This window comes from Mesorhizobium sp. M1027 (assembly GCF_040318745.1).
Lineage (GTDB): Bacteria > Pseudomonadota > Alphaproteobacteria > Rhizobiales > Rhizobiaceae > Mesorhizobium.
Genome location: NZ_JAMYMW010000002.1, coordinates 109549 through 222396, shown reverse-complemented (window position 1 = coordinate 222396; position 112848 = coordinate 109549). Strand labels below are relative to the sequence as shown.

Below are 112848 nucleotides of genomic sequence, written 5' to 3'. Positions count from 1 at the left end.
GATCGCCTTTCACCTGAAGGGTCTGGTCGTTACGCTGAAGCTTGGCGACAAGGTGAACGACGTCAACGAAACCATGATCGTGCTTTACCGCCGTGGCGACACTGGCATGTACGTACCGCTGTTTCGGGCTGTCGTCCCCGAACAGGTCGACGACCAATCGGGTTACGCCGAATTCGAGCAGACCATGATCACCAGCCGCAACAGGGTGATGGTTGATCGTGCAGCGCCGATCCTCGCCCACGGCAATGTCTTCATGGCGGTCGGCGCCATGCACCTTCCCGGAGCGCAAGGCTTGGTCGAGGGTTTCCGCAAGACCGGCTATACCGTGACTGCCGTCAACTGAACAACACGGCGGAGTTGCACACCGAATCATCGCCAAGCCTGGGTCAACCCCTGCTCGTGGCGCGACGGCGGACCAGCCGCGCTTCGTGCCAAGAAACTGAAAAAGGTTCGGTTTGGCTCGATCGAACCCATTTTGCGGTGGAAATGCATGCCTGCAAGCGATTCCGGATCAGAATTGCCCTGTTTTCGGCGTTTTCAACGCCTAATGTGAAACTGATTCAACGATTGTACGTTGATGGCTATTACTTGATGTTTTTCATCCACGGAGGACACTTTTATGGCGAACACACCCAATCCGAACGACCCATTCACCTCGCCGGGCTCCGCACGGCCAAGCGGCGGCGGCAGCGGCTGGCTGATTGCCCTGGTCGTCGTTATCCTGGCAATTGTCGCCTATTATGTTTTTGGAAGACGTAGCGAGGCACCTGCGCCTGCCGAACCGCCCGCAGCCAGCACACCAGCTCCGGCCCCAGCGCCCGCCGAGCCGATGAAACCAGCCGAACCGGCTCCTGCGCCAGCTCCGGCAACACCCGCTCCGGCTCCCGCTCCGGCAGAGCCTGCACCCGCGCCGGCTCCTGCGCCAGCCCCGGCCCCGGCCCCGGCACCAGCACCTGCCCCGGCTCAGTGATCAAACTGCTGATTTGATATATGAACGGCCCGCTGAAAAGCGGGCCGTTTTGTTTTTGGGAGCAGCCGTCGAGCGCTTTGGACGTTTCAGCCAATCTCTAAGGTTTGCGATTCACCGCGTTTGCTCAGATATGGATCGGCTTGAAGAACGTCGCCAATGCCGCCTCCTTTACCGCTTCCGACATTGTCGGATGGGCGTGACAGGTGCGGGCCAGGTCTTCCGACGAGCCGCCAAATTCCATCAGCACGGCCGCCTCGTGGATCATCTCGCCGGCGCCGAAGCCGACGATGTGGACGCCGAGCACACGGTCGCTGGCCTTGTCGGCCAGGATTTTCACAAAGCCGTCGGTGTGCAGCATGGCGCGCGCCCGGCCATTGGCGCTGAACGGGAATTTTCCGGCCTTGTAGTCGATGCCGGCCTTCTTCAATTCTTCTTCGGTCTTGCCGACCGAGGCGATTTCCGGCGTGGTGTAGACGACGCTCGGAATCACGTCATAGTTCACATGCCCGGCCTGGCCGGCGATGGTTTCGGCCACCGCCACGCCCTCGTCCTCGGCCTTGTGTGCAAGCATCGGCCCGGCGATGACATCGCCGATGGCGTAGATGCCGGGCACGTTAGTCCTGAGATGACCGTCGGTCTTGACCCGGCCGCGCTCATCGACGTCGACGCCTGCCTCCTTCAGCCCGAGAGCGTCCGAATAGGCCCGTCGTCCCGTCGCAATCAGCACCGCGTCCGCCTCGATCGTCTCGGCTGCTCCGCCCTTGACCGGCTCGAAGGTAACAGTCACCCCCTTCCTGGCCTTGGCGACGCCGGTCACCTTGGCGCCCAGCCTGAACTCGAAGCCCTGCTTCGACAGCAGGCGCTGGAACTGCTTGGAGACCTCGCCATCCATGCCCCCCAGGATGGTGTCGAGGAACTCGACCACGGTGACCTTGGCGCCGAGCCGCGCCCATACCGAGCCGAGCTCCAGACCGATGACACCACCGCCGACCACCACCAGATGGCCCGGCACCTTGTCCAGCGACAGCGCGCCGGTCGACGAGACGATCACCTTCTCATCGAAATCGACCTCGACGCCGGGAATGCCGGCGACGTCGGAGCCTGTGGCGATGACGATGTTCTTGGTCTCGATCTCCTCGACCTTGCCGTCATCGGAGGTCACCGACACCTTGCCGGCCGCAACTATCTTGCCGGTGCCACGAAAACTGTCGATCTTGTTCTTCTTGAACAGGAAGGCGACGCCATTGACGTTGGCCGTTACCGTCGCATCCTTGTGTGCCATCATCTTCCCAAGGTTGAGCTTGGGCGCGCCGATCTCGACGCCGAGCGCCTCGAAGGAATGGCCGGCCTCGGCAAACATCTCGGACGCATGCAGCAGCGCCTTCGACGGGATGCAGCCGATGTTGAGGCAGGTACCGCCGAAGGTCGGGTCCTTTTCGACCACCGCCGTCTTCAGACCGAGCTGCGCTGCCTTGATGGCGCAGACATAGCCGCCTGGTCCCGATCCGATGATAACGACATCATAGGCCATGATACTGTCCCTTTTGCTTTAGCGGCCGCCGCCGATTTCCAGATTGGCGCCTGTTGTGTAGGACGCCTCGTCCGACAGCAGCCACAGAATTGCGGCTGCGACTTCCTCGGCGGTGCCGACGCGCTGCATGGGCACCACCTTGCGCATTCTCTCGGCGCGATCCGGCTGACCGCCGGAGGCATGAATTTCGGTGTCGATGATGCCCGGGCTGACCGCGTTGACACGAATGCCTTCGCCGGCCACTTCGCGGGCAAGCCCGATGGTGAAGGAATCGAGCGCGCCCTTCGACGCGGCGTAGTCGACATATTGACCCGGCCCGCCAAGCCTTGCCGCGGTCGAAGAAACATTGGCGATGGCGCCACCCTTGCCGCCATGCCTGGTCGACATCCGCTTCACCGCCTCGCGGGCGCAAAGCATCGGCGCGATTACATTGATGCGCATCATGCGCTCCAGCCGTGCAGCGCTAAACTCGTCGACGCGCGCGCTCTGGTCGACCACGCCGGCATTGTTGACGAGCGCGTCGAGCCGACCGAAACGGCCATCGACAGCCTCGAACATAGCCAATACGTCCGTCTCGCTGCCGACATCGGCCTTGACTGTGAAGGCTTCTCCGCCAGCAGCCTCGATGTCGGCGACCACCGTTTCGGCGGCTTTTGCATTCGACGCGTAATTGACCGCAATGCGATAGCCGGCCTTGGCGGCAAGCCTGCATGTAGCGGCGCCAATGCCGCGGCTGCCGCCGGTCACCAGCAGGATCTTTCCGCTCGCGCTCATTCCTGACATCCCTTCAGGGCAAAGACGTCCCAGGGCACCCTGGAAAAGCCGTTGGCGCCATAGGCCGCCGACATCTGCAACGACGCTCCCAAGTCAGGCAGGATCAGCTTCTTCGGCGCATCCTTTCCTTCGCCCGGCAGCAACGCGATATTGCCCTGGTCGTCGGCAGTGTAGATGACGCCCTCCCACACGGTGCAGGCGGCGAGCTCGTCGCCGGTGACGTCGCCGGCCGGGCATTTGTACATCATCGAGCCGTGCGGCCGCGCCACGCCCTCCGTCCACATGACGATGCCGTCGAGCACGACGCCGTTGTCGAGCACCATCTTGAAGGTATTGGTGACGGTAGCCGACTCCATGGTCGGCCTGAAATCGATCTCGGCGGCGTTTTCAGGATCGCCATAGACGGCCAGTTCGAGCGGGCAGGCGGCGAGGGCCCCGGAGACCGTCTGCACGCCGAGCGCGCAGACTGTGACAAACAAACCGGACCGGAAACGACACGAACTCATCCGGCGGCGCAGATCCATACTCCGGCCCACGTCGGCCGCCCCTAGAGGTCGAGCACCAGCCGCTCAGGATCCTCCAGGCTTTCCTTGACCCGCACCAGGAAGGTCACCGCTTCCTTGCCGTCGACGATGCGGTGGTCGTAGGACAGCGCCAGATACATCATCGGCCGGATGACGATCTGGCCGCCGACCACCACCGGCCGCTCCTGGATCTTGTGCATACCCAGAATGCCGGACTGCGGTGCATTGAGGATCGGCGTCGACATCAGCGAACCGTAAACGCCACCGTTGGAAATCGTGAACGTGCCGCCTTGCATATCGGCGACGGAAAGCTTGCCGTCGCGGGCCGCAAGCCCCAGCCTGCCGATGTCCTTCTCGATTTCGGCGATGGACATCTGGTCGGCATTGCGCACAACCGGCACGACAAGGCCTTTCTCTGTACCGACGGCAACGCCGATATGAGCGTAGTTCTTGAAGATGATGTCGGTGCCGTCGATCTCGGCATTGACCGACGGGATCTCCTTCAGCGCATGGGTGACGGCCTTGGTGAAAAAGCCCATGAAGCCGAGCTTCACGCCGTGCTTCTTCTCGAACACGTCCTTGTATTTGCTCCTCAGCGCCATCACCGCGCTCATGTCGACCTCGTTGAAGGTGGTCAGCATGGCGGCGGTCGATTGCGCTTCCTTGAGGCGGCGCGCAATGGTCTGGCGCAGCTTGGTCATGCGCACACGCTCCTCGCGCGACGCATCGTCGGCAGGGGACGGCGCGCGCGCGGCTACGGGTGCCGGTACAGGCGCGGCCTTGGGCATTTCTGCCGGCTGCGACGGCGCGCCCCTGGCGATAAGGTCGAGCACGTCGCCTTTCAGCACCTGGCCGCGCTTGCCCGAGCCCGACACCTGGTCGACCGCGAGATTGTGCTCGGCCAGCAGCTTTGCCGCCGACGGCGCCGGCGGCATGGTGCGCGTCTCGATCGCGCCGGCGTCGCCGGCAATCTTGGCCGTCTCGGCCGCAGCCTGCTTGACGCTCGAGGCCGCAGTCGGAGCCGAGGCCTGCGACACCGCCTCCTGCTTCGTTGCCGGAGCGGCGGCGGCATTGGCTGCCGCGCCGGCGCCTGCCGAAATCGTGCCGAGCAGTGCGCCGACGCCGACCGTCTCGCCTTCTTTGACGGCGATCTCGGCGAGCGTGCCCGCGGCGGCGGCCGGCACTTCCACCGTCACCTTGTCGGTTTCGAGCTCGACGAGCGGCTCATCGGCGGCGATCGCGTCGCCGACCTTCTTGAACCACTTGCCGATGGTCGCCTCGGTGACTGACTCACCAAGTGTCGGAACGCGGATTTCGGTTGCCATTGTGCCTGTCCGTTTCTTTCGGTTCTGTTCTATTCACCAAGCGCGTCGTCGAGCAAGGCGGCAAGCTGGGCGAGATGCTTCGACATCAATCCGGTCGCCGGCGAGGCGGGGGCCGGCCGGCCGGTATAGCGCACCCGCTGATGCTTGGCGTCGATATGTGCCAGCACCCATTCGAGATACGGGTCGATGAACGACCAGGCGCCCATGTTCTTGGGCTCCTCCTGGCACCACACCATCTCGGCATTACGGAAGCGCGACAGTTCGGTGATCAGCGCCTTGGCCGGGAACGGATAGAGCTGCTCGACGCGCAGCAAATAGATGTCGTTGATGCCGCGCTTCTCGCGCTCTTCGTAGAGGTCGTAATAGACCTTGCCCGAACAGAGCACGACACGGCGGATTTTCGAATCCTTGGTGAGCTTGATGGCCTGGCCTGACAGCAGCTGCGCGTCGTCCCACAACAGCCGGTGAAAGGCGCTTTCGCCCGACATTTCCGGCAGGGTCGACACAGCCCGCTTGTGGCGCAGCAGCGACTTCGGCGTCATCAGGATCAGCGGCTTACGGAAGTCCCGCTTCAATTGCCGGCGCAAGATGTGGAAGTAATTGGCCGGGGTCGTGACGTTGGCGACCTGCATGTTGTCTTCGGCGCAAAGCTGCAGGAAGCGCTCGAGCCGGGCCGACGAATGCTCGGGCCCCTGGCCTTCATAGCCATGCGGCAGCAGGCAGACGAGGCCCGACATTCTGAGCCATTTGCGCTCGCCCGACGAGATGAACTGGTCGAACACCACCTGGGCGCCGTTGGCGAAGTCGCCGAACTGCGCTTCCCACAGCGTCAGCGCCTTCGGCTCGGCCAGCGAGTAGCCATATTCGAAGCCGAGCACGGCCTCTTCCGACAACATCGAGTTGATGACCTCGAAGCCGGCCTGCGCCGCCGACAGATTGTTGAGCGGGATATAGCGTGTCTCGTCGCGCTGGTCGTAGAGCACTGAATGGCGCTGCGAGAAGGTGCCGCGCTCCGAATCCTGTCCGGACAGCCGGATCGGATTGCCGTCGAGCAGGATGGCGCCGAAGGCCAGCGCCTCGGCCGTCGACCAGTCGATGCCTTCGCCGGACTCGATCGCCTGGCGGCGATTGTCGAGGAAGCGGATGATCGTCTTGTGCGCCTCGAAATCCTTCGGCACCTCGGTCAGTTTCTTGCCGATTTCCTTCAGCGTCTTGACCGGCACGGCGGTCTTGCCGCGCCGCTGTTCGTCCTGGTTGTCGGCCGAGCGCAAGCCGGACCACGCGCCGTCCAGCCAGTCGGCCTTGTTCGGCTTGTAATGCTGGCCGACCTCGAATTCCTGCTCGAGATGCGCCCGCCAATCGGCCTTCATCTTTTCGAACTCGGCCTGCGTGATGTGGCCTTCGGAAATCAGCCGGTTGGCATAGATCTGCACCGTCGTCTTCTGGTTGCGGATCTTGCGATACATGATCGGCTGGGTGAAGGCGGGCTCGTCGCCCTCATTGTGGCCGAAGCGGCGGTAGCAGAACATGTCCACCACGACAGGCTTGTGGAACTTCATGCGGAATTCGATCGCCACCTTGGTGGCATGGACCACGGCTTCCGGATCGTCGCCGTTGACGTGGAAGATCGGCGCCTCGATCATCTTGGCCACGTCGGACGGATAGGGCGACGAACGCGAAAAGCGCGGGTTGGTGGTGAAGCCGATCTGGTTGTTGATGATGAAATGCAGCGTGCCGGCGACGCGGTGGCCGCGCAGGCCGGACAGGCCGAGGATTTCGGCAATCACGCCCTGGCCGGCAAAGGCGGCGTCGCCGTGCAGCAGCAACGGCAGCACCTTGGCACGCTCCTCCAGCGGCACGATCTCCTCGCGGCTGCGGCCGAACAAATAGTCCTGTTTGGCGCGCGCCTTGCCCATCACCACCGGATCGACGATTTCCAGATGCGAAGGATTGGCGGTCAGCGACAGATGCACCTTGTTGCCGTCGAACTCGCGATCCGACGAAGCACCGAGATGGTACTTCACGTCGCCCGAGCCTTCGACCTCGTCGGGCGCGGCCGAGCCGCCCTTGAACTCGTGGAAAATGGCGCGGTGCGGCTTGGCCATCACCTGTGACAGCACGTTCAGCCGGCCGCGATGCGCCATGCCGAGCACGATCTCCTTCATGCCGAGCTGGCCGCCGCGCTTGATGATCTGCTCCAGCGCCGGGATCAGCGACTCGCCGCCATCAAGGCCGAAGCGCTTGGTACCCTTGTACTTGACGTCGATGAATTGCTCGAAGCCTTCCGCCTCAACAAGCTTCTGCAGGATCGCCTTCTTGCCGGCTGCGGTGAAGGAGATCTCCTTGTCGGTACCCTCGATGCGCGCCTGGATCCAGGCCTTCTCCTCGGGATCGGAAATATGCATGAATTCGACGCCGAGCGTCGAGCAATAGGTCCGGGTCAGGATATCGAGCATCTGTCGGATGGTGCCGAATTCCAGCCCGAGCACATTGTCGAGGAAGATCGGCCGGTCGTAGTCGGCTTCGGTGAAGCCGTAATTCTCCGGCGACAGCTCGTTATAATCCTCCAGCGGCTTGGCAATGCCAAGCGGATCGAGATTGGCGTGCAGGTGGCCGCGCATGCGGAAGGCGCGGATCATCATGATGGCGCGGACGGAATCGCGCGTCGCCTGATGCACGTCGGCGTCGGAAAGCGCTGCGCCGTTGCCGGCTGCCCTGTCCTTGACCTTCTTTTCGATGTGCTTTTCGACCAGGCCCCAATTGCCGTCCAGCGCCGAGACCAGCTCGCCATTGGCCTGCATCGGCCAGGAGGGCTTGGCCCAAGACGCGCCCTTGGCGTTCCTGCGCACGTCGCCGGCGTCATCCTTCAGCGCCGCGAAGAAGTCCTGCCATTCGGGATCGACCGAAGCGGGATCGTCCTCGTAGGCGGCATAGAGCGCGTCGATATAATCGGCATTGCCGCCATAGAGGAAAGAGGTAAGCGAAAACTGGTCGTTGGCCTGATCTTGTCTTGCCATTTTTGTCCGCGGAGCCGCGCTCCGTCTCCTTTTCAGAGCGAATAGAGAGTAGCGAATAGCGAGTAGGGATTTTCCCTGGTTCGCGCCGTTACTCTGTTCTTACCTATTCGCTATTCACTACTCGCTACTCACTAACCTTTGATCGCCTCGACCAGCGTCGTGCCCAGCCGGGCCGGCGATGGCGAAACCTTGATGCCGGCCGATTCCATCGCCGCGATCTTGTCTTCCGCACCGCCCTTGCCACCGGAGATGACGGCGCCCGCATGACCCATGGTGCGGCCGGCCGGCGCTGTGCGCCCGGCGATAAAGCCGGCCATCGGCTTGCTGCGGCCGCGCCTTGCCTCGTCCTTGAGGAACTGCGCGGCGTCTTCCTCGGCCGAACCGCCGATCTCACCGATCATGATGATCGACTTGGTCTCGTCGTCGGCGAGGAACATCTCCAGCACGTCTATGAACTCCGTGCCTTTGACCGGGTCGCCGCCGATGCCGACGGCGGTGGTCTGGCCGAGACCGACATTGGTGGTCTGGAACACCGCCTCATAGGTAAGCGTTCCCGAGCGCGAAACAACGCCGACCGAGCCCTTGCGGAAGATGTTGCCGGGCATGATGCCGATCTTGCATTCGTCGGGGGTCAGCACGCCGGGGCAGTTCGGCCCGATCAGCCGCGATGTCGAGCGGTCGAGCCTTGCCTTGACCTTGATCATGTCCATCACCGGTATGCCTTCGGTGATGCAGACGATCAGCGGGATCTCGGCCTCGATCGCTTCCAGGATCGCTTCGGCAGCACCCGCCGGCGGCACGTAGACGACGGAGGCATTGGCGCCGGTCTTCGCCTTGCCTTCGGCAACGGTGGAGAAGATCGGCAGCGTCTCGCCCTTGGCGCCGGTCCAGGTCTCGCCGCCCTTCTTGGGGTGGATGCCGCCGACCATCTTTGTGCCGTGATAGGCGAGCGCCTGTTCGGTGTGGAACGTGCCGGTCTTGCCGGTCAGGCCCTGCACTAGCACCTTGGTGTTCTTGTCGACGAGAATGGACATGGTGGTCCTTTTTAAAAACCGTTGATCGGGGAAGGCCGCACGCTCATGGTCACAACCGCTTCAGGTCGGCGACGGTGAGGTCGCTTTTGGCGTTGCCAGTGTTGAGCGTCGTCGCCGGCTCGAACATCAGCACGACAGGTTCCTCGCTCAGCGAGCGCGGCCGGTGCTCGACGGCGCGCGGCACGACGATGAACTCGCCGCTGCCAAGTTCCACCGTGCCGTCGCGGAAATCGATGGCGATGCGGCCGCGCAGCACCAGGAACGCCTCGTCCTCATTGTCATGTGCGTGCCAGTCGAAGGCCTCGCCGAACTTGGCGATCTTGACCTGGCTGTCATTCACGTCGCCGGCAATATGCGGATCGAACGCCTTCTTGATCTTCGCATCGGCCGCTTCGACGAGGTTTATCTTATGCGGAGGCACAGACTCAGCCCTTCACCGCCGCGACAATCTTCTTGGCTGCGTCATCGAGGTCATCGGCCGACACCACGTTCAGTCCGCTGTCGTTGATGATCTTCTTGCCGAGCTCGGCATTGGTGCCTTCCAGCCGCACCACCAGCGGCACTTGCAGGCCGACCTCCTTGACTGCGGCGATGACGCCCTCGGCGATAATGTCGCACTTCATGATGCCGCCGAAGATGTTGATCAGGATGCCTTTGACCGCCGGATCCTTGGTGATGATCTTGAACGCCGCCGTCACCTTTTCTTTCGACGCGCCGCCGCCGACATCGAGGAAGTTGGCGGGCTCGGCGCCGTAGAGCTTGATGATGTCCATCGTCGCCATGGCAAGGCCGGCGCCGTTGACCATGCAGCCGATATTGCCGTCGAGCGCGACATAGGCGAGGTCGTATTTCGACGCCTCGATCTCCTTCTCGTCCTCTTCGGTGGTGTCGCGCAATTCGAGCACGTCCGGGTGACGGAACAGCGCATTGTTGTCGAACGACACTTTTGCGTCGAGCACGCGCAGCCGGCCGCTCTTCATGACGATCAGCGGGTTGACCTCGAGCAGGCTCATGTCCTTCTCGACAAACGCCTTGTAGAGGATCGGAAACAGCGTGGAGCCGTCCTTGGCGGCGTCGCCGTCGAGCCTCAGTGCGGCGTTGAGCTTCTTCATATCGTCGGCCGTCACGCCCTTTTCGGGGTCGATGGCGACGGTAATGATCTTTTCCGGCGTGTCGTGGGCGACCGCCTCGATGTCCATGCCGCCCTCGGTCGAGACGACGAAGGCGACGCGCCCGACCGAGCGGTCGACCAGGATCGACAGATAGAGTTCGCGCTCGATGTCGGCGCCGTCCTCGATATAGAGCCGGTTGACCTGCTTGCCGGCCGGGCCGGTCTGCTTGGTGACCAGCGTATGGCCGAGCATCTCCTTGGCGTTGGCGACGACCTCGGCCACCGACTTCGCCAGCCTGACGCCGCCCTTGGCATCGGGCCCGAGCTCCTTGAACTTGCCTTTGCCGCGGCCGCCGGCATGGATCTGGCTCTTGACCACATAGAGTGGGCCGGGCAGCGCCTTGGCGGCAGCTTCCGCCTCGCTCGCCTTGAACACCGGCACGCCCTCGGCCACGGGTGCGCCAAAGCCTTTCAGCAGCGCCTTGCCCTGATATTCATGGATGTTCATGCGCTATGTCTCCAGCTTGCTTGGCGGGCTTGGTTACCGGCTTACTTGGCCGCGAGATGTGGAGCGATCTTGACGCAGGCGTCGCACAGGCCCTGCACCGCCGCGACCGAATTGTCGAACATCTTCTGCTCGTTCCTTGTGAGCTCGATCTCGATGATCCGCTCGACGCCGCCGGCGCCGATCACCACGGGAACGCCGACATAGGTGTTCTTGACGCCATATTGGCCGGAGAGGTACGCCGCACAGGGCAGCACCCGCTTCTTGTCCTTGAGATAGGCTTCGGCCATGGCGATGGCCGAGGCGGCCGGCGCATAAAAGGCAGAGCCGGTCTTGAGCAGGCCGACGATCTCGGCGCCGCCGTCGCGGGTGCGCTGCACGATCTGGTCGAGCCGCTCCTTCGAGGTCCAGCCCATCTTGATGAGGTCGGGCAACGGGATGCCGGCAACCGTCGAATAGCGGATCATCGGCACCATGGAATCGCCATGGCCGCCGAGCACGAAGGCGGTGACGTCCTCGACCGAGACCTTGAATTCTTCGGCCAGGAAATAACGGAAGCGCGAACTGTCGAGCACGCCGGCCATGCCGACGACATGGCTCTTGGGCAGGCCGGAAAACTTCTGCAGCGCCCAGACCATGGCGTCGAGCGGATTGGTGATGCAGATGACGAAGGCTTTCGGCGCGTATTTCTTGAGGCCGGCGCCAACCTGCTCCATCACCTTCAGATTGATGCCCAGAAGATCGTCGCGGCTCATGCCGGGCTTGCGCGGCACGCCGGCGGTGACGATGCAGACGTCGGCGCCCTCGATTCCGGCATAGTCGTTGACGCCGGTCAGCCTGGAGTCGAACCCATCAACCGGCGACGACTGCGCGATGTCCAGCCCCTTGCCTTGCGGGATGCCTTCGGCGATATCGAACAGCACGACGTCGCCGAGATCCTTGAGGCCGACCATGTGGGCGAGGGTGCCGCCGATCATGCCTGAGCCGATGAGCGCTATCTTGTTGCGTGCCATGTCAGGATGTTTTCCCTTTGACTATGACGGCGCCCAAATCCTTGACGATTTGATGACGGCGTCGGAGGAAGAGGCCGGAATGCTGCGGAACCGCGAAATTCGCCGCACGCAATAGCCCCGGCCGCACAATAATTCAAACGATTATTTTGCAGTGAATAATTTCAATCGGTTAGAAACAATGGGATTTACGTAAACGTCAAAATTCTGAAGCCGACTAGAGGAATTCTACACAATGGCACTGGAAATCAGAAGGCTGTTTCCTGGCGATGACGCCCTTGTGATGCGGGTTGCCGACGAAGTCTTCGACGAGCCGGTCAGGCCGGATCGGCTCTCCGCCTATCTTGCGGAGCCCGGTCATTTCATGGTCGTGGCCCTCGCCGACGGCATCGTCGTTGGCCAATGCGCAGCCGTCATCCACCGCCACCCGGACAAGGTGAGCGAACTCTACATAGACGAGGTCGGCGTGGCGCCGGCCTTTCAACGCCAGGGCATTGCGACGAGGATGCTCGGCGCCATGTTCGCACTCGGTTGCGAGCATGGCTGTGAGGAGGCGTGGGTCGGCACCGAGCCGGACAATGTTGCTGCTCGCGCACTTTACGAGTCGCGAAAAGAGCTGCATGGGCCGGCGGAGGGGTTCGTCATGTATGTTTATCGGTTGTAGGCGCCGGCAGCAGCGGCCTCTTCTGTACTATCCCTCACGCCTGGCCTGCCGTGCCTCGGTCAATGATCCCTGCGCCCTCTGCCTCTCCGCCCAGTTCTCCAGCCAGTCGTGGCTCTGCATCTCGATCAGCCGCGATGCGGTGCGCTCGAACTCGAAGACTTCGTTGCCACGCTTGGCCGTATAGAGCTGCGCCGGCGGTGCCGCGGCGCTCATCACCAGCCGTACATGATGATCGTAGAGCGTATCGACCAGCAGGATGAAGCGCTTGGCTTCGTTGCGCTTGCCTTCGCCGAGCACCGGCACCCGGTCGATGACGATGGTCGAGAAACGGCGGGCAATGGCAAGATAGTCGCGGGCCCCGAGCGGCCTCTCGCAGAGATCGGCAAAGGAAAACCGCGCCGCCTCGCCGGCAGTACGCGGCACCACGACGTGTCGGCCCTTAACCGTCAGCATCGTCTCGGCCGTCGGCCTGCCATGCGTCATCACCGCCCACAGCTCGTCGAGCGCATGGTCGGCGGCGGCATCGGCCGGGGTGATGTAGACCGGGATGCGGCTGAGCTTGTCCAGGCGGTAATCCTTGTCGGCGTCCAGCGCCAGCACGTGCGCGTGGCGCTCCAGGATAGCGACAAACGGCAAAAACAACTGACGGTTCAGGCCGTCGCGGTAGAGATCCTGCGGCGCGACATTGGAGGTGGCGACCAGCACCACGCCATTGGCAAACAACGCCGAAAACAACCTGGACAGGATCATCGCATCGGCGATATCGGTGACCGAAAACTCGTCGAAGCACAGCACCCAGGCTTCCTCGGCAAGCGCGCGCGCCACCGGCGGGATCGGGTCGTCCTCCTTGACCGTACCCTCTTTACGCGCCTGCCGGTGCTTCTGGATGCGGTCCTGCACGTCGGCCATGAAATCGTTGAAATGCACGCGGCGCTTGCGCCGCACCGGCAGCAGCTCGAAGAACATGTCCATGAGCATGGTCTTGCCGCGGCCGACGCCGCCATGGATATAAAGGCCCTTGACCGCCTCGTGCCCCTCGCGCTTGCGGGCGAACAACCACCCCAGCGCGCTTGATTTATGCGCCAGCCGCTTTGCCGATATCTCGTCGATCAGTCGGTCGAGCGCAGCGGCGATCCGCTCCTGCGCCGGATCGCGCCCGATGGCGCCCGTCTCGACCAGATGGTCATAGCGCTGCTTGACGGTCGCATGGGTCTGGAGGCCGTCACGCAGATGCATCGGTCACGTCGTTCCGGCGCAATTCCAAGAAAAGTGTGTTGCGGTTTTCTGTCCGGAATTGCGTAAAAAACAAAAGAGAGCAATTCCAGGAAAAGGGTGTAGCGGTTTTCTGCCCGGAATTGCGTACCAATGGGGGCCGTTCTCTTACCTTGTAAGCGAGATCGGCAGGCCGTTGGAAGTCTGGCCGTCGAATTTCTCGCCGCCCGAGGAATAAAGCCGTGCCAGCGTGCCGCCATTCTCGTCATAGAGCGTCAGTTGCTTGCCGGCGACGTTCCAGGATTTGATGCCGTCGATCGGCGCCGGGCAATGCAGCGGTCCGGCGCGGTAGCCCGACCCGAATTTGGTCTGCGGCGTCGCCACCTGACAGCTCTGGCCGGACACGCTTGCTTTCCACACACCAGCGACGCTTGAGGCGGTCAGGTCGGCCGCACCGGCCGGCGCCGTCCCGTCGGGCGGCAGCGAGGCGACCTGCGTGTTCTGCGGCGCAGTCGGAAATTTCGACGGGTCGGCGGCGCCGGGTGTCGCCGGTGGCGGCAGCTGGTTTGCAGTCACCTTGCCGGCGGGCGCAGCTTCCAGCGGCGCCGGCTGCTGCTCGTCCATCGATGAGAACCGCGAGGTCGAACAGCCGCTCGCAACGAGCGCGGCCAGCGATACGGCCAGCAGGCCGGTTTTCGAAAATTTCATTCTTCAACCTCCGTCGGATCGAGCTGGGGAAGCCGTCCGCGCAATGTCCCCCTCACCAAGATGGAGAAGGTGGCGAAATTTCAACCCGATATGGTTAAAATACGGTTTGCGCCGCTAATGTTGCAAATTTGTCGCAAAATGCACATTGCCTGAATTGCGTCGCGCCTTGGCCTTTGGCCGGCCTCTCCGGTTGATGCGATACGGCGCGCTGGCGTCAAATCCTTGGCGTTTCCTTGGCGTTCACCTCAATGCTTGTGCGGGCCGGCTCCGGCATTATCTCTTGGCGATCAGCAAACTGCAGGGAGCCGATTTCTTGGCCGCGAGAAAGAGAGCCGCCAACCGCTATTACAGCGGGCCGCCCAGCGATCATTTCGACGGCACCTTGTTCTTCAATCCCGGCGGACGGCCGCCGGGTCGCTTTGCCGATCTGTTGAAGTGGCAACTGAGCCGCGAGCGCTCGAAATGGCCGACGGCGGATCCGAGCCCGTTTCCGCCGGCAAGACCGGTCGAGCGCATCGATGGTTCTGCGCTGCGCCTCACCATGGTCGGTCATTCCTCGCTGCTCGTCCAGACAGCAGGCCTGAACATCCTGACCGATCCGGTCTGGTCGCGGCGTGTCTCGCCGCTCTCCTTCGCCGGGCCGAAACGCGTCAATCCGCCGGGCATCGCCTTTTCGCATTTGCCGCCGATCGACCTCGTGCTGGTCAGCCACAACCATTACGACCATCTCGACCTCGCCACGCTGAAGCGCCTGAAGGCAAAACACGACCCGCTGCTGCTGACGCCGCTTGGCAATGACACAATCATCGGCGCCGCCGTGCCCGGTATGCGGCTTTCCGCGCATGACTGGGGCGACCGAGTCGATATCGGCGATGGCGTCGCCGTCCATGTCGAGCCGGTGCATCACTGGTCGGCCCGCGGTACTCGCGACCGGCGCATGGCGCTGTGGGCGGGTTTCGTCGTCGAGACACCCGACGCAAAGATCTATTTCGCCGGCGACACCGGCTTCCATGGCGGCATCAATTACCGGCTGATGGCGCAAAAGCACGGTGGCTTCCGCCTCGCCATCCTGCCGATCGGCGCCTACGAGCCGCGCTGGTTCATGGCGCCTCATCACCAGGATCCGGAAGAGGCGGTGCAAGGCATGCTTTTGTGCAACGCCGCCTATGCCGCCGGCTGTCACTGGGGCACGTTCCGGCTCACCAACGAGCCGATCGAGGAGCCGCCCAGAAAGCTCGGCGAAGCGCTCGATGCTGCCGGCCTGCCGCGGCAACGTTTTCGCGCCTTGCGGCCGGGCGAAGTCTGGGACGTACCGGAGGTTTAGCGCGGCGGAACCTGAGGCATCACATAGACGTTTGTAGGTTGTTCAAACCTGTCGGTTGCGAGGTGCCTCTTATGATCAGGTGGATTATCATTCTTTTGATTATCGCGGCCGCGGCGAGCCTGCTCGGCATGCCGGCACTGGCCGGAGCCGCCGCCACCGGCGCGCGCATCCTCATCGGCATCGTGCTGATCATCTTCCTGCTGATCGTGCTTGGCGTCTTCGCGGTGACGTGAAAATCACGCCGCGCTGGTAATTTCTGCCGCTATCCGCCATATAGGCGCCAAACCGGCAAGAGACCTTTCGATCGATGGCAAGCGCGGCCCCTTTCGCCAAGATGAACGGCATCGGCAACGAAATCATCGTTGCCGATATGCGTGGCCGCACCGATCGCGTGACGTCTGCGGCAGCCGTCGCGCTCAATGCCGACACGTCGACCCGGTTCGACCAGATCATGGCGATCCACGACGCCAGGACGCCGGGCACCGCCTTTTTCATCGATATCTTGAATTCCGACGGAACCAGCGCGCAAGCTTGCGGCAACGGCATGCGCTGTGTCGTCCAGGCGCTCGCCGCCGAGACCGGCCAGAAGACATTTGCCTTTGAAACAGTCGCCGGCATCCTAAACGCCGAGGAACATGCCGACGGAATGATCTCGGTCGACATGGGCAGGCCGCGCTTTGGCTGGCAGGACATCCCGCTGGCCGAGGAATTCCGCGACACCCGCATGATCGAGCTGCAGATCGGCCCGATCGATGCCCCGGTGCTGCATTCGCCGTCGGTCGTCTCCATGGGCAATCCGCACGCTATCTTCTGGGTCGACCGCGACGTCTGGTCCTACGAGCTCGAGCGCTTCGGCCCGCTGCTCGAAAACCACCCGATCTTCCCCGAGCGCGCCAACATCACCATCGCGCAGGTGACTTCGCCGGAGACCATGATCATCCGCACCTGGGAGCGCGGCGCCGGCCTGACCAGGGCCTGCGGCTCGGCCGCTTGCGCCGCCGTGGTCGCCGCGGCCCGCACCCGGCGCACCGGCCGCAGCGTCACGCTGATGACGCCCGGCGGCGGCTCGCTGCATGTTCTGTGGCGCGACGACGACCACGTCATCCTCACCGGTGCCGCCGAATGGGAATTTTCCGGCAGCTTCGATCCGGCGACCGGGGCGTGGGCGCGCGACACCGAAAGCGCCGCCTGATGGCTCCTCTTGGCAACAAGGGTATCGAGGTCGTCACCTTCGGTTGCCGGCTGAACACCTCTGAATCCGAGGTGATGCGGCGTGAAGCCGAAAGTGCGGGCCTCGGCGGCCTCGAAGGCGGCGCCATCATCTTCAACACCTGCGCCGTCACCGGCGAGGCTGTACGCCAGGCCAAGCAGTCGATCAGAAAAGCCCGCCGTGAGAACCCGGCCGCCCGCATCATCGTCACCGGCTGCGCCGCGCAGACCGGCCCGCAGGATTTCGTCGCCATGGACGAGGTCGACCTCGTCCTCGGCAATGAGGAAAAGCTGAAGGCGCATTCCTATCGCGCGCTGCCGGATTTCGGCGTCAACGACACCGAAAAGGCGCGCGTCAACGATATTTTTTCGGTGCGCGAGACGGCCGCCCACATGGTCGACGCCATCGAGGGCCGGGCACGCGCTTTTGTCCAGGTGCAGAACGGCTGCGACCACCGCTGCACCTTCTGCATCATTCCCTACGGTCGCGGCAATTCGCGTTCGGTGCCGATGGGCGCCGTGGTCGAGCAGGTCAAGCGACTCGTCGGCAATGGTTATGCCGAGATCGTGCTGACCGGCGTCGACATGACCAGTTTCGGCGCCGACCTGCCGGGCGCGCCGAAGCTTGGCAAATTGGTCAAGACCATCCTGAAGCAGGTGCCCGACATGAAGCGCCTGCGGCTTTCCTCCATCGACTCGATCGAGGCCGACGACGATCTGCTGGATGCCATCGCCACCGAGCCCAGGCTGATGCCGCATCTGCATCTGTCGTTGCAATCGGGTGCCGACATGATCCTGAAGCGGATGAAGCGCCGGCACAGCCGCGACCAGTCGATCCGCTTTTGCGAGGATGTGCGCAAACTACGCCCCGGTATCGTTTTCGGCGCAGACATCATCGCCGGCTTCCCGACCGAGACGGACGCAATGTTCGAAAACTCGCTGGAGATCGTCGAGGAATGCGGCCTGACGCATCTTCATGTCTTCCCGTTTTCGCCGCGCGAAGGCACGCCCGCCGCGCGCATGCCGCAGCTGCGCCGCGACGTCGTCAAGCAACGCGCGGCGCGCCTGCGCGCCGCCGGCGAGGCCGCCTATCGCCGCCATCTTGCCTCGCTCGCCGGAACGCATCAGTCGATCCTGGTCGAGCGTGACGGTCTTGGCCGCACCGAGGGGTTTACGCTGGCAGTGTTGTCGGCGGGCGCGCCTGGCGACATCGTCGAGGCTGATATCGCCGGCCATGACGGTATCAGACTGATCGCCGCGCCGCTTGCCGCCCGCGGCGTCTGAGAGCGCAAGACATGGCTGGTTTTTTCAAGAAGATATTTTCGTTCGGCAAGAAGGAAGTGGTAGAGGAGCGGCCCGACGAGACCGCACCGCTACCGCCGATAAAATGGGACGAACTGGAGGCGCTGAAGCCGGCCGCCGAGCAGACCGTTCCGGAGTTTTTGAAACGCGAAGAGCCTCGCCCCGAGGCCGAAGCCGTACCGCCGGTCGAGGCGGAAGCACCCGCGCCGCAGCCGGCGCCTGTTGAAGAGGCCGAGCCCGAACCTGCGCCGACCCTTCTGGTCGAGCCGGACACCCAGCCAGAACCCGCTCCGGTCGAGGAGCCAGAGGCGCCTGCTGAACAGGCTGCGTCAGACGCCGCTCCCGTCGTTCCCGAGCCAGCCCCGGAGCCAGAGCCGAAGGAAATTCCTGAGCCAGAGCCGACGCAGCCAGAAATCGTCCAGACTGAGCCTCCGCCATCCGAACGTGGCGCTGCCCCTCATCCGCCTGCAGGCACGTTCTCCCCGTATAGTGACGGGGAGAAGGGTGCTGATCGTCACGCCGAGCCTCGTTTTGAAAGCGGCAAAGAAAAAGCTCCGGCGCTGACGCCCCCCTCTCCCCGTCCCTTACGGGGGTCCGAAGGACGGGTGAGACAAGCGGCGCGCCCCGGAACGGGTGAGGGTGAGGGGCAGCGCCAACCTGCGCAAGACGCGGCACCCACTGCCGAAATCACGCCACCAGCACCCGAAGCGCCGCCGCCGGCCGAAATCCCGCCGCCGATCCGCCAGCCAGCGCCCGTCGAGACGAAGCCGCCGCTCGCCGAGATCGCGCCCGAGCCGGAGGCCGTCCCGCAACCATCGCCGGAGCCAAAGCCCGCCCCCGGCAAAGTCACCGTAACCAAGAAGGTCGAGCAGAAAGCCGAGCCGCAGAAGGCGCCCGAACCGACGCCGAGGCGCTCCTGGTTCCAGCGCATGCGAGACGGGCTTGCGCGCTCCTCCCGGGAGTTGTCGGGCAACATCGCCGGCGTCTTCACCAAGCGGAAACTCGACGAGGACACGCTGCAGGACCTGGAGGACGTGCTGATCCGCGCCGATCTCGGCATGGAGACGGCTTTGCGCGTAACCGATGCACTCTCCGCCAGCCGCTACGGCAAGGACGTCTCCGACACCGAAGTCCGCGCCATCATGGCGGCCGAGGTGGAGAAGGTGCTGTCCCATGTCGCCATGCCGCTGGAACTCGACCTCAGCCATAAGCCGCATGTCATCCTGGTGGTCGGCGTCAACGGCACCGGGAAAACAACGACTATCGGCAAGCTTGCCGCAAAGCTCACCGATGGCGGCCTCTCGGTGATGCTCGCCGCCGGCGATACTTTCCGCGCAGCCGCCATCGAGCAACTGAAGATCTGGGGCGAGCGCACCAACTCGCCAGTCATTGCCTCGAAGCTCGGCGCCGACGCCGCTGGCCTCGCCTATGACGCATTCGAGCGGGCGAAGGAGGCCGGCTCCGACGTGCTGATCATCGACACCGCCGGGCGGCTGCAGAACAAGACCGAGCTGATGGCGGAACTGGAAAAGATCGTCCGCGTGCTGGGCAAGCTCGATCCGGAAGCGCCGCACACGGTGCTGCAGACGGTCGATGCCACCACCGGCCAGAACGCGCTCAACCAGGTCGAGATCTTCCGCAATGTCGCCGGCGTCAACGGCCTGGTGATGACCAAGCTGGACGGCACGGCGCGCGGCGGTATTCTGGTGGCGATCGCGGCAAAGCATAAATTGCCGGTCTATTTCATCGGCGTCGGCGAACAGGTCGACGACCTCGAACCCTTTTCCGCAAGCGAATTCGCCAGGGCGATCGCTGGCGTGGCTTGACGAGCATGATCCCAATAAGGTGCAGGCTTTTTGGATTGAATCATGCGTAAGAAGGACCTTATGAGCCCACCCATTCTCGAACGCGACCCATCCGACCCGCAAAAGCAGAAGAAGGAAGCCGTCAATCCGCTGCTCAAGCTGGTGCTGGAGCTTGGCCCGCTGATGGTATTCTTCTTCGCCAATGCGCGCGGCGCATGGCTGGCGCAGAAATTCCCGGCGCTGGGCGAGTTCGGCGGACCGATCTTCGTCGCCACCGGCCTGTTCATGGCCGCGACCGCGATCGCGCTGATCGCTTCCTGGCTGCTCACCCGTACCTTGCCGATCATGCCGATGGTGTCGGGCGTCGTCGTCTTCATCTTCGGCGCGCTGACGCTCTATCTGCAGGACGATATCTTCATCAAGATGAAGCCGACCATCGTCAACACGCTGTTCGGCGGCGTGTTGCTCGGCGGCCTGTTCTTCGGCAAATCGCTGCTCGGCTATGTCTTCGAATCGGCCTTCAATCTCGACGCCGAGGGTTGGCGCAAGCTCACCTTCCGCTGGGGCCTGTTCTTCCTGTTCCTAGCCCTTGTCAACGAAGCGGTCTGGCGGAATTTTTCCACCGATACATGGGTTACCTTCAAGGTCTGGGGCATCATGCCGATCACGCTTCTGTTCACCTTCAGCCAGATGCCGCTGATCCTGCGCCATTCGCTCGAGGACAAGACCGAGAAAGCGGGAAAGGCCAGCAAGTAGCAATTCCAGGAAAAGGTGTGTGCTGCGGTTTCCCTGGGGAATTGCGTCAGAATAGGAGGGGACGAGGATGGAATTCATCATCACGCGCGACGAGCTGAGGACGATCTACAAGACGCCTCGGCCGACCGACGGCTCGATCCGCAAGGAATTGAAGACATTGGACGGCCACTGCCGTTCCTTCATCGGCAAGAGCCCGTTCGTGCTGATCGGCTCGTCCGACGGCGCCGGCAATGCCGATGTGACGCCCAAGGGCGACAGGCCGGGCTTTGTGGCAGTGCTCGACGAGAAGACCATCGCCATCCCCGACCGGCCGGGCAACAACCGGCTCGACACGCTGGAGAACATCCTTCTCAATCCCTCGGTCGGGCTGCTCTTCCTCATTCCCGGCATGAACGAAACGCTGCGTGTCAACGGCGATGCCCGCATCACCGTCGATGCGGCATTGCGCGAGCGACTGGCGGTCGACTGCAAGGCACCGCAAAGCGTGGTCGTGGTGACGGTCAAGGCTGCCTACATGCATTGTGCCAAGGCCTTCATGCGCTCCGAACTGTGGAAGCCCGAAACCTGGTACGACCGCGCGACGCTGCCGACGCTCGGCCAGATCCTGCGCGACCAGCTGGCGCTTGCCGAAACGGCGGAGGCCACCGACCGCTGGCTTGACGAGGATTACAAGCAGACCATGTGGTAGCGTGCCCAGCAACGAATCGCCGAGCCGGTCCCTTTGCTGAACATTCTCGCCATTTCCGGCAGCCTGCGCGCCGCCTCGACCAATTCGGCCCTGATCGCGGCCCTCGCGCAAAACGCGCCGCCGGACTGTCACGTCTCCGTCTATGACGGGCTTGGTCGGCTGCCGATCTTCAACCCCGACGACGAAGGCGAGCGGACGCCGCCGCAAGCAGCGGCGCTGATCGATGCGGTCACCGCCGCTGACGGCGTCATCGTCTCCTGCCCGGAATACGCACACGGCGTGCCAGGCGGCCTGAAGAACGCGCTCGACTGGCTGGTGTCGCGCGATGCCGCCGTCGGCAAGCCAGCCATGCTGGTGCATGCCTCGCCGCGCTCGCTGTTTGCCCGCGCCGCACTGGTCGAGGTCATGCGGACAATGTCTTTCGCGCTCTATGAGGAAGCAGCGCTCGAAATCGCGCTGCTCGGCAAGAGGCGGCCGGAGGTGGAGAAAATCCTGGCGGAGCCGGAAAACCGGCTGGCGATGCGCGGCGCCGTTTCGGATTTCGCCGAGTTCATCCGCGCTGGCTGAGCGGCGCTCAACCCTTGCCTCTCCGCGTCTCGACGTCGGTTTCGCCGACGAACCAGTCGCGTGCAGCGACCTCCTCGAAGACCACCCAGACATCGTTGTTGGTCAGGCCGGTGACGCCCGTTATGGCCGCTGTCACCTGGGCGGCGATCGCGGCCTTTTTGCCGGCCGGGTCATCGGCAATCACCTCCTTGACCAGGCGGATGTTCACGAATGGCATGGGTCCCTCCCTTGGATATGCTTGGCGTCCGCTCAGTAGGTTTTGGCGCCGTTGACCATGAGCCGGACCATGTAGAGCGAGGTCGTGCCGGCGATATAGAGGCAGTTCAGCTTGTTGCCGCCGAACACGCAATTGGCAACGACTTCCGGTACCTTGACCTTGCCGATCAGCGTCCCGTCTGGATCGTAGCAGTGGATGCCGTCGGCGGCGCTGGTCCAGATGCGGCCGTCCGCATCCAGCCTGAAGCCGTCGAACAGGCCGGCGGTGCAGTCGGCAAAGACCTTTCCGCCTGAGACCGTCTTGCCGTCCTGGCCGACATTGAACACCCGGATGTGCGCCGGGTTTTGCGCACCATGCGTGCGGCCGGTGTCGGCGACATAGAGTTGGCGCTCGTCGAGCGAGAAGGCGAGTCCGTTGGGTCTGACCATGTCGGTGATCACCGCCTCGGTCTCGCCGGTGCCGGGATCGACCCGATAGACATGGCAGGCGCCGATCTCGCTTTCGGCCTTGTCGCCCTCGTAATCGGTATCGATGCCGTAGCTCGGATCGGTGAACCAGATCGAGCCATCGGACTTGACCACCGCGTCATTGGGCGAGTTCAGCCGCTTGCCGCGCCATTTGTCGGTGATGGTGATGACCGAGCCGTCATGCTCGGTGCGGCTGACACGGCGGCCGGAATGCTCGCAAGTAACCAGCCGGCCTTGCCGGTCGACGGTGTTGCCGTTGGAATTGCCCGACGGCTGACGGAACACGCTGACACTGCCGTCCGTCTCGTCGTAACGCAGCATGCGATTGTTCGGGATGTCGGACCAGACCACATAGCGCCCGGCCGCGAACCAGGCCGGTCCTTCCGCCCATCGGCAGCCGGTAAACAGCCTGTCGACCTGTGCATTGCCGTTGAACAGCCGCGAAAAGCGCGGATCGAGAACTTCGTAGAATTCGCTGGCCATGGTTCCTCCCGGTAGCAGTCGCTTGGCGAGGCGCGATCAAGCCAGCCTGCGATCGATATGGCAAGATCGATGATGCGTCAGAAGCATTGTGGAAGCGGATGCTGGCCCGGACGGCAGGTCACATCCGGTTAACCGGCTATGCGCCTAGCGCAATGGTGCATTGCAACATCTTATTTTTGCAACGCACCATAACTATGTCATGCTTCGTATCGATCAAGGGAGGAACAACTGGCCGCAAATGCGGCGCAAAAGGAGACTCGCTATGATCATCGACAGCCTCATGAGCCGCGCTCGCGCTAGCATCGCCAAGCGCCGGCATTACAACCGCCTCGTCGCCGAAATCGACAGCTTCACCAGCCGCGACCTCGCCGATATGCGCGCCGATCGCTCAGAAATGCTCTACCAGGTCCACAAGCAGATCTACGGCTGAGTCTTCCGTCGACCTTTGATGAAACGGCGGGCAATCAGCCCGGCACGGCCAGCGCCTTCTCGATCTCCGGCAGCAGCAGCGTCTGCGCCGAGTCCGGCGTCAGCGGCCCGACATGCTTGTAGGCGATCTTGCCATCCTTGCCGATGACGAAGGTCTCCGGCACACCGTAGACACCCCAGTCGACCGCCGTGCGCCCGGCCTGGTCGACGCCGATCGCCTGGAACGGATTGCCGAGATCGCCAAGGAACCGACGGGCGTTTTCCGGCTGGTCCTTGTAGTTCAACGCTGCCATGACGAAGCGTCTGTCCTGCGACAGCGCCAGCAGCACCGGGTGCTCTTCGCGGCACGGCGCGCACCACGACGCGAAGACGTTGACCAGCGTCACCTTGCCGGCGAACTGTTTTGAATCGAGGCCCGGCAAATTGGTGCCCTCGAGCGCCGGCAGGTTGGTCTGCGGCGCCGGCAGGCCGATCAGCGCCGACGGCACTTCCGACACGTCGCGCCCGGACAAGAGCTGCGCCAGGAACAATCCCGCCAGCCCGAGAAAGACCAGCAGCGGCAGCAGCACGATCAGGCGGCGGCGCGCCGGTGTTTCCGTTTCCGTGCTCATGGCTTGACTGCCCTATCGGAGCGCCGGCGCACGCCGGATGCTTCCAGCTCGGCGAGTTCTCGCTTGCGGCCGCGCTGGTCCAGCAGGATCCAGCCGATCAGCCCGCCCAGCACCACGGCCGTGATCGCATAGGCGGCGGTGACATAAAGCGCGTGTACGCTCATGCTTTTCGCTCCGCGGCGCTTTCCAAACGGTCCGTCTCGCCTTGTTCCGACATGTCTTCTCTTAACGCCGCGCCATCGGCTCCGCAATTGTTCGCCGCGCCGCAGGGATGAGCTGAAGCCAACACATCAATCCGTTCCGTGCCGCAGCGCCAGCGCCGCCGCCACCGGCCCGAGCACGGCAAGGAACAGGGTCAGCGCGGCAAGAATGAGGAAGGGCTGCAGGAACGGATCGGGGTCCGCTACCGCGCCATAGCTTGCCGATACGCCGAAGATCAGCACGGGAATGGTCAGCGGCAGTACCAACACCGAGATCAGCAGCCCGCCGCGCGGCAACGCTACCGCCACCGCAGCACCGGCGGCACCGATGAAAGTAATCGCCGGCGTGCCGACCAGCAGCGTCAGCGCCGTGGCGCCGATGCCGGCCGGCTCCATGTTCATGAACAGGCCAAGCAGGGGAGCGGCGACGACCAGCGGCAGCACGCTTCCCGCCCAATGCGCCAGGCATTTCGTCAGCACGGTCAAGGCCAGCATTTGCCGGTCGTTGCCAAGCACCAGAAGATCGAGAGAGCCGTCTTCCCGATCAGCCTGGAACAGCCGGTCGAGGCCGAGCAGGCAGGCAAGCAAGGCGGCAATCCACAGGATCGCCGGGCCGATGCGGGCCAGCAGCCTCAGGTCGGGACCGACGCCGAAGGGGATGGTCGCGATGACGGCGAGAAAGAAAATCACTCCAGTCAGCGCTCCGCCGCCGGCGCGGATGCTCAGGCGGATGTCGCGCAGGAAGAGGGACCACATTATGGTTTGGTCCCGATGCAGGCGTGAAGGCCAAGCAAAGGATGGAGTTCCGTCGCAGGACAGAGGGGGGCGCCGTAGAGCACCAACATCAAACGGCCTCGCCCATCACCAGCCCTTGTGCCCGCTCGATCCCCAGCGGCAAATGCGTCGCCGCGACCACGATCCCACCACTCTCGAGGTGCTTCTCCATCAATTCGCCGACTCTCTCCTCCGAAACCTTGTCCAGTCCTGCGGTCGGCTCATCAAGCAGCCACAATGGCCGATGGCTGACCAGCAGTTTTGCAATCGCCGCGCGCCGGCGCTGGCCGGTCGAGAGATAGCCGAACGGCAGATGGCCGATGCGGCCCAGGCCGACGGTTTCCAGCGCCTCTTCGACACCCGCAGAGCCCGCGCCCGAAAAATCGCGCCAAAAGCACAGATTCTCCTTGACGCTCAGCGCCGTCTTCATCGCGTTGAGGTGGCCGAGATAGTGACAGGCCGAGGCGACCGACGGGAAGTCTTCGCCACCACCTTCGAACCGCACACGGCCTGCCGCCACCGGCAACAGACCGGCGATGATCCTGAGCAGCGTCGATTTGCCGGCGCCGTTCGCCCCGGTGACGACCAGCGCCTGGCCATCCCCCAGCGCGAATTCGATGGCGGAAAATACCGACTCGCCGCCGCGTTCGCCGCCCAGATTTTCGGCGATCAGCCGCATCCGTTCCCCTTCGCCGAAAAGTACAAATGCGGCTTCGGTGCGCCGCAGCAAAAATGGCGATTCCGTGTCTAGAACTATTCCAGAAAATTCTCTATATCCGCATCAGCCGTGCCAGCGGTCGGCGCGGGAACCGAATTTGCGCCGAACCAGCGCGCGTGCCGCCTTGAACGGCCCGGACGCTTGGGAACGGACAGCGGAAATGGCCGTACCCGCACCTTTGCGCGTGATTTGCATGCCCACTGGCGTCCGTTCCCTCCCGGCAACCGACAGTTAGGGATCGCACGTGTCCAAATCACTCGACAGCTTCAATTGCCGCCGCACGCTGACCGCCAGCGGCACCGAGTACATCTACTATGACCTTGTCGAGGCCGAAAAGAACGGCCTCACAGGCATTGCCCAATTGCCCTATTCGATGAAGGTGCTGCTGGAGAACCTGTTGCGCAACGAGGACGGCCGTTCCGTTACCAAGGAGAGCATCCAGGCGGTCGCCGGCTGGCTGACCGACCGGGGCACTGCCGGCGTCGAGATCGCCTATCGCCCGGCCCGCGTTCTGATGCAGGATTTCACCGGCGTTCCGGCTGTGGTCGACCTTGCCGCCATGCGCGACGCCATGGCCTCGCTCGGCGGCGACCCGCAAAAGATCAATCCGCTGGTGCCGGTCGATCTGGTCATCGACCATTCGGTCATCGTCGACGAATTCGGTACACCGCTGGCTTTCGCCCGCAATGTCGAGCTTGAATATGAGCGCAACGAGGAACGCTATAAATTCCTGAAATGGGGCCAGCAGGCGTTCCGCAATTTCCGCGTGGTGCCGCCCGGCACCGGCATCTGCCATCAGGTCAATCTCGAGTACCTCGGCCAGGTGGTGTGGACCAACAGCGAAGACGGCGAGACCACCGCCTATCCCGACACCTGCGTCGGCACCGATTCGCACACCACCATGATCAACGGTCTTGGCGTGCTCGGCTGGGGCGTCGGCGGCATCGAGGCGGAGGCCGCGATGCTCGGCCAGCCGGTTTCCATGCTGCTGCCGGAAGTCATCGGCTTTCGCCTCACCGGCAGGCTGAGGGAAGGCGTCACCGCCACCGACCTGGTGCTCACAGTCACCCAGATGCTGCGCAAGAAGGGCGTCGTCGGCAAGTTCGTCGAATTCTTCGGTCCGGGCCTGTCCAACATGACGCTGGCCGATCGCGCCACCATCGGCAACATGGCGCCGGAATATGGTGCCACCTGCGGCTTCTTCCCGGTCGACAGCGAAACCCTCCGCTATCTCACCATGTCCGGTCGCGACGAAGGCCGCATCGCCCTGGTCGAGGCTTATTCGAAGGCGCAAGGCTTGTGGCGCGATGCCGGCTCGGCCGATCCGGTCTTCACCGACCTGCTGGAGCTCGATCTCGGCAGCGTCGTCCCGTCGATGGCCGGCCCGAAACGGCCGGAAGGCCGGGTCGCACTTGAAGACATTCCGGCCGGCTTCGCCAAGGCCATGGAGACCGAATACAAGAAGGCCGCCGAAATCGACAAGCGCTATGCCGTCGAGGGGACGGACTACGATCTTGGCCATGGCGATGTCGTCATCGCTGCCATCACCTCCTGCACCAACACCTCGAACCCGAGCGTGCTGATCGGCGCCGGGCTGTTGGCGCGCAACGCCAACCGGCTCGGCCTCAAGCAGAAGCCGTGGGTCAAGACCTCATTGGCGCCGGGCAGCCAGGTCGTGGCCGAATATCTCGAGAAATCCGGCCTGCAGAAGGAACTCGACCAGATCGGCTTCAACCTGGTCGGCTTCGGCTGCACCACCTGCATCGGCAATTCCGGCCCGCTGCCGGCGCCGATCTCCAAGACCATCAATGATAAGGGCTTGATTGCTGCGGCAGTCTTGTCCGGCAACCGCAATTTCGAAGGCCGCGTCTCGCCCGACGTGCAGGCGAACTATCTCGCCTCGCCGCCGCTGGTCGTCGCCCACGCGCTGGCTGGGACCGTGACCAAGGATCTGACCACCGAGCCGCTCGGCGAGGATCGCAACGGCAATCCGGTCTATCTCAAGGATATCTGGCCGAGTTCGGTCGAGATCCAGGAATTCATCGAGAAGAACGTCACGCGCGAATTGTTCGCCCGCAAATATGCCGACGTCTTCAAGGGCGACGAGTACTGGCAGAACGTCAAGGCGCCGGAAGGCCAGACCTATGCCTGGGACGACAATTCCACCTATGTGCAGAACCCGCCCTATTTTGCCGGCATGACGTCAGGCTTCGGCAAGATCGGCGATATCAAGGGCGCGCGTGTGCTCGGGCTGTTCGGCGACAAGATCACCACCGACCACATTTCGCCCGCCGGTTCGATCAAGGCGGCCTCGCCGGCCGGCAAGTATCTCACCGACCACGGCGTCGGCGTCGCCGATTTCAACCAGTACGGCACACGCCGCGGCAACCACGAGGTGATGATGCGCGGCACCTTCGCCAATATCCGCATCCGCAACCACATGCTGGGCGAGAACGGCCGCGAGGGCGGCTACACCATCCATTACCCCTCGAAAGAAGAGGAATCGATCTACGACGCCGCGATGCACTACAAGAAGGAAGGCGTGCCGCTGGTCATCTTCGCCGGCGTCGAATATGGCAACGGCTCGTCGCGTGACTGGGCGGCCAAGGGCACCAATTTGCTGGGCGTCCGCGCGGTCATCGCCCAGTCCTTCGAGCGCATCCACCGCTCCAATCTTGTCGGTATGGGCGTCATCCCCTTCGTCTTCGAGGAAGGCACCTCATGGGCCTCGCTCAACCTCAAGGGCGACGAACTGGTTGAGATCGACGGCCTGGGCAACATCAAGCCGCGGCAGAAGATGATCGCCAGAATCACCTACGGCGACGGCAGCGTCAAAGAGGTTCCGATCATCTGCCGCATCGATACGCTGGACGAGCTCGACTACTTCAAGAATGGCGGCATCCTGCAATACGTGCTGCGCGATCTGGCAGCATAGAGAGAGGAGTAGGGCAGTAAGGGAGTAGGGAACGCTTCCCCTATTCCCCTATTCCCGGCTTTCCAAACCGCGCTGTCGCCGCCAGCAGCACACCGAGCATCAGCCCGTTGAGGATGTGCCACAGGAAGTGCGTGCCGAGCGGGAAGCTGCCGCAGACCAGCGGATCGATCATCCGGCAGACGACCGATACGACGAAGATCGCCGAGCCCGCCAGATTGTACCAGCCGGCACGGTTGCCGCTCGCCGCCACCAAGGCGCCGAAGAAGGCGAGCGCCAGGAAGGGCGGCAGATAGCCGGTCGTGCCGTTCGACGCCTCGCGCAGCCAGTCCGGCACGGCAAAGGTCACCAGCCCGGCGACGGCATAGAAGGCGACGAAGATGGCGATCGCCTTGCCCCATTTCATGCCGAGAAAACGCCGCAGGTTGAACAGCGTGTAGGCCAGCGTGAACCCGGCGATTGGCAGCACGTCGGCCCAGACCGTGCCACGGTTGGCAAAGGTGTGGAACAGCGACGAGCCGACGCCAATCGCCACCACCCACCAGGCCAGCACTTCGGCGAAGATGCCGGTGCCGCGCCTGCGCACCTGCCAGACACCCCACAGCCCGGCGGCAAAAAAAGCCAGATTGCTCAGCGCATTGAGCGGTTCGGCCCAGAGTTCCGGCCCGGTCCGCTCGCAGTACAGGTCGACCGGCGCCAGGAGAGATTGCCACATGCTGATTGCCGCCCGAATCGCTTCCATCGTGTAGTGCAAGTCCACCTATTGCGCCCTTGCCAGCGGTTGCAACGGCAAAATTTCACCGCAACGTGACTTCCCGTTGACTGACGCTTCTGCCACATATTTCGACAACCAGAACAAAGCCGGCGTCACCGGCGGGATCGGAACGGCCATGCCATCTCGAAGACCATTGCGGCTTGAGGCCCTTGCGCTGGCCCTCTCGGCGTTTGCCGGCGGGGCCCTTGCCGAGCCAACCGACAAGCCATTAGGCGTCGTCGAGCTCTTCACCAGCCAGGGATGCAACTCCTGTCCGCCGGCCGACGAATTCTTCGCCGAGCTCGCCGCCAAGGAGGACATCGTCGCGCTCGCCTATCATGTCGATTATTGGGATTACCTCGGCTGGCAGGACACGCTGAGCCGCAAGGAAAATACCGAGCGGCAATATGAGTATATGCGCGCCTTCGGCAGCCGTTCCGTCTACACCCCGCAAGCCGTCATAAACGGCCGCAGCCATGTCAACGGCGCCAGCCGCAAGGAAGTCGACGGCGCGCTGGCCCGCATGGAGAGGGTCGGCGAAGGCATGCGCGTCGGCATCAAAGTCAGCCGGACCAGCGATCGCGTCATGATCGATGCCGGCGACGCCGTGACCGGCCCCGCCGACGCGCATGTCGTCATCGTCTATTTCAACCCGCCACAGACGATAAAGATCGGCAAGGGCGAAAACAGCGGCCGCAGCATGACCTACTGGAACGCCGTCACCAGCATCCAGACCGCCGGCATGTGGCACGGCAAGGCGCAGCGCTACGAACTGCCGATGAGCGAGATCGCCAAGAAGGGCGGCTGCGCCGTGCTGCTGCAGTCAGTTGGCAAGGACGGCATGCCCGGTCCGATCCTGGGTGCAGCCTTTATCCGCAAGCCTTAAATAGAGCGCTCCCCTTCTTCCCTGTGGGAGAAGAGGATAACCGCGCTCAAGCCTCCGACGACAGCCTGTCTGGAGGGATCGCACCGCCACGGCTCCGGCCAATAAAAAACCGGCGTCAGCTTGCTTCTGACGCCGGTCATTTAGGTTTTGGGATCGTCGCACCCGATCTTTCCAAGGAAAAACCGAGGTTGGTTCGATCCGACGCAGACCCGTGGGCGGGGGGCTTGGGGTTTACGAGCCGGTGCCGGACCGAACCGTCTCAGGCAACACCGGTAAATTCGTCGGACATTGGGGCATGAGCACGGATAAAAAAAGGCAGGATTGTGGCGAAGCATCACCAATTCCAACAGGCGTTTCGCAAACGTGACTGGACGCTGCAGAAACCGCACGACGCTGCCCTTGCCCGGCCGGGCCTTGCAATTCGGCAACGAAAGCGCCAACTTTGGTCGGCGTACGATTCATTGCGAGGATCCAGGCATGACTGATCGCAGCAGCGGGATGGAGGATGGGGACGCATCCGCAATACTGATCCCGCTGCATGAGGCAAGACGCGAACGCCTCGACCAGCCGGTGCAGTTCGACCGGCGCGAACTGGACCAGATCCTCAGACTCTACGGCCGTATGGTTGCCGCCAATGAGTGGCGCGACTATGCCATCGACCATCTCGCCGACCGCGCCGTTTTTTCTGTCTTCCGCCGCACCAGCGAAGTGCCGCTTTTCCAGATCGTCAAGGATCCGAAGCTGGCGCGCCGGCAAGGCGCGTTCGCCGTCATCGCCGCCGGCGGGCGCATCCTCAAGCGCGGCCAGGAGCTCGGCCGGGTGCTTGGCGTGTTCGACCGAACGCTGAAGCTGGTCGAAGCGTAACCTCTTATTTTTGTTCGCGGAACTTCCGCTCGGGCAGTGACTGCGGATCGGGCGGGATCGACGCCCCGCCATTGATCGGCAACTGCATGAACACCGTGTCGAGCCAGCGTCCGTGCTTATACCCTGAGCCTTCCAGGCGGCCGGAATGACGAAAGCCGAGCTTCTCGTGCAACCGTACCGAGGCGCTATCGGGCCGGCCGTCGCCGATCACCGCGATAATCTGGCGAAAACCTGCCGCCTTGGCCGCTTCGATCAGCCCTTGCATCAAGAGCAGCCCGACGCCTTGCCCTTTGGCCTCGGGCGCGACATAGACGGAATCCTCAACGACGAAGCGGTAGGCCGGGCGCGGCCGGAACGCCCCGGCATAGGCATAGCCGAGCACGCTGCCGGCCTTTTCCGCAACCAGATAAGGAAAGCCGCCCGCCATCAGGTTGTCGAAGCGCGCGCCCATCTCGGTGCGGCTTGGTGGCTCGAGTTCATAGCTGGCAGTGCCATTCGTCACCGCGTCGGCATAGATTTCCGTGATCCGGTCGAGATCGGCCGACGTCGCGGCCCGCAAGGTGATGCTGCTCATAATTTAGGCACGTCGTTCATCTGCCCCATATCACAGCAAAAGCCGGCACAAAAGAAAAGGGCGGCCATTGGGCCGCCCTTTCCACACTCCTGGTCCAGGAAAACCGTATTTAGCGACGGTCGCCCATGAACTGCAGCAGGAACATGAACAGGTTGACGAAATCGAGATAGAGCCTCAATGCGCCCATGATCGCCTTGCGGCCGGCGACATCAGTCTCGTCACCCTCGAAATACATCTCCTTGATGTTCTGCGTGTCGTAGGCGGTGAGGCCTGCGAAGATCAGCACGCCGATCGCCGAAACGGCAAAGGAAAGCGCCGACGACTGCAGGAAGATGTTGATCACCATCGCGATGATCAGGCCGACCAGGCCCATGACCAGGAACGACCCGAACGCCGAGAGATCGCGCTTGGTCGTGTAGCCGTAGAGGGACAGCCCGCCAAAGGCGGCGGCGGTGGCGAAGAAGGTCTGCGAGATACTGGCGGTGGTGTAGACCAGGAAGATCGACGACAGCGACAGGCCGACGAGGCCGGCATAGACCCAGAACGTCGTCTGTGCGGCCGAAACGCTCATCGACTGGACGCGGAACGACAGGAACATCACCGCTGCCAGCGGGGCAAAGATCACCAGCCATTTCAGCGGCGAGCCGAAGATCGCGTAGCCGAACGAGGTCAGCATCTCGCCGCTTGGCAACGTCGCGACCGCCGAGGCGGGATCGCTGGTCGTGGCCAGCATGATTGTGCCGACCGCGGCAAGGCCGGTGATGAGGAGGCCAAGCCCCATCAGATTGTAGACCTTGATCATGTAGGCCCGCAGGCCCTGGTCGATGGCAGCATCGACGCCGGCGCCGGGCACGGCGCGCGTCTGATAATTGCGAACGGGATCAGCCATGGAAATCCTCATATTGCTTCTGCCCCGTCCGGTGTCAGGTCCATTTGAACCCAGGCGCCGCTGGCGGGGCTCCAGCATGCCTGCGCCGAAATATGATGGTTCTTGGTGTAAAGGACAAGACCGTAACCAAACGTAATGCTCCGTGAAGTGCCAGAGATCCGGTTTTATTGGCCTTCCCGCCCGAAACATTAACGAGATTTAATCAAAACCGGCTCTGGCTCAAAGATTCCGCAGCACCGGCGCCGCCTTGTGGCCCAGCACCCGCCACGTGCCGGCAAGGCCGATGCCGACGGTGACCACCAGTGAAAAGCCGATGGTCGCCACCGCCACCTCGGGCATGAAGTGCGATGGCAGCGTCATGATGCGCGCGACGACGAACCATGCCGCTACACCGCCCGCCGCCAGTGCGAAGATCGCGGTGGCAAGGCCGATCAGCATGTATTCCAGCGAAAAAGCGGCGATCAGCGTTTTCCTGGTCGCACCCAGGGTCTTCAGCACCACCGCGTCGTGGATGCGAGCCCGGTTGCCGGCGGCGAGCGCGCCGGCCAGCACCAGCACCGAGGCGATCAACGCCACGCCCGCTGCCGCCCTGATTGCTGTGCCGAGCTGCGCCACCAGCCGGTTGACGATTTCGAGCGCGTCCTTGACCCTGACCGTCGTGACCGCGGGAAAGGCACGCGTGACGGCGTTGAGAAGGTGCGCGTCGTCGGCTGCCGACGCATTCGTCTCGGTCAGCGTAGCCAACCAGCCGTGCGGCGCCCCGGCGAATGTGTTGGGCGAGAACACCATGACGAAATTGATGCCCATGGTTTCCCATTCGACCTGGCGGAAATTGGCGATCTTGGCCGTGATGTTGCGGCCGAGCACGTTGACGGTGATGGTGTCGCCGAGCTTCAGCCCAATCTCGTTGCCTTCCTCGGCGGAAAACGAGACCAGCGGCTCGCCGGCATAGTTCTCCGGCCACCAGCTGCCCTCGGTCAGCGTCGCATTCTCCGGCAGCTTTGCGTCATAGGTCAGGCCGCGATCGCCGCGCAGCACCCAGGCGCCCTCGGCCGGAACCTTGACCTTGTCGACAGCGACGCCGTTGAGCGCCATCACCCGGCCGCGCAGCATCGGCACCTTGATCAGCCTGCCCTGCGGCGCCTCTTTGCCGACCAGCGCAGAGAAAGCATCGACGTCGCCGCTCTGGATATCGACGAAGAAGAAGTTCGGCGCCCGTTCCGGCAGGCTGCCCGAGATCTGCCGCCTGAGATTGCCGTCGATCAGCGCCAGCGTCACCAGCAACGTCAGCCCGAGGCCAAGTGACAGAACCACCGATGGCGTCAAGGCGCCTGGCCGATGGATGTTGCCGATGGCGAGCCTGAGCGCGGTCGAACGCACGCGCGGGCTTTTCTTCGCCGCCCACTGCACCAGCGAGCCGACGACGCGCAGCACCAGGAACGACAACACCGTGGCCCCAATGAAGATCGAGGCAATACGGCGGTCGCCGGAAAACAGGATCACCAGTACCGCCAGGAGCAGGGCGATGCCCAATGCCGCGGCGATGTAGAGCGGGTGGGGAAAACCGCGGCCCTCGAAACCCATTTCGCGAAACAGCGCCGTTGCCGGCACGTCGCGGGCGCGGCCGAGCGGAAGCAAGGCGAAAGCCAGCGTCACCAGCAGCCCGAACAGCGCTGCCATGCCGAGGGCGCCGGGATAGAACCCACCTTCCGCCGGCACAGGAATAACCGATTGGAGTGCGGCGCTGGCCGCGAACGGCATCAATGCGCCTAGCACCAGGCCCAGCGTGATGCCGAGGGCGGCGATCATCAGGATCTGCACCAGATAGACGGCAAAGACGAACCCGCCCGAAGCCCCTAGGCTCTTGAAGGTGGCGATGACGCCGCGCTTGCCGTCGAGATAGGCACGCACGGCATTGGCCACGCCGACGCCGCCGACCACCAGCGCCGTCAGCCCAACCAGCGTCAGGAATTGCGAGAACCGCTCGATGTTCGAGGACAACGCCGGCGCCGCGTTGCTGCGCGTGCGGATCGACCAGCCGGCCTGCGGGAACTCTTTTGCCGCCTGCTCCCGGATAGCCTTGATCTGTGTCTCGCCGGTGCCGCCTGGCAGCCGGACCTTATAGGCGTTCTCGACCAGGCTGCCCGGCTGGATCAGGCCGGAAGCGGCAAGCCCGTCGGTCGACACCATCAGCCGCGGCGCAAAGCCGAAGCCATCCGACACCGCATCCGGCTCGTTGACCAGCCTTGCACGCAGCTCGAATGTCGCGCTGCCGAGCTTCAGCCGGTCGCCGATGCCAAGGTTCAGCCGCTCGAACAAGAGGTCCGGCGCGGCGGCGCCGAAGACGCCGGATTCTTCGCCGAACAGATCCTCTCGCGACAGCACCGGCTCAGTCTCAAGCGCGCCATAGAGCGGATAGGCGCCGTCGACCGCCTTGGCCTCGACCAGCGCCTGGTCGGAGCCGTCCTCGAGCCTGGCCATCGAACGCATGTTGGCGCTGTGCGAAACCGTGCCAAGCCGGTCGAGGAAGCTGCGTTCGGCTCTGGTAAGATCGCGCTGGTTGAGCTGGAAGCGAAGATCGCCGCCGAGCAGCGTCTGGCCCTGGTCGGCAACACCGGCGGAAATCGCTTGCGCGACCGAATTGACGCCGCCGATTGCCGCGACGCCGAGCGCGATGCAGGCAAGGAAGATCAGGAAGCCGGACAGCCCGCCACGCATTTCGCGCAGCGAAAACCGAAAGGCGAGCCTCAGTGTTTGCGACAGCGGCATCAGGCGGTCACCTTGCCGGCCCTGGTGGCCGGCTCAGGCGCGTCCTCGATCAGCCCCGACCGCATCGACACCTGGCGCGAGCAGCGCGCCGCGAGTACCGGGTCATGTGTGACCAGCACCAGCGTCATGCCGCGTTCGACGGCCTTGGCAAACAGCAGGTCGGCGACGTGCCGCCCCGTCGCCTGGTCGAGATTGCCGGTCGGCTCGTCGGCGATCAGGATGCGCGGCGACGGCGCCAGCGCCCGGGCGATCGCCACGCGCTGTTGCTCGCCGCCAGACAACTCGCCGGGGTAATGGGTGACGCGATCGCTGAGGCCGACCGCCGCCAGCTCGCGCGCCGCCACGCCGAACGGATCGGCATGGCCGGCAAGCTCCAGCGGGACGGCAACGTTTTCCAGCGCCGTCATGTTGGGGATGAGATGGAAAGACTGGAATACGATGCCGATGTTTCGCCCCCGAAACGATGCGATCTGGTCTTCGCTTTTGCCGTTGAGCAGCTCGCCGGCAATTCGAACCGTGCCCGAATCGACCCTTTCAAGCCCAGCCAAAACCATCAGCAATGTCGACTTTCCCGAACCTGAGGGTCCAACGATGCCTGTCGCTTCGCCAACCGCCACATCGAGACTGACGCCCTTCAGCACATGGACCGAGGAGCCACCTTCACCGAGCGTCAGCGATACGTCTTGCAGCGAAATGACGGCTTCTTCCAAAATCAAATCGTCCTATATGGGGGATGAAGGCTGGAGCATCCGATGCTCGACAAAGATGAAAACCTGCCTTCGCCAACAGATGTTCCTGGTCATATGGGGCCTGCCGCATGGCTTTCAAACACACCTTTGCCGCAGCCTTCGCCCTTTTCCTCGCCGTTTGCGGCGCCATTTCGTCGGCGAGCGCCGAACCGTTCACCATTGTCGGTTTGGGCGACAGCTTGATGGCGGGTTATGGCCTCGGGCCAGGTCAGGGCTTCACCGAAAAGCTGCAGGCGGCGCTTCGCGCCAAGGGCTACGATGTCACGGTCGCCAATGCTGGCGTCTCCGGCGATACGACGAGCGGCGGCCTGTCACGGCTCGACTGGTCGGTGCCGGACGGAACGCAACTCGTCATCCTGGAGCTCGGCGCCAACGACATGCTGCGCGGCGTTTCGCCCGCCATAGCGGAAAAAAACCTGGACGCCATGCTGGCAAAACTGAAGCAGCGCAAGATCGCCGTTTTGCTTGCCGGAATGCGCGCGGCGCCCAATCTCGGCGCCGACTACCAGAAGGCGTTCGACGCAATCTTTCCGCGACTGGCTGAAAAATACGGCGTGCCTCTCTATCCTTTCTTTCTCGAGGGCATCGCTGGTCAATCCGTCCTGCAGCTCGAGGACGGCCTTCATCCGAACGCCGGAGGCGTCGACCGCATCGTCGAGGGTATCCTGCCCGGTGTGGAGAAGGCCATTGCAACGGTGCGGGGTAATTCCTGAAGGCGAGGGTTCGCCGCCGCACCACATTCCGTAGGGGAAGATTTTAGGCAGCCCTGCGACCAACAAACCGCTTGCCCCGTTCGAATATCGATGATTCGCTAGGGGCAAGAGTTCGATTCGAGGACAGGAGGCTTCCCATGCCGCGTCTTTTTACCGCCCTCGAAATACCGCGTGATGCCGCTCTTTCGCTGTCCCTGCTCAGGGGCGGCCTGCCCGGAGCCCGCTGGATCGACGTCGAGAACTATCATCTGACGCTGCGCTTCATCGGCGATGTCGAGGGCCATGTCGCCGACGAAATCGCCAACGCGCTCGACCGTGTTCACCGCGCCTCCTTCCCGCTGACGCTGTCCGGCGTCGGCGCCTTCGGCCAGAAGAAGCCGCATGCGGTGTGGGCCGGGGTCGCCGCTTCGCCCGATCTTTCCGCATTGCAGGCCGAGATCGAGCGCATCTGCCAGCGGCTCGGCATCCCGGCCGACCCGCGCAAGTTCATGCCGCATGTGACGCTGGCCCGCCTGCGCAATTCGAGCCCGCTCGATGTCGCCCAGTACCTGTCGGCACGCGGCAATTTTTCGACGCTGCCGTTCCGGGTCGGCCGCTTCGTGCTGATGTCGTCGCGCGATTCGGTCGGCGGCGGGCCTTACGTCGTCGAGGAGGCCTGGCCGCTTTCAGGTGCCGACAACCGCATCGCCAGCCGTTTGGTCGGCGTCGCCGACGCTTCGCGGATCATGCGGTAGGCGGATATGGCCAGGGAGAAACTAGCAAAAGAGGCGATCCGCGCCGAACTTGCCGGCCTCGAAGGCTGGTCGCTGGCCAAGGATGGCGGCTCGATCACCCGCACCTTCACCTTCAAGAATTTCTCCGAAGCCTTTGCCTTCATGACCCGCGTCGCCCTGGCGGCGGAGAAGATGGACCACCATCCCGACTGGTCGAACGTCTACAAGACGGTAAACGTGACCCTCAACACGCACGACGCCGGCGGCCTGACGGCGCTGGATTTCGATCTGGCCAGGAAGATGAACCGCTATTTCGGCGGCTGAGCCTAGCTGCACCTTGCAGCGAGGTTCGGCTTTCACCACATTTTGCCTCGTGGTCATGCGTGAAGTCACGCGACGGCCGCACGGAGAGATTGATGGCGCAAAAATCCGGTTTTGATTTCTTCGGCCTCGGCAGCAAGCCGGGCAACGAGAGTGAGGTGCGCGACAAGTTCTGGCGTACGGCGAAGAAAGCCGCCCGGCATATCCCGTTTATGGAAGAGGTGGTCGCCGCCTATTACTGCGCCATGGACAAGAAGACGCCGCTTCGCGCCAAGGGCACATTGCTGGCTGCGCTCGGCTATTTCGTGCTGCCGACGGACGTCATCCCCGATTTCATCGTTGGGCTTGGCTTCACCGACGACATCGCCGTACTGACCGCCGCGATCACAACCGTCAGCGCCCACATCACGCCCGCGCACCGGCTCGCCGCCAAACAGGCCATCGCCGACAAGAGCTGAGCCGGCACGGCGCAAAAAATCGCGCGAGACTTTCCGGCCGTCAAACCCACCGCCGCACCCGCGCCTTGTAGGCGCGATAGGCATCTCCGAACTTGCGCTCGAGATAGCGCTCTTCCGGCGCGATGACGCCGGTATTGATCACCCACAGCAGGGGGATGACGAGCGCGATAGCCCAAAGACTTCCGGCGGCGACGCCGAAGCCCAGATAGATGAGGGTCGCTCCCAGATACAACGGGTTTCTGGTCCGCCGATAGATACCGTCGACGACCAGCGCCGTCGTTGGCAAGGTCGGTGGTATGTTGGTTCCAGCGGCCTGAAAGCGGCCCGCCGCCATAAAGAGGAACACGAAGCCGCACACCGCGAGCACGGCGCCGGCCAGATAGCGGGCGAGCGCCTGCCCGGCCATGACCGGGAGCGGCGCGAGCACCTCGAGCACGGTTGCCGCCGCCAGGAAGCCGAGGAAACTCAAAGGCGGTAGCGCAATGACCCCGGGCACGTCGGACGCGCCCGATCCGCCCGCCGCGTCTCCGCCATCCGACCGGGGCACCGCGCCGCTAGCCGCCGCGCGGACGCCGACACGAATGCCAAACACGATCGCCAGGACGACTGTGCCGCCCGCGAGGATCAGGACTGTCTCGGAAATGGCCATGGCCAAATCTCCCGTAAGCCGCCAAGGAGGGCACCCTGGCCGAGTGCCGTGGCGACAAACGCAGACATGGTACCGCCTGCAGGGAAATTCGTCACGTACCTCAAGAAAAGCGGGAATCGCCGCGAAACCTAGCTGCTTGAAAAGTCAAACTCTTGCCGTTTTCGTGGCCTCCAAGTCGCGGCAGGGACAGTGCGCCAGCCGCTTTTTCGAGCGGCAGTGCGAAGACGGCGGCGGTTTCCTGGCGTGAACATCCTTTTCTTAGGGAAATTCACCGTTTGGTAACCCAGATTAAATCAAAATGAAGCGACGGGCAGGACGCCGAGCCGGCCTGCCGCCGCACCAGTGGAATACGGGAAAAGCGATGCGCGGATTGATTGCTATAGTTTCCAGCCTGGCCCTGGTGGCCCTGACGGCGCCCGCGCTGGCGCAGTCGGCCACCAAGATCGGCCAGCATAATGCCTGGGGCACCTACAGCTATCAGGCGTCGGGCGGCGGCAAGGTCTGCTATGTCCTGACCGTGCCAACCGACAAGCAGCCGCCGACGCTCGATCACGGCGACATGTTCTTCTTCGTCAGCCAGCGGCCGGGGCAGCAAGTGTCCTACGAGCCGCAATTCATTGCCGGCTATACCTTCCAGGAGGGTTCCAAGGCCACCGTCACCATCGACAAGAAGTCTTTCTCGATGTTCACGCGCGGCAAGTCGGCCTGGGTCGAGAACGCCGCCGAGGAGCCGGTGCTGATCGCCGCGATGAAGACCGGCACCGACATGAAGGTGTCGGCCAAGTCCGGCCGCGGCAACACCACCACTTACGTCTTCTCGCTGAAGGGCATCTCGGCGGCGCTGGCCTCGATCGCCAAGTGCAAGTAGGCGGTTAGGCGCGGTCTTCCCTTCCCTCCTTGTGGGAGAAGGTGGATCGGCGCGCAGCGCCGAGACGGAAGAGGGGTGTTGGACGGAACGCGGTCGGCGCCAAGCTGGAACACCCCCGACCGAGCTACGCTCGGGCCACCTTCTCGCAGGGGAGAAGGAAAGACCACCTGCATGACTCCGCCGCTAACCTGTGCTATGCGCCGCGCTTCATTTCGGGCCCGATGCTGTATTCGGCCGCAAATCGCTTATATTGGCGCAACAATGACCCTTTCATTCGATCTTACCACTGAGGGCGCGCGTGACGCGTTGCGTACCCGCACGACGCCTGAAAAGCCGTCGCTGATCGGCCTGACGCGCGCCGAACTCGGGGCCGCCCTCGTCGCCGCCGGCATCGTGCCGGAGCGCCAGGCGAAAATGCGCGCCCAACAGCTCTGGCATTGGATCTATGTGCGCGGCGTTTCCGACTTTGCCGGCATGTTCAACATCTCCAAGGATCTGCGCGCCGCGCTCGACAGGCATTTCACCGTTGCCAGGCCCGAGATCGTCGAGGAGCAGATTTCCTCCGACGGCACGCGCAAATGGCTGTTCCGCTTTCCGCCGCGCGGCGCCGGCCGGCCGGTCGAGATCGAGACCGTCTACATTCCCGAAGAAGGCCGCGGCACGCTCTGCATCTCTTCGCAGGTCGGCTGCACCCTGACCTGCTCCTTCTGCCACACCGGCACGCAGAAGCTGGTGCGCAACCTGACCGCCGAGGAAATCCTCGCCCAGCTTTTGACCGCCCGCGACCGGCTCGGCGATTTCCCCGACCGCGACACACCCGACGGCGCCATCGTGCCGGCCGAGGGCCGGAAAGTGTCCAACGTCGTCATGATGGGCATGGGCGAGCCGCTCTATAATTTCGAGGCGGTGAAGAAGGCGCTGCTGATCGCATCCGACGGCGACGGGCTTTCCCTCTCGAAGAGGCGCATCACGCTCTCGACATCGGGCGTCGTGCCCGAGATCTTCCGCACCGGCGAGGAGATCGGTGTGATGCTGGCGATCTCGCTGCACGCCACCAATGACGATCTGCGCGACCTTTTGGTGCCGATCAACAAGAAGTATCCGCTGAACGAGCTGATCGCTGCCTGCCGGGCCTATCCCGGCCTGTCCAACGCCAAGCGGATCACCTTCGAATATGTGATGCTGAAGGACGTCAACGATTCGATCGAGGACGCCAAGGCGCTGGTCAAGTTGCTCAAGGGCATCCCCGCCAAGATCAATCTGATTCCGTTCAATCCGTGGCCGGGCACCAACTATCAGTGCTCGGACTGGGAAACGATCGAGAAGTTCGCCGACTACATCAACAATGCCGGCTATGCCTCGCCGATCCGCACGCCGCGCGGCCGCGACATCCTCGCCGCCTGCGGCCAGCTCAAGTCGGACTCCGAGCGTATGCGCAAGGTCGACCGGCTGGCGCTGGAAGCGATGATGATCGCGGGGCATGGCGAGGTGTGAACCGCGTCGTCGCCTATCTGATCCGCTTCGCCGTCATCCTTGTCGGCTATGGCGTTGCTTCGCTGGCGGCAAGCGCCTTCCTTAACATCATGTTCCTGGCGTCTCTTGGGCTGATGACGGACGAGACGCAACCGGCGGCGCAGGCTTCGCTGTGGTTTTCAGTCCCCTTCGTCGGGCTGTTCGTCGCCTATTTCGCTTTCATGCCGGCGGCCATCGCCATCCTGGTTTCCGAGGTCCTTGGCCGGCGGGACTGGCTGTTCTATGCACTGGCGGGCGCGGCGGTAGCGGCGGTCTTCCTCGGCTTCGTCCACCAGACGGCCGATGCCAATTTCGAGGTTACCAACACCAGCGTCATGCTGGCGGTGATCGGCTGCGGTATGGTCGGCGGTATTTTCTACTGGCTGAGCGCCGGGCGCTCGGCCGGAAGCTGGCGCCAGATTAGCGCATGACCCCGAACCAAAGGTTCGGAAAGGATCATGGGCAAAATGAAAGTACCTATTTCGCTTGGGCCGTCAGGATCTTGAGCGCGAAGGCCGAAAAAACTCCGGCAAACAGATAGTCGACGACGCGGGTCACACGCGGGCTGGATTTCATCGCGGCCGAGAATTTTTCCGCCGCCAGCACCATCGGCGCCGTCACCGGGATTGCCAGCACGACGAACATCGCGCCGAGGAAGAACAGCTTTCCCGGCGCATTGGGGTCATGGGCGGAGACAAATTGCGGCAGGAAGGTCATGAAGAACAGGATGATCTTCGGGTTGAGCAGGTTGACCCCGAGCCCCGCGGCCCAGCTGCGGAACAGTGAGATCTGCGGCCCGCTCTTCTTCTCCGGTGAAAACGCCGACCCTTTTGTGATCGCCTGCCATGCCAGGAAGACCAGATAGCCGGCGCCGAAAATCTTCAGCACGAAGAACGCCATCGGCGAGGCGACGATCAGCGCCGAGACGCCGACCACCACCAGCGTGGTGTGAATCAGCGTGCCGCACAAGGCGCCGGTCATCGAGGCAAAACCGGTGGCACGGCCCTGGCTCAGCGTGCGCGAGACGAACAGCGTCATGTCAGGCCCGGGCGTGATCGCCAGGATGAAGGTGGCGATGGAGAACTGGATAAGCGTGGCACTGTCGGGGATGAAGGACATGGCTCGTCTCGTAGCGGCAAAAGACGGCGCAGCCATAACGCAAGAGCCGTGTGCTCGCCAGCCTCTGAGCGATACAGCATCTGGTCCAGCATCGTTCGTCCCTTGCGCTGGCCTAAAACGCCGTGATACCTCGCCCGCGAAGAACCCCTGTCGCGGAACTGCCCACCATGTCGAAAGCAAAAGCCGTCAAGAAAGTCGTGCTCGCCTATTCCGGCGGCCTTGATACCTCGATCATCCTGAAATGGCTGCAGACGGAGCTCGGCGCCGAGGTCGTCACCTTCACCGCCGATCTCGGCCAGGGTGGCGAACTGGAGCCGGCTAGGCGCAAGGCCGAGATAATGGGCATCAAGGACATCCGCATCGTAGATGTCCGCGAGGAGTTCGTATCCGATTTCGTCTTCCCGATGTTCCGCGCCAACGCCGTCTATGAAGGCACCTATCTGCTCGGCACCTCGATCGCCCGGCCGCTGATCTCGAAACATCTTGTCGAGATCGCCAGGGAGACCGGCGCCGACGCGATCGCGCATGGGGCCACCGGCAAGGGTAACGATCAGGTGCGTTTCGAGCTTTCCGCTTATGCGCTGAACCCCGACATCAAGGTCATCGCGCCCTGGCGCGACTGGTCGTTCAAATCGCGCACCGACCTGATCAACTTCGCTGAGCAGCATCAGATCCCGGTGCCAAAGGACAAGAAGGGCGATGCGCCGTTCTCGGTCGACGCCAACCTGCTGCACTCCTCCTCCGAGGGCAAGGTGCTAGAGGACCCGTGGAGCGAGCCGCCGGAATTCGTCCACCAGCGCACCATCTCGCCGATGGATGCGCCCGATGAGGTCACAGAGATCGAGATCGAATTCCTCAAGGGCGACCCGGTTGCGCTAAACGGCAAAAAGCTGTCGCCGGCAACGATGCTGGCGGCGCTGAACGATCTCGGCCGTGACAACGGCATCGGCCGGCTCGACCTGGTCGAAAACCGTTTCGTCGGCATGAAATCGCGCGGTGTATACGAGACCCCCGGCGGCACCATCCTGATATCGGCCCACCGGGCGATCGAATCGATCACGCTCGACCGCGGAGCCGCCCATCTCAAGGACGAGTTCATGCCGCGCTATGCCGAGCTGATCTATAACGGCTTCTGGTTCGCGCCCGAGCGGCTGATGCTGCAGGCGATGATCGACAAGAGCCAGGAAGACGTTGAAGGCACCGTGCGGCTGAAGCTCTACAAGGGCAACGTGATTGTCACCGGCCGCAAGTCGAGGAAGACGCTCTATTCCGATGCGCTGGTCACCTTCGAGGACGACCGCGGCGCCTACGACCAGAAGGACGCCGAAGGATTCATCCGCCTTAGTGCGCTGAGGCTGCGGACACTGGCGGCGCGTAGTCGAAAAAGCTGACATCTGAACAGCACCCTGGGGCCGCTCTACCGATCCCGTGAAAGCTGAAACGGTTCGAGAAACCCGGCGGAGACGCCGGGTTTTATTTGTTACTTCTAATATAACAGAAATTAAACCACCTCAAAAGAGTTCTGTTTGACCTTTTGGCGACTTCATCTAAGTTCTCGCTTGCTGTATGGGGGCTTTTGACAATGAAAAATGGTGTTTTTATTCTGCTTGCAACGGTCACCGCCTTGACGGTGTGCCAGTTGTCAGAGGCAAGCGCGAAACGCAACCGGGCGCGAACTTGGGCGGATGTGTCACCGCTGTCCACGCATGGGGCATCACGCTCAAGCACGATATCGCCTCTTTCATGGGCGTCTCGCAGGAGCGCATGCCGGCCCTGTTCTGCCAGCGCCTTGCCGAAGGGGTGCGCACCGGACGCATCAGCTACTCCGACATAAACAACCTGCAGCTAGATCAACCGACCGAAATCTGGATGGTCATCAAGGGCAAGTCAAAGGCGGCTGCTAGGGCCACCCCGGCGCAGCGGAACCCCAAATTCCGTACCTGCTCAAATGTTATCACCGGCTCCTTCGAGGTTGCCGCTTCCGAGAAATGCCCCTTGGGCGGCAGCTACTCGCAAGCTGCCGGAGTCCCGACGGTGATCGAGGGCAGGCCAAAGGCGGCTCCTTCAACGCCACCGAACTCCAAGTTCCGTACCTGCTCAAATGTTTACTCAGGCTCCTTCGAGGTTCCCGCTTCCAAGAAATGCCCATTGGGCGGCGGTTACGTGAACAATTGAGAGCCCAGGCGCTCGCCGCTCTTGGCATGCCACACGCACCGACAAAAAGCCCGGCACACGGCCGGGTTTTTTGTCGAACGGACATTTCTAGTCAGCCGCCGTCGATCGCGTCGGCGATATGGGCGATGGCCTGTTGGTAGACGCTCGCGGAATTCCAGCCGGCAATTGCACCGATATTCGCCTGCGCGCTGGCGCCCGGTCGCCAACCATGACTCTTGAGGAAGTTGGCGGTAGAAGCCAACGCAGTGGCCTTGTCGCGCAGGTTTTTGTTACCTACGCCATATGTCAAAACATTTCCGGGCAGGAACTGCGTGTGACCAATCTCGCCATGCGCGGCACCGACCGACGAGGCGCTCAACGCTCCGCGATCAACCAGCTTCAGGGCCGCAATGGCATGCGGGTAGAAGAACTCCGGACGGCGGCAGTCATAAGCAAGCGTTAAAATGGCGGAGACCGTATTCTGGTTGCCCATGGCGGAACCGAAGCCGGTCTCCATGCCCCAGATGGCGAGCAACACGCCCGGCGACACGCCGTAATTCTGTTCGATCTTGTCGAACAGCGCAGCATTGGCCTTCTTCAGCGCGCGGCCCCTGGCAATGATCGCGGACGCGCCACGGCGCTTCATGAAAGCTTCCACCGAGCCGCTGAAAGCCTTATGGATGGCGCGGTCGACGGAGATCGTCTTTGTCGCGTAGGTTGCGCGAGCCAGAGCGGCCAGACCCTTCGAGCCGACGCCGTCGGCCTTGGCCTCTGCGGCGAACTCCGGTTTCCACGCCTCGAAGCCGGCGCCGCTCTTGCCACAGCTGGCCGCCTGCGCGCCCGTCGCCAGCGCAAGCACCGCCACCACCGTGGCCACTACAAACATCTTCTTGGCAAGAAATGCCATGCTGCTCTCCTGGTTGCCTGAATCACGTTCCCAATTGCGAACTTGCCTGCGAAACACCTGCTTGTCACTGCCCCGGCGCCACGCCGATGCACTCAATACAGCAGGAACCTCAAATCCACCACACTGGCGGACGCCTGGGAATTTGCCTACGATCAAGTAATTATTGTGGCGGGGGCAGAATAAGCATGGAAGACGTTGATGTCGTGATCATCGGCGCCGGTTCAGCCGGGCTTTCGGCTGCCAAGACCCTGCGCGCTGCCGGTTTTTCCTTCAAATTGTTGGAAGCGATGAACCGCATTGGCGGCCGCGCCTGGACCAGCGATCAGCATTTCGGCGTGCCGTTCGACATCGGCTGCGCCTGGTTGCATGCCGCGGACCGCAATCCCTATTTTCCCGAGGCGAAAGCCGCCGCCTGGACGCTTCACCATCACGACATGGATGTCGATCATCTCTACTACCGCGAGCGAAAGGCAAGCGAAGCCGAAGAGGCGGCGATGAAGGTGGCCGACGCAAGGCTGTTCGAACTGGTGGCGGCACATCAGGTGAGGGAAGGCGACGACGACCGTCTTTCGGCATTGCTCGCCAAGGGACACGCGCCGCGCGCCGCCGCGACCTTCGCCGGGCCGATGGATTTCGGCGCCGACGAGGACGAGATATCGATCCGCGACTTTCAGGCCGCCGCCGATCTCGATCCGAACTATTTCACCAGGGAAGGCTTCGGTACGCTTGTTGCGCGCTTCGGCGCCGATGTGCCGGTGGAACTGTCGACGCCGGTGCGCAAGATCGTCTGGGATGGGCCGGGCGTAGCCTGCGTTACCGATCGCGGTGCCATCTGCGCCAAGGCGGTTATCGTCACCGCCTCGCCGGCAGTGCTCGCCTTCGAGGAGATTGCGTTCTCGCCTGCACTCCCCGATGCGCATTTCGCCGCCTTCTTCGACCTGCCGATGGGCATGCTGACCAAGCTGCCGGTCGAAATATCCGGTACGAGGCTCGGCCTGGAGCCGTTCGACGATTTGCTGATCGAGCGGTTGGCCCGGCACGACATCTACTTCCTCTGCTTTCCCTTCGACCTCGATTTAATGGTCGGTTTCGTCGGCGGCGATTTCGCCTGGGAGATGTCGGCGGCGGGCGAGGCGGCCGGCATCGACTTCGTCGTCGACCGGCTCTGCGGCATCTTTGGCGGCGACATACGGAAGCATGTCGGACGCGCAATGATGACCAATTGGGGCGCTGAGCGGTTCGTGCGCGGCGCCTATGCGGCGGCGCGGCCCGGCCGCTCGCAAGCGCGCGCCACGCTGATGCAGCCGGTGGCGGAAAAGATCTTCTTCGCCGGCGAGCATTTGGCCGGTCCGCTGATGCAGACCTGCGGCGGCGCCAGGCTATCGGGCGCGGCAGTGGCCAAGGAGGTCGTCGCCCAGCTTGCGGCAAAATAGCGTCGGCCGGCAGGAACGTGGGCAGCTGACAGGCGTTTGGCGTTCTCCTGCTCGTATTGTCCTTCGCATTTCGAATGATTTGAGACGCCAATGAAGCTTTTCGATTGCCCGCATTGCGGCCATCGTCTCTATTTCGAGAACGCGCAATGCCTGAACTGCGCCAGCCTCGTGCTCTACGATCCCGAGCATGCGTGCTTCGCGCTGTCCGGCGGCGACGTCTTCCATTGCACCAATGCCGACGAATGCGCCTGCAACTGGATGGCGGAGCCCGGCCACGCCTTCTGCCGCGCCTGTTCGCTGAACCAGCTGATCCCGGATCTGTCGGTTGACGGCAACCGCCGCCGCTGGATCCGTGTCGAGGCGGCAAAGAAGCGTGCCGTGTATTCGCTGCTCGCCTTCGGCCTGCCGGTCGCACCCAAGCAGAATCCCGGCAAGGAGCTCGGCCTCGCTGTCGAGTTTCTTGGCGATCCGCGCGGGGGCGGTCCCGGCGGCGAGCGTATCTTGACCGGCCACGACAACGGCCGGATCACGCTCAACGTCGCCGAGGCGGATTCGGCAGAGCGCGAGCGACGGCGCGTCGAGATGGGCGAGAACTACCGCACGCTGCTCGGCCATTTCCGCCATGAACTCGGCCATTATTACTGGGACCGCCTGATCCGCGACGATCCGCAAAGGCTTGCCGGTTTTCGCGCTTTGTTCGGCGACGAGCGCGCCGATTACGAACAGGCGCTGAAGACCTATTATGCCGATGGCGCGCCGCCCGACTGGCAGCAGCGCCATATCTCGGCCTATGCGACATCGCACCCATGGGAGGACTGGGCCGAGACATGGGCGCATCACATGCACATCACCGACACGCTGGAGATGGTGCATGCCCTGAATTTCCCGCTCGGCCGGCTGGAGACCGTTGAAGCCAACGAGCTGCCGTGCGCCGATACCGGCGGCAAGTTGCAGCCGGCACCATCGGAACCCGCCGCCAGGCCAGAGCCCTTCGAAAGGATTCTCGAGCGCTGGCTGGTGCTGTCGGAGGCGTCCAACTCGATCAACCGCTGCATGGGCCTGCCCGATCTTTATCCGTTCGTCATCTCGGACGTGGCGGCGCAAAAACTTGCTTTTGTTCACGAGCTTTTGACCGACCTGCCGAAAACGACTGGAACAAATCGTGAGCCGGCCGAAGCCTTTTAGCCGGAACGCATGCGGCTTTGCTTCGTTTTCGGTCCCGAGGGACTGTGAAACGGAGAGAAGACCATGAAACGCATATTGTTTCCGGCGGTGGCCGGAGCGCTCATAGAGATGTCGGGCTCTGCTTTGGCCGACACGGCGGTGTCGGCAATCACCGATCTCAACGTACGCGCCGGCCCCGGCCCGCAATATCCGGTTATCGGCGTGCTCGCGGCCGGCCAGTCGGCGACGCTCGACGGCTGCATCGCCAATAGCAAATGGTGCACCATCGCCGAGGCCAACGGCCAGGGCTGGGTCTATTCCGACTATGTGACGGCCGATTTCGGCGGCAGCCGTGTGGTCCTGACACAGCGTCCGGCCAGCGCCGACATTGCCGTCGTGACACCGCCTGCCGATAGCGCCGAATATTCCGACACCTATACCGGAGCGATCGTTGCCGGCGAGGCGATCGAGCCCATCCGCAGACCGCCGGCCGAGATCCGCACCTATGTCCGTACGCATCGGCTCGAACCGGTCTATCTCGAGGGCGAGGTGGTGACCGGCGCGACGTTGCCTGACACCGTCGAGCTGCGCGAGATTCCGGACTATGATTACCGCTATGTCTATGTGAACGGCCAGCCGGCACTGGTCGATCCAGGCACCAGGCGCATCATGTACGTCGAGCGCTGACAATACAAACAGGGCGGTCGCCCTATAGCGGCGGCCGCTCGCACTGCCGACATTGCCACAAGCCGGTACTGCCGCTGCAATACCGGTTTTCACATTGCGGCCGATGTTCTAGACCTTGCGAGCCGAAGCACCAGCCAGCGAGCCCGCGTGACGATCGACCCAACCGCCTTCCAACAGTACCGGCACACCACCAACAACAAGACCACTTTGCCGCGGCTTCTGCTTGGAGCGGTGGTCGTCATCCTGTTCTGGCTCGGAACCACTGCCGCCGTGCTGTTCGGCGGCACATATGCCTTTGCCGTTTGGCAGGCGTCATCTGGCACCGCCTCGCCAGGTGGAGGAGCGGTGCAGGATTTCACGGCCTCTCCTGCGGGCATCCTCGCGGCGCTGGCTTCATTTGCCGGAATCTGGCTCGGCCTTTGGGCTGCAATGCGCTGGATCCATCGCGAGAAGCTGACCGCCCTGATTGGCGTCAGCCGGCGCATTTCTTGGGCGGGGTTCCTGAAAGGGTTGACCGCGGTGCTGATCACCTCGCTGCTTTCCGAGATCCTGCTTTATGGTTTGCAGCCCGACATCGCGCGCGGCGCGATCGGCCTGTCCTGGTGGCTTTTGTTCCTGATTCCGATCGCCGCCCTGACCTTTCTGCAGACCTCGTCGGAGGAGATGCTTTTTCGCGGTTATCTGCTCAGGGGCCTGGCGAGCCGGTTCCAGAACCCTTTCATCTGGGCGCTGCTGCCGGGATTGCTGTTCACCTCCCTGCACTGGAGCCCAGGTTCGAGCGCCGCCATCAATGCCTGCGTGCTGGCCTCGATCGCCGCCTTTGCGCTGTTGCTGACGCTTCTGGTCTATGCGACCGGCAATCTCGGTGCAGGCTTCGGCGCCCATCTCGGCAACAATCTGACCGGTTTCCTGCTGATTTCGCACCAGCAAAGCTATAATTCCTTCGCCCTGTTCAACGCCAAGCCGCTCGAATCCGCCGGCTGGACGACTTTAGACGCCGTCCTCATCGCCGTGATCGGCATCGTCAGCAGCCTGTTGACTGTTCTGTTGCTTTTGCATCCGCGCTCACCGCTGAAGGTCGAGCCGGATATGCCGCGCGCCGGCGGCGTGCGCTGATGCGCCTTGCCTGGCCGCCCCGATCATATTTGGCGCAAAGCCTGACCAAAGCTTGACTCTGCAGCCGATTTCCTGTCTACACGCCGCGAAATCCGCGACGAGTATTCCTCCGAGCAAACCGACCGGGACGCCGAAACCTCCTTGAGGTGAAGTGCTGTAAATCGATCCCGGAGGCCAACACCCGGCAGCGCTGTGCGCCCCCGGGTGCTTTTTGGCTTTGGGCTTTTGCCCGGACCGGCTTTTGCTTGGACAGTTGGCGCGAACGCATTACCTCTCGGGCATCATCCGGGTGCCAGGGAAAAGGAAAAAGAATGTTTGAATCGCTACAGGAACGCACAAGAGGCGTGGAGGGCCATCGGCCCGATAGGGATCAAAATCAATCCAAGGCGCTGTCGCGCGGTGGGTTGACCAATGTTTGAGTCCCTGCAAGAGCGCCTTGGTTCGATCCTAAACGGCCTCACCGGCCGCGGCGCCTTGTCGGAGGCTGATGTCTCGGCGGCGCTGCGCGAGGTGCGCCGTGCGTTGCTCGAGGCCGACGTGGCCCTGGAAGTGGTGCGTTCCTTCACCGACAAGGTGCGCGAAAAGGCCGTCGGCGCCGCCGTGGTCAAGTCGATCAAGCCCGGCCAGATGGTCGTCAAGATCGTCCATGACGAGCTGGTCGAGATGCTCGGCGCCGAGGGCGTCGCCATCGATCTCAATGCACCGGCTCCGGTCGTCATCATGATGGTCGGCTTGCAGGGTTCCGGCAAGACGACGACCTCGGCCAAGATCGCCAGGCGCCTCACCGACCGTCAAAACAAGAAGGTTTTGATGGCCTCGCTCGACACGCGGCGTCCCGCCGCACAAGAGCAGCTCCGCCAGCTCGGCGAGCAGGTCAAGGTCGCCACATTGCCGATCGTCGCCGGCCAGACGCCGGTCGATATCGCCCGCCGCGCCGTGCAGGCGGCCAAGCTCGGCGGCCATGACGTCGTCATCCTCGACACTGCCGGCCGCACCCACATCGACGAGCCGCTGATGGTCGAGATGGCCGACATCAAGAAGATGTCGTCGCCGCACGAGATCCTGCTGGTTGCTGATTCGCTGACCGGCCAGGACGCCGTCAATCTGGCAAAAAGCTTCGACGAGCGCGTCGGCATCACCGGCCTCGTGCTGACCCGCATGGACGGCGACGGCCGCGGCGGTGCGGCGCTCTCGATGCGCGCCGTTACCGGCAAGCCGATCAAGCTGATCGGCACCGGCGAAAAAATGGACGCGCTGGAGGAATTCCATCCCAAGCGTATCGCCGACCGCATCCTCGGCATGGGCGACATCGTCAGCCTCGTCGAAAAGGCGGCCGAGAACATCGACGCCGAGCAGGCGGCGGCGATGGCCAGGAAGATGCAGTCGGGCAAGTTCGACCTGAACGACCTCGCCGGCCAGCTTCAGCAAATGTCGAAAATGGGCGGCATGGGAGGCATCATGGGGATGATGCCCGGTATGGGCAAGATGAAGGATCAGATGGCCGCCGCCGGTCTCGACGACAAGATGTTCGGCCGCCAGCTCGCCATCATCTCGTCGATGACCAAGGCCGAGCGCGCCAACCCGGATATTCTGAAGCACTCGCGCAAGAAGCGCATCGCCGCCGGCTCGGGTACCGACGCGGCCGAAATCAACAAACTGTTGAAGATGCATCGCGGCATGGCCGACATGATGAAGGCGATGGGCGGCAAGGGCAAAGGCGGCGGCCTGATGCGCGGCATGATGGGCGGCCTCGCTTCCAAGATGGGGCTCGGCGGCATGATGCCTGGCGGCCCAGGCGGTCCCGGAGGCGGCATGATGGGCGGCGGCATGCCGGATCTCTCCAAGATGGACCCCAAGCAGCTCGAAGCCTTGCAGAAGCAGGCGCAGGCGGCCGGGCTCGGCGGCATGAAGGGCCTGCCCGGTGGTCTTCCCGGTGGCGGTGGCCTGCCTGGGCTACCCGGCGGCATGAAACTTCCCGGCCTGCCGGGCGGTGGCGGGCTGCCAATGCTTGGCAAGAATGGCCTCGGCAAGAAGAAGTGAGAGCGCCATGAACGAAGAGAAGGACATGGCGGACGCGCGTGCGGCGCTGGCCAATTATCGCGCCTCGATCGACAACATCGACGCGGCGCTGATCCACATGCTGGCCGAGCGCTTCCGCTGCACCAAGGCAGTCGGCGTGCTGAAGGCGGAACATGGCCTGCCGCCTGCCGACCCGGCGCGCGAGCAGGAGCAGATCGCCCGTCTTCGCCAACTGGCCAAGGACGCCCATCTCGACCCGGATTTCGCGGAGAAATTCCTGAACTTCGTCGTCCGCGAAGTGATCCGCCATCACGAGCAGATCGCCGCATCCAACGGCGTGACGAAAACCGGCTGAGGACCAGCCACCAACCGATCAACCACATCAGAGCTTTAGGAGAAGAGAAATGCCACTGAAAATCCGATTGGCCCGTGCGGGCTCGAAGAAGCGTCCCTATTACCATGTCGTCGTCGCCGACGCGCGTTCGCCGCGCGACGGTCGTTTCATCGAGTCGCTCGGCTCGTGGAACCCGCTGCTGCCCAAGGACGGCGAACGCGTCAAGGTCGACGCCGAGCGCGTCAAGCATTGGCTGTCGCATGGCGCCCAGCCGACCGACCGCGTGCTGCGCTTCCTTGATGAAGCCGGCATCGCCAAGCGCGAAGCCCGCTCCAACCCGAAGAAGGCCGAGCCCGGCAAGAAGGCGCAGGAGCGCGCAGCCTTGCTGAAGAAGGCGCAGGAAGATGCCGCCGCGGCCGTTGCCGCCGCTGCAGCCGCGCCGGCCGAGGCGGAAGCCGCCAGCGCCGAATAAACCATCTCCACAACCACGAAACGGCGGGCCTTGCCCGCCGTTTTGCTGTTCGTCCGCATGGTGCGGCCCGATCAATAGCCCTCGGGGCAACTCGCAACGTACACACGACCGTTACGATCGCGATAACGGCACTGGCCGCTTTCGCTGGCACGGCCGATCAGCGCACCGGCCAAAGCGCCGGCCGCACCACCGATCACCGCGCCCTTGGTTGGGTTGCCGGCGACCGCAGCGCCGACCGCCGCACCGCCCAGGCCACCAACTGCCGCGCCTTGCTCAGTGCGGGAGCAGGCACCGAGCGGTACCAGCAAGGCCATCAAGATCATCACCTTTTTCATTGTCGTTCCTCTCCAACAGGGTGCCGTCCTCGCCGCTGAACCTCCTAACTCGCAACCAGGCGATTTGATCCAAAGAAGAAGATCGGCTGCCGCCCGGCAGCGCTCGATTTGATCCAACTCGATTTGATCCAAAGAGTAGAAAAGCGGCGGCAGATCGCGCCCGCTCTGGCGGCGTGGCCACCATCGAACGGCTTTCGAAGTCGCCGCTATTGGCTGAACGGGAACAACGCGCGCACCCTTGGATCGCGCAGATACAGGCCACCCCAGAGGATGGCGCCGAGATAGACGCCGAACAGTATGTGCGAGAATAAAGGGCTGCCGATCCGCACATGCGTGGCGACGGCGCCGCCGAGATAAGCGGTGAGCAGGATGGCGCCGAGCACCGAGGTGCGCGGCAGCGCGTAAAGCGCTGTCGAGACCAGTCCGATGATGCCGAGCATGCGCGAGACATTGGCATCGGCCGGCCAGCCGAGCTGCACCATGGTCTGGGTGACGATTTCGAGCGGCGGTAGCTTGATCACGCCGTCGAAGATCATAAACAGCACGACGACGGCGCTGAGCACGCGGCCGGCCCACAAGGCACGCGATGAGACGGGTGCTGCCTGAGACATGGTCATTGATGTTCCCTCCGGTCGTTGTGAGCACTGGCTCCTCCGCCAGCTCGAACCAAGGACGCGGCCCGTGACGGCGATCCGACATGCCTCCAGTTTTTCCACTCCAGCGGCGAACTTTGGGTGTGTACGTTAAGTCAGCAACGAACCTGGCCAAGTCCACCTTGCGGGGTGAGGTGGAGGGCGTTATCGAAAATCCATAGAAGTGTCTTCGAGCGCTCGACGCAGCAGCCGCCTAGTCGCACAACGAAAGCAATCGATGGCCGGAGAGACCGACCTGAAACAGTTGCCGGCGGCAATGACGCCGGAATTGCTTGCCGGGGTTCATGTGTTCACCACGTTGCCACCCGATGCGCCCGTTCCCGACAGGCTCACCCGGTGATGCTATTTCGCGAGCGCGAGGGCATGACGCTGATCGACCATGCCAAGGCCGCTGGACTGAAAACCGTGTTCCGCTGCCGGATGCTGACGCTCAACATCCATTTCGTCGCTGGACGCGATCGGCTTCCTCGCCGCCATCACCGCACGACTGGCCGCGGCCGGCATCGGCGTCAATCCGGTCTCGGCCTTCTACCACGATCACCTGTTCGTGCCCGCCGACCGGGCGGAGGAGGCGCTGGAGTTGCTGTTGGACCTAGCGGAGGAGAACCGGCTGTGACGCCGGCGCTTGCTGCCTATTGAGACGCCTGCGCTGCCCCTCATCCTCCTGCCGGAACCTTCTCCCGTGAGCGGGGAGAAGGGCGCTAACGGCCGAAGGCCGAGCCCGCGACTGCGGGCCGCCGGCCTTCCGGCGCCCCCGCGGAGGGCCAGCCGCGATAGCGGCGATACGGCCGTGAGCGAAACTACGCCGCCTTCTTCTTTGGCTGTATCAGCCCGCGCTCGACCAGCAGCTCGGCGATCTGAACCGCATTGAGTGCTGCGCCCTTGCGCAGATTGTCGGAGACGATCCACATCGAAAGGCCGTTGTCGATGGTCGAATCCTCGCGGATGCGCGAGATGAAGGTGGCGTCCTCGCCGGCCGATTCCAGTGGCGTGATGTAGCCGCCGTCCTCGCGCTTGTCGATGACCTGGCAGCCCGGCGCCTCGCGCAGGATCTCGCGCGCCTCATCGGCGGTGATCGGCTTTTCGAACTCGATGTTGACCGCTTCCGAATGACCGATGAACACCGGCACCCGCACGCAGGTCGCCGTCAGCTTGATCTTGGGGTCGAGCATCTTCTTGGTCTCGGCCACCATCTTCCACTCTTCCTTGGTGAAGCCGTCGTCGAGGAAGACGTCGATATGCGGGATGACGTTGAAGGCAATACGCTTGGTGAACTTCTTGACGTCGACGGTGTCGGCGACGAACACCGCGCGCGTCTGCGTGAACAATTCGTCCATGCCTTCCTTGCCGGCGCCGGAGACCGACTGGTAGGTGGCGACGACGACGCGCTTGATGGTGGCAGCGTCATGCAGCGGCTTCAGCGCCACGACCAGCTGCGCCGTCGAGCAGTTCGGGTTGGCGATGATGTTCTTGCGCGTGAACAGCGAGATCGCATCCGGGTTCACTTCCGGAACGATCAGCGGCACGTCCTGGTCGTAACGGAAGGCCGACGAATTGTCGATGACGACGCAGCCCTGCTTGCCGATCTTCGGCGACCATTCCTTGGAGACGTTGCCGCCAGCCGACATGATGCAGATGTCGGTGTCTGAAAAATCATATTGGTCGAGCGCCCTGACCTTCAGCGTGCGGTCGCCGAACGACACTTCCGTGCCTTGGCTGCGCCGCGAGGCCAGCGCCACCACCTCGCTTACCGGAAAGCCGCGTTCCTCCAGTATGTTAAGCATTTCCCGGCCCACATTGCCCGTGGCGCCGACGATCGCAACCTTGAAACTCATCGAAATCTCCTGTCCCTCTCCGCTCGGTTTCTGGAGAAAACCCGCCGGCCGATGCGGGTTTCAACCCCCAGGCCGGACCCGGGAGAGGGTGGTTAGGCCAAGGGAATCAGACCGTTTTGGTGGTCGTTTTGCCGGTTTTTTTGAGCAACAACGTGGGTTTGCTGGAACGAGGAGACGCACCGACGCACCCGGCCCAATGGTTCGCATTGGGGCCGGGGATGTCGAATGCAAGGAGCGCCATCATAAGGCCGCGCATCGAAACTATCCCGTTCGGTGCCGGCTTTTACGCGGTTTGCGTCCAGAGTCAATCGCAAGCAGGCCAACCCGCCCGCCCTGTACAATGACATCGGCACCAAGTACGAACGGGTATCGTCTGGCTCGTGGCGCCCGTCCGTGGCGCTTGCCGACATTTACCCGTCGCCGGGTATTCAGAATCCGAATTTCGAAAGAGCAAGATGTCCAATTTCGAAGCTATTGTTCCCGCGCTGGCAAAGGCGCTGGAAAAACGCGGCTATGTCGAGCTGACGCCGGTGCAGAAAGCGGTTCTCGAGCTTGGCCAGGCCGATGCGCTGGTTTCGGCCCAGACCGGCTCCGGCAAGACCGTCGCCTTTGGGCTGGCTTTGGCGCCGACCCTTCTGGACGGCGCGGAACGCTTTTCCCACGCGGCGGCACCCATGGCACTGGCCGTCGCGCCGACGCGGGAACTGGCCCTGCAGGTGACGCGCGAGCTGGAATGGCTCTACGAGCTGACCGGGGCAGCGATAGCCTCCTGCGTCGGCGGCATGGACATGCGCACCGAGCGGCGCGCGCTGGAGCGCGGCGCCCACATCGTCGTCGGCACGCCCGGCCGCCTGCGCGACCACATCACCCGCAACTCGCTCGACATGTCGGCGCTCAAGGCAGTGGTGCTCGACGAGGCCGACGAGATGCTCGACCTCGGCTTTCGCGAGGACCTGGAATTCATCCTTGACGCGGCACCCGCCGATCGCCGCACGCTGATGTTTTCCGCCACTGTGCCGCGCTCCATCGCCACGCTGGCCAAGGGCTACCAGCGCGATGCGGTACGCATCTCGGCCTCGGGCGAGGAGAAGCAGCATCTCGACATCGAATACCGGGCGCTGAGCGTCGCTCAGGCGGACCGCGAAAACGCCATCATCAACGTGCTTCGCTACTACGAGGCGAAGAATGCATTGGTGTTCTGCAACACCCGCGCCGCCGTCAACCATCTGACGGCGCGCTTCAACAACCGCAACTTTTCCGTCGTGGCGCTGTCCGGCGAGCTTAGCCAGAACGAGCGCAGCCACGCGCTGCAGGCGATGCGCGACGGCCGCGCAAAAGTCTGCATCGCCACCGACGTCGCGGCACGCGGCATCGACCTGCCCAACCTCGAACTGGTCGTCCACGCCGACTTGCCGACCAACCCGGAGACGCTCCTGCACCGAAGCGGGCGGACGGGACGGGCAGGACGCAAGGGCGTCAGCGCGCTGATCGTGCCCAACAATGCCCGCAGGCGCACCGAACGCCTGCTGCAAAGCGCCGGCCTTGCGGCGACGTGGGCGAGCCCGCCTTCGGCCGACGACGTCTTGCGCCGCGACGACGAACGCATCCTCGCCGACCCGGTCTTCAGCGAGCCGGTGACGGACGATGAGCGCGGCTTCGTCAACGCGCTTCTCGACCAACGTGGCGCCGAACTGGTGGCGGCGGCCTTCGTGCGTCTCTGCCGCTCCAGCCGCTCGGCGCCCGAGGATCTCTTGGACGTCGCTCCGTTCACGCCGTCGGGCGACAGACCCGCTGGCGACAGAGCCGCCCGCCGCGACGAGGCACCGAGCCGCCGCGACGATTTCGGCGACAGCGTCTGGTTCTCGCTGTCGGTCGGACGCCGGCAGAACGCCGAGCCGCGCTGGCTGATCCCGATGCTGTGCCGGACAGGCGGCATTTCCAAGCGCGAGATAGGCGCGATCAAGATGCAGCCGGAGGAAACCTTCGTGCAGATCGCGGCGGACTGGGCCGAGCGCTTCCTCGCTGCGATCGGTCCCGACCGCAAGCTGCAGGGCAACATTGCGGTCAAGCGGCTGGACGCCACGCCGGATTTGTCGCGAGCCGGCTATCAGGAACCAAGGCCCGACAAGAAGCCGCACCGCGGCAAGCGCACCTTCGATCAGCATGCGCCCAAATTCGAGAAGCGCGCACCGGCCGACCAGCGCCCGGCATTCGAGACGAAGCCCTGGGCCGGGAAACCGGCCAAGGCGAAGTTCGAAGGTGGACCTGCGAAACACAAGAAATCGAAGAAACGGCCGGGGTAAATAGCCAGCACTCTCCATTTCCGCACGCCCTTGCGGTCTGCCGGAACTTTGCACAGTCTGGGGCAGGGAAACGGGGGTGGGCAGGACATGCGCGGCGAAGTTCTTCATTACGACGAAGACCAGGGTTTTGGTTTCATCACCGGAGCCGACGGCAACCGCTACACTTTGGCGCGCGAAGATTTGCGCCGCGAAGCATCGATTGCCGGAGGTACTACCGTCGAATTCCAGCCGGCTGGCGGACGGGCACGCGATGTTTTTTCGATCCGCGCCCAACCTCGCAGTGCGCCTGCCGACGCCTCCACTGCAACCGCCGTGCCGTCTCAGGCTGGCAATGCGCCAGCGGCACGTCAGCCGCAGCATTTCGGCCGTTCCGCTGAACAAAGTCCGGCCGAATCCGCCGGCCTGTGGAACTATTTCTGGCTGGGTCTGACCGAGAATTACTTCAACTTCGCCGGCCGTGCCCGCCGCAAGGAATATTGGGGGTATTGCCTGTTCTGGACGATCGCGCTGATTGTGGTCATAGGCATCGGCGTCTTCATCGACGACGCCATGGGCAATCTCGACAACAGTGAATTGCCGGCAGTGACGGTCGGCCTTTTCGGTCTCTTTCTGCTGGCGACAGCCCTGCCGTGGTTCGGGCTGAACGTGCGTCGGCTGCACGACATCGGCCTGACCGGCTGGCTCTTCCTGCTTTTCCTGATCCCGACCTTCGGCACCGTGATCATCCTGATCTTCGCGCTCATCCCGACACAGGCACGTGAAAACCAGTGGGGTCCAGTGCCGGCAGGCGTCAGGGTTTAGCCGGCGCCGTGCCTCGCAGCCGCTCCATTCGCACATGTCATGCGTGCATATTGCAATTGAAAACAACCTTGGATAGTATCAGTACGGCACAGTATTTGGGGGCAAGCAATGCGCGGCGCGATTTATCATTATGACCAGGATCAGGGTTTCGGATACATCAATGGAGCCGACGGCAAGCGTTACATCGTCGGGCATGAGGATCTGAGTCCCGGCGTGGCGTTGGTCAGAGGCGCACCCGTCGAGTTCCAGCCGGACGATGGGACTGCGCGCGCCGTCATTGCAGGAAGGCCAAGGGCTGCCGAATCCCGCAGCCTCATTCCCAACGGCGTTGAACCTGCCCAATCCACCGGATTATGGGCTTATTTCTGGCGCGCATTCAAAGTGAGACATGTCAGCTTCACCGGCCGCGCCTGCCGCAAGGAATTTTGGGGCTTTTTTCTGCTCACGCTGATCGTGTTCTTCGCGCTTCTTGCGTTCGGCGTCCTCATCAATGCAGCGATCACAGCTGTCAGAGGCGACCTGGAATTTGGAGCTTTGGGTTATGCGCCAGCCTTCGTGTTCCTGCTACTGACTGTCCTGCCGTGGTTTGCCCTTATGGTACGACGCCTGCACGACATCGGCCTGAGCGGCTGGTTCGTTTTGCTGTACTTCGTTCCCGGCTTCAACACGCTGGGTCTGTTGGCGCTTGGGCTTATCCCATCCAAGGTCAGTGAAAACCCTTGGGGGCCGGTGCCGGCGGGCGTCAGGGTTTAGCGATCGCCTTCAGCGTCTCGCTCGAAAGCCTGAGGAAGACCTTCCGACCCTGGCGCTCCGCGCCGAGTCCGACGTAGAAGCGCAGCGCACGCTCGTTCCAGTCCTCGGTGGTCAGGTCGATGCGGCCGATGCCTTCGCGCAGGCAATGGCCGGCAAGGAATGCCATCAGCGCTCGACCGACACCGCCATTGCGGGCATCATCGCGTACGAATAGGTCCTTGAGGAACAGCAGCCGCTCGAGATCGATGCCGGGATGCGCGATCGCAACCGAGGCCAGCCCGCAAACTTCACCATCGACGAAGGCGAGCGCAAAATGCGGATAGGCCGGACTTTCGTCGCCAAGCCATTTCTGCGCCGCCGACAAGGCTTGGCTGGCGTCGAGTGGCGGCTGCCGGTAATGCACCGCCATTTCGCAAAGCATGGCGGCGGCGAGTGCCGCGGCATCCTCGGTCGTCGCCCAGCGGACGTCGACCGACACGGGATCAGCCCAGGAACTTGGCGATGATCGCGTCGCCCATCTCAGCGGTGCCGACCTCGGTCATCCCCGGCGAATGAATATCCCTGGTGCGCAAGCCCTGGTCGAGAACGGCGGCGATCGCGCCTTCCAGCCGGTCGGCCTCTTCAACCATGCCGAAGGAATAGCGCATGCACATGGCGAAGGAGGCGATCATGGCGATCGGATTGGCGATGCCCTTGCCGGCGATGTCGGGTGCCGAGCCGTGCACCGGCTCGTAGAGCGCCTTGCGCTTTTTTGTCTTCGCATCCGGCGCGCCGAGAGAGGCGGACGGCAGCATGCCGATCGAGCCGGTCAGCATGGCGGCGATGTCGGACAGCATGTCGCCGAACAGATTGTCGGTGACGATGACGTCGAACTGCTTCGGCCAGCGCACCAACTGCATGCCGCCGGCATCGGCCAACATGTGATCGAGCTTGACGTCGGCATAGCGCGCCTTGTGCGTCTGGGTGACGACCTCGTTCCACAGCACGCCAGATTTCATCACATTGCGCTTTTCCATCGAGGTGACGTGGTTCTTGCGCGTGCGTGCCAACTCGAAGGCAACGCCCGAAATGCGCTCGATCTCGAACGTATCGTAGACTTGGGTGTCGATGCCGCGCTTCTGGCCGTTGCCGAGATCGATGATCTGCTTCGGCTCGCCGAAATAGACGCCGCCGGTGAGCTCGCGCACGATGAGGATATCGAGCCCTTCGACCACCTCCTGCTTGAGCGAGGAGGACGCCGCCAGCGCCGGATAGCAGATTGCCGGCCTGAGATTGGCAAACAGCTCCATGTCCTTGCGCAGCCGCAGCAGACCCGCCTCCGGGCGCACCTCGTAAGGCACCGCATCCCATTTCGGTCCGCCGACGGCGCCGAACAGCACTGCGTCCGCGGCCATCGCCTTGGCCATGTCGGCATCGGAGATCGCCGCGCCATGCGCGTCATAGGCGCAGCCGCCGACAAGGCCCTCATCGGTGACGAAATCGCTGCCGAGCCTGTCGTTCATGGCGGCGATCAGCTTCTTCACCTCGCCCATCGCCTCGGGGCCGATGCCGTCGCCGGCAAGCAGGAGAAGATTTTTCGAAGCCATGAGAACCGTCCCGATTGTTTAGCGCATGAACGCGGCCTTGCTAAACGCCAAGCAGCCGGCGCGCAACCCTGCGGTTCAGAGCATCGGACCCAAAAGTGGAAACCGGTTTTGGCAGAATCCGATGCTCAAGCCAAAACGCCTACAGATGCGAAAGAATATTGACCAGCCTGCCGAACGGGTCGCGTACGAAGAAGCGCCGCACGCCCCAGGGTTCGTCCGCCGGACCGTATTCGATGGCAAAGCCGGCCGTCCTCATGCTTTCAAGCGCGGCATCGACGTCGTCGACTTCGATAGAGATGTCCGGCACCGGCGTTCCTGACCCTCCTTCGGCCATGAAACTGACCTGCACGGACATCGTCTCTTGCGAGCCGTAGGTAGCGATCCAGCCCATATCCATCTTGAGATCGAGGCCGAGCACATCCTGATAGAAGGGTTTTGCCGCCGCGATATCCTGCGTGTCTATGTTTGCAACGATGCGCCTGACCTTCACCATGGGCCGATCCTCGTGCTAACCGTGTCGTTGTCGCAACCGTGACAGGCATCAGGCTGTGCGCCGCAGCGCCGTCACCTCGATCTCGATCTTCATCTCCGGCTTGTTGAGCTGGCACACGATCATCGTTGCCGCCGGCCTGATCTCGCCAAAGGCCTCGCCGAGGATCGGGAACACCACATCCACGAAAGCCGCATCGGTGATATAGTAATGTGCCCGCACCACATCGGCCATTTCGAAGCCGCCGTCTTGCAATGCCTTGGCGATGGTAGCGAGGCAATTACGCGTCTGCGCCTCGACCGTCTCCGGCATCGTCATAGTGGCATAATCGTAGCCGGTCGTTCCGGACACGAAACACCAGTCGCCCTGCACCACGGCGCGCGAATAGCCGGCGGTCTTCTCGAAGGGCGAACCGGTGGAGATCAGTTTTCGCATGGGGCGGCCTCGTTGGGTTGCTGAGCGTCGTCTAGCAGAGGGGGGCCGGGCGGGTCATGAGCCAAGCTAGGCAAATTGTTGTCACGAGGCGGCAAGACGCAAACCTTGGAGATTGGCCGGAGCATCTATCCGTCGTCATCCTATGGCGGAGCAAGGAGCGTAGCGACGCAGCGTAGACCATAGGATCCATGCCGAGACATCATGGGCTTTGCCACGGTGCAGAATTTTCTGCTCAGCCGCGCCTTCCGACAACGGTCGCGGCATGGATCCTCGGGTCAAGCCCGAGGATGACGAATGCGCAGTTGCGACCCCTTGTCGAAACCTTAATTCGCCGACCCCAGCGCCTTGTCCAGCGCTTCCTTGACGTCGGCCGGCCATGTACTCACCGCCGGCCACGCGTCCGGCTCGGGCTTGTCGCCGCGGCGGGCGAAATAGAGCTTATGGTTGACCGGGTCGACGGCCATGAAACCGTCATTGCCGCCGCAATCATGCGGCACGCAGCCGCTGGCAAAAAAGGCGCCCGAAGCGGTCTCCTCAGTACCGCCGCCGACCAGCAGGCTGGTCGCCATGTCGGGCATGTCCTTGCCGAGCAGCGTCTCGGCTAGCCTGTAGACGGCCTCGTTGTGAAAGGCATCAATGATGTTGTCGTATTTCGACGGATCGACGTCTTTCCACTCCGTGCCCGGCTCCGGCATGTAGGTCAGATTACCGGACGTCGTCAGCCCGTCCGTCGGCGACCATTGCAGCGCCGGCTTGGAATCGCCCGGCAAAAGATAGGGTACGAAATAGATGGCGCTGTCGGAGATCGCGGCCGGTGGTGCGCCGCATTCATCCTGCTCGACCGTGGTCGTCTGGATCGTGCCGCCTTCCGGCTTCCACACGATCACCTTGGCCGGGCCGCATTGATTGCCGCCGTCGCCGACATCGACCAGCGCCACCTTGACACCGCCGACCTCGACGACCTTGTCGAAGAAGACGTCGTAATTGCGCGCCAGTTCCTTGCCGTCGAAGGCGAGCACCCGTTCCCCGTACTCTTCCTCCTGGGTGATGGTCAGCTGGCCACCCTCGAACGGGATCGGCGCCTGTTTGTCATTGTCGGCTAGGGCCGCATTGCTCAACGCGCCCTGGTCGGCCCCGCCGGACGCATCGTCAGCCGGCACGAGCACCGTATCGGTCTGTGCATGCGCGCCTGCCACTGGCATCAGAATCCACGCCAGCGCGCAGGCCCCTGCAAGAAGCGAACGTGTCATGACTGTCCCCTCCGTTCAGCCGCCACGAACCCGGTCTGTCGCGGCCAGGTCATCGTACCGCTCAGGCCCAGGGGCGCTCAGCAGCATTCTTCTTCTCGAACGAAGCGATGGCGCCAGCCTTCTCCATGGTCAGACCGATATCGTCGAGCCCGTTGAGCAGGCAGTGGCGCTTGAACTCGTCGAGGTCGAACTTGACCACGCCGCCGTCCGGCCCGCGGATTTCCTTGGTCTCGAGATCGACCGACAGCGTCGCGTTGGAACCGCGCGACGCATCGTCCATCAGCTTCTCCAGGTCTTCAGCGCTGACGGTGATCGGCAGGATGCCGTTCTTGAAGCAGTTGTTGTAGAAAATGTCGGCGAACGAGGTCGAGATGACGCAGCGGATGCCGAAATCGAGCAGCGCCCACGGTGCATGTTCCCGGCTCGAACCGCAGCCGAAATTGTCGCCGGCGACCAGGATCTGCGCCTTGCGGTAGGCCGGCTTGTTGAGCACGAAGTCCGGGTCTTCCGAACCGTCGTCCTTGTAGCGCATTTCGGCGAACAAGCCGGTGCCGAGCCCGGTGCGCTTGATCGTCTTGAGATAATCCTTGGGGATGATCATGTCGGTGTCGACATTGACGATCGGCATCGGCGCGGCGACGCCGGTGAGCTTGGTGAATTTTTCCATGGTTCTTGCCCGTCTTCTTCTCGTTGCGGGGAATTGCTGGCGCCCGGTTTACACAAAGCCGCGGGCAAATAAAAGGCGGCTGTTTCTGGACTTCCGTCGTCGATCGAAACACAAAACGCTTCAAAACCACCGGCCCATGGTGCACTTTTATCGACATGACAACGCGATCCACGGTCCTCTACGCCAGCGAACCGGACCTCGGCACCGCCGAGTTCCGCCGCGTGCTGGTGGAATCCGGCCTCGGCGAGACACGGCCCGTCGATGACAACACTCGATTGAAGGCGATGTTGTCAGCGGCCAATTTGGTGCTCACCGCGCGTCTCGACACAGAAGGCAAGCCGCTGGTCGGTGTCGCTCGCGGCATCACCGACTTTTCCTGGGTCTGCTATATCTCCGAGCTCGCTGTTTCTGCATCGGCGCAAGGGCTGGGTATCGGCAAGGGCCTGATGGATGAGGCACGCCGGCAACTCGGACCGTCCGTCGCCATCAGCCTGATCTCCATGCCCGACGCCGTCGGCTTCTATGAGCGTATCGGCATGGAGCGCATGCCCAACGCATTCTGGTTCGGCCGCAAGCGCTGAAATCCACTTTCAGCGACCTCAACCTGCGCATCCTCGGCCAAGGTTCTGCCTCTTGACATGCAACCATATGGTTGCATATTAGGGTCATGAGCATGGATGCCGTCTTTCGCGCCTTGGCCGACCCGACACGTCGGCGATTACTGGACAGCCTTCATGCAAGGAACGGGCAGACGCTGAACGCGCTGTGCGGTGAGATGGACATGACGCGCCAGGCGGTGACCAAGCATCTGGCGATCCTGGAAGAAGCAAACCTCGTCACCACCATCCGCCAGGGACGCGAGAAGCAACATTATCTGAATCCGGTTCCCATCAACGAGATCGCCGAACGCTGGATCGGCAAATTCGAGCGGGGGCGACTGGGCGCCCTCAGCGATTTGAAGAAACGCCTCGAAAGGGAAGACTGATGAGCAACATTTTCGTTTATGTCACCTACATCCGCACCTCGCCCGAAAAACTCTGGCAAGCGCTGACCGAGCCGGAGTTCCAGCGGCAATATTTCCTCGGCGCCCAGATGCTAAGCGACTGGAAACAAGGTTCGGCGTGGAAGATGGTTTACACCGACGGCCGCGTCACCGACAGCGGCGAGGTCCTCGAGATCGATCCACCCAAGCGCATCGTGCTCAAATGGCGCAACGAGTTCATGCCCGAGGTCAAGGCGGACGGCTACACACGCTGCACCTTCGCCATCGAGCAGGAGGGCGAGATGGTGAAGCTCGCCATCACACACGAAGCCGATGGACCGCACAAGCTGCTCGGCCATGTGGCGAACGGCTGGCCGCTCATCCTGTCCAGCCTGAAGAGCCTGCTCGAAACCGGCAAAGGCCTGTCGCGCCCGGCGTCGAAGGCTTGAGGTTGTTCCGATAGCGAAACGTTTCTGGAGACAGGCGATGTACAGTGCCGCGGTGCACAGCATGACCAATGGCAAGACCGTTATGGCGAGCGCCGATGTTTGCGCGCCGCCCGAGCGGATCTTTGACGCGCTCGTTACACGCGAGGTCGAGCGCTGGTGGGGGTCCGCCAAGACCTACCGGATGACCGGATGGACGGCCGACCTCCACGTCGGCGGCCGCTGGAGCGTCACCGTCGAGACGGCGGCCGGCAGACACCTGCCCGCCAGCGGCGAATTCCTGGAGATCGAAGAGCCGCGCCGGATCGTGCAGACGCGCAGATACGGCTGGGACCATCCGACGCTTGGCCGCCGCGAAACCAAAGTCGCCTGGCTGCTGGAGCCGATCGCCGGCGGCACACGCGTCACCATCTGCCATGGCGGCTTCGCCGGCCTCGCTGCTGCCGCGACGAAGCATGCCGAAGGCTGGGCCCAGGTGCTGGGCTGGCTTCAGGCGTATCTTGGTACGGGCGGCTTGGCGGCGGCTTAATCCACCAAGCAACGGTAGCATCCCTTCGCGCCAGCGTTAAATTACATTCAATTCCCGAAACGGCCGCCCGTCGGCGACCCGGCTGTACCCGAACGCCGAGCAATCCACCGTGCGATAGCCGCCATGCACGATCAGTTCGGCCAGCGCCTTGCCGACCGCCGGAGCCTGCTGCAAGCCGTGACCGGAAAACCCGTTGGCGAAGAGGAAATTGCCGACCTCCGGGTGCGGGCCGATCACCGCGTTCTGGTCGAGCGTGTTGTAGTCGTAATGGCCGACCCAGGCGCGCGTCGGCTTGATCGCCTCGAAGGCTGGAATGCGGGTCGCCAGCACCGGCCAGATCACCTCTTCGAACAGCGGCCAGTCGGGGTCGAAGTCGGCGGGATCGGCCGGTCCTTCGCCCTCTTCCGCCTCGGCGCCCCCGGTGATGTAGACCGAGCCCTCCGGGCGGACATAGATGCCGCTCGGGTCGACCAGCAGCGGCATGTCGTCATATTTTTCGCGCGCCTCGAAGACGAAGACGTTGCGCTTGCGCGGCTCCACTGGCAGCGCCAGCCCGGCCATTGCTGCCACCTTGCCGGCATTCGGCCCGGCGGCGTTAACGACGGTGCCGGCCTCGAGCCGCTCGCCATTGTCGAGGGTCACACCGGCGACGCGCTTCCCCTGCCGCTCGATACCGGTCACCGACGCGGTGATGAAATCAATGTTCTTGCTTCGCAGTGCCTTGCGGAACAGCATCAGCATCGCATGCGCGTCGAACCAGCCTTCGCCGCTGCGGCCATAGGCGCCGGCGGAAATGCCCTCGACCGACAGCCACGGAAAGCGGCGGACGAGCGCCTCGGCATCCTCGAGCACGATGTCGGCGCCCTCGGCCATCTGCGCCTCGTGGTTGGCCCGCAGGATCGGCAGCCCGTTCTCGCCGGCAAGGATGAGGTAGCCGCCTTCGCGAAAGCCGATATCGGCGTCCGCGCCAAACTCTTCCCTGAGCCGCCGGAACAGTTTCAGCGTGAATTGCGACAGACGGATGTTTTCCGGGATCGAAAACTGCTGGCGGATGGAGGCGCAGGACAGTGTGGTCGCCGCATGAGAAAATTGCGGGTCGCGCTCGACAAGTGCAATCGAGCCCGAAAACCCTTCCTCGCGCAGGTAATAGGCAACCGACGAGCCGACGATGGCTCCACCGATGATGACGATGTCGTAATGCACCTTTTCGCCCTTCCGGTCTGAATCGCCGAGTCACGCCGCCGGCAGGATGATCTCGAAGCGCGTGCCGCTCGCGGAGTCAACCAGCCGGATCGTGCCATCATGCGCTTTCAGGAGGGCCAGCACGATGCCGAGGCCCATGCCGGTGCCGCCGGAATCGCGGCGCGTGGTGAAGAACGGCTCGAAGATGCGGCCTCGGTTGCTGGGCGAAATGCCGGCGCCGTCGTCGTCCACCACAATGGTGGCCTTGCCGTCCGCGCTTGCGGCCGTGATCGAAACCAGCGTTGCGCCGTGCCGCGCCGAATTGTCGATGAGGTTGGCCAGCACGATCGCCGCGTTTTCGGCCGATATGCGCAGACCGATCCGGGCGCCCGCCTCGAGGCGCACCGCCAGCCTGTCGTCGGCCGGCAGCAGCGCCAGCGCAGCAGTGAGCGACGTGCTTTCGCCGCTGGGCTCGAGATTCTCGGCGCGCGCCAGGTCGAGCAGGCGGCGCACCAGCAGATTGAGCCGGCCGGCATCGGTGACGATATTGTCCGAAAAGCGCCGCCGTTCGGCCTCGTCCATCGCGCTGCCCGAATCGCGCAACAGTTCGGCGGCGCCCTGGATCGCCGTCAGCGGCGATTTGAGCTCGTGCGAGACGTGGGTGGCAAAAGTCTGGATGCCGTCGGAGCGTGCATGCAGTTTTTCGGCCATGTCGAGGAAGGCGGCAGAAAGCGCCGCCATTTCGCGCGTGCCGTGGTGATCAAGCGGCCTGATCGCCGCGCGGTCGCCGGCGGCGATGCGATTCGTGCGTTCCATCAGCGCATAGATCGGCCGGCTGACGGTGCGCAGGAAAACCAGCCCGATCAGCAGCGTGCCGCCTAGAATGGCAATTGCCGCCAGCGCCACCTTGCCGCGCTCGCCATAGAGATGCTTGACGATGTTGTTGGGCGTCCGCGACAGATAGACCACGCCGGCGACCTTGCCGGCAACGGCAACCGGCATGGCGACAAAGACGCGAACCTTGGTGCCGCGGCTGACCGAATAGAGCGGCGGCGAAGGCTGGTCCGGCACCCGCAGCCTGAGCGCGCTGGCGTAGCGGCCGGCAAGCGCTGCGCGAACTTCTTCGACAGCGGCGAGCGACAGGCCGGCCTCCTCACGGCCGGCGATGACCACGCCTTCGGGATCGAGCAGCCGGAAGCCGGCCAGCGTGGTTTTCTGCGTCTCGGCAAGAATGCCCGACAGCCGCGCGCCGATTGCCGCGAAGGCAGGATCGACGCTGGCCGCCGTGGCTGCTGGCCGGGTTGGCAGGATCCTGTCGGACGCAAGATCGAGGCGCGGTTCGATTGGCTGGTAGGGAGAAGCCCGATCCCCTGTACTGGGTGGAGGCATGGATGTGCCGAGCTTTTCCGGGGCAAGGCCGGCCTCACGGACCTCTTGCGCATAGATCGCGGCAAGGGCGGCACCTTGTGCGATCAGCTCGGCCTCGGTCTGGCGGATCAGCTGGTTCTCGTAGAGCCGGAAGAAGAACAGGCCGGCCAGCGGCAGCGCCATCACCATGATCAGGATGGCAATGACGACCGTGGCAAGCCGTGGCCGCCATTTGCTGCCAATCCATTTTCGGGCGCTCAACTCCCGCATCGGCCGAGCCGGAAGCCGACGCCATGCACGGTCTCGATCGCATCGACACAGCCGATGGCCGCGAGCTTGGCGCGGATGTTGCGGATATGGCTGTCGACGGTGCGGTCGGCGACGTGGATGTTGGCGGCATAGGCATTGGCCATCACCATGTCGCGGCCGAGCACATGCGCCGGCCGCGCCAGAAACCCTTTCAGGATCGCGAATTCGATCGAGGTCAGCGCCAGCGGCTTGCCGTCGAAGCTGGCTGTATGGCTTGCCGGCACCAGCGCCAGTCTGCCATGAGAGAATTGCCGGTCGTCGGCTGGTTCGGGCCCAGGCCGGGCGCGGCGCAGGATGACGTTGACGCGGGCGACCAGCTCGCGCGGGCTGAACGGCTTGGTGACATAGTCGTCGCCGCCCATTTCCAGCCCCAGTATGCGGTCGATCTCCTCATCCCGCGCGGACAGGAACAGCACCGGCACGTCGGATGTGTGGCGCAGCCGCCGGCACACTTCCAGCCCGTCCATTTCCGGCATGCCGATATCGAGCACGACAAGATCGGGAGCACGGCGTTCGATCGCCAGCAAGGCAGCTGCGCCGTCCGGCACTGCCAGCGTTTTCATGCCGGCCTTTTCGAGCGCGAAGCAGATGATTTCGCGAATGTGCGGATCGTCGTCGGCGACCAGTATGTGGTGCGGCATCAACTCAGCGGCCCGGCATGAAGGGTTCGGACATCGGAGGAACCACAAACGGGCCACGCCTGTCGAGGGCGCGGTTGAGCCGCCAGTCACGAAAGCTCCAGCCGCGCCAGTTTTCCTGGCCGGCGCGGAAGCGTGCTTCGTCCTGTGCATACCAGCCGGCGAGTTCGCGGATGGAGGCATCCTGCGCGGAGACCGTCCTGCTCTGGTGGTGGACGAAACGATCGAGTGCCGGCAAGGCGCCGGGCCCGAGCGAGCGCAGGTACCAGACGTCGAGCTGGGTGCCTTGGCCGGTCATTTCGAAGGAATGGTCGACATTGTAGTTGGCGATCAGCGCGGCAAAGTTGATGAACGAGCAGGCATAGAGCGTCGCCGATAGCGTCAGAAGATTGGCGGAAAGCAGCCATTCGTTGGATTTTCCGCGCGCGATGCGGGCGATGATCAGGGCAAGGCCCGCTGCCACCAGCCCCATCCAGACGAAGGCGGCGACACGCCAGTAGGTCAGCGCATAGATGCCGATATAGAGATCGAGCCGCAGGATCGACGAGATGACCAGGAGTATGTTCTGCGCCACCCAGGCATAGACCAGCCGGCGGATGAGCGGATCGCCGGAGGTCGCGCTTCCCGGCCGTAGCGCCGCCAGCACAAAGCCGGCGGCCAGCAGTGCCGTGACAATCAGCGGGTAGGCGCCGCGATGCGCGTAGGCGGCATAGGTCAGCCCGTCGGGAAGCGCGATGCCGCCCCACAGATAGGTGGCGTCGAGTGCGCTCTGCACCGCGAAAAGGATGTTGAAGACGACGAGCGCGCGGAGGATAGCGGCCTTGCCGAAGACGATGTCCTCGATCGTCGTCCTGGTGGCCGGCGTCGCCGCTGCGCTGGCTGGCGACACCCTGCGGCGGCGGAGAAACCGCGGCAGGCGCGGCCGCAGAAAGGCCCATACGCCGACGAGCACGGACAGCCAGAAGGCAAGACGCGGCAGCTGCATGAGGTTGAGCAGGGCGAAGAGGTCAATCAGCGAAAACCAGTATTCGATGACCGGATTGGCGGCGCCGAACAGCGCGAGAAACACTGCGCCGAGGCTCAGCGGCATGACCCAGACGGCGATCGCCGCAAGGCGCACGCGCCGCCTGCCAAGCCGCCGCGCCGCCGTGCGCCAGCGGAAGAAATCGCCGATGAACCGAAAAGGCGCTGCGAGCAGGAAGGTCAAAAGCTGGCCGGCAACGCGGGCAAGCCCGTGTCGCAATCGCCCTCCCAGCGAAAGCACTAAGACGGCCATCGCCGCCAGCGCAATGGAGACGGACAGTGCGCTGACATTTTCCACGAGCGGCAGCAGCCCCGCAAGCAGCGCAACCGGCTTGAGCAAGAACTTGCCATCCTTGAAGACGCCGAGAGGATGGAGAGCCATGCTCGCCGCGGCAATCGCAACGCCGAACAGGAAAAGCGTGATGCCCGCCGGTTGGCCATAGAAGAAGAAATCGGCCAACGCGACGAGCAGGACGGCAACGCGGAAGCGGCTGCAATAGCTCGGCGCCGCCGAGAGGAATACTGTCATGATCGGGCTTTCTCGGCGGCTTTGATGCGGCTGGTGGGCAGGGACTTGCGGACGAAAGGGAGGAGAGTTGCCAAAGTCTGGGGCGGATCGACGAGCCACCAGCTTTCGCGGCGAAGCCGGTACGGCACGGACCAACGGGAGTTCGTTTGCTCTTGCATGCCGCCCTTGTCGCATTCTGCCGGGTGGCAAGCGGGGCGGAGACGAGGAGATTTTCCGAAATTACGTGCAGTTTTTATGCACGGCTTGCCTCGGCTGGCTGCAGGCGGCATAGATCGAACATGATCACCGAAAGCTACCGCCCGCGCCGCTCGGTGCTTTACGTTCCGGCCTCGAACGACGAGGCGCTGGCCAAGATCCCGTCGCTGACCTGCGATGCCGTCGTCATCGATCTCGAGGACGCCGTCGCCCCGGCCGACAAGCTTTCCGCGCGCGAAAAACTGGCGGCGATTTTCGCCGGCCGTTCCAACCGGCGCCGCGAAATGGTGTTGCGCATCAATGCGCTGTCGAGCGAATGGGGCGCCGACGACCTGCTGGCCGCGGCAAAATGCACGCCCGACGCCATCCTGCTGCCCAAGGTCGACACGCCGCGCGACATCCTCGAGGCCGGCGACGTGCTCGACGACAATTTTATCGCGGACGAGGTCAAATTATGGGCGATGATCGAGACGCCCAAGGCGCTGCTCAATATCGGGCCGATTGCCGAGCTCGGTCGTGACCCGGCCTCGCGCCTGGTTTGTTTCGTTGCCGGAACGAACGATCTGGTCAAAGACACCGGCATTCTCGCCACGCCCGATCGGCGCTATCTCGTGCCATGGCTGATGCAAATGGTGCTCGCGGCGCGTGCCGGCGGCCTCGACCTGCTCGATGGCGTCTTCAATGATTTTCGCGATATGGACGGGTTTGCGCGCGAGTGCACGGAAGCGGCCGCCATGGGTTTTGACGGCAAGTCGCTGATCCATCCAACCCAGATCGAGGCGGCGAACCGCGCTTTTGCACCGACGCCTGACGCATTGGCCGAGGCGCGCGCGATCAAGGAAGCCTTCGCGCTTGCCGCAAATGCCGGCAAGGCGGTGATTGCGCTGAACGGAAAAATGGTCGAGCGGCTGCATCTGGCGCAGGCCGAAAAACTGCTGGCGAAGGCCGCCGCTGTTCGCGCATGATTATCGTAACTGACAACAGGATTGAAGAATGAAACTCTACCGCTTTCTGTCCGGCCCGGACGATGCCAGTTTCTGCCACAAGGTGACGGCGGCGCTGAACAAGGGCTGGCACCTGTTCGGCTCGCCGACCTATGCCTATGACAAGGAAGCCAGGACCATGCGCTGCGGCCAGGCCGTGGTGAAGGACATCGAGGGCCAGGAATACGGCCCCGACACCAAGCTCAGCGATTGGTAGGGAGGTTCGCCGAAGCGCTCGTCCTTCGTCATCTAGGGCGTAGCAGTCGCGAAGCGACGTCGCGGAGTACCCTAGGATCCATGCCGTTACCTCTGCCGAAGGGCACGGCGGATCAGGATTAGTGTGATCTACCACCCCCGTTACCCAGAATGGGATGATGGGCGTTCGGTTCTGCACCGCCGGAGCACTGCACCACCATCACGGCATGGATCCTGGGGTCTGCGCCGCGTCGCTTCGCTCCTTGCTCCGCCCCAGGATGACGAGGAGCGGGGTCGCTCACTCCGCTGCCTCTTCGATCTTCTCCATATCGTCGTCCGACAGGCCGAAATGGTGGCCGATCTCGTGGATCAGCACATGGGTGACGATGTCGCCCAGCGTTTCCTCGTTCTCGGCCCAGTAGTCGAGGATGGCGCGACGATAGAGCGTGATGCGGTTCGGCCCTTCGCCGGTCTGCGGATTCCAGCGCTCGGCGATGCCGCGCCCCTCGAACAGCCCCAACAGGTCGAAGGGCGTTTCCAGCGAAAGGTCGTCCATGATCTCGTCGGTCGGGAATTCGGCGATCTGAATGACGATCTCGCCGGTCAACTTGCGAAAGTCTTCCGGCAGATGGGCGTAGGCCTCCAGCGCCAGGAGCTCGATTTCCTCCATCGTTGGCGAAAGCTGGTCGTGCCAGATGCGTGTTTGGTAGATGCGAGCCATGCTTTTTCCTTTGATCCCGGCATATAGGCTTTCGAGCCGGACTCGGCAAATGGCCGGGCTGGGGTGACCGTGCCACGCCCCCACTACAGGAATAAATTCCCCATGACTCCGCTTGACTCTTTGGCCGGCCTCTGGAATCTATAGGAACATAACAGGAACAATGTGAGTGGAAGCTGACCGTCATGGCGACAAGCGCCGTGGCGCGGGAGACTGTTTTTGCCCTGCGCCGCCAGATTGCGAAGATCGAGGGAACGCTGTCCGAGCGTCTGGAGGCGTCGGCCGGCGCAGCCGCCGTTGATGCGGATGTCAGCCCCCAGACTCTGACATTGCCTCGAAATCTAATTATTGTCCGGCGCGGCCTCGCCGTGGCTTCGCAGGATGCGTTTTTGTCCACCGGCGCGGAGCGCCTCGATGCTGCGCTGAGCGGTGGCCTGCCGAAGGCGGCGCTGAGCGAGTTTCATGGCGCCGCGACGCGCGATGCCGGGGCCGTCGCCGGCTTTGTGCTCGCGCTCGTCAGCCTGATCCTCAGCCAGGGCCCGCGACTGCCGGTGCTGTGGATCGGCACATCCGAGGTTTTCCGCGAGGCCGGCTTCCCCTACGCCAGGGGGCTTCACGCCTTTTTCGGCATCGAGCCGGAACAATTGCTGTTTTCCGAGGCGCCAAGGCTGCTCGATGCGCTGTGGGTCGCCGAGGAGGCTGCCCGGATGACGGCGTTGGCCGCTGTCATCCTCGAAATCCGCGGCAGCCCGCAGCGGCTGGATCTCACCGCGACGCGGCGGTTGCACGCCCGGGCGCAGAGTGCCGGCCGGCCGCTGTTCCTGCTGCGCCAGGCCGGCGAGCCCGAGCCGACGGCAGCGCCCGTCCGCCTCATCCTGTCGGCGGCACCGGCGGCAGCGCGCCAGACAATCGCCGGGCCGCTCGCCGGCTCGATCGGCCGGCCCGCCTTCACCGTCGCCATCGGCAAGAGCCGCACGGCCTTGCCCGGACAATTCACACTGGAGTGGAACCCCGATGAACGCATATTCGAAGAAAGACGGGGCGAGCAAGGAAGGTCTCAGGAATCGGCCCCAGAACGGCCAAAGAATCCTGTCCCTGTGGTTTCCGCATCTCGCCGCCGAGAGGATCCTGCGGCAGCGTCTGGGGCGGTCCTGGCGTTCCCGGCCCTCGGATCACCTGCCGCTGGTGATCAGCCATCGCCAAGGGAACACCCAGCGCATCGCCGCCCTCGACGAACGGGCTGAGGCGCTTAATCTGAAGCGCGGCATGGGCATAGCCGACGCATGCGCCATGCATCCCTCGATCGACATCGTGGAGGCCGATCCGGAGGCCGACCGGCGCCTGCTCGAAGGCCTCGCCGACTGGTGCGACCGCTATACCCCGCTGGTGGCGCTCGACGGGACCGACGGTCTCTATCTCGACGTCACCGGCTGCACCCATCTTTTCGGCGGCGAACGCTCGATGCTGGACGATATCCTGGCGCGTTTTTTCCATCAGGGCTTCGATGTCCGCGCCGGGCTTGCCGCCACGCCTGGTGCTGCCTGGGCGGCGGCGCGGTTTGCCGGCGACCGCATCGTGCCCGATGGCGAGGAGGAAGCGCTTCTCGCGCCCTTGCCGCTGGCGGCGCTGCGCATCGACCCGGAGGTCCGCGCCAGCCTCGAAAGCGTCGGCCTGCGCACGGCCGGCGCCGTCATGGCAGCACCGCGCGCGCCGCTGGCCCGCCGCTTCGGCGCATCGCTGCTCTTGCGCCTCGACCAGGCGCTCGGCCGCCTCGACGAAGCCGTGTCGCCGCGCCTGCCGGTGGCACCGCTTTCGGTCGAGCGTCACCTTGCCGAGCCGATCATGTTGACCGAGGACATCGAGCGGCTGACCGGCATGCTGGCGACCACCTTGAAGAGCGACCTCGAGCGTCGCGGCGAGGGCGCAAGGCGGCTGGCGCTGCTGCTTTTCCGCGTCGATGGCGGCGTTAGCCGCATCGCCGTCGGCACCTCGCGGCCTCTGCGCGAGCCGCGGCTGATCCAGAAATTGTTCCACGAAAGGCTTGCCGCGCTCGAACGGGATATCGACGCCGGCTATGGCTTCGATCTCGTGCGCCTTTCGGTGCTGACCGCCGCCGCCTACGACATGCAGCAGGCAGACCTTGCCGGCGAGACGAGCGACGACGGTGCCGATATCGCGCTTTTTGCCGACCGCATTCGCGCCCGGCTCGGCGAAGGCGCGGTCTTGAAGCCGGTCGCCGTCGAGAGCCATTTGCCGGAGCGCGCCGTCGCCACCCTTCCCTTCACGGAGGCGCCGCAGAGAAGCTCGCCGCCGAAGCCGCCGGACAAGGCGAAGGACGCTCCCTCGACCGTCTTCCAGCCTGAACGACCGATCCGGCTTTTCCGTTCGCCCGAGCCGATCGAAGTGCCAGCCACCGAAATGCCGGAAGGCCCGCCTTTGAACTTCCGCTGGCGGCGCGCGCTCTACCGGGTCGCGCGCGCCGAAGGGCCGGAGCGCATCGCGCCGGAATGGTGGCGAGAGGCAGCGGGACGAGAAGATGCCCCGACCCGGGATTATTTCCGCATCGAGGATGCCGACGGCCGCCGTTACTGGCTCTATCGCCAGGGCCTTTACGGCGCCTCTCAAGTCCCGCCGCGCTGGTTCATGCATGGGATCTTCGCATGAATGCGCTGACGGCCATCCCCTATGCCGAATTCGGCATCCAGTCGAACTTCTCGTTCCTGCGCGGTGCCTCGAAACCGGAGGAGCTGGTGGTCGCGGCAAAATTCCTGGGGTTTTCGGCGATCGGTCTCGCCGACCGAAACACGGTGGCGGGCGTGGTACGCGCCTGGCAGCAGGCCAAGGTGGAGGGTGTTTCCTATCATCCCGGCTGCCGCCTGGTTTTTTGCGACGGCACGCCGGACATCCTCGCCTACCCGCAGGACCGCAAGGGCTGGGGGCATCTATGCCGCATGCTGACACAGGCCAATCTGCGCGACGAGAACGAAAAGGGCGCAACGCTTCTCAAACAGAGCGATCTTCTCGAATGGGGCGATCTCCTGTCGCTGGCCATACTGCCGGATCTGTCGGCGGACGCGGAAGCTGGCCTCGCACTGATTAGCCGGCTCAGGGATCGCTTCGGCGAAAACCTGAGGCTGGCGGTTTCGCCGGATTACCGCGGTAACGACCGCTTCCGTATCGAGCAGGCGGCGGCGATGGCCGAGCTGGCCGGCATCCCGCTGATGGCCACCAACGACGTTCTCTACCATACGTCGGAACGGCGCCCGCTGCAGGACGTGCTGACGGCGATCCGCCTCAATGTGCCCGTCGCCGAGGTGGGGCTGGAGCTGGCGGCCAATGCCGAGCGCCACTTAAAGCCGCCGCTGGAGATGGCACGGCTTTTCCGCAGGCATCCGCAAGCGCTGGCGGAAACGCTGCGTTTTGCCGGCGAGCTGACCTTCTCGCTCAGTGATCTGCAATACAACTATCCCGACGAGCCGACGGAATCGGGCCTCGGGCCGCAGGCCGAGCTGGAAAGGCTGGCCAAGGAGGGGGCCGCCATCCGCTACCCCTCGGGCGTGCCCGCTTTTGTGACGCAACGCATCGAGGAGGAGCTCGCCCTGATCGAGCGCCTGAACTACGCGCGCTATTTCCTGACTGTCCACGACATCGTCAAATTCGCCCGCAGCCAGAACATTCTCTGCCAGGGGCGCGGCTCCGCGGCCAACTCGATCGTCTGCTTCTGCATCGGCATCACCGAAGTTGGCCCGGACAAGATCGACACGCTTTTCGAGCGCTTCATTTCCGAGGAAAGAAACGAACCGCCCGACATCGACGTCGATTTCGAGCATGAAAAGCGCGAGGAGGTCATCCAGTACATTTATTCCAAATACAGTACCAAGCGCACCGCGCTGGCCGCTGCCGTCGTCAGCTACCGGGGCCGCTCGGCGATGCGCGAAGTGGCTAAGGCGATGGGCCTGTCGGATGACGTCCGCAGCGCGCTGTCCAGTTCGATCTGGGGCTGGTCGACCTCGGAGCTCGGCGAAAAGGAGACAAAAGCCGGCGGCCTCGATCAGACCGATCCATCGACAAGGCACGTGATCGAATGCGCCAACGAGATCATGGGCTTTCCCCGTCATTTGTCGCAGCATGTCGGCGGTTTTGTCATCACCAGGGACCGGCTCGACGAGATCGTGCCCATCGTCAAGACGGCGATGGACGAGCGCAAGATGGTCGAGTGGGACAAGGACGACCTCGACGCGGTGAAAATCCTTAAAGTGGACGTGCTGGCGCTCGGCATGCTGACCTGCCTGCAGCGCGCCTTCACCCTGCTCCGGGATCATTATCCGGAGGCGCGGGACGATTACGGCCAACCCTATGTGCTGGCCACTCTGCCTGCCGAGGACAAGCATGTCTACGACATGATCTGCCGTGCCGACACGATCGGCGTCTTCCAGATCGAATCCCGCGCGCAGATGTCGATGCTGCCGCGGCTGCGGCCAAAAAGCTTTTACGACCTCGTCATCGAGGTGGCGATCGTGCGGCCCGGCCCGATCCAGGGCGACATGGTCCATCCCTATCTGCGCCGCCGGCAAGGCAAGGAAAAACCCGAATACCCCAAGCCGGAACTGGAAAAAATCCTCGGCAGGACGCTGGGCGTGCCGTTGTTCCAGGAGCAGGCGATGAAGATCGCCATCGTCGCCGGCGGCTTCAGGCCGGGCGAGGCCGATGAACTGCGCCGCGCCATGGCGACGTTCAAGCGCACCGGCACGATCGGCAATTACCGCAAGAGAATGGTCGACGGCATGGTCGCCAAGGGCTACGAAAAAGACTTCGCCGAGCGCTGCTTCAAACAGATCGAAGGCTTTGGCGAATACGGCTTTCCCGAAAGCCACGCCGCCTCCTTCGCCCTGCTGGTCTATGCCTCCTGCTGGTTCAAGACCTTCTATCCCGACGTGTTCTGTGCCGCGATCCTGAATTCCCAGCCGATGGGGTTTTACCAGCCGGCTCAGCTTGTCCGCGACGCGCATGACCACGGCGTCGAGATCCGCGACGTCGACGTCAATTTTTCCGGCTGGGATTGCGCCTTGGAGAAATCGCCTTTCGATCCGGATCGTATCCTTGACCGCCATGCCCAGATGCGCGGCGTCATCCGGACCAGCCATGCCGTCCGGCTTGGTTTTCGCCAGGTCAAGGGCCTGTCGAAGGAGCGCATGGAGACCTTTGTGCTGCGACGCGGCGACGGCTACGCATCCGTGCGCGATGTCTGGCTGCGCTCGGGCCTCAACGTCGACGAGATCGAAAAACTGGCACAGGCCGACGCTTTCCGCTCGCTTGGATTGAACCGCCGCGACGCTCTATGGGCGGTCCGCGCGCTCGACGGCAAGAGTGCCGCCGAAAAGCTGCCGCTGTTCGATCAGCCGGCGATCCGCTTGCGCGATCTCGAGCCTGAAACCCGGCTCCCGGCAATGCCGCTCGGCGAGCACGTCGTCCACGACTACCGCTCGCTCGGCCTGTCGCTGAAGGCACACCCGGTCGCCTTCCTGCGTCAAAGGCTGGATCGGTCCGGCGTCACGCCCAATGCGCGGCTCGGCCAGGTGCGGGACGGCCGCCGCGTTTCGGTCGCCGGCCTCGTGCTGGTGCGGCAGCGGCCGGGCAATGGCAAGGCGATTTTCCTGACGTTGGAGGACGAGAATGCGGTCGCCAATATCATTTTCTGGGAAAGAACCTTCAACCGCTTCCGCCCCATCGTCATGGGCGCGCGTCTCATCCGCGTCACCGGCAAGCTGCAATCGGAATCGGACGTCATCCATATCGTCGCCGAGAAGGTCGAGGATCTGACGCCGTGGCTGTCGGTGCTGCTTGAGGAGGCAAGGCTTGTGGATGAACCTTCGAGCGGCCCCGAGGAGAAGCGGCCCGATAGCATCGCGCAAACGGAACTATTGGGAAAGGCAGAGAAGGTCATGCCCAAAGGGCGCAATTTTCAATAGAGGGGGATCGCTATGGAGCGGCTCTGAACCGCAGCACTCAGGACGTTCCACCCAGGCGCGGTGGCGTGGGCACGGCATCGTCAATGGCGATCGTACGCGCCTCCGAGGGCAGCATGATCGGAATGCCATCCCGCACCGGATAGGCAAGCTTTGCGACCCGCGAGATAAGCTCGCCGCGCTCCGGATCCCAGGCAAGCGGTCCCTTGGTCAGCGGGCAGGCCAAGAGTTCCAGCAGCTTGGGATCGACAGTCCTGTTCCCGTCACGTCCATCCGCCATTCGATCCATCCTTTCCACAAGGCGACCGCTTCAGGTTTTGCGCGCGGCCTCTCCTTCTCCCTTGTGGGAGAAGGAGGGCCAACCTACTGCAAACTCGAACCGAAATCCTCATTGTCGCGCGCCAGCGCCATTTCGGTGATGGCGATCAGGGTCTCGGCGCGTGTCTTCAGATCGGCCGCTTCGAGCAGCGCCTGTTTCTCGGCCGGCCCGTAGGGCGCCATCATCGACAGTGCGTTGACCAGCATGGCGTTTTCGGCGCGACTGACGCTCTCCCAGTCGGCCTCCAGATCGTTGGCCTGCAGATAGGCGCGAAACGCTTTGAGCAGCGCCGGCCGGTCGATCTCGGCGTCTGCCTGCTCCTCGTCGAGATCGGCGAGAAAAGGTGCCAGCCGGCACTGGCGGAACGGCGTCTTGACCGTGAGTTCCTGGACAATGCGGAACCGGCACACGCCCTGCAGCGAAATCAGGTAACGGCCGTCGCCGCTCTCGGACAGCGCAATGATGCGCCCGGCACAGCCGACATTGCAGAGCTCCGGCTCGCCGTCTGGACGCAGTGCACCGTCGAGGCTGGGCTGGATCATGCCGATCAGCCGCGGCCCGGCGATCGCTTCGTCGACCATCTGCAGATAGCGCGGCTCGAAGATGTTGAGCGGCATGCGGCCTCCCGGCAGCAGCAATGCGCCCTCGAGCGGAAAGATCGGCATGGTCGACGGTAAGTCCGCAGCGAGCCGGTAATGCGCGTTTCCCGCCTGCACCTCAATCCTCCGATCGCTTTGTCAGGAAGCGCACCAAATCCGTCTCCTCCCGGCCGGCACAAGGCGCAACACCGGAAACCTGAAATCGAACGCCGTCCGAAAACCTAATCTGGCGCAGCTGCCGCCCACCGCAAGCCCGCACGACAAAACAGTCTGCGCCGGCTCAGGAAAACAGCAGCGACGACAATTTGCGCCGTGCCGACAGCGTTGCTTCGTCGGTCATGCCCCATGCCTCGAAGAGCTGCAGCAACTGGGTTCTGGCGCCGTCGTCGTTCCACGAGCGGTCGGCCTTGATGATCGCCAGCAGATTGTCGGCCGCCGCCATGCGATCACCCTTAGCGTTCTGGATCATGGCGAGCTCGAACCGTGCCTGGTGATCCCCGGGATTTTCGGCCAGCCGCCGTTCCAGTTCCGCCGGATTGCCGAGCACTGCTGCCTGCGCGGCGAGCGCCATCTTGGCGCGCAGCGCGGCGAGCTGGGGCGCATCCTTCTTCGCTTCCGGCGCCCGCGCCAACACCGCCTCGGCACCTTCGGTATCGCCGGCCTCGAACAGCAGATCGCCCAAGCCGGCGATCGCCTCGATCGTCTCCGGCGCCTGTTCCAGGATGGCATCATAAATGTCGGCAGCGGTCTGCGCGTCACCGGCGTCGCGCGCCTCGGCAGCGGCGGCCAGTGCCTCGGCCACTTGCGGCGCGCCACCGTTCTTGCCGCCGACCTTCTGAATGAATTGCGTGATCTGGCTCTCGGGAATGGCGCCCATGAAGCCGTCGACCGGCTGGCCGTCCTTGAAGGCAATGACCGCCGGTATCGACTGGATGCCGAGTTGGCCGGCGATCGATGGATGATCGTCGATATTCATCTTGACCAGCTTGACCTTGCCACCGGCGGCTTTCACCGCCTTCTCCAGCAGCGGCGTCAATTGCTTGCAGGGACCGCACCACGGCGCCCAGAAATCGACCAGCACCGGCTGGCGACGCGATTCCTGGATGACGTCTGCAGCAAATCCAGCGGTCGTTGTGTCCTTGATGACATCGGCCGGCGCCTCCGCAAGTGCGACCTTCTCACGCGCGGCGTCGGTGCCGCCATATTGCACGGTGGTGGCATACTGGCCGCCATTGCTGCCAAATGGGCCGCCAAAGGGGTTGCTATCGCTCATCTCTCGTCGCCTTTCGGTCGCGCCGCCGGCCAAGGGACGGGCGCAACATCCTTCTTTAGAACCCGGTTTCAGTCACCCCGGTCTTAGTCACCCATGTGGCGATCACGCCGAGACTTTCAAGATAACAGCATCATGTCCGGTTGCCTCGACGAATTTGACCAGGTCCGCGGCAGCGATGGAAGTCGTCGCTTCATTGGTCAGCGGGTGGGCATTGACCACCGCATGGCTCATCAGCTTCTCGTCCAAAACGACCTTGACCCTTCGCTCGGTGTCGTTGATCAGCCCGAACACCGTGACCGCGCCCGGGACGACGCCGAGAAGCTCCATCAGCATCTCCGGCCGGCCGAAAGACACGCGCCCCGCAGCGCCGATCAGATGGTGGATCTGCTTGAGATCGACCACCGCCTCCTCGTCGACGCTGACCAGGAAGAAATTGTCCTTCTTGTCCTTGAGGAACAGGTTCTTGGTGTGGCCGCCGGCAATCTCGCCGCGCAGCGCCTGCGAATCGGCGACCGTGAACAGCGGCGGATGCCGCCGGGTCGATACCTCGATCCCAAGTCCGGCAAGAAAGGCGAAAAGTTCGGCTTCGGTCTTCGGCATCGGTCTTTCTTCTGGTGGCCCGCTTTCAACGGCTTGTTCGGCTAACGCCGTTTACGGCCAATGATGCGGCCAAGACAAGTCCGTCGCGCAACGCCGGGGGTGATTGCCTTGCGACGTCCCGGAGGAGCACTTCTCCGCATTGCAGGCGAAGCAAAAAGCCTGCGAATTCCCTGTTGCAATCACCGCGCTCTTCAGCCATATAGGCGCGGCTTGCGGCCCAAAAGCCGCGCGAGCGGGTGTAGCTCAGGGGTAGAGCACAACCTTGCCAAGGTTGGGGTCGAGCGTTCGAATCGCTTCACCCGCTCCATTTCTCTCAAGGGAAATCAAGCATCGAAAAGCCGCGGTCCGCCGCGGCTTTTTCGTTTTTGCGCGCCAACAGGGCGCAGCGCGCCGAATCGCCTGGCCACGCGCGCAAGTTCATTTGCCACGAGATTCATCCGCAGACCGCTCAGGTGCTTTTGAGCGTTCCGTTCATTCCGTTCGGGTAGAAGCCGCCCTTGCTGACGCCTTTCTGGTCGGTCAGATAGACGATCCGAAGCACTTCTTGCGGCGTCCTCGTGAAGGCGATTGCATCCGGGGTCGATGGAACGATGTTGGCTTTGCCGTCCACTCGGATGCCCTGGTCCTTGTCTTCCGGTCCATCGATCTTGTCGCGGGCGTCGGAAACCGCATTGGCGGCCTTCCAGGCATCCTCGCCCATTCGGTAAAGCGACGATCGCGCCATCCCCATGTGATAGGCCTCGACGGCCAGAATGCCAGCGGCGGCGGCCTGGAAATCTTTGTTTTTCAGAAGGGGCGCGGCGCCGGCATAGGCAGTGACGCCGACATCCTCGAACAGCATGCCGCCGAGCACGAAGTTCATCTGGTTGCCGAAAGGATCGAAGTCCGCTCCGAGCCCCGCCGCCTTGGCAACCGCGGCAAAGCCCGCATCGAAATCGATTGCCGGCCGGTCGACGGCATCGCTTCCAAGTGTCTTGCGATAGAACCTGACATGGGCAAGTTCGTTTTCGGCGACCTCCCGCATGAACTCGCCGATTGCAGGCGTGTCAAAGCGAACCTGTTTGCCGCCAGCCACAGCGCCGGCCTTCGGGCCGGCATCCGAATCATCGATCCCTTTTCCGGTGGTGCCGCGCAGGTAATATTCGGCTTCCATATATTCGAGATTGAGGGCGAACCGGAAAATGTCTTCGTCTTTGACCTCATCCTGCGCATAGGCGCGGGAAACCGGGGCAAGCCCGGTGGCCGAAGCGAGCGTGGCTCCCAGGCCAAACTGCAATGCCGCGGCGTGAAACACGAAATGCAGGCGTGACGCGGATCATGGCTTCCTCCCAAAAGCCCGCCGGCATCAAACATTTTGGCACCTCAAAAGCGGGCCTGCGCTCCCAACTTCACGAAGGGTGGAATGTTCCTCAATCGCCTTAAATGATCTCGCCGGATGGCGAGCACCGAGGTTTCCTCGATTGTAACCTCATGTCAGCCGACGCACGCTGCGCTGCAGCGGCGCTGGATCTAACGGCAGCAAAAATCCAGCCGTTGCGGTCGTCCGAAGTACGCTGTCGATAAAATTAAGGACTTTTGCGTGCCGGTTTCGGACCAAGGTCCATCTTGCAGAATACTGTATTTGAACAAAGCTAGGTAACAGCCGGCTTTCACATTGGAAATCCTGACGTTTTTCATCTGGAACCCATCCTGGCGGGAGGGCGATTCGAAGGAGGAACTATGAAAACGCGCACCTGTCTATTCGCGACTGTAGCCGCTCTCACCCTTGTCGCATCTCCGGTCCTCGCTGCTCCCGGCGGCAATGGCAATGGCAACGGCAATGGCGGCAGCAACGGCAACGGCGGAAACTCGGCCGGGGCCGGCTCGCAGGGACACGGAGCCGCCACTTCCGCCGCGGCCAAGGACAAGTCGACGCACGGAGTTGCTCACGCAGCGGCGGTCGTTGCGACGACACCGGCCTCACCACAGGCCACGTTGGCCTTGCAGGCAGCGCTGGCAAGACAGACCGCAGATGACGCGGCAGACACTGCCGACGACACTTCCGACGAAACCGAATAAGCTTTCGAAGCAGCCACTTGTTGTGTTGAAAAGCCGCGGTTCGCCGCGGCTTTTTCGTTTCCCGACGACGAACTCTCAAGGTGAACAGCGCTTCCAGAAAAAAGCTGCTCCACGGCGGCACTGAAGCTACGCTAAGGCCAAACGCCGCCGCATCGGCGTCGGTTTCGATTGCATTTGAGGAGATCCCATGACCGGCTTTGTCGACCGCGAGCGCGCAACTGACCTGATGCAGCGCGCCGGCATCGAGGCGCTGGTGCTTTTGCGAGCCCGAGGCGTTCCAATATGCCACCGGTGCCTGGATCGGCCCGGCAGGCCTGTTCCGAAGGGCCGGCGCCGGTTTCGTCGTTATTCCCAAGCGAGGCAACCTGCCGATCGGCGTCGTGGTGGCGGATTTCCAGGTTGCCCAACTCCCGGCGGCGATGGCCGGCGCCATGGTACGCACACATCCGATCTGGATCGAATCGGCGTCGCTCGAGCCGGCGACGGCCGACCGGCCTGTTGCGCAGCGCATCGAGGCCGGCCTGGTTGGCCGCGCCCCCGGTTTTTCACGTCCGGCGACCTTCGAGCTTGCCCGCTCCGTCCGCGAGCTGAAAACGATCCTCGCAGAATTCGGGCTGGAGCGTGCGACGCTCGGCATCGAGCTGGATTTCGTCTCGGCCAGCGATTTTTCCGCGATGCAGGCGATGTTGCCGGGCACTGCCCTGGTCAACGGTTCGCCGATCCTCGACCGGCTGCGGGCGATCAAGTCGCAGAGCGAGATCGACCTGTTGCAGCAGGGCATCGTCCTGTCGGAGGCCGGCCTGTCGCGGCTGCAGCAGCATGCAGCGGCCGGCATGCGTCAGTCTGAGCTGGTCGCGCTTTACCGGCAAGGCGTCGCGGATGTAGCCGCCGGGTCGTCGCAGCAAATCTCGACGGCGGAATACGTCACGCTGGGCGCTCGCCCAAAAGGCGCCGACGCGGTCGCCGCCGCCGGCGATCCGCTGAAGGCCGACATGGTGTGCAGCGTGAACGGCTATGCCTCGGATATGTCGCGGAATTTCACCTTCGGGCCGCCGTCGCCCGAACAGGCCGAATTGCATGCGATAGCCGAACGCGCCTTCGCCGACGGGCTTGCCGCGCTTATGCCCGGAAAGCCGTTGGCCGCCGTGCATCGCGCCGCAAGCGAAAGCCTGGCGCGCCAGGGCCTGCGTTCCTATCGCCGCGGCCATTTCGGCCACGGCGTCGGCCATTCCGTGTTTTCCGAGCAATGGCCGTTCATCTCGGCCGACTGCGATGTCGCGATCGAACCGGGCATGGTGCTGGCGTTCGAGATTCCGCTCTACATCGACGGTCTCGCCAGCTTCAATCTCGAGGACCAGTTCCTGATCACCGCCAACGGGCCGTCGCCGATGAACCGCCTGCCGAGACGTCTGGGGGTTATCGGCTGAATCCAGCCGGCGCCGTTATCTGGCGCCGGCCACGCCCCTGCGGAAATCCGACGGCGACATGCCGGCAAGCTTGCGGAACGACTTGTTGAACGCGCTGAGCGAGCCGAAGCCCGATTCCATGGCGACGCGCAGCACATTGGCATCCTGATGCATCAGCAGCGCCTGCGCGTAGCTGAGGCGCAGCAGATTCACATATTCATTGAGCGTCATGCCGGTCGATTTCTTGAAGATGCTCATGGCGTATTTGGGATGGATGTCGGCCGCCGCGGCGATGTCGACGCAATCGATCTCGTAGAGGAAATTCTCGGCGATGAAGTCGCACATGCGCCCGACATTGCGCAGCGATTGCTGATCGAACGGGCTGCCTAGCTCCTGTTCGACCGGCGTTTCCGGCACCAGCCGGTAGGGCTCGAACCGCACCCGCTCAAGCCGCAGCAAAAGCTCGTTGACGGCATGCTCCGCCTTGACCGGGTCGCCGGAGCGGGCATAGCGGTTCCAGCGCTCGAAATTGTGGTCGTCCGACCGGTCTGTGGCGTCGGTCACCAGCGTCGCGCCGGTCATCAGCCTGTTGCGGACGTCGACGGGCAAATGCAGCCGGAAGAAATGAACCAGCGGCAGATGCGCGCCGGCGTAGATGGCATCGTCGGAAGCTTCGTCCATCTGGTGCGGCAGGCCGCCCCAGAACAGGCACATGTCGCCCGCAGAAAGCGAAAGCCCGTGCCCGTCCATGCGGTAATGCACGGCGCCACGCACGATGAAATTCACCTCGACCTGGGCGTGCCAATGCGGCTTGAGCATCACCAGGGGCTGGGTGTGGAACATTTGCAGCAGCAGCGGCAGGCCCTCCACGCTGCTGGCGCCAGGCTGGTAAAACGGCCTTTCCGGCATCTTACTTTCCGCTCATTTCTTATTCCCTTTGTCGCGGACAAGGCTTTCCCGAAGCCTAGTCTAGCCACGCTCGCAAACAGAGAGCAACTGAAATGGGAGGATTTCAATGCGCTTAAAATTGACCTGCGCCGCGCTCGCGCTTGCCTTGGGCTCCAGCCCGGCCTTTGCGCAGTCCGGTGAAATCACGATCTGGAGCTGGAATATCGCCGCTTCGTCGCTGAAGGCCACCATAGCGGGCTTCAACAAGCAGTATCCCGACATCAAGGTCACGGTCGAGGACCTCGGCAACCAGCCGACCTACGACAAGTCGATCGCCGGCTGTGCCGCCGGCGGCGAGGGGCTGCCGGACATCGTGACGATCGAGAACGGCGAGGCGGAAAACTACTGGAGCCAGTTCCCGGATTGCTTCGTCGACCTGCATACGCTCGGCTACACCGCGGAAGACCAGGCAAAATTCCCCGACTTCAAGCGCACCGAGCTCGAGGTGGACGACAAGGCCTATGCGATGCCCTGGGATTCGGGCCCTGTAGCGATGTTCTACCGCCGCGACTTCTATGAGAAGGCCGGCGTCGACCCGTCTTCGATCAAGACCTGGGACGATTTCATCGCCGCCGCAAAGAAGATCCAGGCCGCCAATCCCGGCGTGACGATGACCAACGCCGATTTCAACGGCGATTCCGAATTCTTCCGCATGATCTCCAACGAGCAGGGCTGCGCCTATTTCTCCGCCGATGGTCAATCGATCACCGTCAATCAGCCCAAATGCGTCGATGCCATGACCAAGATCAAGGAGATGAAGGACGCCGGCATCATTTCCTCTGCCGACTGGAGCACCAAGATCACCAACAACACCGCCGGCAAGGTCGCCAGCCAGATGTATGGCGGCTGGTATGAAGGCACCATACGCACCGAATCGCCCGATGGCGCAGGCAAATGGGGAGTCTATCTTATGCCGAGCCTGACCGCCGACGGTCCGCGCGCCGCCAATATCGGCGGCTCCTCGCTCGCCATCACTTCGGTGTCGAAGAACAAGGAAGCCGCCTACGCCTATCTGAAATACACGCTAGGGACGAATGAGGGCCAGATCACAATGCTGAAAGGCTTCGGCCTGGTGCCGTCGCTGATCTCGGCGCTCAACGACCCTTACGTCTCCGAAGGCCTGCCCTATTGGGGTGGCCAAGCCGTGTGGAAGGACATCCTCAGCACCTTGCCCAAGGTCGTCCCCAGCCGCGGCACGCCGTTCCAGAGCGACGCCGAAATCATCATCCGCGCGGTGCAGACCAAATATCTGGCCGGCGGCTATCCCGACGCCAAGGCAGCGCTCGACGATGCCGCAAGCCAGATCGCCGCGGCGACCGGCCTGCCGGTCAAGTCGTGATCTAGACGAGGCGGCTCCGAGCGCACGGCTCCCCTTCTCCTCTTGTGGGAGAAGGTATCGCCGAAGGCGACGGATGAGGGGTGCTCCAGCTTGGCGCCGGCGGCACTCCGGCCATCACCCCTCAACCGTCTCAGCGCTATGCGCCGATCCACCTTCTCCACAAGGGGAGAAGGCAAGAACTTGAAAGCAGAAAGGAGGAAAACGATGCGCTACCAGAACGCCACGGCTTATCGCTTCCTCGCGCCCTATCTGCTGATCTTCTCGATCTTCTGGCTGTGGCCGATCATCGATTCCTTCCTGATCTCGTTCCAGGCGACGCGCACCGTGCCGTGGCGGTTCGCGCCGACCTTCAACTGGGGCCGGCTGATCGGCGACCCCGCCTTCTTCAATGCCTTGAAGAACACATTGCTGATCCTCGTCATCCAGGTGCCGGTGATGATTTCCCTGGCGATAGTGATGGCGGTGCTTTTGAATTCGCCGCTGCTCAAGGCACGTGGCCTGTTCCGATTTGCCTTCTTCGCGCCTGTCGTGGTCGGTGAGGTCGCCTATTCGGCGGTTTTCCGGCTGATGTTCAATCTCGACTACGGCATCATCAACAAGTTGTTGAACAGCATCGGACTGCCCACTGTCGACTGGTTTACCAACGTCACCCCGGCGATGGCGGTGATCATGATGGCGGTGACCTGGCGCTGGGCCGGCTACAACGCCATCATCCTGCTCGCCGGCCTGCAGTCCATCCCCGAGGATGTCTACGAGGCGGCAACCCTGGACCGGGTCAGCAAGGTCAAACAGTTCTTTTACATCACGCTGCCGCTGCTCAAGCCGATCATCGTGTTCTGCGCCGTGCTGTCGATCATCGGCACCATGCAGCTGTTCACCGAGCCCTTCCTGATCACCGAGCGCGGCGGGCCGGGCGGCGGCACCGAAACGCTCGGGCTGCTGCTTTACCGCCAGGGTTTCCGGTCGCTTAATTTCGGCTACGCTTCGGCCGTCGCCTACACCATGGCCGGGCTGGCGATTGCCATTTCGCTGGTGCAGATATGGCTGACGAGGGAACCGAAATGACCTCGCGATCCCCAATCAGCCATTCCCGGGTCAGCCGTTCCCAGGCCAGATTGGGCCGCAGCATCGCGCTGCATCTGTTCCTGACGCCGCTGGCGCTGGTCTGGCTGTTTCCGCTGTGGATGATGGTGGTCTTTTCCACGATGCCCGACAATGGCATCTTCAGCCCCGACATCGAGCTTTTGCCGCACGGCAATTTCCTCGACAATGTCAGCAATCTGCAGCGCGGCACCAATTTCATCGGCGCCATCGGCATCTCGGTCTCGGTGGCGGTGACCTATACCTTCCTGTCGGTGATGCTGACCTCGATGGCCGGCTGGGCGCTGGCGCGTTACAACTTCTTCGGCAAGGGCATGGTCGTAGCCATCATCTTCGGCACCATCACGCTGCCCTATGCGGTCGTGCTGATCCCGCAATTCATCATGGTGGCGCGCGACTTCAAGCTCGCCAACACCTGGGTGGCGCTGATCGTGCCGCCGCTGTTCAACTCGCTGGGCGTGCTGTTCATGCGGCAGAGTTTTTCGATGATGCCGCACGAGCTGTTCGACGCGGCCAAGGTCGAGGGCGTCAAGGAATGGCGGATATTCCTGTTCGTCGCATTGCCTCTGGCGCGGCCGATGCTGGCGGCGCTCGCCATCATTCTCTTCCTTGCTTCCTGGAACAATTATCTGTGGCCGCTGCTGATCAATTCCAAGCCGGGCGCAATGACCGCGCCGGTGGCGCTCGGCACGCTGATCGGTCTCACCAAGGTGTCCTGGGGCGGCATCATGGCGGGCGCGGTGATGCTGACGGCGCCAATGCTCGTCGTGTTCGTGCTTCTGCAGCGCCATTTCGTCGCCGGCATCGCCGCCGGCGCCATCAAGTAAGGATCAGCATGGCGGCAGTCACACTCAAAAACGTCATCAAGCGCTTCGGCGTCTTCGAAATCGTCCACGGCGCCAATATCGATATCGATGACGGCGAATTCGTCGTCTTCGTCGGCCCTTCCGGCTGCGGCAAGTCCACGCTGCTCCGGATGATCGCCGGGCTCGAGGACATCAGCGACGGCGAGATCGCCATTGGCGGCAAGGTGGTGAACGACGTCGAGGCAGCCGATCGCGGCATCGCCATGGTGTTCCAGTCCTACGCGCTCTATCCGCACATGACGGTCGAGCAGAATCTGAGCTTCGGCCTAAGAATGACCGGCAACCCCAAGGCAGATACCGAGCGGCGGGTGAAGCGGGCTTCCGAAATCCTGCGTATCGCCGAGCTGATGAAGCGGCGGCCGCGGCAATTGTCGGGCGGCCAGCGCCAGCGCGTCGCCATCGGCCGCGCCATCGTGCGCGAGCCGCAAGTGTTCCTGTTCGACGAACCGCTCAGCAATCTCGACGCCGAGCTCAGGGTGCAGATGCGCGTCGAGATATCGCGCCTTCACAAGGAGCTTGGCGTTACCATGGTCTATGTGACGCACGACCAGACCGAGGCGATGACGCTGGCCGACAGGATCGTCGTCCTCAACGCCGGCAATATCGAGCAGATCGGCGCGCCGCTCGATCTCTACGACGACCCCGCCAACCGCTTCGTTGCCGGCTTCGTCGGCTCCCCGAAAATGAACTTTCTGGCGGCGAAAATGGTCGGGGCCGACAACGGCGCTGCGGTCGTCGAACTGGTCAATCATCGCGGCGCGCGACTGCGCAAGCCGCTTTCGGATGCTCTGCCTGCGACAGGCGGCGATGTCGTGCTTGGCGTGCGGCCGGAGCATTTCTTCGACGCCGGCCAGGGCGATTGCGACCTTACCCTCAAGGCCGACGTCGCCGAGCACTTGGGATCGGTGAGTTATGTCTATGCCAATTCCGGAACCGGGGGCGGGCGCGAGGAACTGATCATCGAGCGCGAGGCCTCGCGGCATCGCGCGAATGGCGACGATCTGGTGGTGTCGATCAAGGCCGACCGCTCGCTTCTCTTCGACGCCACCGGCGCACGCATTCGCTAACCCATCTTTCTTTTGTCCGATCGCGATTGGTCGCGGCCACCCCACGGAGATTTCGACATGACGTCCAAACCAGAAAAAATTCGCTGGGGCATTCTCGGGCCCGGCAACATCGCCAAGGCCTTTGCCGGCGGCGTCGCCCATTCGCGCACCGGCACATTGGTCGCCTTAGGGGCGCGCAATCCCGGCAAGGCCGGGCTCACTGAGGCTTTCCCCGGCGCCCGCATCCTCGATGGCTACGAGGCTTTGGTTGGCGATCCGGATGTCGACGCGATTTATATTTCAACGCCGCATCCGAGCCATGCCGAATGGGCGATCAAGGCAGCCGAGGCCGGAAAACATGTGCTTTGCGAAAAGCCGCTTGGCCTGACCGCATTCGAGGCCGACGCCATGATCCATGCCGCGCGCAAGGCCGGCACCTTTCTCGGCGAAGCCTTCATGTACCGGCTGCATCCGCAGACGGCCAGGCTGGTCGAGCTGATCAGGGCCGGCGCGATCGGCGACATCAAGATGATCAAATCCAGTTTCGGCTTCGCCATGCCGGGCTTCATGCCGGAGCACCGGCTTTACGCCAAGGATCTCGCCGGCGGCGGCATTCTCGATGTTGGCGGCTATCCCGTCTCGATGGCGCGGCTGATTGCCGGCGCCGGGGCGGGAAAGCCCTTCGCCGAGCCGGACAAAGTGGTCGGCGCTGCGCATCTCGGCCAATCCGGCGTCGACGAATGGGCGTCGGCGCTGTTGCATTTTCCGGGCGGCATCGTCGCGGAAGTCTCCTGCAGCATTTCGCTCGCGCAGGACAACGTCTTGCGTATTCTCGGCAGCAAGGGCCGTATCGAGGTGGCGGATTTCTGGTATGCCGGCGGCCAGCAAGGCGGCACCGGCGAAATCCGCATCATCCGTCGGGGTGACACCGAGGTGGTCGAGGTCAAGGAGGACGGCTGGCTTTACGCATTCGAGGTCGACGCCGCCGGCGAGGCCATTCTCGGCGGGAAGCAGGAGTTCGCCTGGCCGGGCATGAGCTTGGCCGACAGTCTCGGCAATCTGCGCGTGCTCGATAAATGGCGGGCCGCCATCGGGCTCGAATACGACATCGAAAAACCGGCAAAGCGCGTCCACACGATCTCCGGGCGGAAGCTGCGCTCCGGCGGGACCGCCATCCCCAAGCGCGGCATTCCGGGCCTGCCGCGGCCGGCCTCATGCCTGGCGCTCGGCTTCGAGGATTTCCGCACCTTTTCGTCGGGCGCCATCCTGCTCGACGCCTATTTTGAGGCCGGCGGCAATCTGTTCGACACCGCCTTCGTCTACGGTTCCGGCTATACCGAGACGCTGCTCGGCCAGTGGCTGAAGAACCGCGGCGTGCGCGAGCAATCGGTGGTCATCGGCAAGGGTGCGCACTCGCCGCTCTGCTATCCCGACGTCATCGGCAAGCAGCTCACCCAGTCGCTCGAGCGGCTGCAGACCGACCATATCGACGTCTATTTCATGCATCGCGACAATCCGGACGTGCCGGTCGACGAGTTCGTCGATGCGATGGATCGCGAGGTCAAGGCCGGCCGCATTCGCGGTCCGTTCGGCGGCTCGAACTGGACGATGGAACGCATGGACAAGGCGATTGCCTATGCCGAGCGCACCGGCAAGCAGAAGCCCGGCGCGCTTTCCAACAATTTCTCGCTGGCCGAGATGCTGGAGCCGATCTGGGCAGGCTGCGTCACGTCCTCCAGTGACGCATGGAAGGCCTGGCTCACCGCCCGGCAAATGCCGAACTTCGCCTGGTCGAGCCAGGGCCGCGGCTTCTTCACCGACCGCGCCGGCCGCGACCGGCGCGACAATGAGGAACTGGTCCGGGTCTGGTACTCGGAGAGGAACTTCGGCCGCCGCGACCGCGCCATCGAGCTCGCCAAACGGCTGGGCAAAAGCCCGATCCACGTCGCGCTCGCCTATGTCCTGGCGCAGCCCTTTCCGTCCGTCCCGCTGATCGGGCCGCGCACGCTCGACGAGTTGGAAGACAGCCTCCAGGCGCTCGACATCTCACTTTCGCCGGACGATCTTACGTGGCTTGATAGCGGTTCGGATCAGGCCCGCGCGCGCGCCTGACAGCGGGGTCTTGCGCTGCGCCCTTAATTTCCGGACTGTTTGCGCTGCCCCTCACCTACCCTCTCCCTCCTCTTCGGGAGAGAGGATAAGGTTAAAGGGCAGCGCCGGAGTCGCAGGAGATAGGGAAGACAGATGCTCGACATATCACCGTCGAAACAGGCGGCCACCTGGCTCGGTTCCTTTGCGCGAGCGCTCGAGGCGGGCGACGTCGCGGCCGCAATCAACCTGTTCGTCGAGGACTGTTACTGGCGCGACCTGCTGACCTTCACCTGGAACATCAAGACCATGGAAGGCCGCGCTGCGATCCGCGACATGCTGGAAGCCACGCTGGCAATGACAAGGCCTGCTCGGTGGCAGCTCAGCAGCGAAGCGACTTCGGACGAAGGCATTATCGAAGCCTGGTTTTCTTTCGAGACGTCATCAGCGTGGGGCCAAGGCATCATGCGCCTCAGGGACGGCAAATGCCGGACACTGTTTACGGCGATGTGCGATCTCAAGGGGTTTGAGGAGCGCAAGGGCCCGGCGCGGCCTCTGGGCGTCCGCCACAAGGCCGATCCGGAGCGCGAGACCTGGCTGGAGGCGAGGGCGCGCGAGACGCGTGAACTCGGCGCCGGCCAGCAGCCTTATTGCCTGGTCATCGGCGGCGGCCAGGGCGGCATCATGCTGGGCGCACGGCTCCGGCAACTCGGCGTGCCGGCCATCATCATCGAGAAGAATGCGCAGGCCGGCGATTCCTGGCGCAGTCGCTATCGCTCGCTCGTGCTGCACGACCCGGTCTGGTACGACCATCTGCCCTACATCCCGTTTCCCGAGAACTGGCCGGTGTTCACGCCCAAGGACAAGATGGGCGACTGGCTGGAAATGTACACGCGCGTCATGGAGCTCAACTACTGGACCTCCACAAGATGCATCAGCGCGTCCTACGACGAGGCCGAAAAGGTCTGGACGGTCGAGGTCGACCGCGCCGGCCAGCGCATCACGCTAAAGCCGAAGCACATCGTCTTTGCGACCGGTGCTTATGGCCCGCCCAGGCAGATCGACCTGCCGGGCGCCGAGGCCTTCCACGGCGAGATCCTGCACTCCAGCCAATATTTCAGCGGCGAGAAATTCCGCGGCAAAAAGGTCGCCGTCATCGGCGCCGCAAGTTCCGGCCATGACGTCAGCGTTGATCTGTGGGAGAGCGGCGCCGAGGTGACGATGGTCCAGCGCTCGCCGACGACGGTGGTCAAGTCGGACACGCTGATGGAGATCGGTTTCGAAATCTTTTCGGAAAAGGCGCTGGCCCGCGGCATTACCACTGAGAAGGCCGACATGATCGTCGCCTCGACGCCGTTCGCGCTGCTGCCACAGGGCCAGCGCGCGCTCTACGACATCATCAACACGCGCGACGCGGCCTTCTACGACCGCTTGCGCGGCGCCGGCTTCGCCATCGATTTCGGCGACGACGAGACCGGGCTTTTGATGAAGGCCTACCGCACCGGCTCGGGCTTCTACATCGACGTCGGCGCCTGCGATCTGATCATCGACGGCGAGATCGGCATCCGCAGCGGCGTCGGGATCAAGTCGCTGACGCCGACAGGCATCCTCTTCGACGACGGCACCGAACTGGCGGCCGACGCGATCATCGCCTGCACCGGCTATCTCTCGATGAACGAAACGGTGGCGGCGATCGTCTCCCGTGAAGTCGCCGACAAGGTCGGGCCGTGCTGGGGGATTGGCTCGGGCGTGAAGGGCGACCCGGGTCCATGGCAAGGCGAATTGCGCAACATGTGGAAGCCGACCGCGCAGGAAGCGCTGTGGTTCCACGGCGGCAATCTGGCGCTGTCGCGCTTTTATTCGAAGTTCGTGGCGCTGCAGATCAAGGCGAGGATGGAAGGCATTGCGACGCCGGTTTATGGGACGCCGCGGTGAAGCTGTGATCTCCCCCCCTTGAGCGGGAGATCACCCACGCCCGAAATGCCGGGCGGCAACCTCGACATGCGTGTCGTGCGCATGCGCTTCGAAGCGCTCGGTTTCGCCGAGATCGTCCAGCGCCTCGTTCGGCCACCACGTGCCGCCGACCACGATGCCGTCCGAGACCAGCCTTTGCTCGGCGACCAGCGAGGCGCCGACCGAATCGACAAAGGTGAAGCGCCCCGGACGCAGCCGCAGCACCGCGATGTCGCCGACCGCACCAACCGCAAGCCTGCCCAAATCGGGCCTGGCGATCGCTTCGGCCGGCCGCTGTGTCGCGGCGCGCAGTACCTCGACCAGCGGCATGCCGAGGACCAGCAGCTTCGACATGCACACCAGAATGTCGAAGGCCGGCCCGTCGACGCAATAGAGATGCACGTCGCTGCTGATCACGTCCGGCGCCAGCCCCTCGCTCAGCATCGCCTTGGCCACCTCGAAATCGAACGAGCCCATGCCGTGGCCGATATCGAAGATGACGCCGCGCTCGCGCGCCAGCCGCATGTCCGGCCGCACCGCGCCCGAAGCGAAGACCGGTGCGTTGGGAAACGGCCGGAAGCAGTGGGTGAGGATATCGCCTTTGCGCAGCCGCGGCAGCACTTCCGAGCGGCCCGGCGGCGGCTCGTCTATATGCGCCATCAGCGGCAGGCCGGCCTTGTCGGCGGCTTCCAGCCCGAGATCGACCGGCGCGATGCCGCTGCTGCCGCCGGCATGGCGACCGGAGCGGACCTTGACGCCGACTACCACGTCTGCGTGCTCACGCGCCGCCGCCACCGTTTCGCGCGGTTCGCAGAGCCTGAGGTCGCTGCATTCGCCGACCGCGACGGTCTGCGAGAAGCCGAAAATGCCGGCAAAGGAGATGTTGACGTAAGCCAGGATACGGACCTTCGAGCGCTCGATGACGTGGCGGCGAAAGCCGAGGAAATTGCCGGCGCCGGCGCTTCCGGCATCGACGAAGGTGGTGGTGCCGCTCTTTGCGGCGAGCCGGTCGGCATCGACGCCGAGCGACGTGCCGCCCCAATAGACATGGCTGTGCAGGTCGATCAGGCCGGGCGCGACGATCGAGCCCGTGGCGTCGATGACGCGGGCTGCACGTTCGAAGGGGATTTCGGCGTCGATGGCGGCGATACGGCCGTCGCCAATCGCCAGATCGCGTTGTGCGTCGAGGCCCGACGCCGGATCGATGAGGCGGCCGCCTTTTATCAGGAGATCGAATTGCATTGCGCCTGTCTCCGTTTTTCCGTCAGGCCGGCCTGTAGGCGACGGCTTCGACCTCGATCTTGATGTCGATCATAAGCCGTGACTCCACCGTCGTGCGTGCCGGCGGATCTTTCGGGAAATGCCGGGCATAGACGGTATTGAAGATGCCGAAATCGCGCGCGTCCTCGAGCCAGACCGTCGTCTTGACCACGTCGTCGAGCGTGCAGCCGGCCAGCGCCAGTGCCGCCTTGACGTTCGACAGCACCTGTTCGGTCTGCTCGGCGATGCCGCCCTTGACCACCAGCCCGTCGCTGCCGACCGGCACCTGGCCTGAGATATAGACGAAATCGCCGGCCCTGACCGCCGGCGACAACGGCACATGGGATTTTCCGAAACACTGCTTGGGCAAGGAGGCCTCCTGTCTAGGTCCTTTGGGTGAACGCGCGATGCTGCGAGAGATTGGGGGCGGCTGCACGCCATCGATCCACATTTTGAAAGCCTATATCGCTTTGCTGCGGTAACGCCAGAACGATCACCACCCTTGGCGATCCTTCGCGCCAGCGTCTGGACCCGCGACACCAGCCGGCTCAGCGGTCGATCCGCGTCGACAGGATGATCGACGACGACGTCCGCTCGACCCCGTCCATGGCGCCGATCTGGTCGAGGAGCGTGTCGAGATCCCTGATCGACGGCGCTTCAACGACAACGATCATGTCGAAATTGCCGCTGACCGAGTGCAGCGTTCGAACCTGTGCCAGCGCCTGCAAGCTGCGCACCACCTTGTCGGCGAGCTTGGGGGTGACGGTAAGCAGGACATGCGCCCTGACCAGCCCCTGTTCGTAGTCGGGCGAAAGCCTGACACCGTAGCCGGTGATGATGCCGCGCTGTTCCAGCCGCTCGATCCGGCTCTGCACCGTGGTCCGCGACACGCCCAGCCGTCGCGCCAGTTCAGCAGTGGAGGCGCGTGCATTGATGCGCAGCAGGGAAAGCAGGGCCTGGTCGGCATCGCTGAGCATTTCGACGAACCTTGCCGGCACATTGCGCAAAGAGAGACTGCGTTTCGTACAGTCTCACGCTTCCTTTCGACAGGCAAGCTGCGATTCTAGCGATCAATCCAACGTTGGTGCGAGGGACCAGTCATGAAGGAAATCATCGTCGTCGGCGCCGGCAAGATCGGCTCGACCATTGCCGAGATGCTGGCTTCCACGGGCAACTACCATGTCACGCTCGTCGACCGCTCGGCGGCGCAGCTCGGCGCGGCCGAACTGCCTGAAACGATCGAGACGCTGGAACTCGACATCGAAGCCGCCGGCACCCTCGAAGCGGCCTTGGCCGGCAAATTCGCGGTGCTCAGCGCCGCGCCCTTCCATCTGACCACGCGCATCGCAGAGGCGGCGGCCAGTGCCGGCGTGCACTATCTCGATCTGACCGAGGATGTCGTCAGCACCAGGCGGGTCAAGGAACTGGCGCGCTCCGGCAACTGCGCCTTCATTCCGCAATGCGGCCTGGCGCCCGGCTTCATCTCGATCGTTGCCAACGACCTCGCCAGCCGCTTCGACACGCTGGAGAGCGTGCGCATGCGGGTTGGCGCGCTGCCGCAGTACCCGTCGAACGCGCTGAACTACAATCTGACCTGGAGCACCGACGGCGTCATCAACGAATATTGCGAGCCTTGCGAGGCGATCGTCGAAGGCGAGCTGATCGAGGTGCCGCCGCTCGAGGAGCGCGAGGAGTTCTCGCTCGACGGCGTCACCTATGAGGCGTTCAACACCTCGGGCGGGCTGGGCACGCTGGCCGAAACGCTGAAAGGCAGGGTGCGCACGCTGAATTACCGCACCATCCGTTATCCCGGCCATGCCGCGATCATGAAGGCGCTGCTCAACGACCTCGGCCTGCGCCACCGCCGCGACGTGCTGAAGGACATTTTCGAAAGCGCCCTGCCGGCAACGCTGCAGGACGTGGTTATCGTCTTCGTCACCGTCAGCGGCCGCAAGAACGGCCGTCTGCTGCAGGAGACCTATGCCAACAAGATCTACGCCAGGCGCGACGGCGAAAAGGTGCGCAGCGCCATCCAGATCACCACTGCATCGGCGATCTGCGCCGTGCTCGACATGCTCGCCGACGGCACCTTGCCGGCAAGAGGTTTCATCAAGCAGGAGGACATCGCGCTCGACGCTTTTCTGGCCAACCGCTTCGGCCACGCCTACGCGCAGCACGAGATGGTTAGCCGGCTTGCGGGGTGAGCTGCGTAATCTCCCCCCTCGAGGGGGAGACGTCGCCGAAGGCGACAGAGGGGGTCGCCTCGCGAAGAGCGCCAACCTCCATCTGTCGCAAGGGCGGTCGCATCCAGTCGAACCGACCCCCTCTGGCCTGCCGGCCATCTCCCCCTCAAGGGGGGAGAGCGCGAGCCCTCAAACATGCACCGCCCGCCCTAGCGCCTTCAGCGCCGCTTCCTGAAAACCCTCGCCCTGTGTCGGATGGGCATGGATCGTCCCGGCGATATCCTCCAGCGTCGCGCCCATCTCCAGCGCCAGCCCAAACGCAGTGGACAGCTCCGACACGCCTTGGCCGACGGCCTGGATGCCGAGCACCAGATGGTTGTCCGCCCGCGCCAGTACCCGAACGAATCCGTTCTCGCCCAACTTCGTCATCGCCCGGCCATTGGCGGTGAAGGGAAACAGTCCGACCTTGATCTCGCCACGCGTCTTTGCCTCTTCCGGCGACAAGCCCGCGGTGACCAGCTCCGGGTCGGTGAAGCAGACAGCCGGGATCGCTCGTCTGTCCCAGCTGCGCCTGTGGCCGGCGACGATGTCGGCGACCATTTCGCCTTGCGCCATCGCCCGGTGCGCCAGCATCGGCTCGCCGGTGACGTCGCCAATGGCAAAGATACCGCGCATCGAGCTGCGGCACTGGTCGTCGATGCGGATGAAGGGTCCAGCCATGTCGAGGTCGATCTGCTCCAACCCCCAGCCTTCGGTCACCGGCTTGCGACCGACCGTGACCAGGACCTTGTCGGCAGCGATCTTGCCGTTCTTGCCGCCATTCGTCTCGACCAGCAGCGCGTCGCGCTTGGTGGACAGCCCCTTGGCCTTGGCGTTCACGAGCACCTCGATGCCGAGTTCGGCCAGCCGCTTAACCACCGGCCGGGTCAGTTCCGCATCGTATTGTGCCAGCACGCGCGGCAACGCCTCGACCACGGTCACCTTGGCCCCCAGCTTGGCAAAGGCGATGCCGAGTTCCAGCCCGATATAGCCGCCGCCGACCACCGCCAGCCTCTCCGGAACTTCGCTCAGCGCCAGCGCCTCGGTCGACGAAATGACCGGTCCGCCGAACGGCAGCGATAGCAACTCGACCGGCGCCGAGCCGGTCGCAATCACCACCGTTTCGGCGCGGATCACCTGCATGCCGATCTCGGTGTCGACGGCAACGGTCTTGCCGTCGCGAAATGTCGCCCAGCCATGCACCGTCTTCACGCCAGCTTTCTTCAGCAGACCGGCAACACCGTTGTTCAGCCGGCTAACGATCCCGTCTTTCCAGGCCATGGTGGCGGCGAGATCAAGCGATGGTGCGGCGATCGCAATGCCGAGCGGGCTTTTTCCACCCGCCATGTGCGAGAGCTTCTGGAACTCTTCGGCCGCATGAATCAGCGCCTTGGACGGAATGCAGCCGACATTGAGACAGGTGCCGCCCGGTCTGCCGAACTCGACGATAACCGTATCTATGCCGAGCTGCCCGGCACGGATAGCGCAGACATAGCCGCCCGGACCGGCGCCGATGACCAGCAACTTGCAGGAGATTTCCTTCATGGCGATAGGCTCTTGTTGGCGAAGAAAGGCCCCCTCATCCGGCCGCTTCGCGGCCACCTTCTCCCCGCTGGGGAGAAGAGGCTAGCGCCGGCGCTGGCGACCTCCTCTCCCCTCGGGGAGAGGGTAGCGAAGCGGAGGCCGGGTGAGGGGGCCGTTGCGACCGTTCTCATTACCTCAGTCCACAAAAATCAACGCGGGCGTCTCTAGCAGCGTCTTGATGCGCTGGATAAACACCGCAGCGTCCCAGCCGTCGACGACGCGATGGTCGAAGCTGGAGGACAGGTTCATCATCTTGCGCGGGATGAACTGGCTGCCGTCCCATACCGGCCGCACCATCATCTTGTTGACGCCGACGATCGCCACTTCCGGATGATTGATCACCGGCGTCGTCGCCACGCCACCCATGGCGCCGAGCGAAGTGATGGTGATGGTCGAGCCCGAAAGCTCGTCGCGTGTCGCCGTGCCCGACCTGGCCGCCTCGGCGAGCCTGTTAACCTCGGCGGCGCAGTCCCAGACGTCGCGCGCCTCGGCGTGCTTGACCACCGGCACCATCAGCCCCGCAGGCGTCTGCGCCGCGATGCCGATATGGACGCCGCCATGCTGGTGGACGATGCCGGCTTCGTCGTCGAACAGCGCATTGAGGTTCGGCTGGTCGGCAATGGCCTTGACCATCGCCCGCATCAGGAACGGCAGCAGCGTCAGCTTCGGCCTGTCCGCGCCCGGCCGCTTCTCCTTGTTGAGCGCGGCGCGCAAATCCTCGAGTGCGGTGACGTCGATCTCCTCGACATAGGTGATGTGCGGGATGCGCGACTTGGCCAGCGTCATCTTCTCGGCGATCTTTCGCCTGAGCCCGACTATCTTGATGTCCTCGACCGTCTCGTTGCGGGCAAGGCCAGGGGCCTTCGCGAGCTGCGGTCCGCGTGCCAGGAACGCGTCGATGTCCTCATGCCGGATGCGGCCGGCCGGGCCGCTCCCCGGGACCTGCCGAAGGTCGATGCCGGCCTCTTTCGCCCTGAGGCGGACGGCCGGCGAGGCCAGTGGTTTTTCGCCTTCCGGACGCGGCGCACCGGCGACCTTGGACCTGGCGCCGTCATCCTCGGGCTTGTCCCGAGGATCTACCGACCTCTCGGAACTGATCGCGTCATATCCGTGTGGGACGGCAGATCCTCGGGACAAGCCCGAGGATGACGGCGCCAAATTGGGTAATGACGGCTCCAAGCCCGAGGACGGGCGAGCCCGCGCATCGTCAGGGGTACCCTCCGCCGTAACGTCTGCAAGCGTCGCGCCAACCTTGACGTTCCCCTCGCCGGCCACTTTCAACCTGACGATTGGCGCGCCGATCGCCACAGTGTCGCCGATCTCGGCGCCAAGCCAGAGGATCTCGCCATCGACGGGCGAAGGGATCTCGACCGTCGCCTTGTCGGTCATGACCGCGGCAAGCACGGCGTCCTCGCGCACGAGATCGCCGACCTTGACCTGCCATTCGACCAACTCGGCCTCGGCGACGCCTTCGCCGACATCGGGCAGCTTGATGACATATTCGCCCATCGTCTTCCCCCTCAGGCTTCCATCGTTTCGACGAGCGCGCGGCCTAGCCGGGCGGGACCGGGAAAATAGTCCCACTCCTGCGCATGCGGATAGGGCGTGTCCCAGCCGGTGACCCGCGCCACCGGCGCTTCCAGATGGTAGAAGCAGTTCTCCTGAACCAGCGCCGAAAGTTCGGCGCCGAAGCCGGATGTCAGCGTCGCCTCATGCACGACCACGCAGCGCCCGGTCTTGTTGACCGAGGCGACGATCGTCTCGAGATCCAGCGGCAGCAGTGTCCTCAGATCGATGATCTCGGCATCGATGCCGGTCTCCTCGGCTGCTGCTTGGGCGACATAGACCATCGTGCCGTAGGCAAGCACGGTAACTGCCGCACCAGGCCGCCGGATCACCGCCTTGCCGAGCGGCACCGTGTAGTGGCCATCGGCGACTTCGCCGAGCTGATGTTTCGACCATGGCGTCACCGGCCGCTCGTGATGACCGTCGAAGGGGCCGTTATACAGCCGCTTCGGCTCCAGGAAGATCACCGGGTCGGGATCCTCGATCGCTGCGATCAGCAGGCCCTTGGCGTCGTGCGGATTGGACGGAACCACGACTTTCAGGCCGGAGACATGGGTGAACAGCGCCTCCGGGCTCTGGCTGTGGGTCTGGCCTCCAAAGATGCCGCCGCCGGTCGGCATTCTCACGACGATCGGGCAGGTGAAATCGCCGTTCGACCGGTAGCGCAGCCGCGCCGCTTCCGAGACGATCTGGTCATAGGCCGGATAAACATAGTCGGCAAACTGCACCTCGACACAAGGCTTCAGCCCGTAGGCCGCCATGCCGATGGCCGCGCCGACAATCCCGGATTCGCTGATCGGCGCATCGAAGCAGCGGCTCTTGCCGTATTTCGCCTGCAGGCCTTGCGTGCAGCGGAAGACGCCGCCGAAGAAGCCGACATCCTCGCCGAACACGATGACGCGTTCGTCGCGCGCCATCGACACGTCCATGGCGTCGCGGATCGCCTCGATCATGGTCCGCCGCGGCATGGTCAGACCCCGGCCTGTTGGCGCTGGCGCCTGAGATGCGGCGGCATCTCGGCATAGACGCCCTCGAACATATCGCGCGCCGAAGGCTTGCCGCCGGCATGCAGCGTGCCGTGGCGCTCGGCCTCCCGCTGCGCTGAAATCACCGTGTCGAGGATTTCCGCCTCGGCCTGGGCGTGGCGTTCGTCAGACCAGACGCCGCGCTGGATGAGGTGGTTCTTCAGCCTGACGATCGGGTCGCCGAGCGGCCAGGCGTCGGACTCGGCCTTCGGCCTGTAGGCCGACGGGTCGTCGGAGCTCGAATGCGCGCCGACGCGGTAGGTGACGTATTCGACCAGTGTCGGCCCGAGATTGCTGCGCGCGCGCTCGGCCGCCCATTTGGCCACCGCATGAACGGCGAGATAGTCGTTGCCGTCGACCCGCAGCGACGGGATGCCGAAGCCGAGGCCGCGTGCAGCAAAAGTGCCGGAGCCGCCGCGGGCGATGCCTTGAAAAGTCGAGATCGCCCACTGGTTGTTGACGACGTTGAGCACGACCGGCGCCTTGTAGGTCGAGGCGAACACCAGCGCCGAATGGAAATCGGATTCGGCGGTCGAGCCGTCGCCGATCCAGGCGGCGGCGATCTTTGAATCGTTGCTGATTGCCGAGGCCATGGCCCAGCCGACTGCCTGGATGTACTGCGTCGCCAGATTGCCGGAGATCGAGAAGAAGCCGTGCTCCTTCGACGAATACATGATCGGCAATTGCCGCCCTTTCAGCGGATCGGCCTCGTTCGAATAGATCTGGTTCATCATCGTGACCATCGGGTAGCCGTCGGCGATGAGCAGGCCGGCCTGCCGATAGGTCGGAAAATTCATGTCGCCCCGCGACAGCGCCTTGCGAAAGGCGCAGCTCACTGCCTCTTCGCCGAGATGCTGCATGTAGAAAGAGGTCTTGCCCTGGCGCTGCGCCATCTGCATGCGCGCATCGAAGCTGCGCAGCGTCATCATATGGCGCAGCCCCTCCAGCAACTCGTCGTCCGAAAGCAGCCCTGCCCACGGCCCGACCGCCTCGCCAGCGCGGTTGAGCACGCGGATGATCGAGAAGGCCAGATCGCGGATGTCGCGCGGGTCGACGTCGATCTTCGGGCGCGGCACCGAGCCAGCTTTTGGAATGCTCACGTTGGAGAAATCCGGCGTCCCGCCCGGCCGCACTTCCGGTTCCGGAACATGGAAGCGCAACATTCCGGCATCGGCCATGATCTCGGTCCTCCACTGTTGCCCGGCCACGATATTTGCACACCGCCGGACCAGTGCCAATTCGTCGGACGCGGCTTCGGGCCAACGACCGCGCCGGCCAGCGCTCGTCAAGATGAAGATATGTCCGCGAAATTTCTTGTCGATCTTCCGCCGCCATGCGCAATTTGGCGAATGGTCCGGCCCGATCTGACACATGAGAAGGGATTCCTGCTGGCAAGATCCCTCTGTCGAGTTCCTTCGCGCCCTATAGGACGGAGGGGGGCGCTGTCCTATAGGCGTCTCGATACAATCCCGCCAATCCCTCCGTTCACCCCGCGCGCGCGTCATGCTAATCAGTGCCCATGGCACAGAAGAAAGCATACGAAGTCGATGCATGGCTCGCGAAGCCGGATCCGCGCGTCTCGATCGTGCTGCTTTACGGTCCCGATCGCGGGCTGGTTGCCGAGCGGGCAAAGGACTTTGCCGGCAAGACCGGCCTGCCGCTTGACGATCCGTTCTCAGTGGTCAGGCTGGACGGATCGGAAGTCGATCGCGACGAGGGCCGCCTGCTCGACGAGGCCCGCACCGTGCCGATGTTTTCGGAGCGGCGCCTGCTATGGGTGCGCAATGCCGGCGCCCAGAAGGCGCTTGCCGACGACGTCAAGGCGCTAACGTCGGAGCCCGCGCGGGACGCCATCATCCTTATCGAGGCCGGCGACCTGAAGAAGGGCGTCGGCCTGCGCGCCGTGGTGGAGGCGGCGGATAATGCCATGGCATTGCCTTGCTATGCCGATGAAGCCAGGGATATCGACACGGTCATCGACGACGAACTGCGCAAGGCCGGCATGTCGATGACGCTGGAGGCCCGGCAGGCGCTGCGCCGCAATCTCGGCGGCGACCGGCTGGCCTCGCGCGGCGAGATCGAAAAGCTTGTGCTTTATGCGCATGGCCAGGTCGAAATCGGCCTTGACGACGTCAAGGCGACGTCTGGCGACGTCTCAGGCCTCTCGTTCGATGCGGCGGTCGACGCTCTGCTCGAAGGCAGGATCGCCGACTTCGACACCGCCTTTACCCGCCATTGCCAGTCCGGCGGCCAGCCCTTCCTGGTGCTTTCATCGGCGATGCGGCAGCTGCAGACGATCCAGGCCATGCGCGGCCAGATGGACGCCGGCGGCCGCAATGCTGCTTCGGTCGTTGCCGCGGCGCGCCCGCCGGTTTTTTTCTCCCGGCGCAAGCTGGTGGAGAAAGCCCTCGAACGCTGGAGCAGCGAAGCGCTCGGCCGCGCACTCAACCGCCTGCAGACGGCGGTCCTGCAGACACGCCGGCGGCCGGATCTGTCGATCGCGCTGGCACGCCAGGCCCTGCTCGGCATTGCCGTGGAGAGCGCAAGGCTGGCGCAGCGAGCCTGATCTCCCTCTTCGAGGGGGAGACGTCGCCGAAGGCGACAGAGGGGTCGGCGAGCGTAAAGCGCCAGCGCCTTCCGCGACGACAGACGACGTGAGCGCTTGATGTGAGACGACCCCTGTGGCCTGCCGGCCATCTCCCCCTCAAGGGGGGTGATTGACGGCTTCAGCGATTTCGCCAACCTCAACGAGAAAAAGGCCGACGCAATGGCTGGCCTTTATTGACTCGCTTAATCTACTTCATTTGCCGGCAAATATCGCGATCCTTTAGCAGCCTACCTACTCCCGCTTCAGCCTTCGGCAAAGCTCGTCAAGCTGCTCCAGCGTCCGGTAAGCTACGCTGATCACGCCGCCGCGCTGGTTGTGCTCGATCGTGACGATCATGCCAATCGTATTGGTCATCAATTTTTCCAGCGCCAGCGTGTCGGCATCCTTTTGCGGCGGCGCTGCGGGCTGGCGCTTTGCCGCCGGCGCGCCGACCGGCATTTGCGCCAGCGCCTCGGCCTGACGCACCGAAAGCCCTTCGTCGATGATCCGCTTGGCAAGCCCGGCCGGGTCGTCGGCCGTCACCAGGGTACGGGCGTGGCCGGCCGAGAGCGCGCCGTCGACCAGCATGTCGCGGATGACGTCGGGCAGCTTGAGCAGTCTCAACGTGTTGGCGACATGGCTGCGGCTCTTGCCGATCACCTGGCCGAGATCGGCCTGGGTATAGCCGTGGTCGTCGATCAGCTGCTGGTAGCCCAACGCTTCCTCTACCGGGTTGAGGTCGGTGCGCTGGACGTTTTCGATGATCGCCAACTCGAGTGCCGTGCGGTCGTTGACGTCGCGTACGATGATCGGGATTTCGGTCAGCCCGGCGCGTTGCGCCGCGCGCCAACGACGCTCGCCGGCGATGATCTCGTAGCGGCCCGTTTGGGTTTTCGACGGTCGGGCCACCACCGGCTGCACCACGCCATGTTCGCGGATCGACTGGGCGAGGTCGGTCAGGTCGGCGTCGCCAAAATGCCGGCGCGGGTTCTTCGGGTTGGGGCTGAGGAACTCGATCGGCACCTTGCCGTCGGCCGCCAACCCGGGCTTTTCCGGAGCCGCCGGGCGGTCGATTTCGCCGATCAGCGCCGCCAGCCCCCGTCCCAGTCTTTTTCTCGAAGGGTCTTCGTTCATCGTCCGTCCAGATCGTTTCGGTGTCGAATCGGCTTATCGTTCAGGCGGCCCGCAATTTGCGCTCGCGGCGGATCACTTCCGAGGCAAGCTGCAGATAGGCCTGGCTGCCCGAGCATTTGAGGTCGTAGAGAATCGCCGGCTTGCCATAGGACGGCGCCTCGGAAACGCGGACATTGCGCGGAATGACGGTCTCATAGACCTTGTCGCCCATATGCGCCCGGACATCCTGCACCACCTGGTTGGCGAGATTGTTGCGCCCGTCAAACATGGTTAGCACGATGCCCTGGATCATCAGGTCGGGGTTGATCGAACGGCGCACCTGCTCGACCGTCTCCAATAGCTGGCTCAGGCCCTCCAGCGCGAAAAACTCGCACTGCAGCGGCACCAGCACCGAATCTGCCGCCGCCATCGAATTCAGTGTCAGCAGGTTGAGCGAGGGCGGGCAATCGATCAGCACATAGCCGAAATTGGCCGAGCGCGCGGCCGAAGCCCGCAGCGCGTTGCGCAGCCGCAGCACCCGATCCGGCGCAGAGGCGATTTCCATCTCGATGCCGAGCAGGTCGAGCGTCGACGGCACGATTGACAGGCCAGGCACCGCCGTCGGGATTGCCGCCGCTTCGAGGTCCAGTTCGCCGGTCAGCACATCATAGGAGGAGACGGTGCGGTCGCGCCGGTCGATGCCGAGCCCGGTGCTGGCGTTGCCCTGCGGGTCCAGGTCGACGATCAGCACCTGTTCGCCTATGGCCGCCAGTGCGGTGGCCAGGTTGATGGCCGTCGTCGTCTTGCCGACGCCGCCCTTCTGGTTGGCGACGGTGATGATTCGGGGGCCGTTCTTCATCATGGGTCTATGCCAGAAATTCATTTGGGCCAGAAATTCATTGGGGGTCGCCGGTCACAAGCCAGGGTGCGGCCGCAAGTCGGATACTTCGAGAATGACGCCCTGCGCGTCGGTTGCACTGGCATGTTCTACCAGATCGAAAGACCATCGTTGAGCGCTTTCTGCCACTTCGGCGCGGTAATCCCGGCCTTTGTGAAACAGGCCATGCGACCCCTTGGTCAGCCACGGCGCCGCCAGGTCGAGCAAGCCGGGCAGCGAGGCGAGTGCCCTAGCTGTGACGATTTGCGGTGCAGGAACAAGAGGATAGCTATCGTCGATGCGGCGCGTGATGACCGTGGCGGGCAGGCTGAACTGTCCGACGACCGTTTGCAGGAACGATGCTTTTTTCCGGTTGCTTTCAACAAGGTCGATGCTGGCGCCGTCCCGCTCGGCGAGTAAAAAGGCCAGCACGAGGCCGGGAAACCCGCCGCCGGAGCCGAGATCGACCCATCGCTTCGCCTCCGGTTTGATTCGCGCCAGTTGCGCGCTGTCGAGGATGTGGCGGCGCCAGACATCGTCCTGCGTCGATTGCGCGGCGAGATTGATCCGGCGGTTCCATTTCTGGAAGACGGCCTCGAACTCGACCAGGCGATCGAATGTTTCACGTGAAACCGGGCCCGCTGCCGCCTGCAGGTTTGCCCAGGACGCAGCGCTCACGCGACCTGCTTTCGCGCAGCCGCCTCGGCATTGCGCACATGCGCGACGATAATTGCCAGCGCCGCCGGCGTCATGCCTTCCATACGCTGCGCGTCGGCAATGGAGCGCGGCTGGCGTGCCAGCATCTTCTGCTTCAATTCATTGGACAGGCCGGGAACAGAGGCAAAGTCGAGCGCTTCGGGAATCAGCCTGCTCTCCTCATGCCTGATCTGCGAGACGTCAGCCTGCTGGCGGTCGAGATAGACAGAATATTTCGCTTCCGTTTCAAGACGTTCGGCCGTTTTGCTGTCGATCGCCGCGAAAGCCGGCTCGATCCGCGCTAGCCAGGCGATGTCGACGCCGGGATAGGCCAGCAACTCATAGGCCGAGCGGCGGACGCCGTCCCGGTTGATTTCGAGCCCATGGCGCGCCGCCTCATTCGGGGTCAGGGTGGTGCCGAGGGCGAGCTGTCGCGCCTTCTCAAGGTTTTGCACCACATTGTTGAACCGCTGCATCCGCCCCGGCGAGGCGATCCCCAGTCTCATCGCGAGCGGCGTCAGCCGCTCATCGGCGTTGTCGGCTCGCAACGACAGCCGGAACTCGGCCCGCGAGGTGAACATGCGGTAGGGTTCGGCGATGCCGCGGCTGGTCAAATCGTCGACCATCACCCCGATATAGGCTTCGGTGCGGCTGAGCACGATTTCATCGCTCGCCGAGGCCTTCCGCGCCGCATTGAGGCCGGCGAGCAGTCCTTGCGCGCCGGCCTCTTCGTAGCCGGTGGTGCCGTTGATCTGGCCGGCGAGGAAAAGCCCGCCGATCCGCTTTGTCTCCAGCGTTGGCTTGAGCTCGCGCGGGTCGACATGGTCATATTCGATGGCATAGCCCGGCTGCAGCATGGTTGCCCGCTCCAGCCCTGGAATGGTCTTTAGAATATCTAGTTGCACATCTTCCGGCAGCGAGGTCGAGATGCCGTTCGGGTAGACCGTGTCGTCGTCCAGCCCTTCCGGCTCCAGAAAGATCTGGTGGCCGTCACGATCGCCGAATTTGACGATCTTGTCTTCGATCGACGGGCAATAACGCGGCCCGACGCCTTCGATTGACCCCGAATACATGGCCGAGCGGCCGAGATTGGCGCGAATCAGCTCATGCGTGGCATTGGTCGTTCGGGTAATGCCGCAATGGATCTGCGGGTTTTCGATGCGCTCGGTGAGCAGCGAGAACGGCACGGGGTCTTCGTCCGCCGCCTGGCTCTCCAGCGACGCCCAATCGATCGTCCTGCCGTCCAGCCGCGGCGGCGTGCCGGTCTTCAGCCGCCCGAGCTTGAAGCCGGCGCGGCTCATCGTCGCCGACAGGCCGACGCTCGCCTGCTCGTTCATGCGGCCGGCGACGATCTTGTTCTCGCCGATATGGATCAGCCCGCGCAAGAAAGTGCCGGTCGTCAGCACCACGGCGCCGCAGGCGAGCCGGCGTCCGTCCGCCAGCTGCACCGCCGCGATGCGTCTGTCGTCGATTTCCCCGTCGTTGATTTCCCCGCCGTTGATTTCGAAGTCCAGCACCTCGCCTTCGATGACCTCGAGGCCGGCCTGCTGGCGGATTGCCGCCTGCATGGCAAGACGATAGAGCTTTCTGTCGGCTTGCGTTCGCGGACCACGCACCGCCGGCCCTTTGCGGCGGTTGAGCAGCCGGAACTGGATGCCGGCCGCATCGGCAACGCGCCCCATCAGCCCGTCCATGGCGTCGATCTCGCGAACCAGATGGCCCTTGCCGAGGCCGCCGATCGCCGGGTTGCAAGACATCACGCCGATCGTGTCGAAGCGCAGCGTCACCAGCGCCGTTCTGGCGCCAGCCCGCGCGGCGGCGCTTGCAGCCTCGCACCCAGCATGGCCGCCGCCCACCACAACCACATCGTAGCGACTGGTCATTTGTATATTCCGATTCAAATCTGCCGACACATGTGCCCACAGCCACATGCTGTCAAGAACACTGCTCGTTTCACGTGAAACAATGTAGCGGTATCGGCGCCTGGTGTTTCACGTGAGTCACGGCGTTGGTCCCTTCGGTGGCGCAGAACGTCGGCGGGACGGCGAAGGAGCGCCGTCGCTCGCCTTCCGCCACCGTTGCTTGCAATGTTTCACGTGAGTCATTTGCCGATACAGAACTGCGAAAAGATAACGTCCAGCATATCCTCGACATCGACCGCCCCCACGATTCGTCCAAGCCGATCCGCTGCCAGGCGCAGTTCCTCGGCCCGTAGCTCCTGCCCGCGATGACCACTGGCCACTGCTGCGACCAGGAAGCGTTTCGTCTCGTTGAGCAACTCGACGTGCCGCTGCCGCGACGGTAGGATATCGCCGGCCTTGCCGATCTGCGCTGCGGCACGACGCCCGATCTCGTCCAGCAATTCGGCCAGACCCGTGCCGTCCCGCGTCGAGATGGCGAAATCATAGTGCGCCGTGGGCGAGGGTGACTTGCCTCCCAACAGGTCAATTTTTGTTCCGACCCTCAGCGCCGGAATGCCGCTCGGCACCACACCGATCGCGACTGGCTCCGCCAAATCCTCCAGCAGCAACAGCAGATCAGCGCTGTGCGCCTTGGTCCTGGCCTTCTCTATGCCAATCGCCTCGATCTTGCCGGGCGCCTCGCGCAGACCGGCGGTGTCGGTTACCCTGACCCGCAGCCCTTCCAGGTCCAGCACCACTTCTAGCAGGTCGCGGGTCGTGCCGGGCTCGTCGGTGACGATGGCCGCTTCGCGCCGCGCCAAAGCGTTGAACAGGCTGGACTTGCCGGCATTCGGCGCGCCAAGGATGACGACTTCGAACCCGTCGCGGATGATTTCGGCGGCACGAAAGCCGGCGACATGGCGCTCGATTTCGTCGATCATGGCCTGAACATCGGACCAGACCGTATCGGCGACCGAACCCGGCACGTCGTCCTCGTCGGCAAAATCGATCTCGGCCTCGATCATCGCCCGAGCGTGGATCAGCCGTCGGCGCCAGCCCAGATAGAGTTCGCTCTGCACGCCCTGAGCGTTGTGAACGGCAAAGCGCCGCTGCGCTTCGGTCTCGGCGTTGATGAGATCGGCCAGCGCCTCGGTCTCGACCAGATCGAGCTTGCCGTTGAGAAAGGCGCGGCGGGTGAATTCGCCAGGCTCGGCATGCCTGACGCCATCGAAGCCGGCGATCGTTTCCAGCATCCTCGCCACGACGGCGCGTCCGCCATGCACGTGGAACTCGGCGACGTCCTCGCCGGTGAAACTGTCGGGCCCGGCAAAGAAGACGACCAGGCCGCTGTCCAGCACCGATCCGTCGCGCGCCCGGAGCTTGCGATAGCTGGCCACGCGGTTCGGCACGGTCGATCCGAAAATCGTTTCGACAACGAATCGACTCTGCGGGCCGGAAATCCGGATCACCGCAATGCCGGCCGGGAGGCGCCCGCTCGACAGCGCTACGATGGAGTCTTTCAAAATCATTTGCCCGCTCTGCCGAAGCGCCCTAGCTATGCCTGTTCAATCCGCCATCGAGTAGCGCCGTGACCTTGCCTGCACAAAACCTGCTTGCCGAAGAGGCCAGCCCCTATCTGCAGCAGCACAGCGGCAATCCGGTGCACTGGCGGCCGTGGTCGCCCGCCGCTCTGGCCGAAGCAAAGGCGCTCGAGCGTCCGATCCTGCTCTCTGTCGGCTACGCTGCGTGCCATTGGTGCCACGTCATGGCGCATGAGAGCTTCGAGAACGACGACGTCGCCGCCGTCATGAACCGTCTCTTCGTCAATATCAAGGTCGACCGCGAGGAGCGCCCCGACATCGACCAGATCTATATGGCGGCATTGTCCTCGATGGGCGAGCAAGGCGGCTGGCCGCTGACCATGTTCCTGACCCCGGATGGCAAGCCGTTCTGGGGCGGCACTTACTTTCCGCGCGAAGCCCGCTACGGCCGGCCGGGCTTCGTCCAGGTGCTGGAGGCGGTCGACAAGGCTTGGCGGGAGAAGAAAGAAAGCGTTAACCAAAGTGCCGACGGCTTAACCACGCATGTCGAGACGCGGCTGGCGGGCAGCCATGCCAAGGCCGTGCTCGACCGCGGCATGCTGGCAAAGTTCGCCAACGGCATTGACGGCATGATCGACCGCGAGCTGGGCGGCCTCCGCGGCGCGCCGAAATTCCCCAACGCGCCGTTCATGCAGAGCCTCTGGCTGTCCTGGCTGCGCGACGGCACCGCATCCCACCGCGACGCCGTTGTCCTCAGCCTCGAAAAGATGCTGGCCGGCGGCATCTACGACCATATTGGCGGCGGCCTAAGCCGCTACTCGACCGACGCCGGATGGCTGGTGCCGCATTTCGAAAAAATGCTCTACGACAATGCCCAGCTCGTCCGGCTATGCAACTGGGCCTATGCGGCGACCGGCGAGGAATTATTCCGGCTGCGAATCGAAGAGACCATTGCATGGCTGTTGCGCGAAATGCGGGTCGAGGGTGGTGCCTTTGCCGCCAGCCTCGATGCCGATAGCGAGGGCGAGGAGGGGTTATTCTACACCTGGAGCAGGGATGAAATCGAGACCGCCCTTGGCTACGAATCAGCCTTGTTTTTCAAATACTTCACACTTGCCGATCCGCATGGCTGGGAAGGCAAGCCGATCATCCACCAAACCGAAGCCCAGCAAATACAAAGCGTCGTCGATCATGACCTCCTGGTTCCGCTCAAGCAAAGGCTGCTGGCAGCGAGGGAACAGCGCGTTCGGCCCGGGCGTGACGGCAAGGCCCTGAGCGACTGGAACGGCTTGATGATCGCAGCGCTTGCCGAGGCCGGACGGTCGCTTGGCCGATCCGACTGGATCGAAGCGGCGGCAGCGGCCTTTGCCGCAATTGCGGCTGCCTCACGTGACGGCCGCCTGCCGCATTCGATGCTCGGCGCAAAGAAGCTGTTTCCGGCTCTGTCGAGCGACTATGCCGCCATGGCCAACGCCGCCATCTCGCTGTTCGAGGCGACAGGCAGTCCGGATTACATCGCCCATGCCAGGAAATTCATCGGGCAACTCGATCTCTGGCACCGGGACAGCGACAAGACCGGCTACTATCTGACCGCATCGGACAGCGCGGATGTGCCGATCCGCATCCGCGGCGATGTCGACGAAGCCATTCCTTCCGCTACCGGCCAGATCATAGAAGCCCTGGTCCGATTGTCGTCGCTTTCGGGCGATCTCGATCTC

Annotated in this window: 110 protein-coding genes, 1 tRNA gene and 2 pseudogenes (2 of these 113 cut by a window edge); 55 read left to right on the top strand and 58 right to left on the bottom strand. The window is 63.6% G+C overall.

Annotated features, from left to right (window positions below; translation table 11 throughout):
• Positions 1-343, top strand: the 3' end of a protein-coding gene (locus tag NKH50_RS05610; protein WP_352877224.1) for a TraB/GumN family protein. 725 nt of this gene lie to the left of the window's left edge; 343 of the gene's 1068 nt are visible here — the last part of the coding sequence; the start codon falls outside the window, past its left edge; its stop codon occupies positions 341-343.
• Positions 344-716: 373 nt separating this feature from the next.
• Here NKH50_RS05610 and NKH50_RS05605 read toward each other — a convergent pair whose 3' ends face one another.
• From NKH50_RS05605 to mdh, 10 genes are all read right to left on the bottom strand, one after another.
• Complete coding sequence (locus NKH50_RS05605; RefSeq protein WP_352877222.1) at positions 717-1064, bottom strand: hypothetical protein; 348 nt, start codon at positions 1062-1064, stop codon at positions 717-719.
• A gap of 30 nt (positions 1065-1094) precedes the next feature.
• Positions 1095-2501 carry a dihydrolipoyl dehydrogenase gene (lpdA, locus tag NKH50_RS05600; RefSeq protein ID WP_352877219.1) on the bottom strand — a complete coding sequence of 469 codons (1407 nt, stop codon included), beginning with the start codon at positions 2499-2501 and terminating at the stop codon, positions 1095-1097.
• Positions 2502-2519: 18 nt separating this feature from the next.
• A complete protein-coding gene (locus NKH50_RS05595) occupies positions 2520-3275 on the bottom strand; it encodes an SDR family oxidoreductase (protein WP_352877217.1) in 756 nt (251 codons plus the stop codon).
• Positions 3272-3754, bottom strand: a complete 483-nt coding sequence (locus tag NKH50_RS05590; RefSeq protein WP_502906837.1) for a hypothetical protein — start codon at positions 3752-3754, stop codon at positions 3272-3274. The genes NKH50_RS05595 and NKH50_RS05590 overlap by 4 nt, the downstream gene beginning before the upstream one ends.
• 68 nt (positions 3755-3822) lie before the next feature.
• On the bottom strand, positions 3823-5124 hold the full coding sequence (gene odhB, locus NKH50_RS05585) for a 2-oxoglutarate dehydrogenase complex dihydrolipoyllysine-residue succinyltransferase (protein WP_352479656.1): 1302 nt from the start codon (positions 5122-5124) through the stop codon (positions 3823-3825).
• A gap of 29 nt (positions 5125-5153) precedes the next feature.
• Positions 5154-8141: a 2-oxoglutarate dehydrogenase E1 component gene (locus NKH50_RS05580; protein WP_352877213.1), complete on the bottom strand. Its 2988-nt coding sequence runs from the start codon at positions 8139-8141 to the stop codon at positions 5154-5156.
• A 131-nt stretch (positions 8142-8272) separates the two neighbouring features.
• A complete protein-coding gene (gene sucD, locus NKH50_RS05575; RefSeq protein ID WP_352877210.1) occupies positions 8273-9175 on the bottom strand; it encodes a succinate--CoA ligase subunit alpha in 903 nt (300 codons plus the stop codon).
• A 49-nt stretch (positions 9176-9224) separates the two neighbouring features.
• A complete protein-coding gene (locus NKH50_RS05570; protein ID WP_352877208.1) occupies positions 9225-9596 on the bottom strand; it encodes a cupin domain-containing protein in 372 nt (123 codons plus the stop codon).
• Positions 9597-9600: 4 nt separating this feature from the next.
• The gene (sucC, locus tag NKH50_RS05565) at positions 9601-10794 is read right to left on the bottom strand and encodes an ADP-forming succinate--CoA ligase subunit beta (RefSeq protein WP_352877206.1); all 1194 of its coding nucleotides are present in this window, start codon (positions 10792-10794) and stop codon (positions 9601-9603) included.
• Positions 10795-10835: 41 nt separating this feature from the next.
• Complete coding sequence (gene mdh, locus NKH50_RS05560) at positions 10836-11804, bottom strand: malate dehydrogenase (RefSeq protein ID WP_254817849.1); 969 nt, start codon at positions 11802-11804, stop codon at positions 10836-10838.
• Positions 11805-12036: 232 nt separating this feature from the next.
• Here mdh and NKH50_RS05555 point away from each other — a divergent pair, with 232 nt between their 5' ends.
• Positions 12037-12465, top strand: coding sequence for a GNAT family N-acetyltransferase (locus NKH50_RS05555; RefSeq protein WP_352877204.1), 429 nt, complete (start codon positions 12037-12039; stop codon positions 12463-12465).
• 27 nt (positions 12466-12492) lie between these two features.
• Here the strand turns inward: NKH50_RS05555 and zapE are convergent, their stop codons facing one another.
• Both zapE and NKH50_RS05545 read right to left on the bottom strand, forming a co-directional pair.
• The gene (zapE, locus tag NKH50_RS05550) at positions 12493-13701 is read right to left on the bottom strand and encodes a cell division protein ZapE (RefSeq protein ID WP_352877202.1); all 1209 of its coding nucleotides are present in this window, start codon (positions 13699-13701) and stop codon (positions 12493-12495) included.
• Between the two features lie 144 nt (positions 13702-13845).
• A complete protein-coding gene (locus NKH50_RS05545; RefSeq protein WP_352479663.1) occupies positions 13846-14385 on the bottom strand; it encodes a protease inhibitor Inh/omp19 family protein in 540 nt (179 codons plus the stop codon).
• 313 nt (positions 14386-14698) lie between these two features.
• On the opposite strand from NKH50_RS05545, the gene NKH50_RS05540 reads away from it, so the two are divergent.
• The 8 genes from NKH50_RS05540 to NKH50_RS05505 all read left to right on the top strand — a co-directional run bounded on the left by NKH50_RS05540 (position 14699) and on the right by NKH50_RS05505 (position 22036).
• Entirely contained in the window at positions 14699-15709 is a 1011-nt protein-coding gene (locus NKH50_RS05540) for an MBL fold metallo-hydrolase (protein ID WP_352691078.1), read from the top strand.
• Positions 15710-15780: 71 nt separating this feature from the next.
• Positions 15781-15942, top strand: a complete 162-nt coding sequence (locus NKH50_RS05535; RefSeq protein WP_031195454.1) for a DUF1328 family protein — start codon at positions 15781-15783, stop codon at positions 15940-15942.
• 74 nt (positions 15943-16016) lie between these two features.
• Complete coding sequence (dapF, locus tag NKH50_RS05530; protein WP_352877198.1) at positions 16017-16901, top strand: diaminopimelate epimerase; 885 nt, start codon at positions 16017-16019, stop codon at positions 16899-16901.
• Positions 16901-18202 carry a tRNA (N(6)-L-threonylcarbamoyladenosine(37)-C(2))-methylthiotransferase MtaB gene (gene mtaB / locus NKH50_RS05525; RefSeq protein ID WP_352877195.1) on the top strand — a complete coding sequence of 434 codons (1302 nt, stop codon included), beginning with the start codon at positions 16901-16903 and terminating at the stop codon, positions 18200-18202. Before dapF ends, mtaB begins: the two co-directional genes overlap by 1 nt.
• 11 nt (positions 18203-18213) lie before the next feature.
• A complete protein-coding gene (ftsY, locus tag NKH50_RS05520) occupies positions 18214-20046 on the top strand; it encodes a signal recognition particle-docking protein FtsY (protein WP_352877193.1) in 1833 nt (610 codons plus the stop codon).
• A 60-nt stretch (positions 20047-20106) separates the two neighbouring features.
• Positions 20107-20781, top strand: coding sequence for a septation protein A (locus NKH50_RS05515; protein WP_352877566.1), 675 nt, complete (start codon positions 20107-20109; stop codon positions 20779-20781).
• Between the two features lie 67 nt (positions 20782-20848).
• Entirely contained in the window at positions 20849-21469 is a 621-nt protein-coding gene (locus tag NKH50_RS05510; protein WP_352649358.1) for a pyridoxamine 5'-phosphate oxidase family protein, read from the top strand.
• A 33-nt stretch (positions 21470-21502) separates the two neighbouring features.
• Positions 21503-22036, top strand: coding sequence for an NADPH-dependent FMN reductase (locus tag NKH50_RS05505; RefSeq protein ID WP_352877190.1), 534 nt, complete (start codon positions 21503-21505; stop codon positions 22034-22036).
• A gap of 7 nt (positions 22037-22043) precedes the next feature.
• On the opposite strand, the gene NKH50_RS05500 is transcribed toward NKH50_RS05505, so the two are convergent.
• Complete coding sequence (locus NKH50_RS05500; protein ID WP_254817859.1) at positions 22044-22253, bottom strand: tautomerase family protein; 210 nt, start codon at positions 22251-22253, stop codon at positions 22044-22046.
• A 32-nt stretch (positions 22254-22285) separates the two neighbouring features.
• Complete coding sequence (locus tag NKH50_RS05495) at positions 22286-23203, bottom strand: SMP-30/gluconolactonase/LRE family protein (RefSeq protein WP_254817860.1); 918 nt, start codon at positions 23201-23203, stop codon at positions 22286-22288.
• Between the two features lie 262 nt (positions 23204-23465).
• On the opposite strand from NKH50_RS05495, the gene NKH50_RS05490 reads away from it, so the two are divergent.
• Positions 23466-23633 carry a hypothetical protein gene (locus tag NKH50_RS05490; protein WP_254817861.1) on the top strand — a complete coding sequence of 56 codons (168 nt, stop codon included), beginning with the start codon at positions 23466-23468 and terminating at the stop codon, positions 23631-23633.
• Between the two features lie 34 nt (positions 23634-23667).
• Here NKH50_RS05490 and NKH50_RS05485 read toward each other — a convergent pair whose 3' ends face one another.
• From NKH50_RS05485 to ccmA, 4 genes are all read right to left on the bottom strand, one after another.
• On the bottom strand, positions 23668-24243 hold the full coding sequence (locus NKH50_RS05485; RefSeq protein WP_352877186.1) for a DsbE family thiol:disulfide interchange protein: 576 nt from the start codon (positions 24241-24243) through the stop codon (positions 23668-23670).
• Positions 24240-24407 (bottom strand): heme exporter protein CcmD, encoded by a 168-nt coding sequence (ccmD, locus tag NKH50_RS05480; RefSeq protein WP_352479673.1) that lies wholly within the window; start codon positions 24405-24407, stop codon positions 24240-24242. Before ccmD ends, NKH50_RS05485 begins: the two co-directional genes overlap by 4 nt.
• A 126-nt stretch (positions 24408-24533) precedes the next feature.
• Positions 24534-25199 carry a heme exporter protein CcmB gene (ccmB, locus tag NKH50_RS05475; RefSeq protein WP_352479674.1) on the bottom strand — a complete coding sequence of 222 codons (666 nt, stop codon included), beginning with the start codon at positions 25197-25199 and terminating at the stop codon, positions 24534-24536.
• An 88-nt stretch (positions 25200-25287) separates the two neighbouring features.
• Entirely contained in the window at positions 25288-25896 is a 609-nt protein-coding gene (gene ccmA / locus NKH50_RS05470) for a heme ABC exporter ATP-binding protein CcmA (protein WP_352479675.1), read from the bottom strand.
• 283 nt (positions 25897-26179) lie between these two features.
• On the opposite strand from ccmA, the gene acnA reads away from it, so the two are divergent.
• Entirely contained in the window at positions 26180-28870 is a 2691-nt protein-coding gene (gene acnA, locus NKH50_RS05465; RefSeq protein WP_352877182.1) for an aconitate hydratase AcnA, read from the top strand.
• A gap of 40 nt (positions 28871-28910) precedes the next feature.
• On the opposite strand, the gene NKH50_RS05460 is transcribed toward acnA, so the two are convergent.
• A complete protein-coding gene (locus tag NKH50_RS05460) occupies positions 28911-29582 on the bottom strand; it encodes a ceramidase domain-containing protein (RefSeq protein WP_352507340.1) in 672 nt (223 codons plus the stop codon).
• A gap of 175 nt (positions 29583-29757) precedes the next feature.
• Here NKH50_RS05460 and NKH50_RS05455 point away from each other — a divergent pair, with 175 nt between their 5' ends.
• Complete coding sequence (locus NKH50_RS05455) at positions 29758-30507, top strand: DUF1223 domain-containing protein (RefSeq protein WP_352877563.1); 750 nt, start codon at positions 29758-29760, stop codon at positions 30505-30507.
• A 477-nt stretch (positions 30508-30984) separates the two neighbouring features.
• Entirely contained in the window at positions 30985-31371 is a 387-nt protein-coding gene (locus NKH50_RS05450) for a DUF2794 domain-containing protein (protein ID WP_254817869.1), read from the top strand.
• Between the two features lie 4 nt (positions 31372-31375).
• On the opposite strand, the gene NKH50_RS05445 is transcribed toward NKH50_RS05450, so the two are convergent.
• The 4 genes from NKH50_RS05445 to NKH50_RS05430 form a co-directional block, all read right to left on the bottom strand.
• Positions 31376-31945, bottom strand: a complete 570-nt coding sequence (locus NKH50_RS05445; RefSeq protein ID WP_352691082.1) for a GNAT family N-acetyltransferase — start codon at positions 31943-31945, stop codon at positions 31376-31378.
• A 109-nt stretch (positions 31946-32054) separates the two neighbouring features.
• Complete coding sequence (locus NKH50_RS05440; RefSeq protein ID WP_352507341.1) at positions 32055-32834, bottom strand: Bax inhibitor-1/YccA family protein; 780 nt, start codon at positions 32832-32834, stop codon at positions 32055-32057.
• A gap of 219 nt (positions 32835-33053) precedes the next feature.
• Positions 33054-35603, bottom strand: coding sequence for an ABC transporter permease (locus NKH50_RS05435; protein WP_352877177.1), 2550 nt, complete (start codon positions 35601-35603; stop codon positions 33054-33056).
• Positions 35603-36313 carry an ABC transporter ATP-binding protein gene (locus NKH50_RS05430; RefSeq protein ID WP_352877175.1) on the bottom strand — a complete coding sequence of 237 codons (711 nt, stop codon included), beginning with the start codon at positions 36311-36313 and terminating at the stop codon, positions 35603-35605. Before NKH50_RS05430 ends, NKH50_RS05435 begins: the two co-directional genes overlap by 1 nt.
• A 107-nt stretch (positions 36314-36420) precedes the next feature.
• On the opposite strand from NKH50_RS05430, the gene NKH50_RS05425 reads away from it, so the two are divergent.
• The 4 genes from NKH50_RS05425 (at position 36421) to NKH50_RS05410 (ending at position 38557) form a co-directional block, all read left to right on the top strand.
• On the top strand, positions 36421-37065 hold the full coding sequence (locus tag NKH50_RS05425) for an arylesterase (RefSeq protein ID WP_254817874.1): 645 nt from the start codon (positions 36421-36423) through the stop codon (positions 37063-37065).
• Positions 37066-37202: 137 nt separating this feature from the next.
• Complete coding sequence (gene thpR / locus NKH50_RS05420) at positions 37203-37799, top strand: RNA 2',3'-cyclic phosphodiesterase (RefSeq protein WP_352738358.1); 597 nt, start codon at positions 37203-37205, stop codon at positions 37797-37799.
• A 6-nt stretch (positions 37800-37805) separates the two neighbouring features.
• On the top strand, positions 37806-38102 hold the full coding sequence (locus NKH50_RS05415; RefSeq protein WP_254817876.1) for a 4a-hydroxytetrahydrobiopterin dehydratase: 297 nt from the start codon (positions 37806-37808) through the stop codon (positions 38100-38102).
• Between the two features lie 92 nt (positions 38103-38194).
• On the top strand, positions 38195-38557 hold the full coding sequence (locus tag NKH50_RS05410; protein WP_352701228.1) for a YkvA family protein: 363 nt from the start codon (positions 38195-38197) through the stop codon (positions 38555-38557).
• Between the two features lie 40 nt (positions 38558-38597).
• Here the strand turns inward: NKH50_RS05410 and NKH50_RS05405 are convergent, their stop codons facing one another.
• Positions 38598-39206 carry a methyltransferase family protein gene (locus NKH50_RS05405; RefSeq protein ID WP_352701227.1) on the bottom strand — a complete coding sequence of 203 codons (609 nt, stop codon included), beginning with the start codon at positions 39204-39206 and terminating at the stop codon, positions 38598-38600.
• 361 nt (positions 39207-39567) lie between these two features.
• On the opposite strand from NKH50_RS05405, the gene NKH50_RS05400 reads away from it, so the two are divergent.
• The 3 genes from NKH50_RS05400 (at position 39568) to NKH50_RS05390 (ending at position 42017) form a co-directional block, all read left to right on the top strand.
• The gene (locus NKH50_RS05400) at positions 39568-40074 is read left to right on the top strand and encodes an invasion associated locus B family protein (protein WP_023721899.1); all 507 of its coding nucleotides are present in this window, start codon (positions 39568-39570) and stop codon (positions 40072-40074) included.
• A gap of 261 nt (positions 40075-40335) precedes the next feature.
• A complete protein-coding gene (gene rlmN, locus NKH50_RS05395; protein WP_352738363.1) occupies positions 40336-41568 on the top strand; it encodes a dual-specificity RNA methyltransferase RlmN in 1233 nt (410 codons plus the stop codon).
• On the top strand, positions 41565-42017 hold the full coding sequence (locus tag NKH50_RS05390) for a hypothetical protein (RefSeq protein WP_352877170.1): 453 nt from the start codon (positions 41565-41567) through the stop codon (positions 42015-42017). Before rlmN ends, NKH50_RS05390 begins: the two co-directional genes overlap by 4 nt.
• 46 nt (positions 42018-42063) lie before the next feature.
• Here NKH50_RS05390 and NKH50_RS05385 read toward each other — a convergent pair whose 3' ends face one another.
• Complete coding sequence (locus tag NKH50_RS05385) at positions 42064-42705, bottom strand: LysE family translocator (RefSeq protein ID WP_352507350.1); 642 nt, start codon at positions 42703-42705, stop codon at positions 42064-42066.
• A gap of 167 nt (positions 42706-42872) precedes the next feature.
• Here NKH50_RS05385 and NKH50_RS05380 point away from each other — a divergent pair, with 167 nt between their 5' ends.
• Positions 42873-44096 carry an argininosuccinate synthase gene (locus tag NKH50_RS05380; RefSeq protein ID WP_352877168.1) on the top strand — a complete coding sequence of 408 codons (1224 nt, stop codon included), beginning with the start codon at positions 42873-42875 and terminating at the stop codon, positions 44094-44096.
• A 175-nt stretch (positions 44097-44271) separates the two neighbouring features.
• Positions 44272-44880: a hypothetical protein gene (locus tag NKH50_RS05375; protein WP_352877165.1), complete on the top strand. Its 609-nt coding sequence runs from the start codon at positions 44272-44274 to the stop codon at positions 44878-44880.
• Positions 44881-44971: 91 nt separating this feature from the next.
• Here NKH50_RS05375 and NKH50_RS05370 read toward each other — a convergent pair whose 3' ends face one another.
• On the bottom strand, positions 44972-45766 hold the full coding sequence (locus NKH50_RS05370) for a lytic murein transglycosylase (RefSeq protein WP_352479692.1): 795 nt from the start codon (positions 45764-45766) through the stop codon (positions 44972-44974).
• Positions 45767-45951: 185 nt separating this feature from the next.
• Here NKH50_RS05370 and NKH50_RS05365 point away from each other — a divergent pair, with 185 nt between their 5' ends.
• The 7 genes from NKH50_RS05365 to rpsP all read left to right on the top strand — a co-directional run bounded on the left by NKH50_RS05365 (position 45952) and on the right by rpsP (position 52991).
• A complete protein-coding gene (locus tag NKH50_RS05365) occupies positions 45952-47199 on the top strand; it encodes a flavin monoamine oxidase family protein (RefSeq protein WP_352877163.1) in 1248 nt (415 codons plus the stop codon).
• Positions 47200-47289: 90 nt separating this feature from the next.
• The gene (locus NKH50_RS05360; protein WP_352877161.1) at positions 47290-48384 is read left to right on the top strand and encodes a zinc-binding metallopeptidase family protein; all 1095 of its coding nucleotides are present in this window, start codon (positions 47290-47292) and stop codon (positions 48382-48384) included.
• Between the two features lie 63 nt (positions 48385-48447).
• Complete coding sequence (locus NKH50_RS05355) at positions 48448-49050, top strand: DUF1236 domain-containing protein (protein ID WP_352877159.1); 603 nt, start codon at positions 48448-48450, stop codon at positions 49048-49050.
• A 147-nt stretch (positions 49051-49197) separates the two neighbouring features.
• Positions 49198-50166, top strand: coding sequence for a CPBP family intramembrane glutamic endopeptidase (locus NKH50_RS05350; protein ID WP_352507357.1), 969 nt, complete (start codon positions 49198-49200; stop codon positions 50164-50166).
• Between the two features lie 411 nt (positions 50167-50577).
• A complete protein-coding gene (gene ffh / locus NKH50_RS05345; RefSeq protein ID WP_254817889.1) occupies positions 50578-52206 on the top strand; it encodes a signal recognition particle protein in 1629 nt (542 codons plus the stop codon).
• A gap of 7 nt (positions 52207-52213) precedes the next feature.
• On the top strand, positions 52214-52540 hold the full coding sequence (locus NKH50_RS05340) for a chorismate mutase (RefSeq protein ID WP_254817890.1): 327 nt from the start codon (positions 52214-52216) through the stop codon (positions 52538-52540).
• A gap of 49 nt (positions 52541-52589) precedes the next feature.
• Positions 52590-52991 (top strand): 30S ribosomal protein S16, encoded by a 402-nt coding sequence (rpsP, locus tag NKH50_RS05335; RefSeq protein ID WP_254817891.1) that lies wholly within the window; start codon positions 52590-52592, stop codon positions 52989-52991.
• Between the two features lie 71 nt (positions 52992-53062).
• Here rpsP and NKH50_RS05330 read toward each other — a convergent pair whose 3' ends face one another.
• Together NKH50_RS05330 and NKH50_RS05325 are read right to left on the bottom strand one after the other, a co-directional pair.
• Entirely contained in the window at positions 53063-53326 is a 264-nt protein-coding gene (locus NKH50_RS05330; protein ID WP_023680734.1) for a YMGG-like glycine zipper-containing protein, read from the bottom strand.
• A gap of 206 nt (positions 53327-53532) precedes the next feature.
• On the bottom strand, positions 53533-53943 hold the full coding sequence (locus NKH50_RS05325) for a DoxX family protein (protein WP_352507359.1): 411 nt from the start codon (positions 53941-53943) through the stop codon (positions 53533-53535).
• A gap of 253 nt (positions 53944-54196) precedes the next feature.
• Between NKH50_RS05325 and NKH50_RS05320 the strand changes: the two are divergent.
• A pseudogene (locus NKH50_RS05320) lies at positions 54197-54595 on the top strand (ACT domain-containing protein).
• A 184-nt stretch (positions 54596-54779) separates the two neighbouring features.
• Here the strand turns inward: NKH50_RS05320 and NKH50_RS05315 are convergent.
• Positions 54780-55814 (bottom strand): aspartate-semialdehyde dehydrogenase, encoded by a 1035-nt coding sequence (locus NKH50_RS05315; protein ID WP_352479700.1) that lies wholly within the window; start codon positions 55812-55814, stop codon positions 54780-54782.
• A 455-nt stretch (positions 55815-56269) separates the two neighbouring features.
• Here NKH50_RS05315 and NKH50_RS05310 point away from each other — a divergent pair, with 455 nt between their 5' ends.
• The 3 genes from NKH50_RS05310 to NKH50_RS05300 all read left to right on the top strand — a co-directional run bounded on the left by NKH50_RS05310 (position 56270) and on the right by NKH50_RS05300 (position 59671).
• Positions 56270-58117 (top strand): DEAD/DEAH box helicase, encoded by a 1848-nt coding sequence (locus tag NKH50_RS05310; protein ID WP_352701217.1) that lies wholly within the window; start codon positions 56270-56272, stop codon positions 58115-58117.
• 87 nt (positions 58118-58204) lie between these two features.
• Positions 58205-58918 (top strand): DUF805 domain-containing protein, encoded by a 714-nt coding sequence (locus NKH50_RS05305; protein ID WP_352701216.1) that lies wholly within the window; start codon positions 58205-58207, stop codon positions 58916-58918.
• Positions 58919-59026: 108 nt separating this feature from the next.
• Entirely contained in the window at positions 59027-59671 is a 645-nt protein-coding gene (locus NKH50_RS05300; RefSeq protein ID WP_352877154.1) for a DUF805 domain-containing protein, read from the top strand.
• On the opposite strand, the gene NKH50_RS05295 is transcribed toward NKH50_RS05300, so the two are convergent.
• The 6 genes from NKH50_RS05295 to leuD form a co-directional block, all read right to left on the bottom strand.
• Positions 59661-60149 carry a GNAT family N-acetyltransferase gene (locus NKH50_RS05295; RefSeq protein ID WP_352701213.1) on the bottom strand — a complete coding sequence of 163 codons (489 nt, stop codon included), beginning with the start codon at positions 60147-60149 and terminating at the stop codon, positions 59661-59663. The two genes, NKH50_RS05300 and NKH50_RS05295, sit on opposite strands and share 11 nt — an antisense overlap.
• Before the next feature lie 4 nt (positions 60150-60153).
• The gene (gene leuB, locus NKH50_RS05290) at positions 60154-61257 is read right to left on the bottom strand and encodes a 3-isopropylmalate dehydrogenase (RefSeq protein ID WP_352701212.1); all 1104 of its coding nucleotides are present in this window, start codon (positions 61255-61257) and stop codon (positions 60154-60156) included.
• A gap of 139 nt (positions 61258-61396) precedes the next feature.
• Positions 61397-61747 (bottom strand): VOC family protein, encoded by a 351-nt coding sequence (locus tag NKH50_RS05285; RefSeq protein WP_352570210.1) that lies wholly within the window; start codon positions 61745-61747, stop codon positions 61397-61399.
• Between the two features lie 51 nt (positions 61748-61798).
• Positions 61799-62182: a RidA family protein gene (locus NKH50_RS05280; protein ID WP_254817900.1), complete on the bottom strand. Its 384-nt coding sequence runs from the start codon at positions 62180-62182 to the stop codon at positions 61799-61801.
• 323 nt (positions 62183-62505) lie between these two features.
• Entirely contained in the window at positions 62506-63432 is a 927-nt protein-coding gene (locus NKH50_RS05275; RefSeq protein ID WP_352877150.1) for an Ivy family c-type lysozyme inhibitor, read from the bottom strand.
• Positions 63433-63493: 61 nt separating this feature from the next.
• Positions 63494-64099 carry a 3-isopropylmalate dehydratase small subunit gene (gene leuD, locus NKH50_RS05270; RefSeq protein WP_352877147.1) on the bottom strand — a complete coding sequence of 202 codons (606 nt, stop codon included), beginning with the start codon at positions 64097-64099 and terminating at the stop codon, positions 63494-63496.
• A 155-nt stretch (positions 64100-64254) separates the two neighbouring features.
• Here leuD and NKH50_RS05265 point away from each other — a divergent pair, with 155 nt between their 5' ends.
• The 4 genes from NKH50_RS05265 to NKH50_RS05250 all read left to right on the top strand — a co-directional run bounded on the left by NKH50_RS05265 (position 64255) and on the right by NKH50_RS05250 (position 66056).
• Positions 64255-64680: a GNAT family N-acetyltransferase gene (locus NKH50_RS05265; protein ID WP_352690938.1), complete on the top strand. Its 426-nt coding sequence runs from the start codon at positions 64255-64257 to the stop codon at positions 64678-64680.
• A gap of 92 nt (positions 64681-64772) precedes the next feature.
• A complete protein-coding gene (locus tag NKH50_RS05260) occupies positions 64773-65084 on the top strand; it encodes an ArsR/SmtB family transcription factor (RefSeq protein ID WP_352690939.1) in 312 nt (103 codons plus the stop codon).
• A complete protein-coding gene (locus NKH50_RS05255; RefSeq protein ID WP_352479710.1) occupies positions 65084-65530 on the top strand; it encodes an SRPBCC family protein in 447 nt (148 codons plus the stop codon). Before NKH50_RS05260 ends, NKH50_RS05255 begins: the two co-directional genes overlap by 1 nt.
• A 37-nt stretch (positions 65531-65567) precedes the next feature.
• Positions 65568-66056: an SRPBCC family protein gene (locus tag NKH50_RS05250; protein ID WP_352877143.1), complete on the top strand. Its 489-nt coding sequence runs from the start codon at positions 65568-65570 to the stop codon at positions 66054-66056.
• 36 nt (positions 66057-66092) lie between these two features.
• On the opposite strand, the gene NKH50_RS05245 is transcribed toward NKH50_RS05250, so the two are convergent.
• Genes NKH50_RS05245 through NKH50_RS05230 form a run of 4 tightly spaced genes read right to left on the bottom strand, consistent with a single transcriptional unit; the run spans position 66093 to position 71105 of the window.
• Positions 66093-67259, bottom strand: coding sequence for an NAD(P)/FAD-dependent oxidoreductase (locus NKH50_RS05245; RefSeq protein WP_352877140.1), 1167 nt, complete (start codon positions 67257-67259; stop codon positions 66093-66095).
• A 30-nt stretch (positions 67260-67289) separates the two neighbouring features.
• Positions 67290-68876 (bottom strand): ATP-binding protein, encoded by a 1587-nt coding sequence (locus NKH50_RS05240; RefSeq protein ID WP_352877137.1) that lies wholly within the window; start codon positions 68874-68876, stop codon positions 67290-67292.
• Positions 68864-69556 (bottom strand): response regulator, encoded by a 693-nt coding sequence (locus NKH50_RS05235; protein ID WP_352802887.1) that lies wholly within the window; start codon positions 69554-69556, stop codon positions 68864-68866. The genes NKH50_RS05240 and NKH50_RS05235 overlap by 13 nt, the downstream gene beginning before the upstream one ends.
• A 4-nt stretch (positions 69557-69560) precedes the next feature.
• The gene (locus tag NKH50_RS05230) at positions 69561-71105 is read right to left on the bottom strand and encodes a DUF4153 domain-containing protein (protein WP_352877134.1); all 1545 of its coding nucleotides are present in this window, start codon (positions 71103-71105) and stop codon (positions 69561-69563) included.
• 281 nt (positions 71106-71386) lie between these two features.
• On the opposite strand from NKH50_RS05230, the gene NKH50_RS05225 reads away from it, so the two are divergent.
• Both NKH50_RS05225 and NKH50_RS05220 read left to right on the top strand, forming a co-directional pair.
• Positions 71387-72265: an HpcH/HpaI aldolase/citrate lyase family protein gene (locus NKH50_RS05225; protein ID WP_352877560.1), complete on the top strand. Its 879-nt coding sequence runs from the start codon at positions 71387-71389 to the stop codon at positions 72263-72265.
• A 28-nt stretch (positions 72266-72293) separates the two neighbouring features.
• Positions 72294-72500 carry a DUF1737 domain-containing protein gene (locus NKH50_RS05220; RefSeq protein ID WP_254817910.1) on the top strand — a complete coding sequence of 69 codons (207 nt, stop codon included), beginning with the start codon at positions 72294-72296 and terminating at the stop codon, positions 72498-72500.
• A gap of 276 nt (positions 72501-72776) precedes the next feature.
• Here the strand turns inward: NKH50_RS05220 and NKH50_RS05215 are convergent, their stop codons facing one another.
• A complete protein-coding gene (locus tag NKH50_RS05215) occupies positions 72777-73199 on the bottom strand; it encodes a metallopeptidase family protein (protein WP_023680515.1) in 423 nt (140 codons plus the stop codon).
• A 182-nt stretch (positions 73200-73381) separates the two neighbouring features.
• Here NKH50_RS05215 and NKH50_RS05210 point away from each other — a divergent pair, with 182 nt between their 5' ends.
• From NKH50_RS05210 to NKH50_RS05200, 3 genes are read left to right on the top strand one after another with little or no spacing between them, the layout of a single operon-like run.
• Positions 73382-74440, top strand: coding sequence for an ImuA family protein (locus NKH50_RS05210; protein WP_352877132.1), 1059 nt, complete (start codon positions 73382-73384; stop codon positions 74438-74440).
• A complete protein-coding gene (locus NKH50_RS05205) occupies positions 74382-75860 on the top strand; it encodes a DUF6504 family protein (RefSeq protein ID WP_352877129.1) in 1479 nt (492 codons plus the stop codon). Before NKH50_RS05210 ends, NKH50_RS05205 begins: the two co-directional genes overlap by 59 nt.
• Positions 75857-79165: an error-prone DNA polymerase gene (locus tag NKH50_RS05200; protein ID WP_352877126.1), complete on the top strand. Its 3309-nt coding sequence runs from the start codon at positions 75857-75859 to the stop codon at positions 79163-79165. The genes NKH50_RS05205 and NKH50_RS05200 overlap by 4 nt, the downstream gene beginning before the upstream one ends.
• Positions 79166-79202: 37 nt before the next feature.
• On the opposite strand, the gene NKH50_RS05195 is transcribed toward NKH50_RS05200, so the two are convergent.
• The 4 genes from NKH50_RS05195 to NKH50_RS05180 form a co-directional block, all read right to left on the bottom strand.
• Complete coding sequence (locus NKH50_RS05195; RefSeq protein WP_352701201.1) at positions 79203-79442, bottom strand: Trm112 family protein; 240 nt, start codon at positions 79440-79442, stop codon at positions 79203-79205.
• Between the two features lie 83 nt (positions 79443-79525).
• The gene (locus tag NKH50_RS05190) at positions 79526-80197 is read right to left on the bottom strand and encodes an LON peptidase substrate-binding domain-containing protein (protein WP_023675985.1); all 672 of its coding nucleotides are present in this window, start codon (positions 80195-80197) and stop codon (positions 79526-79528) included.
• Between the two features lie 163 nt (positions 80198-80360).
• The gene (gene trxA / locus NKH50_RS05185; protein ID WP_352877123.1) at positions 80361-81353 is read right to left on the bottom strand and encodes a thioredoxin; all 993 of its coding nucleotides are present in this window, start codon (positions 81351-81353) and stop codon (positions 80361-80363) included.
• A 102-nt stretch (positions 81354-81455) separates the two neighbouring features.
• Entirely contained in the window at positions 81456-81953 is a 498-nt protein-coding gene (locus NKH50_RS05180; RefSeq protein WP_254817917.1) for a prolyl-tRNA synthetase associated domain-containing protein, read from the bottom strand.
• A 232-nt stretch (positions 81954-82185) separates the two neighbouring features.
• Between NKH50_RS05180 and NKH50_RS05175 the strand changes: the two genes are divergently transcribed.
• Positions 82186-82260: transfer RNA gene (locus NKH50_RS05175), tRNA-Gly, on the top strand.
• Between the two features lie 141 nt (positions 82261-82401).
• Here NKH50_RS05175 and NKH50_RS05170 read toward each other — a convergent pair.
• Positions 82402-83272, bottom strand: a pseudogene (locus tag NKH50_RS05170) (ferritin-like domain-containing protein).
• A gap of 400 nt (positions 83273-83672) precedes the next feature.
• Between NKH50_RS05170 and NKH50_RS05165 the strand changes: the two are divergent.
• Both NKH50_RS05165 and NKH50_RS05160 read left to right on the top strand, forming a co-directional pair.
• Positions 83673-84011, top strand: a complete 339-nt coding sequence (locus NKH50_RS05165) for a hypothetical protein (RefSeq protein ID WP_352877119.1) — start codon at positions 83673-83675, stop codon at positions 84009-84011.
• Positions 84012-84394: 383 nt separating this feature from the next.
• Positions 84395-85438, top strand: coding sequence for a M24 family metallopeptidase (locus NKH50_RS05160; protein WP_352877116.1), 1044 nt, complete (start codon positions 84395-84397; stop codon positions 85436-85438).
• A gap of 15 nt (positions 85439-85453) precedes the next feature.
• On the opposite strand, the gene NKH50_RS05155 is transcribed toward NKH50_RS05160, so the two are convergent.
• Positions 85454-86326: a helix-turn-helix domain-containing protein gene (locus tag NKH50_RS05155; protein WP_352701197.1), complete on the bottom strand. Its 873-nt coding sequence runs from the start codon at positions 86324-86326 to the stop codon at positions 85454-85456.
• A 106-nt stretch (positions 86327-86432) separates the two neighbouring features.
• Between NKH50_RS05155 and NKH50_RS05150 the strand changes: the two genes are divergently transcribed.
• The 6 genes from NKH50_RS05150 to NKH50_RS05125 all read left to right on the top strand — a co-directional run bounded on the left by NKH50_RS05150 (position 86433) and on the right by NKH50_RS05125 (position 94740).
• Complete coding sequence (locus NKH50_RS05150) at positions 86433-87704, top strand: extracellular solute-binding protein (protein WP_352877113.1); 1272 nt, start codon at positions 86433-86435, stop codon at positions 87702-87704.
• Positions 87705-87908: 204 nt separating this feature from the next.
• Positions 87909-88769 (top strand): carbohydrate ABC transporter permease, encoded by an 861-nt coding sequence (locus NKH50_RS05145; RefSeq protein ID WP_352650285.1) that lies wholly within the window; start codon positions 87909-87911, stop codon positions 88767-88769.
• The gene (locus NKH50_RS05140; RefSeq protein WP_023720571.1) at positions 88766-89632 is read left to right on the top strand and encodes a carbohydrate ABC transporter permease; all 867 of its coding nucleotides are present in this window, start codon (positions 88766-88768) and stop codon (positions 89630-89632) included. The genes NKH50_RS05145 and NKH50_RS05140 overlap by 4 nt, the downstream gene beginning before the upstream one ends.
• An 8-nt stretch (positions 89633-89640) precedes the next feature.
• On the top strand, positions 89641-90738 hold the full coding sequence (locus NKH50_RS05135; RefSeq protein WP_023675944.1) for an ABC transporter ATP-binding protein: 1098 nt from the start codon (positions 89641-89643) through the stop codon (positions 90736-90738).
• 57 nt (positions 90739-90795) lie between these two features.
• Positions 90796-92829, top strand: a complete 2034-nt coding sequence (locus tag NKH50_RS05130) for an aldo/keto reductase (protein ID WP_352877109.1) — start codon at positions 90796-90798, stop codon at positions 92827-92829.
• 132 nt (positions 92830-92961) lie between these two features.
• Positions 92962-94740: an NAD(P)-binding domain-containing protein gene (locus NKH50_RS05125; RefSeq protein WP_352877106.1), complete on the top strand. Its 1779-nt coding sequence runs from the start codon at positions 92962-92964 to the stop codon at positions 94738-94740.
• 30 nt (positions 94741-94770) lie between these two features.
• On the opposite strand, the gene NKH50_RS05120 is transcribed toward NKH50_RS05125, so the two are convergent.
• The 3 genes from NKH50_RS05120 to NKH50_RS05110 all read right to left on the bottom strand — a co-directional run bounded on the left by NKH50_RS05120 (position 94771) and on the right by NKH50_RS05110 (position 96995).
• Positions 94771-96000: an amidohydrolase/deacetylase family metallohydrolase gene (locus NKH50_RS05120; RefSeq protein ID WP_352877103.1), complete on the bottom strand. Its 1230-nt coding sequence runs from the start codon at positions 95998-96000 to the stop codon at positions 94771-94773.
• A 22-nt stretch (positions 96001-96022) separates the two neighbouring features.
• A complete protein-coding gene (locus NKH50_RS05115) occupies positions 96023-96388 on the bottom strand; it encodes a RidA family protein (protein ID WP_352877100.1) in 366 nt (121 codons plus the stop codon).
• 178 nt (positions 96389-96566) lie between these two features.
• A complete protein-coding gene (locus NKH50_RS05110) occupies positions 96567-96995 on the bottom strand; it encodes an Lrp/AsnC family transcriptional regulator (protein WP_352701191.1) in 429 nt (142 codons plus the stop codon).
• A gap of 123 nt (positions 96996-97118) precedes the next feature.
• Here NKH50_RS05110 and NKH50_RS05105 point away from each other — a divergent pair, with 123 nt between their 5' ends.
• The gene (locus NKH50_RS05105; protein ID WP_352877097.1) at positions 97119-98222 is read left to right on the top strand and encodes a saccharopine dehydrogenase family protein; all 1104 of its coding nucleotides are present in this window, start codon (positions 97119-97121) and stop codon (positions 98220-98222) included.
• A gap of 168 nt (positions 98223-98390) precedes the next feature.
• Here the strand turns inward: NKH50_RS05105 and lpdA (NKH50_RS05100) are convergent, their stop codons facing one another.
• The 4 genes from lpdA (NKH50_RS05100) to NKH50_RS05085 form a co-directional block, all read right to left on the bottom strand.
• Positions 98391-99785, bottom strand: coding sequence for a dihydrolipoyl dehydrogenase (lpdA, locus tag NKH50_RS05100; RefSeq protein WP_352877094.1), 1395 nt, complete (start codon positions 99783-99785; stop codon positions 98391-98393).
• Positions 99786-99959: 174 nt separating this feature from the next.
• Positions 99960-101333, bottom strand: coding sequence for a dihydrolipoamide acetyltransferase family protein (locus NKH50_RS05095; protein WP_352877091.1), 1374 nt, complete (start codon positions 101331-101333; stop codon positions 99960-99962).
• Between the two features lie 11 nt (positions 101334-101344).
• A complete protein-coding gene (locus NKH50_RS05090; protein ID WP_352701186.1) occupies positions 101345-102358 on the bottom strand; it encodes an alpha-ketoacid dehydrogenase subunit beta in 1014 nt (337 codons plus the stop codon).
• A gap of 2 nt (positions 102359-102360) precedes the next feature.
• The gene (locus NKH50_RS05085) at positions 102361-103593 is read right to left on the bottom strand and encodes a 3-methyl-2-oxobutanoate dehydrogenase (2-methylpropanoyl-transferring) subunit alpha (RefSeq protein WP_254817940.1); all 1233 of its coding nucleotides are present in this window, start codon (positions 103591-103593) and stop codon (positions 102361-102363) included.
• Positions 103594-103934: 341 nt separating this feature from the next.
• On the opposite strand from NKH50_RS05085, the gene holA reads away from it, so the two are divergent.
• The gene (gene holA / locus NKH50_RS05080) at positions 103935-104981 is read left to right on the top strand and encodes a DNA polymerase III subunit delta (protein WP_352877087.1); all 1047 of its coding nucleotides are present in this window, start codon (positions 103935-103937) and stop codon (positions 104979-104981) included.
• A 273-nt stretch (positions 104982-105254) separates the two neighbouring features.
• Here holA and NKH50_RS05075 read toward each other — a convergent pair whose 3' ends face one another.
• The 5 genes from NKH50_RS05075 to mnmE all read right to left on the bottom strand — a co-directional run bounded on the left by NKH50_RS05075 (position 105255) and on the right by mnmE (position 111118).
• Entirely contained in the window at positions 105255-106136 is an 882-nt protein-coding gene (locus tag NKH50_RS05075; protein WP_352877084.1) for a ParB/RepB/Spo0J family partition protein, read from the bottom strand.
• Positions 106137-106176: 40 nt separating this feature from the next.
• Entirely contained in the window at positions 106177-106977 is an 801-nt protein-coding gene (locus NKH50_RS05070; RefSeq protein ID WP_352877081.1) for a ParA family protein, read from the bottom strand.
• 51 nt (positions 106978-107028) lie between these two features.
• Positions 107029-107670, bottom strand: a complete 642-nt coding sequence (rsmG, locus tag NKH50_RS05065; RefSeq protein WP_352877079.1) for a 16S rRNA (guanine(527)-N(7))-methyltransferase RsmG — start codon at positions 107668-107670, stop codon at positions 107029-107031.
• Positions 107667-109571, bottom strand: coding sequence for a tRNA uridine-5-carboxymethylaminomethyl(34) synthesis enzyme MnmG (gene mnmG / locus NKH50_RS05060; protein ID WP_352877076.1), 1905 nt, complete (start codon positions 109569-109571; stop codon positions 107667-107669). Before mnmG ends, rsmG begins: the two co-directional genes overlap by 4 nt.
• A gap of 218 nt (positions 109572-109789) precedes the next feature.
• Positions 109790-111118 (bottom strand): tRNA uridine-5-carboxymethylaminomethyl(34) synthesis GTPase MnmE, encoded by a 1329-nt coding sequence (mnmE, locus tag NKH50_RS05055; protein WP_352877074.1) that lies wholly within the window; start codon positions 111116-111118, stop codon positions 109790-109792.
• Positions 111119-111177: 59 nt separating this feature from the next.
• On the opposite strand from mnmE, the gene NKH50_RS05050 reads away from it, so the two are divergent.
• Positions 111178-112848: the 5' portion of a thioredoxin domain-containing protein gene (locus tag NKH50_RS05050; RefSeq protein WP_352877071.1), read on the top strand. The gene runs 345 nt beyond the window's last position; only the first 1671 of its 2016 coding nucleotides appear in the window; the start codon lies at positions 111178-111180; the stop codon falls past the right edge of the window.

Coding starts and splice junctions, on each gene's coding strand:
- lpdA (WP_352877219.1), bottom strand. CDS start 2,501: ATGGCCTATGATGTCGTTATCATCGGATCGGGACCAGGCGGCTATGTC.
- NKH50_RS05595 (WP_352877217.1), bottom strand. CDS start 3,275: ATGAGCGCGAGCGGAAAGATCCTGCTGGTGACCGGCGGCAGCCGCGGC.
- odhB (WP_352479656.1), bottom strand. CDS start 5,124: ATGGCAACCGAAATCCGCGTTCCGACACTTGGTGAGTCAGTCACCGAG.
- NKH50_RS05580 (WP_352877213.1), bottom strand. CDS start 8,141: ATGGCAAGACAAGATCAGGCCAACGACCAGTTTTCGCTTACCTCTTTC.
- sucD (WP_352877210.1), bottom strand. CDS start 9,175: ATGTCCATTCTCGTCGACAAGAACACCAAGGTGCTAGTGCAGGGCCTG.
- sucC (WP_352877206.1), bottom strand. CDS start 10,794: ATGAACATCCATGAATATCAGGGCAAGGCGCTGCTGAAAGGCTTTGGC.
- mdh (WP_254817849.1), bottom strand. CDS start 11,804: ATGGCACGCAACAAGATAGCGCTCATCGGCTCAGGCATGATCGGCGGC.
- NKH50_RS05555 (WP_352877204.1), top strand. CDS start 12,037: ATGGCACTGGAAATCAGAAGGCTGTTTCCTGGCGATGACGCCCTTGTG.
- zapE (WP_352877202.1), bottom strand. CDS start 13,701: ATGCATCTGCGTGACGGCCTCCAGACCCATGCGACCGTCAAGCAGCGC.
- NKH50_RS05545 (WP_352479663.1), bottom strand. CDS start 14,385: ATGAAATTTTCGAAAACCGGCCTGCTGGCCGTATCGCTGGCCGCGCTC.
- NKH50_RS05535 (WP_031195454.1), top strand. CDS start 15,781: ATGATCAGGTGGATTATCATTCTTTTGATTATCGCGGCCGCGGCGAGC.
- dapF (WP_352877198.1), top strand. CDS start 16,017: ATGGCAAGCGCGGCCCCTTTCGCCAAGATGAACGGCATCGGCAACGAA.
- mtaB (WP_352877195.1), top strand. CDS start 16,901: ATGGCTCCTCTTGGCAACAAGGGTATCGAGGTCGTCACCTTCGGTTGC.
- ftsY (WP_352877193.1), top strand. CDS start 18,214: ATGGCTGGTTTTTTCAAGAAGATATTTTCGTTCGGCAAGAAGGAAGTG.
- NKH50_RS05515 (WP_352877566.1), top strand. CDS start 20,107: ATGAGCCCACCCATTCTCGAACGCGACCCATCCGACCCGCAAAAGCAG.
- NKH50_RS05510 (WP_352649358.1), top strand. CDS start 20,849: ATGGAATTCATCATCACGCGCGACGAGCTGAGGACGATCTACAAGACG.
- NKH50_RS05500 (WP_254817859.1), bottom strand. CDS start 22,253: ATGCCATTCGTGAACATCCGCCTGGTCAAGGAGGTGATTGCCGATGAC.
- NKH50_RS05495 (WP_254817860.1), bottom strand. CDS start 23,203: ATGGCCAGCGAATTCTACGAAGTTCTCGATCCGCGCTTTTCGCGGCTG.
- NKH50_RS05490 (WP_254817861.1), top strand. CDS start 23,466: ATGATCATCGACAGCCTCATGAGCCGCGCTCGCGCTAGCATCGCCAAG.
- NKH50_RS05485 (WP_352877186.1), bottom strand. CDS start 24,243: ATGAGCACGGAAACGGAAACACCGGCGCGCCGCCGCCTGATCGTGCTG.
- ccmD (WP_352479673.1), bottom strand. CDS start 24,407: ATGAGCGTACACGCGCTTTATGTCACCGCCGCCTATGCGATCACGGCC.
- ccmB (WP_352479674.1), bottom strand. CDS start 25,199: ATGTGGTCCCTCTTCCTGCGCGACATCCGCCTGAGCATCCGCGCCGGC.
- ccmA (WP_352479675.1), bottom strand. CDS start 25,896: ATGCGGCTGATCGCCGAAAATCTGGGCGGCGAACGCGGCGGCGAGTCG.
- NKH50_RS05460 (WP_352507340.1), bottom strand. CDS start 29,582: ATGTGGCAATCTCTCCTGGCGCCGGTCGACCTGTACTGCGAGCGGACC.
- NKH50_RS05455 (WP_352877563.1), top strand. CDS start 29,758: ATGCCATCTCGAAGACCATTGCGGCTTGAGGCCCTTGCGCTGGCCCTC.
- NKH50_RS05450 (WP_254817869.1), top strand. CDS start 30,985: ATGACTGATCGCAGCAGCGGGATGGAGGATGGGGACGCATCCGCAATA.
- NKH50_RS05445 (WP_352691082.1), bottom strand. CDS start 31,945: ATGAGCAGCATCACCTTGCGGGCCGCGACGTCGGCCGATCTCGACCGG.
- NKH50_RS05440 (WP_352507341.1), bottom strand. CDS start 32,834: ATGGCTGATCCCGTTCGCAATTATCAGACGCGCGCCGTGCCCGGCGCC.
- NKH50_RS05435 (WP_352877177.1), bottom strand. CDS start 35,603: ATGCCGCTGTCGCAAACACTGAGGCTCGCCTTTCGGTTTTCGCTGCGC.
- NKH50_RS05425 (WP_254817874.1), top strand. CDS start 36,421: ATGGCTTTCAAACACACCTTTGCCGCAGCCTTCGCCCTTTTCCTCGCC.
- thpR (WP_352738358.1), top strand. CDS start 37,203: ATGCCGCGTCTTTTTACCGCCCTCGAAATACCGCGTGATGCCGCTCTT.
- NKH50_RS05415 (WP_254817876.1), top strand. CDS start 37,806: ATGGCCAGGGAGAAACTAGCAAAAGAGGCGATCCGCGCCGAACTTGCC.
- NKH50_RS05410 (WP_352701228.1), top strand. CDS start 38,195: ATGGCGCAAAAATCCGGTTTTGATTTCTTCGGCCTCGGCAGCAAGCCG.
- NKH50_RS05405 (WP_352701227.1), bottom strand. CDS start 39,206: ATGGCCATTTCCGAGACAGTCCTGATCCTCGCGGGCGGCACAGTCGTC.
- NKH50_RS05400 (WP_023721899.1), top strand. CDS start 39,568: ATGCGCGGATTGATTGCTATAGTTTCCAGCCTGGCCCTGGTGGCCCTG.
- rlmN (WP_352738363.1), top strand. CDS start 40,336: ATGACCCTTTCATTCGATCTTACCACTGAGGGCGCGCGTGACGCGTTG.
- NKH50_RS05385 (WP_352507350.1), bottom strand. CDS start 42,705: ATGTCCTTCATCCCCGACAGTGCCACGCTTATCCAGTTCTCCATCGCC.
- NKH50_RS05380 (WP_352877168.1), top strand. CDS start 42,873: ATGTCGAAAGCAAAAGCCGTCAAGAAAGTCGTGCTCGCCTATTCCGGC.
- NKH50_RS05375 (WP_352877165.1), top strand. CDS start 44,272: ATGGGGGCTTTTGACAATGAAAAATGGTGTTTTTATTCTGCTTGCAAC.
- NKH50_RS05370 (WP_352479692.1), bottom strand. CDS start 45,766: ATGGCATTTCTTGCCAAGAAGATGTTTGTAGTGGCCACGGTGGTGGCG.
- NKH50_RS05365 (WP_352877163.1), top strand. CDS start 45,952: ATGGAAGACGTTGATGTCGTGATCATCGGCGCCGGTTCAGCCGGGCTT.
- NKH50_RS05360 (WP_352877161.1), top strand. CDS start 47,290: ATGAAGCTTTTCGATTGCCCGCATTGCGGCCATCGTCTCTATTTCGAG.
- NKH50_RS05355 (WP_352877159.1), top strand. CDS start 48,448: ATGAAACGCATATTGTTTCCGGCGGTGGCCGGAGCGCTCATAGAGATG.
- ffh (WP_254817889.1), top strand. CDS start 50,578: ATGTTTGAGTCCCTGCAAGAGCGCCTTGGTTCGATCCTAAACGGCCTC.
- NKH50_RS05340 (WP_254817890.1), top strand. CDS start 52,214: ATGAACGAAGAGAAGGACATGGCGGACGCGCGTGCGGCGCTGGCCAAT.
- rpsP (WP_254817891.1), top strand. CDS start 52,590: ATGCCACTGAAAATCCGATTGGCCCGTGCGGGCTCGAAGAAGCGTCCC.
- NKH50_RS05330 (WP_023680734.1), bottom strand. CDS start 53,326: ATGAAAAAGGTGATGATCTTGATGGCCTTGCTGGTACCGCTCGGTGCC.
- NKH50_RS05325 (WP_352507359.1), bottom strand. CDS start 53,943: ATGACCATGTCTCAGGCAGCACCCGTCTCATCGCGTGCCTTGTGGGCC.
- NKH50_RS05315 (WP_352479700.1), bottom strand. CDS start 55,814: ATGAGTTTCAAGGTTGCGATCGTCGGCGCCACGGGCAATGTGGGCCGG.
- NKH50_RS05310 (WP_352701217.1), top strand. CDS start 56,270: ATGTCCAATTTCGAAGCTATTGTTCCCGCGCTGGCAAAGGCGCTGGAA.
- NKH50_RS05305 (WP_352701216.1), top strand. CDS start 58,205: ATGCGCGGCGAAGTTCTTCATTACGACGAAGACCAGGGTTTTGGTTTC.
- NKH50_RS05300 (WP_352877154.1), top strand. CDS start 59,027: ATGCGCGGCGCGATTTATCATTATGACCAGGATCAGGGTTTCGGATAC.
- leuB (WP_352701212.1), bottom strand. CDS start 61,257: ATGGCTTCGAAAAATCTTCTCCTGCTTGCCGGCGACGGCATCGGCCCC.
- NKH50_RS05280 (WP_254817900.1), bottom strand. CDS start 62,182: ATGCGAAAACTGATCTCCACCGGTTCGCCCTTCGAGAAGACCGCCGGC.
- NKH50_RS05275 (WP_352877150.1), bottom strand. CDS start 63,432: ATGACACGTTCGCTTCTTGCAGGGGCCTGCGCGCTGGCGTGGATTCTG.
- leuD (WP_352877147.1), bottom strand. CDS start 64,099: ATGGAAAAATTCACCAAGCTCACCGGCGTCGCCGCGCCGATGCCGATC.
- NKH50_RS05265 (WP_352690938.1), top strand. CDS start 64,255: ATGACAACGCGATCCACGGTCCTCTACGCCAGCGAACCGGACCTCGGC.
- NKH50_RS05260 (WP_352690939.1), top strand. CDS start 64,773: ATGGATGCCGTCTTTCGCGCCTTGGCCGACCCGACACGTCGGCGATTA.
- NKH50_RS05255 (WP_352479710.1), top strand. CDS start 65,084: ATGAGCAACATTTTCGTTTATGTCACCTACATCCGCACCTCGCCCGAA.
- NKH50_RS05250 (WP_352877143.1), top strand. CDS start 65,568: ATGTACAGTGCCGCGGTGCACAGCATGACCAATGGCAAGACCGTTATG.
- NKH50_RS05240 (WP_352877137.1), bottom strand. CDS start 68,876: ATGCGGGAGTTGAGCGCCCGAAAATGGATTGGCAGCAAATGGCGGCCA.
- NKH50_RS05235 (WP_352802887.1), bottom strand. CDS start 69,556: ATGCCGCACCACATACTGGTCGCCGACGACGATCCGCACATTCGCGAA.
- NKH50_RS05230 (WP_352877134.1), bottom strand. CDS start 71,105: ATGACAGTATTCCTCTCGGCGGCGCCGAGCTATTGCAGCCGCTTCCGC.
- NKH50_RS05220 (WP_254817910.1), top strand. CDS start 72,294: ATGAAACTCTACCGCTTTCTGTCCGGCCCGGACGATGCCAGTTTCTGC.
- NKH50_RS05215 (WP_023680515.1), bottom strand. CDS start 73,199: ATGGCTCGCATCTACCAAACACGCATCTGGCACGACCAGCTTTCGCCA.
- NKH50_RS05210 (WP_352877132.1), top strand. CDS start 73,382: ATGGCGACAAGCGCCGTGGCGCGGGAGACTGTTTTTGCCCTGCGCCGC.
- NKH50_RS05200 (WP_352877126.1), top strand. CDS start 75,857: ATGAATGCGCTGACGGCCATCCCCTATGCCGAATTCGGCATCCAGTCG.
- NKH50_RS05195 (WP_352701201.1), bottom strand. CDS start 79,442: ATGGCGGATGGACGTGACGGGAACAGGACTGTCGATCCCAAGCTGCTG.
- trxA (WP_352877123.1), bottom strand. CDS start 81,353: ATGAGCGATAGCAACCCCTTTGGCGGCCCATTTGGCAGCAATGGCGGC.
- NKH50_RS05180 (WP_254817917.1), bottom strand. CDS start 81,953: ATGCCGAAGACCGAAGCCGAACTTTTCGCCTTTCTTGCCGGACTTGGG.
- NKH50_RS05165 (WP_352877119.1), top strand. CDS start 83,673: ATGAAAACGCGCACCTGTCTATTCGCGACTGTAGCCGCTCTCACCCTT.
- NKH50_RS05155 (WP_352701197.1), bottom strand. CDS start 86,326: ATGCCGGAAAGGCCGTTTTACCAGCCTGGCGCCAGCAGCGTGGAGGGC.
- NKH50_RS05150 (WP_352877113.1), top strand. CDS start 86,433: ATGCGCTTAAAATTGACCTGCGCCGCGCTCGCGCTTGCCTTGGGCTCC.
- NKH50_RS05145 (WP_352650285.1), top strand. CDS start 87,909: ATGCGCTACCAGAACGCCACGGCTTATCGCTTCCTCGCGCCCTATCTG.
- NKH50_RS05140 (WP_023720571.1), top strand. CDS start 88,766: ATGACCTCGCGATCCCCAATCAGCCATTCCCGGGTCAGCCGTTCCCAG.
- NKH50_RS05135 (WP_023675944.1), top strand. CDS start 89,641: ATGGCGGCAGTCACACTCAAAAACGTCATCAAGCGCTTCGGCGTCTTC.
- NKH50_RS05130 (WP_352877109.1), top strand. CDS start 90,796: ATGACGTCCAAACCAGAAAAAATTCGCTGGGGCATTCTCGGGCCCGGC.
- NKH50_RS05125 (WP_352877106.1), top strand. CDS start 92,962: ATGCTCGACATATCACCGTCGAAACAGGCGGCCACCTGGCTCGGTTCC.
- NKH50_RS05120 (WP_352877103.1), bottom strand. CDS start 96,000: ATGCAATTCGATCTCCTGATAAAAGGCGGCCGCCTCATCGATCCGGCG.
- NKH50_RS05110 (WP_352701191.1), bottom strand. CDS start 96,995: ATGCTCAGCGATGCCGACCAGGCCCTGCTTTCCCTGCTGCGCATCAAT.
- NKH50_RS05105 (WP_352877097.1), top strand. CDS start 97,119: ATGAAGGAAATCATCGTCGTCGGCGCCGGCAAGATCGGCTCGACCATT.
- lpdA (WP_352877094.1), bottom strand. CDS start 99,785: ATGAAGGAAATCTCCTGCAAGTTGCTGGTCATCGGCGCCGGTCCGGGC.
- NKH50_RS05095 (WP_352877091.1), bottom strand. CDS start 101,333: ATGGGCGAATATGTCATCAAGCTGCCCGATGTCGGCGAAGGCGTCGCC.
- NKH50_RS05090 (WP_352701186.1), bottom strand. CDS start 102,358: ATGCCGCGGCGGACCATGATCGAGGCGATCCGCGACGCCATGGACGTG.
- NKH50_RS05085 (WP_254817940.1), bottom strand. CDS start 103,593: ATGGCCGATGCCGGAATGTTGCGCTTCCATGTTCCGGAACCGGAAGTG.
- holA (WP_352877087.1), top strand. CDS start 103,935: ATGGCACAGAAGAAAGCATACGAAGTCGATGCATGGCTCGCGAAGCCG.
- NKH50_RS05075 (WP_352877084.1), bottom strand. CDS start 106,136: ATGAACGAAGACCCTTCGAGAAAAAGACTGGGACGGGGGCTGGCGGCG.
- NKH50_RS05070 (WP_352877081.1), bottom strand. CDS start 106,977: ATGATGAAGAACGGCCCCCGAATCATCACCGTCGCCAACCAGAAGGGC.
- mnmG (WP_352877076.1), bottom strand. CDS start 109,571: ATGACCAGTCGCTACGATGTGGTTGTGGTGGGCGGCGGCCATGCTGGG.
- mnmE (WP_352877074.1), bottom strand. CDS start 111,118: ATGATTTTGAAAGACTCCATCGTAGCGCTGTCGAGCGGGCGCCTCCCG.